Origin of the sequence: Anaerostipes caccae L1-92 (assembly GCF_014467075.1) — a bacterium.
GTDB classification, from domain to species: domain Bacteria; phylum Bacillota; class Clostridia; order Lachnospirales; family Lachnospiraceae; genus Anaerostipes; species Anaerostipes caccae.
Genome location: NZ_AP023027.1, coordinates 2,693,944 through 2,809,286, shown reverse-complemented (window position 1 = coordinate 2,809,286; position 115,343 = coordinate 2,693,944). Strand labels below are relative to the sequence as shown.

The window sequence follows — 115,343 nt, the reverse complement described above, 5'->3', positions numbered from 1 at the left end:
TAACTGGTGGGACTGGTGGCATTGGGTTTGCAATTGCAAAGCAGGCAGTTGCCAGCGGGGCAAAAGTTATATTATGTGGGACCAATGTAGCTAAATTAAATAAGCTATCTTTGGAGTTGGGAGAAAATGCAAAAAGTTATAATTTTGATCTAAGTAGCTTAGATGATGTTGAAAATATATTGAGAGAGATTACTTCGATTTTTCCTGAAAATCGCATTGATATTCTTGTTAATTCAGCTGGTATTCATGGAGAATTAAACTTCCTTAATGAAAGTGTCGAGGAATTCGATAAAGTAATGAATATTAATGTAAAAGCAACTTATTTTATCAGTCAAGCAGTAGCAAAGCAAATGATTGAAAAAGGGATTAAAGGGCATATATTAAACGTCTCTTCGTCATCTGCTTTAAGACCTGCTTCAACTCCATATCAAATATCTAAATGGGCAGTTAATGGAATTACGAAAGGATTGGCTGATGTCCTCTTACCATATGGTATTATTGTTAATGCCATTGCTCCAGGTCCAACGGCTACTTCAATGGTTAAGGATGTTAATAATAAAAATCTTTATTTTGAACACCAGCCATCTCACAGATATGCGACTCCTGAAGAAATTGCAAATTTGGCCATTTTTATGTTAAGCGATATGGGAAATATGATTGTTGGTGACACTTACTACATAAGTGGCGGTAGTGGTACAATATCCTATCACCGTTAGATAGACCTGTTTTTAAAATTTAATTCTTATAATGCTTTTTATATTAAATTACATAAGTGTAATTTGGGCTTAAATTTTGAAAACTTCTATAAATAGTATTTAATAGGCTTGGAATCTTTTCATAGACATGGATTAAAAGGAAGAAATACCATTTCACAGTATCTCCAAAATTATGGTATCAGTCCCTGGAGAGGGCTTATAAACACTACAACTTATTACGAGGAAGAGAAAATGAAAAATTATAAAATAGGATATACAACAGGAGTATATGACATGTTTCACATTGGACATCTTAATATTCTTAAAAGAGCTAAAGAACAATGTGATTATTTAATTGTTGGTGTGAGTACTGATGAAGTTGTTAAAAGCTACAAGAATAAAACGCCAATTATTCCATTTGAAGAAAGAATTGCTATAGTACAAGAGCTAAAATGTGTTGACGAAGCAGTTCCACAAAAAAATATGAATAAAATGGAGGCATGGAAAAATCTTCATTTTGATGCTCTGTTTCATGGATCAGATTGGAAGGGTAGCGATATGTACAATAAAATGATCGATGAATTTGCTCAAGTAGGTGTTGATGTTGTGTTTTTACCACATACAGAAGGAGTATCATCGACATTACTATCAGAAGTATTGCATAAAATAAATTGTGACATATAACTTAATATAATAATATAAAAAATTGAGAAGAAATGAAATCTTTTGATGAAAGATAGAAAGAATCAAAAAATAAGAAAAGAGGGTGGAGAAATAAAGAGGTAGACAAGGTTTTCAGAGTGAATAAAAAAATGTTCATCTTGTAAAAACGTTGTGGCTGATGTTCAAAGGGGTAACAGGTATAAGATGTTTGTGAATTTAGGTGAGGTAATTCAATGATTTCATAAACGCCGCTGGCAAGCTATTTAACAGAAAACTTATAAGGGGTGGAATTTAAATATTCTATGTAATCTGGTTATTTAAGAAATAAATAACTGATTTACCACAGGTAGTAGAATTAAAAAATATATGTTATTATAGAACAAAAAGAAAATATTGTTATTAAATGTATTCTTTTGATGAATATCATGATAATAGTAGAATATTTATATAAAATAGGGAAATTTAGAGACTTAGTGGAAACTGGTATCTTAGCAGAGGATTATTATAAACTAATTCAAACGAATCATTATTGGGATGAATATGAAAATTAATAGGTTAAATAGGGGTGACTAATGAAGCATAAAAATGTACTAGATAAGATCATTATTTTAATATTAAAAGTTTTTGTAATTTCGGCGTTAATTTTACCGGTCTTAACAACTAAAGCAAAAAACCCCGAATTAGACGGCTATTATTCCAGATTTATATTAACTAATTTTTTTGCCCTGCTGGGTATAATAATAATTTTATTGACAGCTTTACCATATAAACGGTTTATGTCTCGATTTTTATTTGGAGGATTTTTGTTATTTGCTATTTGTCTGTGTTATAATATTTTATATTTAAATAATTTGGAAGTTATTCAATTTTCTTGGGCTTGTTGGAACACAACAATTAGCTTCGCATTATTAATAACACTTTTGTTAGTGAAAACTAAAGAAATATTTGAACAAGGAAATATAATTCGATATACAATTTGGGCAATAATTGTAACTAATGTTATAGGTGTTTCTTTTTATTTAAAAGGTTATTTGTCCTTACATATATATAATTTTAAACTTGTTTTAACGAAAATCGATCCTAATTACTATGAAAAACGTTTTAACTGGATTTATTTCTATAAATGCCAGTATTCCTGTATGCTGCTGTTATTTATAGGATTATTTGTAGTCCATAAAAAGAAGTTTCGTAATAAGCTTACCTATCTGCTGAGTCTTGTAACGTTGTTCTGCTGTTTGCTCATTGCTCATACAAACACTTCTACAGTTTGCGCTGTATTTATTTTAGCAGCTGATTTTGTTGACTATCTGTTTGCTAATAAAAGATATCTATTTACTAAAATTACATTATTGGTGATGTCTTCTCTAGGAGCAGCAAAATTGATCTTGAGTTGGATAGCTCAAGAAAGAGATCTGAGTAATTTAGGTTCCAGAATTCCAATCTGGAAAATGGCAATAGAAAAAATTAAAGAAAATCCACGAGGATTAGGGAATCGTTTTGCTTTAAATCCTAAGGATTGGTTACAAATTGCACCTACATGGAAAACAAATAATTGTCATAATATTTTTTTAAATGAGATGCTTAGATTTTCGATACCGGTTGGGTTCTGTTATTTAGGCTTTTTTTTGGCAAGCTGTGTCTATTCGTTGATGAAAAAATTTTCTTTTTTAAGACTAAGTATCTGGATATCTTTTTTTATTGCAGTTTCTATGGATTACTCAGTTCAGACTCCGGAATTATCCATGGTTATGTTTATGATTTATTGTATTTTTTTCTTTCCTTTAGAAGAAGTGGAGGAATAAGAAAGATAAAGTATTTTAGAGAAAAGAACATTGGGCTTTTTAGAAGTTACAAGATTTCATTGAGGTTATCAAACGATAAAATAGAATATTATCTGATATAAAATATCTCAATAAATATAACTACTTTGTTTTTACTTAAGGAGGATGTAAAAGTGAAACTATATATTGTAGTACCCTGTTATAATGAAGAGGAAGTACTTCCGGAGACATCATCAAGACTGCAAGAAAAAATGCAGTTTCTAATGCAGAATCAGCAGATTTCTGAGAATAGTCACGTCATCTTTGTAGACGATGGATCCAAAGATAAGACATGGGCTATGATTGAAGAATTGCATCATAGGAATTCATTATTTTCCGGCATTAAGCTGTCTAAAAATAGAGGACACCAAAATGCTCTTCTAGCAGGATTAAATTTCGCGGCAGAGCATGCTGATGCAGCTGTCTCTATGGATGCTGACCTGCAGGATGATATTAACGCTGTTGATGAGATGATCAAAAAATACAATGAAGGTTGTGATATTGTATATGGAGTGCGTAGTACGAGAGATAAAGATACATTCTTCAAAAAGTTTACGGCCGAAACTTTTTATAAGGTATTAAGGCGTTTAGGAGGCGAGATCATCTACAATCATGCGGACTATCGATTGATGAGTAAACGTGCATTAAAAGGACTTGCTGAATTTAAAGAAGTAAATTTATTTCTGCGCGGAATTGTACCTATGATCGGATATAAATCGGACACTGTTGCCTATGAGAGAGGGGAGCGATTTGCCGGAGAAAGTAAGTACCCGCTGAAAAAAATGTTATCCTTTGCTTTTGAGGGAATCACCTCTTTGAGCATAAAGCCGGTTCGTTTAATATTTGATTTTGGAGTTGCTATATCTGGAATCAGTGTCATTGTATTGCTATATTTTTTAGCACAATATTTTATGGGAAATACAGTTAGCGGGTGGACTAGCCTGATTATGTCTATATGGCTTCTGGGAGGATTTCAGTTAATGGCCATAGGGATTATTGGGGAATATATCGGAAAAGTTTATCTGGAAACAAAGGCGAGGCCACGGTTTATTAATGAAGTTATATTAAATAACGATGGAGAGAGTAAATGAAGCTGAAAAAGTTAGTATATTCTGCTCCCTTAATTTGGTTATCTATTTTCTTGGTTTACCTGCTTTTAAGTTTTCCATTTATAGTTTTAAATAAAGAAATTGGAAGTATTTCTATTGCTATGCGTGTAGCAGCCTTATTTTTAAGCTTTTCTTTGCTTATTTTTGTTTGGATTGGTTTTACTAAATCTAAACTAATTGAAAAAAACTATTTTGTGTTGATATTCCTGGGGATAGCAGTTATCTTACAGCTCATAATTGTATTTTATTTAAAAATACAGCCGACCAACGATTTATTATATCTGCACGATGAAGCGATTTCCATAGTTAAACATAAGCATGAAATTTCTTTGACCAATTTTAGAAATTATTTTGCACAATATCCAAATAATTATGGTTATCTAGCTGTTATCTATACATGGTATAAAATAGTAACTTTCTTGGGAATAGGTACTAAATACTTGGTTGCAGCCGGCAACGTTTTAAACATCCTAATGATTAATGGTGGAATTTTATTGGGGTATTATGTAATCAGGGTTTTAAAGACTTGTAGACTGGCAAATTTATTTCTATTCTTTTTTCTGTTAAATCCATGGACTTACTTATCTGTACCATATTATTATACACATACAGCATCGTTTTTTATCTTAATGTTAGTAATAGCCTGTATGCTTATAATTAAAAAGGCAAATAGTGGTTGGAAGAAAATTATCTTTTGTATATTGGAAGGATTTATATTATACTGGGGAATCAAAGTTCGTATAACAAACATCTTTCCGATTATTGCTTTGATTTTTGTTTTTTTTGTATTCGGAGACAAAAGTAATATAAATTTACGAAAAATAATTTTTTCAGGTGCTCTGATGTTATGTGGGATCCTGGCTGGAGGCTGCTTCTTTCAGGGTGCCTTTGGAGACATAATGCCTAAAAATAATAAAAACTCTTTTCCAATTACCCATTGGCTAATGATGGCCTCTCATGGTGATGGGCGATTTAACAGGGAGGATGTTTGGTTTACATCTAGTTTTAAGACAAAGAAAGAAAAACAAGATGCAAATATTAAGAGGATTATAAAAAACTATCAAAAGGCAGGAATTAGGGGTACCGCAAAATTAGTGGGAATCAAGCTGCGGTCAGTATGGCTGATTGGAGATGATGACGCAAGTAAAATGTTAGTCAGTGCACCTGATTATACTCGGCTGCATGACTTTATCTCTGGTCCGGACAATGGAGGGCTTCTGATGTATTGCTATCTGTTTAGGAGCCTTACTTTGTTATTTATGCTGCTTAATGTTCTATATTTGTTGAAAAAGCCTGATTCGTGGAACTACCTAATTGCACTGATTTTATTAGGAGCTATGGTATTTCATTGTGTATGGGAGGCTAATCCTAAATATAGTATTTGTTTTATGGGATTGATGGCTTACTCAGCGATTATGGGATATGACGGCTGGAAAAATAAGAAGGATAATAAATTGTCGTTTTCTAAAAAATCATTAATAATTTATCTTGTTTGCGCAGTATGTGTGGCAGTTATGCTAAATATTCGTTATGACATTTTTAGTATCCGGTCTCATAAAAATAATAAATATTATGCAGCTGCCCAGATGAAAGGATCTCATACTAGGGAAATCACTGCGCAGAGAGGGGATATTTTAAGCCAAACATTCCAAACGTCAAGAGATTTTAATACCATAGACCTGAATATTTTATTTTCTAAAGGAAAATTCCAGATTAGGTTACTGGATGAAAGAGGACAGATCCTTCAAAAAAAGGAAATTTATCCAAACACAGATGAAAGTCATTTTACCTGGAAGTTACTTAAAGGTGTTATGCCAAAAGGACAAAAAGGATACTGCATATCTGTGATTTGTTTATCCAATGGTTCACAGCTGAGAGTACCTGTTTATCAAACAGGAAATTATGATGCGTATCCAAAAGGAAATATGATTTGGAGAGGAAGGGAATTTAAAAATACTGATATTATCTTTGGCGTATATCAAAGAAATAGGAAATAGGTGCAGAAAATTCATATAATAATAAAATAGAAAAGGTTAAACCCTGCTGCAAAGAAAATTTTGTTAGCAGGGTTTGATTTTTTAAAGAAATAATTTTGAGATTTCTTTTGTAATGACTTCAGACAATGCTGATAAGTCTTTCATGGGTTGTTTTTTTAATTGAAATTTATCATCTTCTACAATTATTGTATCAATTCTAAAAAATTGTGATAATAAAACATTATAGTCGAGTGGGTCCTGAGGATGTAAACTAACAATACCATCAAACTGGGAAGCATAGGATTTATTTAAAAATATATTTTTAAGTATTACAATTTTTTCAGATAAGGAATGTTTTGCAATAAAAGTTAAAATGCTATCATCTAAATAATTGTAATTATCTACTAAAAACATTTGGCAATCGTTCTGATTACACCCATTCAAAAATGTTTCTAAAAAGTATAATATCTCTCTGTTTTCATCATTATTTATTACATAAAGGTAAGAGAGTTTAGACTTGTCTACCTTTGGCAACAATAGAACCTCTTTCGTCTTAAATGGTTTATTACCACAAGGAATCATAAAATATTCCCGATTATCGTACACAGCTGTACGTATATTATCGGTTGTATCTTCCAGCTGTTTCTTAGAAGGAAGGATTGGGACAGCGGAACAATCTGAAGCCAAATCGGTATATTCTTCTGTATTTGACCTGTGCAGACCAACACTAAAATAGAGTCGTTCGTCAAATGAGGAATATATTCGGATTTTGTTGGTGAATGTAAAAGCAGTGGTTTTGTTCTGCACCCATATTGCCTTTTCTTTGGCTAGATTCTGATAACCCAAATACAATCTTTTCTTTGAAGAAAATCCTTCAAAGAGCAAATAATCCTTTTGAGTAAAATATCCAAATAATATTGTTGTATCAAAAGAAATATTATTACAAATACGCTGACTGTTTCTCCTGTATAGCTCAAAGATATCCTGATTTACAATATCTGTTGAGTTATCCATGTTGTAGAGATATTTTGAAAGATATCTGTGCGCTGCATATGCCTCTTTATCATAAGGAAGCCGGCCTGAACAGTCTAAATATCTGACATTTTTATTTATTTCAGAGATTACTTCTTTATCATTTTTCTTGAAAGATGATGCGATTAAAGTTACATCAATCTGGTTATAATCGATCCAATCTAAAGTATGAAGTAAGTGTAAATAAGCATGCTGATCCAGGTTTTGCAGGAAATCGATGAAAAATGCTATTCTTTTTTTTGTGCTGTGAAAAGATGTTACGAATGGGGAAGAAGCATTTTCTTTTACAGTACTCCAGATGGAGTTATCCAAAGTGTGAATGTATGGAAAACTTACTTCGCTATTCTGTACCATTTCTTTAATCTTTTTTGGGCTTTGTGGATTTAGATTACAATAAGTCAATAAATCGGTATATAATTGTTCATTTAACAACCTGTTTTTTAAGATATAAACCGGGGTTTTCATCTGAACAAAATCTTCATATAAAACATTTCCATCTGTAATTACACATCTATATTTTAGATCCCGGCAGTCAATGTGAGGAGGTAGAAGGTACTGACTAATCACATCATTTAATTGAAATATGTCATATGCCGCAAGTGGTACGGAAATGTAAATGTCTTCGAAATCTAATTGCTCAATAATATCAGCATAAAATGATGCAGAAGCTGACATTTCTTCCGCTGTTTTGCACTGCAGTGCTGGAAGAAGTAAAACAGTACTTTTTGAGTTTGTACTGTACCTGGACGCAGAAGGCAATGAATGAGAAGGGTGAAAGGGCAGTACTCCTTGGATAATTTTACCGTCATACATATGTTTTAATTTATAGGCACTCTCCAGCACAGTCTTCTGATATTGTTCATTTGAAGAGAGAATATAATCTGCCTGCAGGTAATGGCGTTCCACAAATTGTTCTGTATCAACATTTCTAATACCTTTGTCATATCCTGAAAATGTAAAGGCAGAGTCATTTCCCGTGCAGATTAGAGTCTGTTCCTCACGCTTTACGAATGTTGAAGTAAAATAACCGTCAGTAACTAAATACTGTGAGACAGCAAGAGATTCGTAATATTCAGAAGAGTACCTTTCTACAAAACGTATATTACAGGTTTGTTCATAATAGGTTAAGTCTTCCTCCAATAGATCAGGAGATTCAATGCTCCATATATGAGTAAGACTGGAATCAGAAACTGCATTTAAAAACATAGATTTAGGTTTACCTTTTAAACCGCTTCCACTGTCCGCTTCATAGAAGACAGTATTTTTGATAATAGGTTTCTTTAAACATTCGCAATAAAAAATTGTGTTTTTTAAACCAGCAGCAGAACTCTGCAGCTGTTGATCAATACCTTTTTTGTATTGTTCATAAGATAATTTACGTTTCTTAATTGTATCCATATATCTCTCCATTAATTCTAATCAAATAATTGTTCAAATTCTTTATAAACAGATAAATTATATTCATGGGGGTCAAAGCTGTATTGTGGAACTCTATTTTCCATATAGGCTTTGAAACCACTATAAATGCTCTCGGAATCCTTCTTGATGACCAGCTGTCCATTCTCAATATAAGTATCTTTTCCTGTTGAAAAATCAGAAAGTATAATGGGGATTTCCAAAACCCGGGCTTCTTGTATTACCATTGGCTGTCCCTCATAATTCGACGGCAGTATAAAACAATTACATTGTTTTACAAAAGAAAAGGGGTTATTTAAGTTACCGGTAAGAACAACAGAATCCGTCAGGCCAAGCGATACAATCTGATTTGTCAAATCATCCATCAGAGGGCCTGCACCCAAGATATATAATTTTGTATTTTGGTATTCCTGATGAAACTTTTTGAAAGCTGTAATAAGGTTAGCATGGTTTTTTTCAGGGGAAAGGCGGCCCATAGTCACAAAAACAGTACAGTCGGAGTCAGGCATTTCCATTATATCCATGTTGATTTTTTGATTATCCAAATTCTCGTTTATACATTTTATATAATAATCCTTTCCTTGAACCTTTAAGAAAGAGGGCTGCATCAGTGCTTCCTGAATGCGTTCGTAGTGAACCGTATTTCTTGCAAATGTAAATTTATCTTTTATTTTAGACGTAGATAAAGACTTTCTGTTTACGTCCATGACTGATTTACTGCAGGAAACTAGTTTGTCATAGTAAGGGTAAGTTGAAAATACAACTTTAAGTCCTTTATTTAAAGGCATTTGACCATTTACTTTACGGAATCTGTCCTTTATCAGGTCATTGTGCTGCCAGATATACTTTTTTGGAATATCAGAAAATGCAAATAAAGTGGCATGGTGAGCGCTGTAGCCAGTAAAATCAATTGCATAGTCAAATCTGGAATTACCAAAAATTCTTTTAAATTCACGACGAAAATACGATTTAGGAGCAATTTTATCCCACAGACTGTTTTCTATTCCTTTCTCCATAATCAATTTATAGCGGATATCATCATTCAGACTGCTGTTTGCTCCGGCAACTTTAGTGATGACTCTTACTTGCTTATTCACAGAATTAATAATTGGAGTATTATTTATACTTTTGTTTAAAAGAGTTAATAATGTAATGTCAAATTTATCATGGTCAATGATATTTAATAAACTTAATAAAGACTGAGTAATGCCATTAGGTTTTAAATCACTGCCAAATATGACTACTTTTTTCTTTTCTGTCACCATATCAGATATAATGTGATACGGTGATTTGTTGTTCTCAAGCAGAATATCTAATAGGCGGCCGCAGACATTGCCGTCATCATATTGACAGCATGATGTTTTTTGTTCGTGATATATGCTTTTGTATGTTTCAATAACAGACTCAAGATTATTGATCCATTTCGGAATATCTGCCATGATTTTTGTCTTTGGGCCAGGCAGAGTGTCTATAGAATGATAAAGACCTCTGTATTTTTGATATTCTTCAAGATCCGGTATATAAAACAAAATAGGGCGCCCAGTTGCCAGAAAGTCAAAATAGATACTGGAGTAATCAGAAACTAAAATATCAACTACCGATAAGATTTCATTTGTATCAATGATCGCAGGTATAAACTGTGAAGTAATGTTCTTATTATTTTTAATATGCTTGTATACAATTTGATGCGGTTTAACTAAGACTTGATATTCATCAGTATTTATATTAGATTCCAGAGTATCTATGAAATTAAAATACTCCTCTAACCCTATATCAGGATTTCCGTAATCCCCGCCTTTCCATGTCGGAGCATACATGATAATCTTTTTGTTCGGATCAACATTTACTCCATAGGAAATCAGTTTATTTATAATGTCATTTCTGTTTGTATTAAATAGATTATCATTTCGAGGTTGTCCTTCCTGGATGATATTTCCTTGATAGATACCATCCAGCTTAAACGCCTGCTTATAAATTGTGGTCATGAACTCACTTGGAGAAATTAAATAATCTGATGACAAAAAATTCTTTATGGTATTCCGGGTTTCAACATTGCCATCCGGCAAATCAAAACCGAGTGTCTTTAAGGGGATACCATGCCAGGTATTGACATAAATCTGTCCTTCTTTTGGAGTATAAAGAGGTGGAAAAGTAACGTTATTAATAAGATATTTTGCACTGGCCAATTGTTTTAAATATTCGTCATCACTCCTGGAGATAAAATGAACATTATCGTATGAAGCATATTCTTCAATTACCTTTTTGTTATCTTCCATATCTTCAAATACCCAGTAATGATCATATTTATTAAAATCAGATCTGCTTTTAAAAGTTTTAAAAATAGCATAAGGATTACAAATCATTCCCCGTCCCATATAAGATTCATATAAAACAGCATGAGGATTAATTTTGCTCTTATTATAATATTCGACATAGGCAGCCTGACGGATTTTAGCCTCATTTTTATTGTGCTTGCTTTTTTCAGTATTTATAATATTTGTAAAAGTATTTATCTGGTTTTTAAAACGTGAAAAACTTGACATAATTCCTCCTGATTTTACTTCATCTCATTTTGTTACATCTTCTTAACATTTTAACATATAGCATCAAGGAAACCAAACTATATTTTAATGTAGAAAAAACAGAAAAAGAATGATAAAATTATAAAAAATATTACGAATAAGTACAAGAAAAGGATAGAACGATGAAATTTAGTAAAGAGGATACATTATTTATGAAAGGACTGGCCATTTTGATTATGTTTTTTCATCACAGCTTCTTAGGACCGGACCGATGGATGAATTTGCCGATTACCTTTTTTCCATTTGAAAAAGAAGCAGTCGTTTATTTAGCAGGCTTTTTTAAGATCTGTGTAGGTATGTTCGTTTTCCTTACAGGGTATGGCATGATGGCTTCGGCATCGAAAAAGATTAAAACAAAGCTGGATATGAAAAAATATTTGATTAATAGGTATACATCTCTTATGTCAGGATTTGTGTTTATTTTTATTGCTGTACAAGTGTTAGCAATTCCTACAGGTTACTTTCAGGAGATTTACGGAAAAGGTGCATTGTCAGTCTGTTATTTTTTTATTGATGCGATAGGGCTCTCACATCTGCTGGGAACACCTGTTTTTTGCCCTACATGGTGGTATATGAGTTTAGCAACAATACTTATCATTGTTTTTCCGATATTTGTGAGAATGTTAAGGGAATATGATATATTAGTACTATTTATATCATTTCTGCTTCCGTTTGCATTGAAGCTGCCTATGACAGACTTTATTAGATGGATGCCATGTTATTTTTTGGGAATGTATTGTGCTGAATATGATATTTTGGCTAAAATTAAAAATGGATATAATAATCAGAAATCAGGGAAAAAATTAATGCTGTTTGCCTTGGCTGCAATCGGCCTGCTTGGTATAATAAAACTTAGACAGCATCCATTTATTGGAGCAAAATTTATAAATATTTGGGATTGTTTGGCTCCGGCTTTTGTAATTTTGATAAGTTATCTTTTTCTTGTAAATTTTAAAGGTTTAAAACAACTTTTGGTATTCTTTGGGAAACATTCCATGAATATGTTTTTAATTCATACTCTTTTCCGAGGGATGTTTTTTCAGAAATTTATTTATTCATTTTATTATGCATGGCTGGACTATGCCGTTCTGCTTGCCGTCTCACTTGTGAGTTCATTGCTCATAGAATTATTAAAAAGAATTGTAAGATTTGACAAGGTGATAAACAAAATGAAAAGCCGCCTTTATTTAAAATTAGGAATGAACTAAGATTGTACGGTTGTTTATGTATCTGAAAAATGATATAATTTGTTAGTTGTGATAATAAATATGGAGAAAAATGATGAAAACATATATTGAAAATTTTAAAAAGTACAGATTTTTGCTCTATGAGCTTGTAAAAAAAGGAGTCAAATTAAAATACCGGCGCTCTTATTTGGGAATCCTTTGGACCTTATTAGAACCATTGCTTACAATGATAGTTCTGAGCATTGTATTCGGTACGCTTTTCGGCAACAAAGACCCGCAGTTCCCAGTCTATATTCTGACCGGCCGCCTTATGTACAGCTTTTTTTCATCGGCGACAAACGGTGCTATGAAAGCAATTAGAACGAATGCGGGGATGATAAAAAAAGTATATGTCCCAAAGTATATTTATCCATTGTCCAGTGTTTTGTTCAATTATATTATTTTTGCAATATCACTGATAGTTTTGGTGGTTGTAGGGATTGTGCTGAAAGTTTATCCTTCTGTTTATATGCTGCAGGCCATCATACCTTTATTTTTGATTCTTGTGACAGCTTTTGGTGTGGGGATGATTCTCTCGACTATGGCAGTTTTTTTCCGGGATTTAGAATATCTGTGGTCCGTGGGACTGATGATCATCATGTATGCCTCAGCGATTTTCTACTATCCTGAGAAATTACTGAAATCCGGATTTGGCTGGATTCTTAAATGCAATCCCTTGTATTTGCTGATTCATAATTTCAGACAGGCTGTTTTTGGTCTGCCTATGAATATGAAGTTTTTAGCCGCATCTGTTGCATTTGCTGCAGTAAGTATTGTCATAGGCTTGGTTTTCTTCTACAAGAAACAAGATGAATTCATACTGCATATATAGGAGGGTGTCATGGCTAAGAATAAAGAAGTTTTAAAAGTTGAGCATGTAGGAATGAAGTTCAATCTGAGTCAGGAAAAAGTTGATAACTTAAAAGAGTATGTTATAAAATTGCTGAAAAGGCAGATCTCATATAATGAATTTTGGGCCTTAAAAGATATAAATTTTAGTCTGAACAAAGGAGACCGCCTTGGAATTTTAGGATTGAACGGAGCTGGTAAAAGTACATTGCTGAAAGTTATTGCAGGTGTACTGAAAGCAACAGAAGGGACGGTAGTCACAAAAGGCAAGATTGCTCCGCTGCTTGAATTAGGTGCAGGTTTTGACCAACAGTATACTGGTCGTGAAAATATTTATTTATATGGCGCAGTTCTTGGATTTTCTAAAAAGTTTTTGGATGATAAGCTTGAAGAAATCATCAGCTTTTCAGAACTTGGTAATTTCATTGATGTGCCTGTTAAGAACTATTCATCAGGAATGAAGTCAAGGCTTGGATTTTCCGTTGCCACATTGGTTGAACCGGATATTCTGATTTTGGATGAAGTTTTGTCGGTTGGTGATGCTAAGTTTCGCAGGAAAAGCGAAGCGAAAATTATGAGTATGTTTGACAAAGGTGTTACGGTGCTGTTTGTCTCTCATTCTCTGGAACAGGTTCAGAGACTCTGTAACAAAGCAATTCTTTTGGAAAAAGGCAGGATTATTGCAAGCGGTGACATTGGTGAAGTAAGTAAAATTTATGAAGAGAAGACTAAATAGGTGCTATTATGCTGCATAAATTAAAAAGATTTACAAAGGGCGATAAGGATGTTATAGATGTTTACAGAGAGGTTTCTCGCAAAAAGTGCGTAGATACCTCTTTGGTGTTATTGGAGGGAGCTCAAGGCAAAAACTATAATGGAAATATGTTTTATCTTCTCAAGGAAATAGAACAAAATCCAAAGTGGAAGGATAAACATCCTATTTTTGTGGCTACCAAAGATACGGAAAAAAAGACTAAAGAGATCTTAAAAAATTATAAGTTCTTTAAGGCACAAGTTGTTGTTCGTAATTCAAAAAAATATGCAGAATATCTCGCCACAGCAAAATATCTGTTTACGGATAATTCCTTTCCTACTTATATGGTGAAAAGGGAAGAACAGGTCTATGTGAACACATGGCATGGAACTCCAATAAAATATTTAGGGATCAGTGATCTGAAAAATGCCACATCTCTGCCAAATGTCCAAAAGAATTATTTAATGTGTGATTATGCACTGTTCCCAAATGATCATACCAGAGAAGTGTTTTTAGATGATTATGATCTCAGAAATTTTATGACTGGCAAGTGCCTGATGTGTGATTATCCAAGAAATGATGCCTTTTATGATGGAAGTGCACCGGCAGAAAAGATAAAAAATATTGCGTATTTACCTACATGGCGCGGGTCGGGACGCATTGCAAATGTAAAAGAGCAAAAAAGAATTGTCGCTGAATTTTTAAATGAAATTGATAAAGGTCTGGGGGATGAGCAGATCTTATACGTTAATCTGCATTTCTTAGTAGGAAATGATATGGATTTTGAACAGTACAAGCACATCAGATCTTTTCCAAAAGATCAGGAGACATATGACTTTTTAAAGAACTGTGATATGTTGATTTCTGATTATTCAAGCGTGATTTTTGATTTCGCAGTATCACAAAAGCCAATTGTATTATATGCATATGATCAGGAGAAATATGAACAAGAAAAAGGAACTTATTTTTCCATAGATGAACTGCCGTTTCCAATTGTAGAAAATGTAGATTCACTTTTATATGAAATAAATCATGTAAGGGAAATTGATACGAAGAATTTTATAAATAAGTTTTGCAAATATGCGGACAGGCATTCCAGCAGAAAATTACTGGAATTAGTATTCCAGGGAAAAGCAGAAAATCTTTGTATACAAGCTGCACGATTGAATAATAAAAAGAATCTTTATGTATACGGTGATACATTGGGTGATGACTCACAGAAATATTTATTAGTCAGGTATTTAAAGGCACTGGATTATTCTGGGTATAATGTCATGCTGGGCTTTAAAGGAAAACTGTCTTACCGTAAAGTAGAGTTCTTAAAGAATGAACTTCCGAAAGAAGTTCAGGTCCATGGATTGGTAAATAATTATACTTTTATGGTAAAAGAAAAAACACTTCTTTGGCTGAGAAAGAAGTTGGGAGTCACGAATTATTCAGACAGGATCAGAAGTATTTTCGAGTATCAAAAAAATCGTCTTTTTGGAAAGATGAAAATAGATGAGTTTGTTCAGTTTGGTGTGGACGGAGAAAAGATGATTGATACTTTTTCTTCCTTAATATGCGAAAAAAGTATCATACTTCTTCCGTATGAAGTTGAAGGATGTAAAGTTCTACATTCCTCTTTTCTCTTTAATAAAAAGCTTGCATTACAAAATTTTGATCGGGTTTTAGATTGGAGAAAAAAGGATTTTAAAGAGGAACTTATAGAAAAAGAGGAAAATGTCGATGACGCAAAAAAGAAGTTTTTCAATAAGACAATAGAGTATTCAGCGTTATTTATAAAAACTTTTAGGACACGATTTTATTATACAGCGGTATCTTTGGTCCGTTATTATTCCGTAATTGATGTCAGCCAGAGAGAAGTTGAAATTGAAGCTGGTGATCAAAAGCTGCAATCTTGTTTTTTGTTTAAAAAAGGGATTCCTTGGTTTGGTGACGGCAAACTAAATATTTGTATTTTTAAAATTCATAATACAACGATTGAAAAAATGAAACTCAGCAGTACGCTGCACTGGTGCTGGGAAGACAGAGACGGATTTGGATTTAAAAAGAAAGTCATTTATGGACGCAAAGAAAACGGTTATAAAATTTCAGCTGTCAGCAGATACAAAGATATTAACCGGACCATTTATTATCGGGCGAATGATAATGGATTTCTGGCATTGTCTGTCCGGCCAATAAATTTTACGGATGTCAATTGGCAGAGAATAAAATTATGGGCCGCATCACTCGCAGCAAAAGCTCTTCAGAAGAAAAATTACATTTTATTATATGAGAAAAATTGTTCCAGATATGAGGAGTCAGCGTCTGTTTTATATGAAGAACTCATTGATCAGAACTATAAAAATGTATTTTTTGTCTTGGATGAAGAGTATCTCAAAAAACACGGGAGTGAAATTAAACAAAAATATAAAAATAATTTGATTTCAAAGTTTTCTCTTAAACACTATTTCATGTTTTTTGCATGTAAGACATTTATGTCTTCAGAAAGTATAGGGCATGCATTAGAAACAAGGTGCAGCAGCAAAGCTGTCAGGAAAAGAATCGTCAATAAAAGATTTAACTATATATTTCTGCAGCATGGTGTTATGTATATGATTTCGCTGGATTCTGTTTCCAGAAAGATGTTCAGTCAGATGCCGAAAAAAGCTAAGGAGTATAGAGTTGTAGTTTCATCTGATTTGGAGGCAGAACATTTTCTTGATTTTGGCCAGCACAAACCAGAGCATATATATTTGACAGGGCTATGTAAGTTTGATAAAAACAAATGGAATGAAGATGCAGACAGGATTGTTATCATGCCTACATGGAGACCATGGGAGTATAATCAAGCAGTTGAAGATCTTTACCAGACGAAATATTATAAAATGTTGGAAAGGATGGTATATGCAGTTCCTGAAAGTCTTCGGAAGAAGCTGACTCTGCTCCCCCACCCGCTCATCTCAGAGATATTTAGGGGAAATGGAAATGAATTCAGTCAGTATCTGCCTGAAGCTGACTTGAAGTATGATACCATTTTACAGAACACAAAAGTGCTTATTACGGATTATTCTTCTATTTCTTATGATGCTTTTTACCGAGGGGCAAATGTAATTTTCTATTGGGAAGAGCTGGAAGAATGTCTGAAGGAATATGGATCAAATACAAAACTGATGTTAAATAAATCAAACGCTTTTGGAGATATATGCTATAATGAAAAGGAACTGTCACAAAAGTTGATCGAAAATTTTGAGAATGGGCAACGAAATGAATATATCGGCAATTATCAGAAAATAGTCGAATTTCACGATGGAAACAATACAAAACGTCTGTTAAAATGTTTACAGAAAGATAATATTATTTAGGAGGCAATTTCATGAAGAAAGTTATCACTTATGGGACGTATGATCTGCTGCATGCGGGACATATTAACTTATTACGAAGAGCAAAGGAATTGGGAGATTATCTAATCGTAGTTCTCTCAACCGATGAGTTTAACTGGGATGAAAAACAGAAAAAATGTTATTTCAGCTATGATGAACGCAAAAAATTATTAGAAGCAATCCGCTATGTCGACTTAGTAATTCCTGAAAACAACTGGGAACAGAAGGTTTCGGATGTTCAGGAGTATCATGTGGATACTTTTGTCATGGGGAATGACTGGGAAGGCAAATTTGATTTCTTAAAAGATTATTGTGACGTAGTTTATCTTCCTAGAACAGAGGGCATCTCTACCACTAAAATAAAACAAGATTTAGGATTGATGGGGAAACAAAAAGGAGAATAAGAAATTATACAGGAGGTCCTTATGAGTACACAAAAGGTAAGAAAAGCCGTAATCCCGGCAGCAGGTTTAGGTACAAGGTTTTTGCCGGCCACAAAAGCAATTCCGAAAGAAATGCTGCCAATTGTGGATGTGCCCACAGTTCAGTATATTATAGAAGAGGCAGTTGCCAGCGGAATTGAAGAAATATTGATCATTACCAATTCCAACAAGCATTGTATGGAAAATCATTTTGATAAAGATTATGAACTGGAGGCCCGTCTGAGTGAATCAGGCAAGACAGCTCAGGTGAAGCTGATCAATGATATTGCCAACCTTGCCAATATCTATTATGTACGCCAGAAGGAACCTAAAGGTCTGGGACATGCGGTTCTCTGTGCGAAATCCTTTATCGGAAATGAGCCTTTTGCGGTACTCTTGGGAGATGATGTCGTGATAAACAAAGGCGGACAGCCTGCACTTCAGCAGCTGATCAATGCTTACGACAAACATCACGCCTCTGTCGTTGGAGTACAGACGGTTGCGGAAGACCAGGTGAGCAAATATGGCATTGTTGCGCCGAACCGAAATGTACCTGCTGATGGAAGAGCTGTAAAACTGGACAACATGGTGGAAAAACCGAAACAGGAAGAGGCACCCAGCCGTATGGCAGTGCTGGGCCGCTATGTGCTGACTCCGGAAATCTTCGATCTTTTAGAGAGCCAGGGAGCCGGGGCAGGAGGAGAGATCCAGCTCACAGACGCTATCTGCCGGTTGATCGATACACAGGCTGTCTATGCCTATGACTTTGAGGGCATCCGGTATGATGTAGGGGATAAATTCGGATTTATCAAGGCTACCATTGATTTTGCACTGGAGCGTCCTGATCTGAGAGATCAGGTGGCAGACTATCTGAAAGAAATTGCAGAAAAAATGAAATAGGTGAATTGTGAAAGAATTTATAAAAAGTATTTTGATACAACTGTATAGGATGATGACCAGATTCATTCCGGTATCCAGAAATATCATAATTTTTCAGGCCAGCAATGGGAAAAATTATACGGGAAACCCACGCTTTATCTATGAAGAAGCCGTGCGGTCAGGATTAGATAAGAAGTATGAATGTGTCTGGTTTCTGCTGGATGTGAGCACTGAAGTTCCGGGGGAATGCAGGAAAGTGCGGAATAATTATTTAAAATACTTTTGGTATTTAATGAGAGCTGGGGTCTGGATTTTTGACAGTCGTCAGCCTCTTTATTATATAAAAAAAAGGAATGTGGTCTTTCTCCAGACATGGCATGGAACTCCTCTTAAAAAACTGGCTTTGGATATGGAGAAGTTAGATCTCAATGGAAGCAGTGATATCGAAGATTATCACAGACAATTTCTAAAGACGACGAAAGACTGGGATTTTCTGATTTCACAGAATCGTTTTGCTTCTGATGTTTTTCGCAGCTGTTTTTCCTATGATAATAAAGATATTTTAGAAATCGGATATCCCCGCAACGATATTCTGCTCAGGGAATGGAATGAAGAAAAGACAAGAAAGCTGAAAGAAAAATTAGGGCTTCCGCTGGACCGGAAAATTATTTTGTATGCGCCTACGTGGCGGGACAATGAGTTCAGAGGAGACGGAGATTTTGTATTTGCTACCAATATGGACTTTGCCTGTATGCGAGAGGCTTTAAAAGACGAGTATGTGATGATCGTAAAATATCATTATCTTGTGTCAGCGGAGATTGATTGGAGTCCTTATTCGGATTTTGTCTATACATTTGATGAGACGAAAGATATTGCATTTTTATATCTGGCTTCGGATCTTCTCATCACAGATTATTCTTCGGTGATGTTTGATTACAGTCTGCTGAAAAGGCCAATGCTGTTTTTTGCCTATGATCTTGATAATTACAGAGAAAATTTACGAGGTTTTTATTTTGATTTTTTGGAAGAAGTGCCGGGACCCGTTTCCAGGGACACAGAACAGCTGATTAAGGATATCAAAGGTTATTCTTCCGAAGAGTGGACGGGAAAATACCGTGTTTTTGCAGAAAAATATCACCAGTTTGAGACAGGAACTGCTTCAAGGCAGGTATTGAAAACCTTGGGATTGGAGTAGCATATGCTGAATAAATTTATAGGCAGAGTAAAGCCAGCAGTATCTAAAATTGAAAAAATAAATGACCGGGCGTACTACGCAAGATGTTACAGAGAGCATGCTGTACAGGAACAATGGATCCTTTATGAGGCATTTGCCGGAAGAGGGATTTTGTGCAGTCCAAAGGCAATTTTTGATGCATTGAAAAGAAGGGTTGAATTTAAAGGTTATCGGCATATATGGGTACTTGACAGTATGAAAGCCCACAAAGACCTGATTTATAAGTATAAGAATGATCCTTCTGTTATATTCGTAGAACGTCACTCTAAGGAATATTTAAAATATTTAGCGGAAGCAAAATACCTGATCAATAACAGTACATTCCCGGGTTATTTTATTAAGAGAGAAGAACAGGTATATATCAATACATGGCATGGGATTCCACTTAAAAAGATGGGTTATGACATGCCCGGCGGTAATTTCACCTCTGCCAATACTATTCGGAATTTTCTCGCGGCGGATTTTTTGCTGTCCGCCAATAAATTTCAGTCTGACATGTACTGGAAAAGCTATAAGCTGGAGGGACTCTGGAACGGTAAGGTGATAGAGACCGGCCATGCCAGAAATGATGTGTTTTGGAGTGATAATAGAGAAAGTATTTATGAGCATTTAGACAGTCTGGGTCTCCTTGGCAGCCGGAAAAAGAAGATCATACTTTATGCTCCTACATGGAGAGGAGATGATTTTTCAAAACCAAGAAAAGAGGCTGATAAATATCTCCACTTTATTGAGGAGATGGAGAAGAAGCTTTGTTCTGATGAGTACCAGATCCTTGTAAAGCCGCATCAGCAGGTTTACCATCAGATTGAGGAGCGGTCGGACATAAAAGGGAAATTTGTTCCGTCTTCAGTCGATACAAACGAATTACTGTCTGTAACTGATATTCTTGTTACGGATTACTCCAGCATTTTTTTTGATTTCCTGGCCACAGGCAGACCGGTTTTGTTTTATATTCCTGATTTAGAAGAGTATGAAGATACCAGAGGATTTTATCTGCCGCTTGAGGAACTGCCGGGACCTGCTTCAAAGTCTTTGAAGGATGTGCCTCAGTGGATCACGAATATAGAAGATGTACAGTGTGAATACAGCACGTTGTATGAAAAAAATGTCCGCTGGGTGTTAGAACATGAGGATGGGCATGTTTGTGACAGAATTATTGATGCAGTGTGGTTTGGAAAAGATCAGTCTGTCTGTCAGCAAAGGGTGACAGAAAAACCGAAGCTGCTTTTGTACAGGGGCGGACTGTCTGAGAATGGAATTACCAGATCCTTTATGAGCCTTTTAAATATAATCGACTATGATAAATATGATGTTACCATAGGCGTAGAATATCCCGGGATTATACCGGGGGACATGGAAAAGCTGCTTTCCTTAAATAAAAACGCCAGGTGTATTGTCTATATCCCTGAGGCGTCCGGCACATGGAAAGAGCTGGTCGCCAGGAAAAAAATATTAAAAAATGGGGTATATAATGATGAACAGTGGGAGAAAGTTCCTGTTGAATTTTTTAAATGGGATTTTCGGCGTACTTTTGGCGGCAGTCAGTTTGATGTAATTGTGGAATTCGGAGGATACTCTCCTGTATCTTCTTATCTGCTTCTTCAGGCCGGAAACGGTAAAAAGATTATTTGGCAGCACAATGATCTGGCGCTGGATGCAAAAAAAGTAATCCATGGCGTTAAGCCGCATGAAAAAAACCTGAATACCATATTCTACTTATATAAGTATTATGATAAGATCGTAAGCTGTGGGAAATATGTGATGAAACAGAATATGAAAAGTTTTGCGACTAGCGGGACGTTTCACAAGTTTACCTATGCAAGAAATGCATTGGATATTGGCCGCTTAGAAAATGATCTAAAGCAGAATTCCATATCGGGAACAGACCTCTATGGGCAGACACGAGAATGGCCTGATGAAAAATATATAAATTTTGTGACAATGGGAAGAATGTCCACAGAAAAAAATCAATTGAACCTGCTTCGCGGTTTTGCAAGACTGCAGGAGCAATACGGAAATGTAATGCTTCATATTCTCGGGGACGGACCTTTGAGAGAGGAAATGATGCAGGAAATTAACGAACTTCAGATAAGAGATAAGGTTGTTTTGACCGGGCAGATGGAATATCCGTTTTCTTATATGAAAAGGTGCCAATGCTTTATCCTGCCCTCTCTTTATGAAGGACAGCCGTTAGTTTTATATGAGGCGAGAGCTCTGGGACTTCCTCTGATCATCTCTGAGTTTTCCTCTGTATCTGACAGTATTACAGAGGGAGGCCAGTATTTGATCGGAAACAGTGAAGATGAAATATATGAAGGAATGGAAGCTTTTATGAAAGGCAAGGTTCCGGAATATAATTTCTCAGCAGATGAGTACAATTCAGAAGTATTTCAAGAGTTTGAAAAGGCTGTTTTGGGATAAAAGAAGGAAAGAACAAGGAGAATATACAATGAGAGTTAGCGTTGTTGTTCCTTTTCATAAAGGAATTCATTATTTAGAAGATTGTCTTGAGAGCCTGTCTAAACAGACGATAAGAGAATTTGAAGTGATTTTGGTAAAAGATCGTGTGGAAGAAGAGATTGACCAGACGGTTGCAAAATTCCGTGATAAAATGGAGATAAAAGTAGTATCCAATGAAAAGAAATCGGGAGCAGCAGCGGCGAGAAATCTTGGAATCCAGAATTCAAAAGGGGATTATATTTATTTTCTGGACAGTGATGACTATATACAAGATGATACTTTAGAATCGCTCATGAAAAAAATGTGTGATGAGAAGGCGGATGCCGTATATGGAAAAACAAAATACACATGGCTGAATTATCATAATTTTTTCATCACAGAAGAAGCGGAATATGAGGTTCAGGAGTATACCGGAGACTGGAAAAAAGACTTGATCCTACAAAGACCGGAATTCCCTTTGATTACGGTCTGCAATATGCTTGTAAAAAAAGGCATTCTCTTCGATGAGAATCTACAGATTTTTAGCGATGTACCGTATTTATCAAGGATAGTGAACAGCAGTCAGAATATTGTGTACTGTGAAGATGCTGTCTATATAAAAAGAAGACACAACGATGAAATACAATTTCCGTCATTATCTTATGGAGACAGGAAAGATTATTGGGAACAATTAGGACAATCTCTGCTGAAAATGCAGGAGGATGTTTCAGCAGATGTGAAAGACTCTGTGGATAAAAAATTGTTTGAGTATTTATCTGAGAAAATTCAGAACATCCGGCAGGACAGGGCAGAAACCTGGCAGAAAAGCATTTTTTTAAATTTACATTTATATATAAAAACTATTTCAGAAGAGACAATAAATGGCATGTCAAAAAGTGGGCGCTTGCTGGCCAGAGCCGGCAAAGCGGATGAGATTTCTAAATGGAAAAGAAAGGCGCATTCGATCTGGAAAAAACGGAAGTTGATCCGTGTCCTCCAGGACCGTTCTTATCGTATGCAGACAATAACCCATATGTTTTTTCAAAAATTTTCACAGAAGGACAACTGGATTGTGTTTGAAAGCTTTTTGGGAAAAAATTATTCGGACAGCTGTAAATACATTTATGAATACCTGCTGAAACATTATGGAGATCAATATAAATTCATCTGGATTGTAAATGATAATTCTATTGAGATTCCGGGGAATCCGGTCAGAATCAAACGTTTCAGTTTCAGGTACTATTATTACATCACGAGGTCAAAATATTGGGTGAATAACATGCGTCAGCCGAAGTGGTTTGATAAGCGAAAAGAGCAGGTCTTTTTAGAAACCTGGCATGGAACTCCTCTGAAAAAACTGGTTTTTGATATGGACGATGTTTTTTCGGCAACACCAAAGTATAAAATGATCGTGTATTCCCAGTCCAGGAATTGGGATTATTTGATTTCTGATAATCCTTTTTCTACGGAAGTTTTTCAGAGTTGTTTTTTATATGACAAGGATAAAATCCTGGAGACGGGATATCCGAGAAATGACATCTTATATGCGCCCAACCGGGATGAGTTGGCAGCTTCCGTCAAAGCCAAACTTGGCATACCAAAGGAGAAGAAGGTGATACTCTATGCACCCACATGGAGAGACGATGAATTTTATGACCAGGGAGAATATAAGTTTCAGTTAAAATTAGATCTCAAGTATTTGAGAGAAGAACTTGGCCAGGAATATATGGTATTGCTCCGCACACATTACTTTATCGCAGATTCCATTGATGTGACAGGGATGGAGGATTTTGTTGTAAATGTGAGCAAATACAGTGACATTGCGGATTTGTATTTGATTTCGGATATCTGTATTACAGACTATTCTTCTGTATTTTTCGATTATGCAAATCTCAGGAGGCCAATTTTATTCTTTACTTATGATCTGGAAAAGTACAGAGATGTTCTGCGCGGATTTTATATCAGTATAGAAGATGATGTTCCTGGGCCTCTGCTTTTTACAAATGAAGAAATTGTGGATGCAGTAAAAAACATTGACAAGATAGAAGAACAATACAGAGACAAATATGATCAGTTCTATGAGAGGTTTTGCTCATTCGATGACGGACATGCAGCAGAGCGCATCGTAGAACGTGTATTCAAAAATTAAAGGACTTCTATGATGAAAAGAAAATACAAAAAATTACAAATGGATAAATATGGACGTGTTTTGTGTGCTGTGTTGTTAACGGTTTATTTTATCTTTGCATTGACACAGTCCAATGCTTTTAAGGGAGAAATGTTCAATGCCTTAAAAGTTCAACATGAGAAAAATGAAAGTATTCATAAAGGATGGGAGAAGTCTGTAGATTTTAAGGCCGATTATGCCGATTTACAGCGTCTGGAGATGAGTATCATCAATCCCAGGGGAAGTGCCGCAGAGGGAACGATGCGCTTTTGGATCACAGATCAGGGCAAAAAGGTTATGTGGCAGGAAGATGTGCCGATGAGCCGTCTTGCAGAAGCGAAATTTCACAAGGGAATCCGTGGTACCGTTATAACAATAAAAAAACAGCTGCAGAAGGGAAATGATTATACACTTCATTTGAGAGTACTGGAGGGCAGTGAAAGTCAGGGAATTACCTTAAAGAGCAAAAATATAACAATTTACTATAACGGCTTTAATGTGAAGAAATATGTTATGCTGCTGGCATCAGTCCTTGCTCTCTTTATCCTGATATTTATTCCAAACAGGCTTAATGAAAAATGGAATCTGTGGCTCAGCCGGGGAATGTTTCTCATAACACCAGTTTTTTGTTATGTTCTGATGGAGAGATTTACATCGGTTTCTCTTAAATATATAGGTATAAAATATGGGCTGTTGAATCTTTTGATTTATGCTGCGGTGCTGGCATTCTTCTATTTGATCACGAACCGCACACGATGGGCTTCCATATTATCGATACTTTGTACATCGGGTCTGGGTATTGCAAATTATTATGTTACTAGCTTTAGAGGTACATCTTTGATGCCGGTGGATTTTGCCACGATTGGAACGGCGGCGAATGTGGCTACCCAGTATGAATATGACGTCAACACGGCAGTGTTATGGAACGGAGTACTGATCCTTGCTTTTGTGATTCTGGCAGTCAGGCTGCAGTGCGGGAAAGGTATACGGGGGAAGAAGCGCTTTGTCCCTGCAGCGGTGTTTGGAGTACTCCTTGCAGTATGTGTTTCCGTTTTTGGAAGTACGGCCCGCTTAAGCAGGCTGGGTATTCATATAAAGGTTTGGAATCCTACTGTGAGCTGTAATAAATATGGGTATATGAATGTATTCACATCCAGTGTTAAGTTTCTGATCACCGAAAAGCCGGAAGGCTATTCTGCAGAAAAAGTAGATGAGATCATGAAACCTTACGTTGAAAAGGCAGAGAAACATAACCAAAAAGCAGCTGGTAAAAAGCCTAATGTAATCACCATAATGAATGAAGCATTTTCAGATCTGTCTGTACTGGGAGATATAAAGACCAATAAGGATTTTATGCCGTTTATCAGAGGATTAAAAGAGAATTCAGTAAAAGGTACAATGTATATGTCCAGTTATGGAGGGCAGACGGCAAATTCCGAATTTGAATTCCTGACAGGCAGTTCCATGGCTTTTTTACCTGGAGGATCTGTTGCGTATCAATATCAGGTGAAAGATACTATGGGAAGTCTTGCGACAACGATGGAAGGGCAGGGATATCAGGGGAATATGGTTTTGCATCCCTATTTGTCAAATGGTTATAATAGAGAAAAGGTATATCCCCTTCTTGGATTCAAGGATTACTTATCAATAGGAGATTTTCAGAATCCGGAAGTCTGCCGCAGCTTTATTACAGATCAGGAAGACTTTAACAAGATTACGTCCGAGTATGAAAAAGCTAAGCAAAAAAGCAGCGCTCCGTTTTTTATGTTTAATGTGACAATTCAAAATCATGGCGGCTATGAGAAAGATTATTCAAATTTTAATCAGGAAATAAAGATTACGGATACAAGCAGTAATCCGTCGGCAAACAGGTACTTGAGCCTGATCAAAAAAACAGATGATGCCTTTAAGAATTTAATTTCTTACTTTAAAAAGGTGAAAGAGCCGACCGTCATTGTAATGTTTGGTGATCATCAGCCAAAGCTGCCACAGGAATTTTACAATAAGGTGATGGATAAAGAGAATGGTTCCGCCCTTGAAAATGAACAGAAAAAACATCAGGTGCCTTTTATTATATGGGCAAATTATGATATCAAAGAAGAAGAGATAAAAGCAATCAGCCCGAATTATTTGTCGGCAAAGTTACTGAAGGTAATCGGAGGCAAAATGACTCCGTATGAATGTTTTCTTCAAGATTTATACACAAAGTATCCTGTCGTGACAGGAAGTGTTTATATGGATAAAAAGTATAATCTTTTTAATATTGACAATCTGGATGATCTGCCGGAGGATTTAAAACAGTACTGGATGGTCCAGTACTATCATCTGTTTGCAAAGGATAAGAGAGAAGATTCTTTATTTTTCCTGAAGGAGTAGGAGGGTAGGGCTATGGTTACAATTCTGTTAGCAACATATAATGGAGAGGATTATTTGAAGGCTCAATTAGAATCCATTGCTTCCCAGACATATGGAAACTGGAGGCTTGTCACAGGAGACGACGGGTCCTGTGACGGGACTCTGGGCATCTTGGAGGATTTTAGAACACGCTATCCGGACCAGGTGAAAATCATAAAGAACGAGCCTGCCACAGGAAGTGCCAGGAACAATTTTATTAATCTTCTGAGAAATGCACACGGACCGTATTTTATGTTCTGTGACCAGGATGATGTGTGGAAACGGGATAAAATTTATGAGACGATGAAGAAGATGGAGGCCATGGAGGAACGGTATGGGAAAGATACACCGATCCTCGTACACACGGATCTTTCAGTGGTGGACGAAAATCTGGAGATGATCGCAGAATCCTTCTTCCAGTATGCAAACCTGCCCAAAAGAATTGCATTAAATCAGCTGATCGTACAGAATTCTGTGACCGGATGCACGGCAATGATCAACCGGGCACTTCAGAAGTATTTCCTGCAGCCGCTTCCTATGGGTAAAATACTGATGCACGATTACTGGGCGGCTCTTGTCGCCAAGATTTTCGGAAGGATTGGTTTTGTCAATGAACCGACTATGTATTACAGGCAGCATGGAAATAATTCCGTGGGAGCGAAGAATTCAAAGAATCCCGTGTTTTTAATGCAGAGACTCAAAGAGGGCAAAGAGTCTTACCGGAAACAGATGATCAAATCTATGGAGCAGATCCAGGGATTTGTAGAAACCTATGGGGAAGAGATCGAAGGCCTGGATGAATATAATCTTCTGAAGACTTATGGAAATCTATATTATAAAGGAAAGATGCGCAGACTTTTCTTCTACCGGAATCATCAGGTTCTGAAAGAAGGAAATATCCGTAAGCTGATGCAGTGGCTGTGGGGTTAGGGTGAGATGAAAAGTGGTATGAAGCTTATACTGAAATATATTGTGATGTACTTGTCGTGTCTCTGGCCCAGGAGCAGAAAGGTTTGGGTATTCGGCGCATGGCTCGGACAGCAGTTTGCCGACAATCCTAAATATCTGTTTATTGAGGCAAATCAGATGGACGGAATCCGGCCGGTCTGGATCACGAAAAATCCACGTGTTGTCAGGGAAGTGAGAGAGTTAGGTTATGAGGCTTACCTGTTTTCTGAACGGAAGGGGATTCTCTGTCAGCTCAGGGCGAAATATGCGGTGATGTGCAATGGAATCAGTGATCTGAATCATGCATTTCTCGGAAGAGCCGTATTTTTGAATGTCTGGCATGGAGTTCCGCTTAAGAAGATTGGATATGATGATACCAAGGGAAAAGACTGGGACAGCAGGGGACAGAAGATCCGGCGTAAGATTCAGCAGTTTCCTCTGGGAAGAGAGTATGTGGTGGCTACGAGCCGGACTTTTTCCGAGATTTATAAGAGTGCGTTCCGCCGTCCGGCGGAGCAGATCCTTACTTATGGACAGCCCAGGAATGATTTTTTCTACGACGATAAACATCTTTTTCCGGTGAATGAAAAACTGAGGAAGCGGCTTGAAGGTCAAAACGTGATTCTGTACGCGCCTACACACCGGCAGGAAGGAAAGATTCCGTTTCCTTTAAGGGAGCATTTTGATTTAAAAAAGCTGGATGAATTCTGCCGGGATCATCAGATCCTGTTTATCATTCGCAGACATTTTTATCATATTCATGAGGAGGCAGATCTTTCGGATTATTCCAATATTGTGGATATGACAAAGGATTCGCTGGATATTCAGGAGCTGCTGATAGAAACGGATATACTGATCACCGATTACTCCAGCACATATATTGACTATCTGCTGCTGGACCGCCCGGTTATTTTCTATGATTTTGATTATGACAGCTATATTGAAAAGGACAGGGAGATGTATTTTCCTTATGATGAAGTGACACCGGGGATCAAGGCCGGGACCTTCGATGAATTAATGGAAGGCATGCGGCAGATCGTCTCGGGAACTGATGATTTTAAAGCAGACAGAAAAAAAGTCAGGGATCTTTTTTATTGTAAAAGAGGACAGAGAGAAGTGGGCAGGGCGCTTCTTGAGAAGATGCAGCTTTTGTAGATGATACGCAGGCTGAAAATTTCATATGCAGAAAAAGAGACAGCGAAAAGCTGATTCTCCGTAGACAAAACGGAGGATCAGCTTTTTTCTTTTGTTTCATAGGCAAGACTTTGTTTTTGCTCTTTCCTATCCGATGGGAAATAGTCTGGTTGAGTGGAAAGAAAGGGGCATGGTATTCTTGAGACAAGATAAGAGGAACCATACAGTAAAAAAGGAGGAGAAACATATGAGAGCGGCTGTCTATTATGCACCAAATGATTTGAGAATGGAAGACGTGGAAACCCCTGAGCCGGGACCGGGGGAAATTTTGATGAAGAATATTTCGGCGCTGACCTGCGGAACGGACTTGAAGCAGTACAAAAGAGGGTATCCGAAATTCAAAGAAGGGCAGAAACTGATTTTTGGACACGAGAGTGCCGGAGTTGTTGCCAAAGTTGGGGAGGGAGTAACCGGATTCAAAGTGGGAGACAGGATCGCACCTCACAATTCTGCTCCGTGCAATAAATGTTATTACTGTAAGATCGGGGAACACAGCATGTGTGAGGATCTGACCATGGTAAAGAGTGCCTGGGCGGAGTACCGGCTTCTTCCTGCGGCCATCGTGAGAGAGAATGTGTTTCATATTCCGGACCATATTTCCTTCCGTTCTGCTGCGCTACTGGAACCGCTGGGCAGTGCGGTCCATGGAATCACAGATGCAGATATTCAGCTGATGGATACTGTAGTGATCAACGGGGCGGGTCCTCTGGGGCTTATGATGACAAAGCTTGCAAAACTCCGGGGTGCTTATGTTATCAGCACAGATAAAAATGCAAAACGCCTTGGGGTGGCCAGGGAACTGGGTGCTGACGTTACTATTGACATTTCTGAAACAGAGGATGTAGTGGAGGCTGTCAAAGGGCTGACTCCTTGCGGAAGAGGTGTTGATATAGCGATCGATGCTACCGGGGTCCCCGAGGTTTGGGAAAAAAATCTTTACATGGTCAGAAAAGCCGGGACTGTCCTTGAATTCGGAGGATGCAGGGGAGGAAGCCGGATCACGGTGGACACGACACTTCTTCATTACTCCCAGCTGACAGTGAAGGGAGTCTACCATACGACACCGAAGCTTGAGGAACAGGCATTCAGACTCATTGAAAGAGGGATTATTAGCGAGGATCTTTTTGTAAATGATACATATCCCCTGGAACAGTGTCTGGATGCGCTGAACTCCCATGCGGGAGGAGAAGTCATCAAAAATGAAATACGCTGTGACTTATAGAGATAAAAAATTGTGAATTCAAGGAGGAAACTATGGAAAAAGAGAGAGCCAAAGAACAGGTCATTCAAGCTGCTATCGAGTGCAGTGACAAGAAGCTGATCCATGGGACTTCGGGAAATGTTTCGATCGCCTGCAGAGAAGAGGGGGTCATGGTGATTACACCCAGCGGGATACCATATGAGGAGATCACACCGGATATGGTGCCGGTGATCGATCTTGCCACAGGGGAATGGACAGAGGGAAAATGCAAACCGTCCACAGAAGCACCGATGCACCGCCTGATTTTTCTGAATAAAGTAAAGATGGAAGCGGTCGTACATACACATTCTCCTTTTGCCACCGCCATGTCGATTCTGGTGGAAGAGCTTCCGGCGGTGGCCGCTGCTTCTGCACCGTATTCTCCGGTAAAAGTGGCACCGTTTGAAATACCGGGGTCGCAGGAGATCGCAGAAGAGGCAGTGAAGGCTATGGGTGATCACAATGTAGTGTGTTTACTGGAAAATCACGGTCTGATCGCTGCGGGAAGAAATGTCTCCCAGGCGATGAGCATTGCAGAATATGTAGAGGAAAATTCACAGATAGCATATTACACCTATGCGGCAGGAAAAATGAAGCCTTTACCGGAATCGGGCTATAAGATCATGCATGACCGGGCAGTAAAGAAGCTTGGATTAGAATAAGAGAGACAATTTATTAAGAGTGGAAAAAAATACCTGAAGGATGAGCGGAACTGAGGTGATAAGATAAAAAAAACAGTAATGAGAGGGTGATAGCAATGATAGGACTGCCGACAAGGCAAAAGAAGATATTAAAAAAGCTAATGTCTTTGGACGGCTGGGTAAAAGGGAAGGAACTTGCTGAGGAGATGGCGGTGACTCCGAGAACCATCCGGGCGGATATTGCAGCAATTAATGTCTGGCTGAAAACCGTGGGCTGTTATATAGAATCTTCCAGACAGGAGGGCTACCGGCTGCGGGGAGAGAGGCAGGGGGAGCTGGAATCTTTGCTGTGGGATGGTATGGATGTGCCTTTGACACCGCAGGAGCGGATGCGTGCCCTTGGGATCAGACTTCTTCAGGCGGATGAAGAGAAACCGGAGGATGTGGATGAGCTGGAGGAAGAAATGTTCGTCAGCCGGACGACCCTGGAAAGCGGGATTTTTAAGATCAAAGCTATGCTGGAGAGCCGCACGACACCAATGTATGTTAAGAGGAACGGGAGAAAGATATGGACTTACGGGGAGGAAGAGACGAGAAGATTTCTTCTGAAGGAACTGATGGTAGACCGGACGGACCCGGATTATCTGATGATTGAGAATTATGACGATTATTTTGGGGCTGACATACCGGAAAAAATGATGAACTGCGTGCTGAATGCACTGGCGGACAATGAAATTTCCATGACAGCGGAGGATATCCTTCATTTGGTTATTTATCTGTCGATTAAACTTACAAGAGTCCATATGGGGTATGAATATAAGAATAAAACAAAAGATATTCTGACATCAGAGGATATCAACTGGACACTTGCGGAGACCATTTCAGGGAAAGTCAGAGAAGAATTCTCCACAGAATTAAATGAGGAAGAACTGGTGGATCTGGCGGTTCAGCTTTCTCTGTTTCGGCTGATCGGAAGTGAAGCAGAGGTCAGGCCGGCGCCGATACCCGAGCAGTCCCACTATGAATTTGTGGTCAATGAACTCTTAAATGACATTAAAAACAAATTTCATCTGGATCTTACGGATGATCAGGAGCTGAAGGCAGGGCTTGTGACCCACATCCGGTATACATTAAAAAGGATCAGGATGGAGCCGGAGAGCACCAATCCGGTGCTGATGCTTTTAAAGACAGAATATCCCTTTGTGTTTGATATGTCTCTGTTTCTATACGAACGGTTTTACGATGTGTTCGGAGTGAGGCTGAATGAAAATGAACTGGGATATGTGGCCACTTATCTGGGAAGTGCGGTGGAGAGGATGGAGAGAAAAAAATCTCCGAAAGATTTTACGATTGCAGTCGTCACAGGAATGAATTATGGGACAAGCAGGCTTTTGACTACAAGACTGAAGGCGATTTACGGTGACATCTGCAATATTGAAGGTCCTTTCTCTATCTATGCAGTCAATGAGATAGAAAAATTAAAACCTACTTTTCTGATTACCACAGAATCAAAACAGGTACTGAAAAACTTTCAGGTACCGAAAATACAGATTTCGCCTCTGCTGAACGAAAAAGATCAGAGGGAGATCAATAAATGGCTTCTGCAGATGCGTAAAGAATTGATGTATGACCAGCTTCCGAGGAGCATTAAAGATTATTTTCACAGAGAACTGTTTTTTTATAATCTAAAGGCTGAGACGCCGGAAAAAGTTATCCGGACAATGTCAGAACATCTCATAAGGCTTGACTTCGCAGGAGAGGATTTCGCGGAAAAGACGCTGATGAGAGAACAGGTGGCCTCTACAATCTTTGGAAATAAGATTGCTATGCCTCATCCGATCGAAGCATGTGCAAAGAGGACGGTTATCAGCGTGGGCATTCTGAATCAGCCCATTTTATGGGGCAGCGGTCAGGCACAGCTGATCTTTATGCTGGCAGTGAAAAAGGAAGATATGAAGTATTTAAACAGCTTCTTTGACTTGACGGTGCGCCTGGTGGATGATGAGGGTCTGGTAAGGAAGCTGCTGGGTTCCGAAAACCTGGCTCAGTTTAAAGACAGACTTCCGATTTTATAGAGAAAGGAAAGAAAGCATATGAATTTAAAAGAGTTGATTTGTCCGAAGCTGATTCTGTGTGATGTCGATGCAAAGGATTTCCAGGATGCCTTAAGGCAGATGGCAGGACATTTAAAGAAAGAAGGATATGTGGAGGAAGGATATCTGGATATGCTTTTGGAAAGGGAACGGAAATTCCCCACCGGACTTTGTACCAAACCGTTTGCGGTGGCTCTGCCCCATACGGAGCCTGACCACGTGATAAAGCCGTGTATAGCCGTTGCCAAGCTTAGAAGGCCGGTAGAATTTCATGAAATGGTGAATGATCAGAACACAGTCGACGTTCGTTTTATTTTTAACCTGGTACTGCAGAAGACAGAGCAGCAGCTGGAACTGCTGCAGAAGATCATATCAATTTTCTCTGATAAGGAGGCGATGGAACAGCTGGAGAAAGAGCAGGAACCTGAGAAAATAGCAGAGATTTTAGAACATACAAAAATAGGAATAAACACTTAAACATCGAAAGAAGGGAGAAAAATTATGGCAAAAGTATTTAAGGTTTTGTCTGCCTGCGGCAGCGGAATTGCAACTTCCTCTCATGTGGCAACTTCCATCCGGCAGGGGATGGCAGACCGGGGAGTGAATGTTGAAGTCAGGACCTGCGGAGTAAATGAGATGTCAGGATTGATCGACAACGTGAAACCAACCATTATTGTTTCCACCACTTCCTTAGAATCTGTGAGAAATGTGGGTGAGATTAAAGTCATGTCAGGGGTTCCCCTGCTCACGGGTATTGGGAAAAATCAGTTTTTTGATGAAATGGAAGAATATTTAAAAAGTATTTCATAACAAATGAAAAGGAGGATTGAATATGGGCGTTATCAATACGATTTTAGGTCTTGGGGCATCTGTGATTATGCCGATCGTTATCTTTCTTCTGGGAGTGGTCTTCCGGATGAAGGTAAAAAATGCGCTGAGAGCCGGACTTACGGTAGGAATCGGATTTACCGGCATAAGTCTTGCAATCAGCCTGGTAAGCGACAATCTTGGAGGCCTTGTAAAAGCCATGCAGGCAAACTGGGGACTGGCCCTGGATATCACGGATGTAGGATGGCCTGCGGCTTCGGGCATTGCTTTCGGAAGCGGAACCTTTGTGCTGGCATCCATCGTGACATTCCTTATAGTCAATGTGATCTGCCTGGCAATTAAGATCACCCACACGCTGAATGTAGACATCTTCAACTACTGGCACTTTATTCTGATCGGAACTGTATCTTACTTTGTCACAGGGAACTTCATTCTGGGTATTGTCGTAGGTACATTGTTTATGATGGTCAATACGATCTTAGGAGAGAGACAGGAGCAGGTGATCACCGACTTTGCAGGAGAACAGATGGCCGGTCTGACCTTCTCCACACAGGGATTCCCGCTTCAGCTGTTATTCGCCAGAGGCGTGGACTGGGTCATTGATAAGATCCCCGGTTTAAACAAAATTTCTTTTAACCTTGGAAATTTGCCGTCAAGCATCTCTTTTTTCGGCGAACCGATGATTTTGGGATTTTTGCTTGGAGGTATCATGAGTTTTCTCGCAGGATATAAATGGGATGCGGCTCTGGTCGTAGCAGTCGGACTTTCCGCTGCCATGTTCCTGCTTCCGAGGATGGTCTCCATCATGATGGAAGGCCTTGCTCCTCTCACGGATGCAGCCAGAGACTTTATGAATACCAGATTTCCGGGAAGAAAGTTCAACATTGCTATGGATTACTGTATGCTTCTGGGAGACAGGGACGTTATCACTATGGGAATCATCACTGTGCCGATCGTGCTCGGACTGGCAATCATTCTTCCGGGAAACAGATTTCTTCCGTTTACAGACCTTACTGCCCTTCCATACTGGATGATCGGTGTTGTCATCGGCACAAAGAGAAACTCTTTCAGGGCCTTGATTGCTGCGGTGCTGACACTTTGCATCGGCCTGTGGATTGCGACAGACCTGGCACCGCTGATCACACAGATGGCTGCCGGCGTAGGATTTAAGTTTGAGGCCGGAACTACCATATCAGGATTTTGTGTAGGACAGGAATGGGTCGGATACATCATACATAAGATTGTTTCCTTCTTCTCCGGAATGTTCTAGACGAAAGACAATACAAGATACCAAAATATTTTCTATATAGTTCGCTGGAAAGGGATTGTCAGGGAGACCGGGCGGTCCCGTTCCTTTAAGGAGAGAAAGGGAGGTTTTGGCATGTTAGTTTCAATGAGGGAATTGCTCGTGAGAGCAAAAGATGGGAAATATGCGGTAGCTGCAGCAAATGTTTTTACGGGGAGAACGGTGGAAGCGTGCTTTGCGGCCGCATCGGAAATGCAGGCTCCGGTGATCATAGCCTGCACGCCTTATGTGCAGATGGAGGAGCTGGCCATGGCGGTACGGTTGTATGAGAAAAAATACCCGGAGGTAACGGCAGCCCTGCATCTGGATCACGGGAAAGAGTATGAGGATGTTCAGCGTGCCCTGAGATGCGGTTTTACCTCTGTCATGCTGGATAAATCCACACTTCCCTATGAAGAAAATGTAAAAGCAGTAAGAGAGGCTGTCCGTGCGGCTCATGCAGTCGGTGTAACGGTGGAGGCAGAACTTGGACATGTGGGAAAAGGGGCAGAGTATGAAGAGACAAGGGACAGCGGGCTTACCAGGAAAGAGGAGGCCGCTGGCTTTGTGAAAGAAACCGGGGTGGACTGCCTGGCTGTGGCGGTGGGAACATCCCATGGAGTTTACAGGGGAAAACCTCTTTTAAACTTTGAGCTGCTCTCTGAGCTGAGCAGAGAAGTATCCGTGCCCCTCGTGCTGCACGGAGGTTCTAATACGGGAGAGGAAAAGCTGAAGAAGGCTATCACCCTTGGAATACAGAAGATCAATTTATCTACGGATCTTTCCACGGAATACTTAATCGGGGTGCGGAAGTTTGAAGAGGAAAATGATCCGCTGTTCGACAATGACGGAAAACTTATCTATACCGGAAACCGGACGGTGTACGCCAACCAGGCACTGGCAGCGGGGGCAGAAGCCTATAAACATATTTTAAAAACATACATGAAAACGTTTGGAAGCGAAGGAAAAGCATTGGAATGAGAGAGGAGACAACATGGAAAAAATAAAAGCTGCCGTGAGTATGGAACTTTGGCCGGAACAGTTGAAAGAGCTGGAGTCCTGCTGTGATGTGAAAATACTTCCGTGGACGGCCACGGATATCCTTCCCACAGAGGAAGAGATCATAGAAGAATGTTCTGGCTGTGAGGCGGTGCTGTTTTATACTGATCCGGTGACAGAAAGAGTGATCAGGGAACTCAAAGAAAAAGGGTTAAAGCTGATCGGCTGCGGAAGGGCCACGCCTAACAATATTGACACGAAGACTGCAAAAGAGCTGGGGATCCCGGTCATCCACGCGCCGGGAAGAAATGCACATTCGGTTGCGGAATATACCGTGGGAATGATGCTGGATATCTGCAAGAGAATTTCCTTTACCTATCACGGTCTCTGGTCCGGAAGATTTTTGGCAGATGAAAAAGACATTTACGATGTGCCGGATAAAAAGGACGTGATCTGGCGGTTTAAGGACCGGGAGAATCCGAGATCCTCCTATCCGTGGGGAATCGATGTATACGGCCGGACAGTGGGGATCATCGGGCTGGGCCATATCGGACAGAACGTGGCGAAGATCTGTTCCGGCATGGGGATGAAAGTTGCTGCTTATGATCCATTTCAGCCCCAGGAGACGTTTGATGCGGTATGCGCGAAAAAATATGAAGATCCGATCCGGATGCTGCCATCATGTGATTTCGTCAGTGTCCATTTGAGTGTGACACCGGAGACGAAAGGCATGATCAATGATGAATGGTTTAATGCCATGAGAGAGGACGCCTATTTTATCAATTCGTCCAGGGCTGCCGTAGTGGATCAGAGGTCGCTGATCGAGGCTCTGGAGAACAAAAAGATTGCGTTTGCCGCGGTGGATGTCATGTGGGATGAACCGGCGCCGAAAAATCATCCGTTTTTTACGATGGACAACGTTCTTCTGACGCCGCATATGGCTGGGATCAGCACAGATTCTAAAAAATGGGCATCTGAGATGATAGCGGAAGATCTGCTCAATTATGTACGAAAACAGTCGCTGGTCAGAGTTTGGAACCGGTAGAAGGGAGGCGGATACTATGAATTGCGTGAGAACTGTCCTGGGAGATGTGGACGCAGAAAAGATAGGGTTTACCTATACGCATGAACATGTCTGCTGCAATCCGTATACAGCAGAGAAGGATCCCACTCTGGCAATTACGGATATAGAGGGTTCTATAAGAGAACTTCGCCTGTTTGCCGAAGCCGGCGGTTCTGCTCTTGTGGAGGGAACGGCTGCCGATTACGGAAGAGACCCGCAAAAGCTTGTCTATGCAAGCAGGCAGAGCGGAGTGCATCTGATTGCCACCGCCGGATTTTATCTGTTTGACCACAACCCGGATTTTATTGATGATATCAGCACAGAGGAACTGGCAGAACTGTTTATAAGAGAGATAGAGGAAGGTATGGACGGAACGGAGATCCGGGCAGGACAGTTAAAATGTGCGGTATCCCCCCGGTTTATTCATCCGAGGGAAGAGAAGTGTCTGAGAGCTGCCGCCAGGGCACAGCAGAAGTCCAATGCCCCGATCTGGATTCATCACGGAGGGATGATGGGGATAGAAATTCTGAGACTTCTGGACCGCTGCCAGGCGGATCTCTCCAGAGTAGTGCTCGGACATATGGACCGGAATCCGGATCCCTATGAATATAAGAAAATTGCTTCTATGGGAAGCTTCCTGTCTGTGGACAACATCGCAAGAGTTTACCGCTATCCGGTCCAGACTAACATTGATATGATTTTGGATCTGATGGAAGAAGGTTATTTGGAAAGGCTTCTGATCAGCGCGGACTTTGGCAGGAGCAATTATTTCAGGGCCAACGGCGGCGGACCGGGTCTTGAGTATATTTTAAACAAGTTTATTCCGAGGCTTAAGGAGTCGGGCGGGATTACAGAGAATGAAATCCGGACCATTTTTGTTGAAAACCCAAAAAAGGTATACGGCTGTTTTTAGCCAGGACGGAGGGACCTGATGTATCAGAAACAAACAGTGATAAAGGGAAAGACAATTGCATCTGCCTTTATAATGGCACCCATGGTGACGTTCGGCTATGGGGTTAAGGACGGAATAATCACGGATGAGCTGATCTCCCACTATGAGGCCAGAGCCAGGGGCGGGATCGGAATGATCATCGCGGAAGCAGCCTGTGTGGCAGAGGACGGAAGGCTTTCTGAGTATCAGACAGGTATATGGAACGAGGATCAGATGGAGGGGCACAGAATGCTGGTGTCCGCAGCACACAAGTTTAAAGTTCCGATACTATCACAGCTTCACCATGCGGGCATACGGACAGTATCGGGAAGGCCTGCCTCCCCGTCCGCATTTCATGGGACACTCAGGGGAAGAGAATATACGGCAGACGAAATGAGTGAAGACGAAATCCTATTGAGAGAACAGCAGTTTATTGAGGCTGCTGTCAGGGCCAGGGCTGCCGGATATGACGGAGTCGAGCTTCACTGCGCTCATTCTTATTTTCTGAATGCATTTTTATCTCCGACAGTCAATCACAGGACAGACCGGTTCGGGGGAAACATCGAAGGAAGAATGAGGGTTGTACTTGATATCATGGAGGGCATCCGGCATAGCTGCGGTGAGAATTTTCTCATTTCCGTCCGCCTCGGATTTGACGAGCCGGATCTGGAGTCATCTGCATTTATGGCGGGGACGTTTGAAAAAGCCGGCATGGATTTCCTGCATGTATCCACAGGCTTCGGGTCTACGGGCTTTATGGATGAGAGGACCATGGAGAATCCTCCTGACGAATTTCCCTTCAATATCCGTATTTGGGGCGCCATGCAGATGAAACAGAGAGTAAGCTGTCCTGTAATCGCTGTGGGCGGAATCCGGCAGGTACAACAGGGAATGTTTTTGCTGGAACAGGAATGTGCGGATTTTGTGGCCCTTGGAAGAGCGCTGCTCTGCGACCCTGAATGGGTAATAAAAATCAAACAGGGAAGGGAGATCGTATCCTGCAGAAACTGCCGGAAATGTCTTTGGAGCACGGATTATCATAAATGTCCGGGATGGAGGGAATATCATGGATAAAAATACAGTGAAAACGTTCAGGTTCGGCGTTCTGACATCGAAGGGACATGCTGAAGTACATGAAATGAAGCTGCCGAAACTGGGAGAACATCAGATACTGATCAAACAGCTGGCCTGCAATATTTGTACTGCTGATTACGGACAGTGGCTGGGGCTGAGAGAACACCAGGGCTATCCTATGGCGGGCGGACATGAGGGGGCGGGAGTTATACTGGAAACCGGAGCCAAGGTAGTGGAGCTGCTGCCGGGGGATTTTGTAGCCATCTCCAATAACTACTGCGGGGAATGTGAACACTGCAGAAAAGGGGAAGAAAGCCAGTGCGTGATCCGGAGCTCCTATGACCTTCATGAGGGCGGGTATAAAGGAAGAATGGGATTTGCTGAATATCAGGTAAGAAATGCTACGGCAGTAATGAAGATGAATCCGGAATTAAGTCCCGGGGAGGCGGCTTTTTTAGAGCCTCTGGCAACCGCAGCAAAGGGAATAGGAAAGCTCAGAGTAAGCCCTCAGGATACGGTGGCAGTCATCGGGGCTGGGACTATGGGACTTTTAAATGCCCAGGCAGTCAGGGCGTGCGGTGCCAGAGTGATCGTCACTGAAATGATGGAAAAGAAGATCAAAACTGCCAAAGCCATGGGATTTGAGGTGATCGATGCCGGCGCCGCAGACCCGGTGGAGAGAGTGAAGCAGATGACAGGAGGCCGGGGCGCAGATGCTGTCATTGTGGCCGTCGGAGCCACAAAAGCCAATGAACAGGCGGCGGCCATACTCAAACATTTTGACGGCCGGATGCTGATGTTTGCAGCCGCTTATCCGGCCCCTGAGCTGGGGATTAGTTCTAATGACATCCATTACCGAAGGATGGAGATTCTGGGTACATATTTGGGCGATACAAAGGATTTTCTGGAAGCGGCCAGACTGCTCAATCAGAGAGTGGTGGATGTCAGGCCTCTGATCGAGGCCAGTTATCCGCTGGAAGATATTCAGAAAGCCTTCGAGGAGGCCGCAAGACCCGGGAATTACAGGGTCAGTGTCATGCTCCATGAGTCAGGCAGAGAGGAGGGGACATGCTCAAAGTAGGACAGGAGGGATTTTTTTATAAATATGTAACGGAGCGGGATGTGAAAATATTTGCAGAAGTATCAGGAGACAAAAACCCTCTGCATCTGGATGAAGAGTATGCCAAAGGCACCAGGTTTCATGGGCGGATTGCCCATGGGATGATCGGAGCCGGTTTTATCTCTGCGGCCATCGCCGGTGTCCTGCCGGGGCCGGGAACCGTGTACCTGAGTCAGATGCTGAATTTTGAAAGGCCAGTGAGGATCGGAGACCGGGTGACTGCCAGGATCAAAGTCCTGAAAATCGAGAGGAAGAAATCATTTGAGCTTGCAACACTGGAAACAACCTGTGTCAACCAGGACAATGAAGTTGTCATCAGCGGAACAGCGCAGGTAATTCCTGCGGGGGAATAGGAAGGAGAATTTATGCAGTTATTGAGACTGGTGCCCACGGTATTTTATTTTGACACTGTAAAACAGTTTCAGGAAGAATTTAAGATCGGCCACAGTGATCTGGTAGTGACAAACAGGTATCTGTATGAGCCGCTTCTGAAACCGCTGGGTGTGAACGCTAATTATATTTTTCAGGAGGAATTCGGAGACGGAGAGCCATCCGACGAGATGATCGACCAGATAAAAGAGAAGACGTCGAAGTATTATTATAACCGGATCTTTGCACTGGGAGGGGGAACGATACTGGATATCAGCAAAATACTGGCATTGGATATGCCGGACGGCAGCACTCCGCTGTTTGACGGCGAAAAGGAGCCTGTAAAAAAGAAACAGCTGATCGCAGTGCCCACAACCTGCGGCACCGGAAGCGAGGTCACGAATGTAGCTATCGCCGAAATAAAATCCAGACATACGAAAAAAGGCCTGGCAGCAGATGCCTGCTATGCGGACTGTGCGGTCCTGATACCGGAAACTCTAGAAAGACTGCCCTATAAGGTGTTTCTTACCAGCTCAATCGACGCTTTTATACATGCAGTGGAATCCTTTCTGTCGCCGAAAGCATCTCCGGCTACGGAGCTGTTCTCCGGGAAAGCCATAGAAATGATTCTGTCCGGTTACCATGATATGGCGGAGTCTGGAAGAGAGGCAAGAAAAAATAATTTGAAAAGCTATATACTGGCCTCCAACTATGCTGGCATTGCGTTCGGGAACGCGGGATGTGCCGCTGTCCACGCACTGTCTTACTCGATTGGAGGTGCATTCCATGTACCTCACGGAGAAGCCAATTACCAGTTTTTTATGGATGTGATGGAGCTATATGAATTAAAGAAACCGGGAGGAAAGATCAGAAAGCTGAGACAGACCATCGCGGATGTGTTTGGATGGGAGGCGGACTCGGCATTTCTAAGACTCCGGGAGCTTTTGTCAAACTTTATGGAGACCAGGCCGCTGAAAGACTATGGCATGACAGAAGTACAAATCGAAGAATTTACAGAGAGCACGGTACAGAATCAGCAGAGACTCTTAAAGAATAACTATGTGGAACTGACAAAAGAGGAGATCAGAGAGATATTTAAGAGGAGATATGATGAGAGATAAGAAGGACAAGCCGTGGAAAGCGGAGTACAGGGAGAAGCTGGTCAGTGCGGATGAGGCGGTTTCTCATATCAGGTCAGGGCAGCGGATTGTTTTTTCTCATGCGGCAGGGGAATCTCTGGTCCTCTCGGATGCCCTTGTGAGAAACAGAGCCCTTTTTGAAAATGTGGAAATCGTCCATATGGTTGCCATGGGAGCAGCAAAATACTGTGAACCCGGGATGGAGAAACATTTTCGCCATAACAGTTTTTTTCTGGGAGCTTCTACGAGGAAGGCCGCAAAAGAGGGCAGGGCGGATGTAACACCGGTTTATTTTTCAGAAGTCCCGGAGCTTTTCCGGACAACTCTCCCCGTAGATGCAGTGTTTCTAAACCTCTCGCCTCCGGATGAGCATGGTTACTGCAGTTTCGGGATATCCGTAGATTATTCTAAACCGGCGGCTATGGAGGCGGAATTGGTGATCGCACAGATCAATCCCTCTATGCCCAGAACGCTGGGTGACAGTTTTATTCATATAAGTGACATAGATTATATTGTGGAGGCAGATACTCCTCTGATCGAACTTCCGCCTGCAGGGATTTCAGAGGTCGAGAGGGCGATTGGGAAAAACTGTGCCTCCCTGATCGAAGACGGGGACACGCTGCAGCTTGGCATCGGAGCCATCCCGGATGCTGTCCTTGGGTTCCTGAAGGAGAAAAAAGATCTCGGAATTCATTCGGAAATGATCTCAGACGGCATTGTGGAACTTTATGAGGCCGGGGTGATCACAAACCGCAGAAAAAGTCTTCATGCCGGAAAAAGCATCGTTACCTTTCTTATGGGCACGAGAAAGCTGTATGACTTCGCGGACAACAACCCGGCAGTGGAGCTTCATCCGGTGGATTATGTAAATGATCCGTATGTCATTGCACAAAATGAACGTCTGGTATCTGTCAATTCCTGTGTTCAGGTGGATTTGATGGGACAGGTTGTTTCGGCTTCGGTGGGCAGGAGACAGATCAGCGGGGTGGGAGGCCAGGTTGACTTTGTGAGGGGCGCCAATATGAGCCGGGGAGGAAAGAGCATCATGGCGATGCCGTCTACGGCGGCAGAAGGCAGGATATCAAAGATCGTACCGGTGATCGGCGAGGGAGCGGCAGTTACGACATCCAGGTATGATGCAGACTATATCGTGACGGAATATGGAACGGCGAGATTAAAAGGTGAGACTTTAAGAAACCGGGCCAGGAAGCTGATCCGGATCGCGCATCCTGACTTTCGCCGGATGCTTGCGGAAGAATATGAGAAAAGATTCCGGGAAGCCTGGAGTGATGACGAATAAAGACAGCCTGTATCCTGATGTATTAAAAGGATACAGGCTGTTTTGACGAACAGTTCTCTTAATGGAAAGAAAAGCAGTTTAATATTCTGTAAAGTATTCCGCAAGCTGAATGATAAACTGACTGTTTGTAGGACGTTCCAGTGTGCATGTCTGAGTTATGCTCCAGAATAATTCTTTGTTTCCCTTGCTCCATACAGTGTCGATGGCATGGCGGATCGTCCTCTCTACACTGGTCGACGTAGTGTGATTCTGCTCTGCAATATGCGGATACAGACGTTTTGTGATGCCGTCAAAAACCGAAGGATCCCGCACTCCTATTTCAATTGCCTGTCTCAGGTAGAGGTAGCCTTTCAGATTCGGGGTGATGCCCAGCTGTTTTAAAAGCTTGCTGATCTTTCCGGAGAGGTCCAGGTGCTGGGTTCCGGAAACTGTCTGATTTAACAGCTGATTAATGTGAATCACGTGAGATGTGGTGTCAGATATAGGTGCCCTATCCTTTGAATGGATGACCGAAATTTGTAAAATTGTATCATCTGACAGTACCAATTGAAGATTTTCGTTTTGCATGATATACTCCCCTCATAAAGATAATGTTGATTCCTTAGATTATGTAATCATGTTCATTATAGAGAATAATGAGGAATATTGTCAACTTGTGGAGCAATGGATTTATTCCATATTTGGAAGGTTAAGCGGATGAATTATAAAAAACTGAAGGAAATTATGCAGTCAAAAAATTTTACTGTGGAAGACCTGTCTACAGCCAGCAGGATTCCGATCGGAACTTTATCAAAAATTGTATGCGGCATCACACCTAATCCCAGATATAATACGATGGAAGAAGTGGCGTCCTCCTTAAATTGTTCTCTGGATGAGTTTTCCGGCAGGGAGCCGATGGTGCCATACAGTTACGAGGATTATATTCAGAAGTTCAAGCGGCTGCCGGCGCATCAAAAAGAATATATCAAATATGTGATCAATTTGGAATATGACAGAATGGTTTCTCTGACATCGTCAGGTAAAAAATCTATGAAGTGTTTTGAATTTACCAGCGTGGAGGATGGACTGGCCGACTATGGGAGTCAGAAAGTACATGATGTATGGGTGGAACAGAATCCGCTTACAAGGGAATGTACATTTTTCGTATGGGTGCGTACAAGTAATCTGGAACCGAAGTTCTGCAGAAATTCAGTTCTGGGTTTTCAATACCTGGATGGACGTCTGCCGAAGCACGGAGAGATATGGATGTTTCTTCGGTCCGGATATTTATACATAGGACGTTATTTTAAGAGACACGGCGTCCAGTTTCTGAGATCATTAAACGGCACCATTGATGATGAATTGATCACCAATTCTCTGGAATATAAGAGAGTCGGAAGATACGTTGGAACAATCGATATTCCTGATTTGACATCCACCGTTTAAAAGCTGTAAATCTGTCAATACTCTGGATATGATGTTAGAAAGGGTGTGGCAGAGTATATGAAGCTGGAAGAAAAAGCAATTCTCCGTTTTTTGGACAGATTTGATGAGACTCCGTTTCTTGTCAGAATCAGAGAAGAAGAGTATACAATCGGACATGGAAATCCCAGATTCTCTATCATTTTCAAAAAAGAACCGGATCTGAAAGAGATGATTACAAGTACATCGCTGGCACTGGGAGAGGCCTATATGCGGGGCGATTTAGAGATCGACGGGGATCTGTATCAGGCCCTGTACTATTTTCTCGGTCAGATGGGGAACTTTTCTGTGGATACCAGAGTATTAAGGAAACTCATGTTTCCGTCTCTGGGGAGAAGAAAGCAGAAAGAAGACGTCTCATCGCATTATGATTTGGGAAACGACTTTTACAGTCTCTGGCTGGATGAGACTTTAAACTATTCCTGCGGATATTTTGAGAATGAGCAGGATACGCTTTTTGATGCACAGAAAAAGAAGACACAGAGGATACTGAAAAAGCTTTATCTGAAGGAAGGTATGGAGCTTTTAGACATTGGATGCGGCTGGGGATATCTTCTCATAGAGGCCGCAAAGAAATATAAAATCAGGGGCACAGGGATTACGCTGAGCAGAGAACAACAGCAGGGATTTGAAAAAAGGATCAGGGAAGAAGGACTTGAGGATTACCTGCATGCTGAACTGATGGATTATCGTGATCTTGCTGGGTACGGGAAAAAGTTTGACCGGGTTGTCAGCGTGGGTATGCTGGAACATGTGGGCCGGGATCATTATGAATTGTTTTTCCAGTGTATCAAAAGGGCGATGAAGCCGGGAGGGGTATTTCTCCTGCATTTTATCAGTGCACTGGAAGAACATCCGGGAGATCCATGGATGAAGAAATATATTTTCCCGGGAGGTGTGATACCGAGTCTGCGGGAGATCACCAGTCTGAGCGCCAAGTATCGCTTTTATTTACTCGACGCAGAAAGCCTGAGGAGGCATTATAATAAAACGCTGCTGTGCTGGGATAAGAATTTTAATGAGCACAGAAGAGAGATCGAAGAACGGTTCGGAGAGACATTTGCCAGGATGTGGGATTTGTATCTTTGTGCCTGTGCGTCAACCTTTCAGAATGGTATTATTGATCTGCATCAGCTTTTATTTACCAATGGGATAAATAATGAACTGCCGATGACAAGATGGTATTGAAAAAATAAAAATCAAAGAGGGTATTTCATAAGCCACAGCGCAGCTTTGAAATACCCTCTTTTTAATATCCGATTACATTTATGATCTTCTGGTTAATCCGTCCCAGTTCATCGCTGACCTGATAATTTTCAGTGTCAAACAGGTATTGATGTACCCGGACAGCATTTTCTTTCAGAGTGGTTGGGAAGCCATACCATACTCCGAGATATTTGTATTCCTTCTGATCAAACGGGAATCCTTTCTGACCCTTAATGTCATACCGGAAGATCGATAAGAGCATAGAGAACAGTTCTTTCTGGTCCATATTGGTTTTGATCTGTGGGAGAATCTTATCCATGGCACCCATCAGGCCAAATGGATTTTTTTTGCCTTTGGCAAAGATCTTCTGAAGAACTTCACGCTGCCGTCCGGCACGGGCAAGATCTCCTCCTGCGGTATAGCGGATTCTTGAATATGCGACGGCCTGGTTCCCATCCAGTGTATGCAATCCGCCGGTTTTTATTTTGGGGGAGTAGCCTCCGTTTAAACGGTTCATGTCACCGATATAGCTGTTCAGATTTTTTAATATCGAGGAATCGACTTTTACTTCTATTCCACCGATGGCATCTACGATGTCCGCAAGAATTTTGAAGTTTACGGTCGCATACTGGGTGATATTCAAATCCAGGTTTCGGTTGATGGTACTGACAGCGAGTTCGGGACCTCCCATGGAATACGCCGCATTGATCTTAGTGTAGTGGCCGTTGACACTCACATAAGTATCACGGTAGATAGACAGCATCTTGATTTCTTTTGTCTGATTATTGATGCTGACAACGATAATGGAATCAGAACGGTTGCCCCGGTCCGACATACTTCCAGTCTGAGAATCAATGCCGAACAAGGCAATATTGGTGTAATCTTTCATATTGGCATCCTCATGGACCGTGACCAGCTTGCTCTGATTCATTGGTGTGGAGTTGATCTTGCCCAGTTTCGTGTAGGAAACCCCGAGGATCACGCCAATCAGAACAACGATCAGGAAAAGTAAGATAAAGATCCAGCGGATAGGGGAATGCCGTCGTTTGTCTGCTTTTACGCTCATAAAAACCTCCTAGTAAGCGTTCTTGTTAATAAATCCTTTGAAAACGGTCAGAAACAGGATTTTAAAATCCAATGATAAGGTCCAGTTTTCAATATAATAGAGATCATGCTCAATTCTGCCGCGGATGGATGTGTCACCGCGGAAACCGTTGACCTGGGCCCAGCCTGTGATGCCCGGACGGACCTGATGCTTGATCATATAGCGGGGGATCTCTTCCTTAAACTTTTCTACAAACAGCGGACGCTCCGGCCGGGGTCCCACAAGACTCATATCTCCCCGCAGAACATTATAAAACTGGGGAAGCTCGTCCAGACTGGTATGACGGATAAACTTTCCGAACGGGGTCACCCGCGGGTCGTTTGGCCTTGTCCACTGAGTTGCTTCTTTTTTCGGGTCCTGAACCCCCATGGAACGGAACTTGTACATCTTAAATGGTTTGTTGCCAAGCCCGACTCTTTCCTGTGCAAAGAAGACCGGTCCCGGTGAACTGCGTTTTACCAGCAGTGCGATAATCAGCATCGGAACAGCCAGGATGATCAGGGCGCAGGCAGATCCGATGATGTCGATGGTCCTCTTGGCAATACGGTTTACAACGTTTGTCAGAGGCACATTGCGGATATTGATGACGGGAAGACCGTCCAGATCCTCGGTGTATGGGTTTGTGGAAATAAAGTTATAATAGTCAGGTACAAATTTTGTATGAACACCGGATTTTTCACAGATGGCCACCAGTTTTTCCAGTTTTTCATATTCATCCAGATTCAGCGTGATTGCAACTTCGTCCAGAGGAGTCTGGCTTAAATAGTCTTCCAGTTCATTTAACAAGCCGATTTTTTTGATCCCTCTGTATTCAAAGTTGTCGCTGATGGTATCATCAAAAATACCGTGGATATAGAGGCCCCAGTGGGGATTGGCTTTGATGCGGTCAATGTAGGCGGCGGCAGAGGTACTGAAGCCGACAAGGACTACATGTTTTAAATTTCGTCCGCTTTCCCGTGTGCTGTTCAGCACTTTTCTGATTGTGAAGCGGGAAAGAACTCCAATGATAAAATTAACAGAGAAAAATAAAAGCAGGAGGCTTCGGGGGAAGTTCTGCAGTTTTGTCAGGACAATGGCAACAGACCCGATGCCCAGACCGGCAAGATTTGCTTTCAACAGGTTTACAATTTCACGGCTTCCGCGCTGATATCTTTTTGGGGTATACAGGCCGAAAAAAGTATATAATAAAAGAAGGATAATGATTGTAATAATAACCGTCTTCTGATAGTATGAAAATCCCAATTCGTACTTTCCGACAAAGAAAAATAACTTAGAGATCCACGAATCCTTTCCCCATTCGAAGCGGATCTTATGTGACAGAAAAGCCGATAAATAAATACAGACCGCATCAATAAAAATATGCAGGCGGTTTAAATAGGCTTGGTTTTGCTTAATCATTTGTTTTCTCCTCTTTACGATAATATTACACTGTACTTATTATAAGTGAAAAAGGGCAAAGGCACAATGGAATTATTTCTTATGTTTTTCTTAGTTTTATAACATTTAAAACACATTTTTTACACATTTATTTTGTACTATTTAAGCAGGTTAAATACGAAAGGAGATACAGGTTATGTACGAAGATATGAATTATAATAATACAGAATATACACAGCCGGATCAAAATCAAAATAAAGGAAACAAAAATAGAACAGGCAGGAAGATCGCAAAGCTGGCGGCTGCCGCAGTGGCTTTCGGTCTGATCGCAGGAGTCACCATTCAGGGAGTCCAGTATGGGTTTTCTGCAATGGGCATAGGCAACGGAGGGACACAGCTGGCAACGACCAATACAACAAAAACTTCGGCAAAGGGAACGGCATCAGGAAAAGAAGATTTATCTACAGTGGCATCTAACGTCATGCCGTCCATCGTTTCTATCACAAGCAAGTATGTGACCAGTTCCGGAAACTTTTTCGGGCAGCAGCAGGACAATGAGAGCGAGGGAGCAGGTTCCGGCATTATCGTCGGTAAGAAAGACGGGTACCTGCTGGTTGTCACAAATAACCACGTCATCGCCGATGCACAGTCGATATCCGTCGGATTCACAGACGGTACCAGCGCATCCGGTACGATCAAGGGAACAGACAATGACGCGGACCTGGCAGTTGTCGCGGTAAAGGTAAAGGATATTAAGGCTGCCACATTAAAAAAGATCAAGATCATAACACTCGGAAATTCTGATGACCTGAAAGTGGGAGAGCAGGCGATCGCCATAGGAAATGCACTCGGATACGGACAGTCAGTCACCGGCGGGTATATCAGCGCGCTGAACAGAGAAGTGCAGCTGACGGATAAAACCATGACGCTTCTTCAGACAGATGCTGCGATTAATCCAGGGAACAGCGGAGGAGCTCTTCTCAACAGCAAAGGGGAGCTGATCGGAATCAATACGGTAAAATATTCTTCCGAAGACGTAGAGGGAATGGGATATGCAATTCCGATTAATACGGCGAAACCAATCATCGATCAGCTGATCAAGCAGAAAACTGTAGATAAATCCGAGCAGGCTTACCTTGGAATATCAGGTCAGACCATATCAAGCGATATGGCAGCGCAGATGGATATGCCGCAGGGAGCGCTGGTGCGTCAGGTTGTCCGGAATTCACCGGCGCAGAAGGCGGGTATCAGTGCCGGCGATGTAATCATCAGCTTTGACGGGGCCACGGTTTCTACGATGGAGGGCCTGAAGAGCAAGATTGAAAGCAAAAAAGCCGGAGATACAGTAAAAGTTGCTGTAAAGCGGCAGAATCAAATGGGGACTTACGAGAAGAAAACATTCAGTGTCAAACTGGAAAAAAAGACGGATGACGGAGCTTCAGGCAGTACGCAGAATAACTAAACGGAAACGGTTGAATTCTCAAAGCATACAAGTTACAATGAAGACGGGCGGCAGGCAGCCGTCCGTTTTTAACGTAACAGAAAAGAGGATTCATATGATTTCAATTGAGATAGAACACATAAAATCTTTTATGGCCGGCTTTCTGACGGGGGACGTGTGTGACCAGTTTATGCTGTACGAAGGCAGGCTGTCCATGGGGACCATGTATGAATTTGACGGAAAAATGCTGAAAGATTTTTATGATACAGATGAATGGGAAATACTGAAAGAGTATCCGTATATACCGTGGAAAATGGAGAAGCAGAGAATATTTTCCCTTATAAAGGGGAAAAAGACTCCCCTGTCTTTTCAGTTTGTGCTTATGCTGAATCCGAAACGAATGGAAGCCTTTCTTTTGAAATATAATATATCTGACAGGCCGCAGCAGATCGGAGGATTATTTTTAAATATTTATTTCGACAGAAAACACTTGAAGTGTACGACAGGAGTGTCAAGAAACACATTTGTTCCGGATAAAACCCTGGAGACAGCCTGGGATGAAGAGATGACATTATTTTTGAAAGGCAGATAGGAGGAGCAGGCCTATGAAGTTATTAAAAGAGATTTGCCGGGGAATACTGATCGGGGTTGCCAATATCATTCCCGGGGTCAGCGGAGGGACTCTGGCGGTTTCCATGGGAGTTTACGACAAGATCATCTATGCACTCACACATATACGCAAAGAGTTTAAACAGAGCCTTAAAATACTGGTTCCAGTGGGCATTGGAGCGGTGATTGGACTGATAGGGCTTTCCTTTGTCATTAAATGGCTGTTTGAGTATTATCCGATTCAGACAAACTTTCTGTTTATCGGTCTGATTATCGGAGGACTGCCTGCCATATTTAAGAGAATGGAAGGAGAGAGAAAGGGCCTTTCCCATGGGATTGCATTTCTTTTGATGTTTGCTCTGGTTGTACTCCTGCCTCTTTTAGGCAGCAGCACGGCATCGGAAGTGATCTTGACTGCCGATCCCCTGATGATGGGGAAAATGTTTTTGATCGGGATTATTGCGGCGGCTACAATGGTCGTACCGGGAGTCAGCGGCTCGATGATACTTTTGATTCTGGGATTTTATCAGCCGATTCTCCGTGAAATCACACAGTTTATGGTCAATCTGGCGACTTTGAATCTGTCCGGACTCACTCACGGTATTCTGCTTCTGACTCCGATGGCTGTTGGGATCATAGCGGGAGTGGTGATCATCGCCAAGATCATAGAATATTTGTTTGAACATTTTGAGGCTATTACGTTTGCGGGAATCGGCGGACTGATTCTTGGTTCCCCGATTGCAATTCTTTATGAGGCAAATTTTGATCATTTTAATCTGTTCTCAGGAGTGACGGGACTGGCTGCACTGGCCGTGGGCTGCGTCTGCGCCTATTATCTGGGTGAAGATTAAAGGGTTTTCATTTATAGAAATATATGATATGATATGTAGTAATGAATACTATATCGGAAAGTTTTAAAAGGAGACGCCATATGAGTTTTAATATTGTCTGTGACAGCTGCACGGATTTGACGAAAGAAGATTTTGAGAAGGGATGCTATACCTGGATACCTCTGACACTGCTGATCGGAGATGAAGAGATCGTCGATGACGATACGTTTGACCAGCATTCTTTCCTGGAAAAAGTGGCAAACAGCAAAGGAGCCTGCAAGTCAGCCTGTCCGGCGCCGGAAGCTTATATGGAAGCATATAAAAAGGCAGATGATATTTATGTGGTGACTTTATCCGCGGAGCTGAGCGGATCCTATAACAGTGCCGAACTTGGAAAAAAACTGTATGAGGAGGAGCTGGGAGAAAAGAATATTCATGTATTTAATTCCAGAGGAGCGTCCAGTACGCAGCTTCTCATAGCAAGAAAGATTTATGAATATGCTTCCCAGGGCATGTCCTTTGAGCAGGTGGTAGAGAAGGTAGAGGATTACATCAGAGGGCAGAGAACTTTTTTTGTTCTGGAGACATTGGATGTGCTTCAGAGAAATGGAAGGCTGTCAAAGGTGAATGCAGTTCTTGCGACGGCTCTTAATATAAAGCCGGTTATGGAAGGGACCAAAGAAGGGATCATACAGAAGCTGGCACAGGCCAGGGGTACAAAGAAGGCATTGGCCAAAATGGCGGAATGCATTGTAAAAGAAGGACAGGATCTGACGGAACGGATTTTGGCCATTGCACACTGCAACTGCTATGAAAGAGCAGTGTATCTTAAGAAACTGCTCGAAGACAAACTGGAAGTGAAAGAGATCATCATAGTTGATACCAAGGGAGTCAGCAGCCTGTATGCATGTGACGGCGGTGTAGTTGTTGCATATTAGTTCATAGTGGAATACAAAAGGAAACGGTTTTGGACCGTTTCCTTTTTTGCGGATTGATACAGAGAAAGGCTTATTGTTCTAAAGTGTAAAATCCTTTGAAATCAGCGACTGGATTTCATTGATGAGAAGACTGGTGTGATATCCATCGGCTGCGGCATGAGAAATTGTGACTGTAAACGGCATTAGACAGCGGCCGTTTTTGATCTGGTATTTTCCATAAGTGATAATCGGAAAGAGATTTGGGCTGCCCTCTGCAGTCGTGGTGCTGTATCCGGTAAAAGACAGCCAGGGCACACAGGAAATACAGAAGAAATTAGGGGGCTGTCCGGGCCTGGCTTTGATTCCTTTGTTATTTCCGTATAAAGACAAATCCTCTGTCATCTGCCGGTAAAAAGAGGAAAAGTCTTCAGTGTAATTTGTCCACGAGTCTGAAAAGGTGTGATCATCATCGTGAAAAACAGTGTAGGAGGGATGAACGATATCCCAATATCCGGGCTGTCCGTCTTCGGAAATACCCATCCGGAATTCTTTCATATGATTGATCACGGTTGAGACACAGTAGACAAAACTGGGATAAAATCTGAGACCTTTGTTCTTGGTCAGTTTTAAAAATTCGGTTACATCTAATTCTGCAGTCAGGCTGTAACCACATTTTATTGTTTGGGTAAAATATTCAAAATGTTCTCGCCGCTCCCAAGTCTCGGGGCTGATTTGTTTAAACATGAGGCACCTCCATTTTCTAACTTTTGTATTTTATTATAAAGGAAAAGAAGGAATGTGTAAAAACAGATTGTTAAAAAAATATACAAGTTTTTTGCTGGCGTATGAAATATTTTGCACGAAAATATGAGGGTTCAGCAGTATGCAGAATCCAAATACTATGAATAAGATGTGTAAAAAGCCCGGATTTATGCGATTTTTCGTTATTTAATTAACGGTGTTTTTAGACGAAAACTATTGTATGACAAATAGAAATTGTATATAATTAGATACAATATTTATAAAGAAAGGGTGATGGAATGAGTCGATTAGAAATTGTAACACCGGGCCGTGCACAGATTGTGATGGAGGGTCTGTATAAAGATTTGGAGAGAAGGATAGAGTCCAGTCCGCCGGGGATCTGCCCGGTCGATATGTCGAGGGCATTTCTTGAGTTATGTCATGCGCAGACATGCGGTAAATGTGTGCCCTGCAGGATTGGTCTTGGGCAGCTTAAAAACCTGATCAATGATGTCCTGGATGGAAAGGCAACTATAGAGACATTGGGACTGATCAGGGATACGGCGCAGTCAATCATGGATTCAGCAGACTGTGCGATCGGCTATGAGGCTGCCAATATGGTATATAAAGGAGTGATCGGTTTCAGAGATGATTATCTTGAACATATCATGTACAACCGTTGCCTGATGTCGTTAAAACTTCCGGTGCCCTGTGTGTCTTTATGTCCGGCGAGAGTCGATATTCCGGGTTATATTGCCCTGGTCAGGGAAGAAAGGTATGCGGATGCCGTCCGCCTGATACGCAAAGACAATCCCCTGCCGACAACCTGCGGTTTTATATGCGAGCATCCGTGCGAAGCTAAGTGCCGCAGAAATATGATCGATGATTCGGTAAATATTCGTGGATTAAAACGGGTAGCCGCAGATTTTGCCGGCAAAGTTCCTCCTCCGCCATGCGGTGAAGAGACTGGAAAAAAGGTAGCCATTGTGGGCGGCGGACCGGGAGGGCTGAGTGCTGCCTATTATCTTAGACTGATGGGACACGATGTTACAATTTATGAGATGCTGCCGAAGCTGGGCGGCATGTTAAGATACGGCATTCCAAATTACCGGCTTCCAAAGGAACGGCTGGATGAAGATATCGAGGCTATCCTCGCCACCGGCGTCAAGGTGCAGTATGGCACTGTCATTGGAAAGAATTGTTCTGTAAGTGAATTGAGGGAACAGCACGATGCTGTCCTGATATCCATCGGCGCCAGCACCGATAAAAAGCTTGGACTCGAAGGAGAAGACGCAGAAGGTGTCATTTCCGCAGTCCAGTTTTTAAGAGATGTAGGCCATGGACGGTGTGAGTGCCTGGAGGGACGGGAAGTGGCAGTGATCGGCGGAGGCAATGTCTCCATGGATGCGGTGCGGACAGCAGTCCGTCTCGGCGCAAAAAAAGTAAGTATTGTCTACCGGCGGCGAGTTGCCGATATGACGGCTCTGGAGGAAGAGATTCAGGGAGCCGTGGCAGAAGGGGTTGAGGTGAAGACCCTGATGGCTCCGTCGAAGATCGAGGTTTCAGAAGACGGAAATGTAAAAGGGATCTGGGTAACGCCCCAGATGATCAGCAGGATACAAAACGGCAGAGCCAGTGTGAAGCCCACCGGTGAGGAAGATGTCTTTATCCCATGCGAGACACTTGTAGTGGCGATCGGACAGGATATTTTGTATGAGCATTTTGAGGAGAACGGAGTACCTGTTCAGAGAGGCAAGATCAAGACTGAAAAATACGGAGGGTTTGACGATATTCCGGGAGTGTTTGCAGGGGGAGACTGTGCAACGGGGCCAGCCACGGTTATTTCTGCCATCGCTGCTGGAAAAGTCATTGCTGCAAATATTGATGAATATCTCGGCTTTCATCATGAAATCACCTGTGATGTGGAGATTCCGGAGCCGCGTCTTAACGACCGTCCTCCGTGCGGCCGGGTGAATATGACAGAGAGAGAGGCCGGAGAACGTGTACAAGATTTTGAAGGAGTAGAAAACTGTATGTCAAAAGCTGAGGCTTATCAGGAGTCCGGGCGGTGCCTGCGCTGTGACCACTTTGGATTCGGAGTATTTAAAGGAGGGAGGGATACGAAATGGTAACACTGACGATTGACCAAATGAAAGTAACGGTGCCTGAGGGCACGACAATTATGGAGGCGGCAGCTTCCATTCATATCGATATCCCAAAGCTCTGTTATTTAAAAGGCATTAATGAAATCAGTGCCTGCCGCGTCTGCGTTGTGGAGATGGAAGGCAAAGACAAACTGATCACATCCTGCAATAATGTAGTGGAAGAGGGCATGGTCATCTATACAAACAGTCCCAAGGTGCGGTTAAACCGGAGAAAAACGGTTTCGATGCTTTTGTCACAGCATGACGGGCAGTGCATCACCTGCAGCAGGAGCATGAACTGCAGCCTCCAGAAGATCGCAAATGATTTTAACATACTGGAGAACCCATTTAAAAAAGAATTTGTACATAAAGAATGGGATAAGACATTTCCTTTGATCAGGGATGCGAACAAGTGTATCAAATGTATGCGCTGCGTTCAGATCTGTGATAAGGTACAGGGGCTGAATGTATGGGATGTATCCGGCACCGGGGCAAGGACAACGGTGGATGTATCCAGGAACCGGGATATCCGGGTCGCGGACTGTTCTCTCTGCGGACAGTGCATCACACACTGCCCGGTCGGGGCGCTGAGGGAGAGGGACGACACTTCTATGCTGTTCAGCGCCCTGGAAGATGAAAACAAGATCGTGGTTGCTCAGATCGCACCGGCAGTCAGGGCTGCCTGGGCGGAGCAGCTTGGCCTTTCCAGAGAGGAAGCACCGGTTGAGAAGATTGTGACGGCATTTCGGAGAATGGGAATAGACTATGTATTCGATACGACATTTTCTGCCGATCTTACGATCATGGAAGAGGGAAGCGAGTTTGTCAAACGTCTGCAGGATGGGGATTTAGAAGAGTATCCTATGTTTACTTCATGCTGTCCCGGCTGGGTAAGATTTATAAAGACTCAGTTCCCGGACATGATTGGAAGGCTTTCCACAGCCAAGTCTCCGCAGCAGATGTTCGGAGCGGTCATGAAGACTTATTTTGCAAAGAAACTTGGAGTAGATCCGGAACGAATCTTTACACTGTCCATTATGCCGTGTCTGGCTAAGAAAGCGGAAAGGGAGATGGATTTATTTTATGAAGAATATGCAGGCCATGATATTGACTGCGTACTGACCACAAGAGAACTGGACCGAATGCTCCGCGCAGAACATTTAAATCCTCAGTTTTTGGAGAAAGGAGAATTTGATTCTCCGTTTGAAACAGGCACAGGTGCAGGCGTTATTTTTGGGGCAACCGGCGGTGTTATGGAAGCGGCTTTGAGGTCGGCTTATTTTCTTGTGACCGGGGAGAATCCGGATGCGGATGCTTTTCGTGAGATCCGTGGAGTCAAACGCCAGGGATGGACAGAAGCCGAGTTTGATGTGGCAGGAAATGTCATCCGTGTCGCCGTAGTAAGCGGTCTTGGCAACACAAGGAATCTGATGGAAGCCATACGCAGAAAAGAAGTGAAGTATGAGTTCGTCGAGGTTATGGCCTGTCCGGGAGGCTGCGCCGGAGGCGGAGGCCAGCCGATCCATGACGGGCAGGAACTGGCAGAAGAGAGAGGATCAAGCCTCTACTTCCTGGACCGGGATACAGAGATCCGTTTTTCACATGACAATCCGGACATACAAAACCTCTATGAAGAGTTCTTTGAGAAACCACTGTCTCACAGGGCACACCAGCTGCTACATACGGAACACCAGGTCTGAATCTATCAATCTCTTTGACATGGTTTTCTTTTTTCGCTATAATAGTAACAATTTATGGAGAATGCAAGAAAAGGAGAACTAGTATGAGCAAGATAGAGATGACGACACCATTGGTTGAGATGGATGGGGACGAAATGACAAGAATTCTTTGGAAAATGATCAAAGACGACCTTTTGTCCCCTTTTATCAACCTGAAGACGGAATATTATGACCTTGGTCTGGAGCACAGAAATGCCACGGATGATCAGGTGACCTTTGATGCGGCAGAAGCAACCAAAAAATATGGTGTTGCTGTCAAATGTGCTACGATTACTCCGAATGCCGCAAGAATGGACGAGTATGACTTAAAAGAGATGTGGAAAAGCCCGAACGGTACGATCCGTGCTATTTTGGACGGAACAGTTTTCAGAACTCCGATCACCGTCAAAGGAATTGAACCGACAGTCCGCACATGGAAAAAGCCGATTACCATTGCAAGACATGCTTACGGTGATGTCTACAAAGGCGTCGAGATCAAAGTGCCTGGAGCGGGAAAAGCAGAATTGGTATACACGGCAGAAGACGGAACCCAGATAAAAGAGCTCATTCATGATTTTGACGGAGCAGGAATCCTTCAGGGCATGCATAACACAGAGGGTTCCATCCGGAGTTTTGCGAAGAGCTGTTTTACATACGCATTGGATACAAAACAGGATCTCTGGTTTGCCACAAAGGATACCATTTCAAAGAAATATGATCATACCTTCAAGGATATTTTCCAGGAGATTTATGATGCAGAATATAAAGAAAAGTTTGAGACAGCAGGCATCGAGTATTTTTATACATTAATCGATGATGCGGTTGCCCGTGTCATGAAGTCAGAGGGAGGCTATATCTGGGCCTGTAAAAATTATGACGGGGATGTAATGAGTGATATGGTATCTTCTGCATTCGGATCTCTCGCCATGATGACTTCTGTTTTAGTATCGCCGGATGGATATTATGAGTATGAAGCGGCGCACGGAACAGTACAGCGTCATTACTACAAGCACCTGAAAGGGGAAGAGACATCCACCAACTCTGTTGCAACCATTTTTGCATGGACAGGAGCTTTGAGAAAGCGCGGCGAATTAGATTCCAATGAAGAGCTGGTTAAATTCGCAGACAGGCTTGAGAGGGCGACGATTGATACGATAGAAGAGGGTACGATGACAAAAGATCTTGCATTGATTACTACGCTTAAGAACGTCAAAGTTGCAAACAGCGGGGAGTTTATTAAAGCAATCGCTGAGAAATTATAACAAACAATTATAAAATATTACCTTCTGTTTAACCGATACTTATTCAGCAGGTCTTCCTCTAATGCGAGGAGATATTTACGATAAAGAAGGGGATCCTGATAGCCACATGGCCAGGATCTTTTTTTATTACTTAGGAAAGACCTTGTCACGCTAATGCGTGAAAGGCTTTCCTAAGTAATAAAAAAAGATCCGCGGGTTGTACACAGATGCGTAAGGAAATCATTTGACTACGTCAAATCGCATCTGGTACGCAAAGTGTTCATACTAAAATGGAAAAAATTGTTGATTTCATATTGGCAACATGGTATAATCAATAGCATAATTACTCTAAAATATACTTACTAAGTGACTGCAAAAGATAAATTTTGAATAACGAAAGGGGGAGTTTATGGTGTTATCGAATGAAGATTTTCAGCAGCTTGCGGGATTGTTTGATATAAAGCTGAGTCCGATCACCCGGCAGCTGGGGGCCATAGAAGGCAGACTCGAAACAGTGGAGAGCCGGTTGGATACAGTGGAGAACAGATTGGATACGGTAGAGACACATCTGGGAGGAATAGATGAAAGGCTTAACACGGTAGAGACACATCTGGGAGAAATAGATGAAAGGCTTAACACGGTAGAGACGCATCTGGTAGAAATAGATGAAAGACTTAATACGGTAGAGACGCATCTGGTAGAAATAGATGAAAGACTTAACACGGTAGAAACGCATCTGGTAGAAATAGATGAAAGGTTTAACACGGTAGAAACGCATCTGGTAGAAATGGATGAAAGATTCAATGCAGTAGAAGAGCATTTGGGCGAACAGGATGAAAGATTTAACACAATAGAGAAGCATTTAGGCGAAGTAGATGAGAAGTTTCATATTGTTGACAGGCGGATGGATACGATGCAGAATCAGATTACTTTGCTTATACGAAAGACAGACAAGATAGAAAAAGACCTGTCTGGAACTAAAGGTATGGTATCAAAAATTGGGAATACACTGGATAATGAAGTATTGCCAAAACTGGGAGCTTTACACGACGGATATTTGCAAAACAAAGATATTTCATTCCGCTTGGTCACAAATATGGAGACAGAATCTTTGGAGGATATCGATACTTTGAAAAAAATAGCAGAAGATCATTCTGAACGAATTAACAAATTAGAAAGAAAATGCTCTGTTTAAGATGAGAATGTAACAAAAGTAAATTTATGGTTGAAAAATAAAGAGAAATGTATTATAATGTAAATTAAGGATGAGAAATCATTTTCACCATCTCTTGTACGAATATATCATTCATCTCTTCTCAATTATAAACTACTACTAAATTACGCGGCATCAGATGTACGAATCTCATTTCAACTGAATCTAAATAGAATTCTGATACTTCCAATCCTTGAAGTGAGAATGATTTCCATCCTTATACTGATGCACATGAAGAAAAAAACACTTGACATTATTTGGCACCCTGGAATATAATAATAAAAAATTGAGAAATCCTTTGAGCAAAAGTAAGTAGCTTGGCAAACGGTTTTACAGAGAGCTGCCGGTTGGTGGAAGACAGCAGATACGAGTCATGCGAATGGGTTTGTGAGGAGCGCAGAGAACGCATATTGTCAGTAACTGTCGACGTGATCCCACGTTACGGGAACGGAGTATAAAAGCTTAGGCGGAGTACTCTTAGAGGAGAGTCTGTAATTTCAGAAGGACTCTTAAATTTGGGTGGCACCACGGTCTATCGTCCCTTGTATGAGGGATGACAGGCCTTTTTTGTTATTTAGAAAAGATAGGAGGATTCTATGTTAAGTCCAACATTAGAACAGGTGAAAAATTTATTGACGATTTATCCGACAGTACCGGTGTTTTATGAGGTGCTGGCCGATCATGTGACACCGATTCAGGTTTTTATGGCACTTCGAAAGGCCGGTACCCCGTCCTTTATGCTGGAAAGTGTGGAAAACAGAGATCAGTGGGGAAGGTATTCATTTATCGGTGTGAATCCAAAAAAGGAAGTAAAGATAAACGGCACAGAAATAGAGATTGACGGAACAAAACAGACAGTGGAAAACCATATTGCATATTTAATCGAAATGGTCAATGCATACCAATCTCCGGTACTTGTTGATAAACCAAAGCTTACCGGAGGATTTATCGGATATTTCGGTTATGATACCATTCGGTTTGTGGAAAAGAAACTGGTCAATGTGCCCGAGGATGATCTGAACATGCCGGAATGCCATTTGTGCATGTATGATGAGATTGTCGCATTTGATCACCTGACAAACCGGGTGATCGTGATCCAGAATGTTCATGAGGAGGATGATCTGGAGACAAAGTATAAGGGTTTGGAACCAAGAGCAAGAAAATTGATCGAACAGATCGACAATTTCCGGATGTCCAGAAAAGAACGTACAGATAAAAAAGAGACAAAGGTAATTTCAAATATAACAGAAGAAGAGTACAAATCCAAGGTAGAAAAAGCAAAAGAATACATAAGAAACGGCGATATCTTTCAGGTTGTGCTCTCACAGCGGTTTGAGGTGGAAAGCGAGGCAGATCCGTTTGATGTTTACCGGTGTTTAAGAACAACAAATCCATCGCCGTACCTGTACTTTTTTGACTTCGTAGATTATCAGATTGCAGGTGCCTCTCCGGAGATGCTCGTAAGTGTCACCAATGGAATCGTGACGACGAAACCGATTGCGGGTACTGTGCCGAGAGGAACAACGAAAAAAGAGGATGATATTCTGGTCCGGCAGCTCATGCATGATCCCAAAGAACAGGCGGAGCACACGATGCTTGTGGATCTAGGGCGGAACGATGTGGGAAAAGTCAGCCGGTTCGGAACGGTACGTGTGGATAACTTTATGTCAGTAGAAAAATATTCGAAGGTGACCCATTTAGTCAGCGACGTACAGGGCGAGCTGAGAGAAGACAAAACTGCACTGGATGCCCTTATGAGCATACTTCCTGCCGGCACATTGTCCGGTGCCCCAAAAGTCAGAGCCATGGAGATCATTGACGAGTTAGAAGATAAAAAGCGAGGGCTATACGGCGGGACCGTGGGATATCTGGCATTTGACGGGAACATTGATACGTGTATCGCGATCCGTACGGTGCTTTTTAAAGATGGGAAAGGATATGTCCAGGCAGGAGCTGGAATTGTGGCTGATTCAGAACCGGAAAAAGAATACGAAGAGACTAAAAACAAAGCGCTGGCAGTCATCAATGCGATTAAGGAGGCGGCAGAATTATGATTTTATTAATAGACAATTACGATTCCTTTACTTATAACGTCTGTCAGGGGATCGGCGAGCTGTATGAGAATATTGTAGTCGTCAGAAATGATGAGATTACAGTGGAAGAACTGGCACAAAGAGAGATCGAAGCGCTGATTATCTCTCCGGGACCCGGATATCCGGAATCTGCGGGTATTTCAAAGGAGGCAGTCCGGTATTTTGCAGGAAAAGTTCCGGTGCTTGGGATCTGTCTGGGACACCAGGCCATCGGTGAGGTATTCGGGGCTAAGACGGTTCGTGCCAAAACTCTGATGCACGGAAAACAGAGTAAGATTCAGATTGACAGCAGTCTTCCTCTGTTTCAGGGACTGCCGGAAATAATCCCGGCAGCCAGATACCATTCTCTGATTCTTGAGAGGGAGGGGATACCGGAAGTGCTCACGGTTGCGGCCAAAGACGATGAGGGACAGATCATGGCTGTAAAACACAGAGACTATGACGTGTACGGGATACAATTTCATCCGGAATCTATTTTGACGGAATCCGGAAAAGCAATTTTTGAAAATTTCTTAAAGATAGCAGGTATAGAGACAAAGACAGAAAAGAAGGTGGAAGAGATGGAACCGGCACAGAAAACTGCGATGAAACCATATTTAGAAAAAATTGTCGAGGGAAGACATCTGACAGCTGATGAGGCATACGGAGCTATGGACTGCATTATGTCAGGAGGCGCGACCCAGGCGCAGATCGCAAGTTTTGTCACAGGGCTGCGCATGAACCATGAGACTGTGGATGAAATTACCGGATTTGCAAAAGTCATGCGCGCGAAAGCAGCCGTTGTTCCCAATGAGACAGAGGCCATTGATATTGTAGGAACCGGCGGTGACTTGGCCAGCAGTTTTAATATCTCCACAACATCCGCATTTGTGATTGCAGGGGCGGGACAGAAGGTTGCAAAACATGGAAACCGAAGTGTCTCATCTAAAAGCGGGGCGGCCGATGTGCTGGAAGCCCTGGGTGCCAAGATCGGACTTTCTCCGGAGCAGAATCAGAAATGCCTGGAGGAGGTGGGAGTCGCCTTTCTGTTTGCACAGACACACCATGGCTCTATGAAATATGCCGGACCTGTGAGGGCCCAGCTTGGAGTGAGATCTGTATTTAACATTTTAGGGCCTCTGGCAAATCCGGCCATGACAAATTATATTGTACTGGGTGTATACGAGGAAGATCTTCTGAGACCTATGGCGGAAGTCATGCAGAATCTGGGTGTGAAGCAGGCAATGATCGTGTACGGGGATGACTGCCTGGATGAGATCTCCATATCCGATACGACCAGTATCTGTGAGATACGGGACGGGAAGCTGATTTCTTATAAGATCAGCCCGGAAGAATTCGGAATCCCTATGGCAGAAAAGGACTCCATCAAAGGAGGAACATCGGATGAAAATGCGGTGATCACAAGAGAAATTCTGACGGGAAAAGAACAGGGGCCGAAAAGGGACATCGTACTTCTCAATGCGGGAAGCGCCCTCTATACCATAGGGGCAGCAAAAGATATGAAGGAAGGAATCGAGATGGCAAGGCGGTCCATTGACTCCGGCAGTGCCATAGAAAAACTCAACCAATTCATTGAATTTACCAATCGCTATTAGGAGAACACCAATGATTTTAGACGATATTGTAGAGAAGAGAAAAGAACAGCTTGAGAGGGAAAAAGAAAATTTCCCTCTGGAAGATATGAAGGAGATGGCTTTACATTCCAAGAGAGTCTCCCTGGATTTTAAAGCTGCACTGAAGGCTGATGGAATTTCGATTATATCCGAAGTAAAGAAAGCGTCCCCATCCAAAGGAATCATCTCAGAAGATTTCCGTCCAACAGAGCAGGCGAAAGCCTATGAAGAAGCCGGTGCAGACGCTATTTCCTGTCTGACAGAGGAACATTTTTTTAAAGGAGCAAGTAAGTATCTGGCGGATATCAGAGCCAGCGTAAACCTGCCGATCCTGAGAAAAGACTTTATATTTGACGAATACCAGATTTATGAGGCAAAAGTGCTGGGAGCCGATGCAGTCCTGCTGATCGCTGCGATCCTTTCGGAAGTAAAACTTTTGAAGCTTTCCTGGCTGGCGGCATCTCTGGGACTGTTTTGTCTGACAGAAGTCCACAATGAGGAGGAACTTCAAAAAGTCATCCGCTGCAAATGTGATATCATCGGCATCAATAACCGGGATCTGAAAACATTTCATGTGGACTTGAATACTACGAAACGATTGGCAAAACTGGTACCGTATGATGCAGTGCTCGTCTCTGAGAGCGGCATGAAAAACGGAGACGATATAAAGGAAGTGAAAGAGTACGGAGCCGATGCGGTGCTGATCGGAGAGACTTTGATGCGTTCAGGAGATATTAAAAATACAATCAATGAACTGAGAGGAAGCCTATGAAAATTAAAATGTGCGGGCTTCGCAGACCGGACGATATAATTTACGCAAATGAGTGCCTTCCGGACTATATAGGATTCGTTTTTGCTGAGAGCAGAAGAAAAGTCAGCGGCAGAGAGGCAAAAAAATTGGGGGAACAGCTGGACCCGTCCATTAAGAAAGTCGGCGTTTTTGTAAATGAACCGCTCCGGTCCCTGATTTCCATATCAGAAGAGGCGGGACTCGACATCATTCAGCTGCACGGAGATGAAGGAGAAGAGTACATCAAAGAAGTGAAACATGAAACCGGAAAAGAACTATGGAAAGCTGTCCGGGTGAGAATGGTAAAAGATATTCAGGAGGCACAGAGACTCCCGGCGGATAAGCTCTTGCTGGACAGTTTCTCAGAAGAGTCTTATGGAGGCACGGGGAAAGTCATGGATTTTGCGGTGCTTGACCAGGCAGATATCCGGAAACCGTATTTTATAGCGGGAGGTCTTACGGTTGAGAATCTGCCGGAGATCTTAAAAAAGGCAGAGCCGTATGGGATTGATATCTCCAGCGGGATTGAGACTGAAGGGGTAAAAGACAGGGAAAAGATGCTCAAGGTAATACAGTGTGTAAGAGGAGGAAAAGATGAGTAAAATCGGAAGATTCGGAGATTTCGGAGGACAGTATGTGCCTGAGATCGTGATGAACGCGGTCAATGAACTGAATGAGGCATATGAAACATATAAAAATGATCCAGACTTTTTGGAAGAGCTGCATGAATATTATAAAAACTATGCAAACAGGCCGTCTATGCTTTACGAGGCAAAGCGTATGACCAAAGATCTGGGAGGTGCAAAGGTATTCCTGAAAAGGGAAGATTTAAATCACACCGGAGCCCATAAGATCAACAATGTGCTGGGGCAGATATTGCTTGCGAAGAGGATGGGCAAAAAGCGCATCATTGCCGAAACCGGAGCAGGGCAGCACGGAGTGGCCACAGCCACAGTGGCGGCGCTGTTTGATATGGAATGTGTCGTCTACATGGGAGCGGAGGACGTGGAACGCCAGAGTCTCAATGCTTATCGGATGGAACTGCTGGGAGCAAAAGTTGTGGCCGTGCAGAGCGGTACGCGAACCTTAAAAGACGCGATCAACGAAGCTATGAGAGACTGGGCTACGAATATTGAGACAACTTTTTACTGCATCGGTTCTGTTATGGGGCCTCATCCTTATCCGACCATGGTCAGGGATTTTCAGAAGATCATCGGGGAAGAGACGAAACGCCAGATGCAGGAAAAGGAAGGAAAACTTCCGGACTGTGTGATCGCCTGCGTGGGCGGCGGGAGCAATGCCATGGGAGCTTTCTATGACTTTGTAAAAGATAAGAATGTGCGCCTTGTCGGAGCCGAGGCGGCGGGAAGAGGGGTTCATACAATCCAGCATGCGGCCACGATCGCCAGGGGAAGCAAGGGTATTTTTCACGGAATGAAGAGCCTTTTTCTTCAAAATGAGGAAGGACAGATTGATGAGGTTTATTCTATTTCCGCAGGTCTTGACTATCCGGGAATCGGACCGGAACACGCCCACCTTCATGACATTGGCAGGGCAGAATATGTGAGCGTCACGGATGAACAGGCAGTATGCGCATTTGAGTACTTAACAAAGATGGAAGGGATTATTCCGGCCATTGAATCAGCCCATGCGGTAGCCGCGGCAATGGAAATTGTCCCGAATATGAAAAAGGATGAAAGTGTTGTGATCTGTCTGTCCGGCCGGGGAGACAAGGATGTGTTTCAGGCAGCAAGATATAGAGGAGTGAAGTTAGATGAGAATTAAAGAAGCATTTGAGAAGAGAAAGAAAAATGGACAGAAAGCGCTGATTACCTATATCGTGTCCGGTGATTTTGGATATGAGACTACTAAGAAAAATATCATGAGTATGGTAAATGCCGGTGCGGATATCGTAGAGATCGGAATTCCGTTTTCTGATCCCATAGCAGAAGGGATCGTTATCCAGGAAGCCAGCCAGCATTCGCTGGAAGGCGGAACTACGCTGGCCGGAATTTTTAAGATGGTGAAGGAACTGAGAAATGAAACGGATACACCGTTTGTGATGATGATGTACTTAAATACGATTTACCGTTTTGGGACGGAACGTTTTTTTGACCTCTGTAATGAATGCGGGATTGACGGTGTCATCGTGCCGGATATGCCGTTTGAGGAGAAGGATGAGATACAGGGAACAGCTACGGCTCATGGTGTTGACAACATCAGCCTGGTAACGCCTGCTTCTCACGACCGAATCGAATCCATTGCGAAGGACGCAGAGGGATTTTTGTACTGTGTCTCATCTATTGGTGTAACAGGGACGAGAAATGAGTTTTCCACAGACTTTGACGCATTTTTTGATGTGATTAAGAAAAACGCAGATATTCCCTGTGCGGTGGGATTTGGAATTTCAGGTCCGGAACAGGCCAAAAAGATGAGTCAGTATTGTGACGGCGTGATCGTGGGCAGCGCTATTGTAAAGATCATCAGCGAGTATGGAGAAGACAGTCCAAAAAAGGTATATGAGTTTACAAAAAGCCTTCGGGATGCGCTGGATGAATAAAATTTTGTGCAAAATGTACAAATTATATGGATGAGTAAATGTCAGATATTAATAAAATTTAAAAATATTTTTCTGAAAACTTATTAAAATTTAAAAAATGTGGTAAAATAAGTATATAATACAAAATGCTGAGACCGGAATTAACTCCGGTCTTCTTTTATTCCATAGGAAAGTTTGTCCACGTTGTTATTTTTCAGAGAAAGGAGTTACACTGCAGTGCAGATAGAGGAACGGATACAAGAACTTATAAAGGCTGCCGGGCAGAACCATAATGTCATTCAGCTGGATGAGGTCGATCAGGTCTTTGATAAGAGTTTGAGTGAGCAGGAATTTGATTATGTTATCGGCCGTCTGAAAGACCAAAATATAGAATTTTCGGATTTTACAGCGGCAGGCCATGCAGACACGGCGGAAGCTGAAAATGCTGTGATGGAGGATTCAGTGAAGGCTTATCTGCACAGGATAGGCAGGATTCCGCTGCTTTCCAAAGACCAGGAAGAAAGACTGGCAAAGGAAATTGAAGCGGGAAGCCAGTCGGCAAAAGATAAAATGATCAATTCCAACCTGCGTCTGGTCGTCAGTGTTGCAAAAAGGTATGCTGCAGGCAGCGGCATGGCGCTTCTGGATCTGATCCAGGAAGGCAATATAGGGCTTATGAAAGCGGTGGACAAGTTTGATTACCGGAGAGGATACAAGTTCAGTACCTATGCCATGTGGTGGATCCGGCAGTCTGTCACAAGGGCTATCGCGGACCAGGCCAGGACGATCCGGATACCCGTCCACATGAAAGAAAAGATGGGGAAAGTCAGCGGTGCGGCCAGAAAATTTTTAGAAGAAAACGGACGGGAACCCAATGCAGATGAACTGGCAGAATTGATGGAAATCAGCAGGGATCAGATGGATGAGATCATGAGATTGTACAGTGACACTGTATCTCTAGACTCTCCGGTCGGAGAAGAGGAAGATGCGATGCTCATGAATTTTGTAGCGGACGAGAGCATGCCGGAACAATATCAGACGGCGGAGCAGGGAATTCTCTCTGAACAGATAAATGAGATATTGTCAGAACTCACCGAACGTGAACAGACGATTTTAAGGCTGCGTTTTGGATTTGTAGAAAATAGGATCTGGACACTGGAGGAAGTAGGGAGAGAATATCATGTGACGAGAGAGCGCATACGCCAGATCGAAGGAAAAGCTTTGAGAAAGCTGAAAATGAAAAAGGAAACGAAATCTCTAAGAGCCTATATTGAAGACTGATTTTGGTACTTTTTTAAAAAATCAGCCGGCGGGAGGAAAATTCCCCCGGTTGATTTTTTTTTCATTCTCCTTTATACTTTGCATCGAAACATGAAGCTGAAAAGGAAAAGGGTAAAAGATGAGAGAGAAAAGGTATGAGGAACTGGTTCCATATGTAGAACAGGCGAAACAGGGCAGCGAAGATGCGTTTGCCTATCTGTACGAAGCGACCATAGAGCCGACCCGTTATTTTGTCTATAATTTCTGTAAAAATAGAAATAAGGTGGAAGATCTTCTTCAGGAAATCTATCTGGAAGTGTACCGGTCTCTGCCGTCTTTAAAAGATAATATGGCGTTCTGTGCCTGGCAGCGCCAGATTACATATCATTGCTGCGTAAAATCTATAAAAGAGAATGAAGAAGCTTTTATCGGGGATGACAACATTGAATTTATAAAAAGTCTGACGGACAGCAGTGAAACTCCTCAGGATATAGTTTTGCAGAATGAGAAGTCAGAACTGCTGAACAGGTGTATCCAGAAGCTGCCGGAAAAGCAGAGAGCTGCTCTGTTACTTTACTCTTTTCAGCAGATGCGGATGAAAGAAATCGGAAAGGTCCTGGACTGCAAAGAGAATGCAGTAAAAAATCTTTTGTTTAACGCCAGAAAGAATTTGAAAAAACAGATCGAGATGCTTCCTCAGGAGGAACGGGATGTGCTGAACATCAGAAGCTTCGGTATTTTTACTCTCTATCCGTTCCTGCGGGAGTCTCTTACTTATGCATCTAAAAAAGGAGTGAAGCAGGGCACTCTCATGATCAAGAAGGCTGTGATGGGAGCTGCCGTGGCCGCGGGAGTCGGAATCACGGGAGTTCTTGTATTCGGGAGCACGGATCTTCCGGAGCAGGACTTCCATGAAATTCAGCTGAAAAGTCCGGACTGGGAGACTCACGATCTGTCCGGACTACGGATACCGAAAAAGAAAGTGAAAAAAACAGTGCCAGTGTCGGTTCCGGTAAATGTGACCAGAATCAGGGCGGATAAGAAGAAGGAAAGGCTTGAGATTTATGTGACCGGAGATGTAAACTTCGAAAGCACGTTTGCAAAAGACAAGAAAGGAAAGATTTTCAGACCGGAAAGTTACAGCAGTCAGAAAAAGGTTCTGTATTTTTCTGTTTTTGTGAATGATTTTGAACTCCATTTAAAATCAAAGGACGGAACAACAGAAATTTTTGACTTCCGGCAGAAATAACTGAGATCAAGAAGGATTGCCATGCTGGTGCTCCTTCTTTTTTTGTTCCACAGGAAAACTGTTCTGTGGAATAAAAAATATTGGTTTTTGGTCTAACTCTTTTTTACGGTACCAATACCTGATAAGAAAAAATGTCAGATTACGAGGAAAAGGAGCAGCAGTTATGAAAAGAAAAATTTTAGTCTTCTTGTTGGTCATTGTATTTGGGACGGGACAGGCTATGGTTTTTGCGGAGTCCGGGGTACAGGAAGCAGCAGAAGTGGAGGCAGAACAGGCAGAAGATAGAAAGCCTGAAGCGGACATAGGAAATACAGAGGATACAGAATCGACAACAGAAGAATCGGAGACCGAAACCAGTACCCAAGCGGGAGATTTGTCAAAAGACATGGAAGAAATTGGGGGGGGGCTTAAGCAGATTTAAGAATACAGAAAATATTACAGAAACATTCCTGGATGCTGATGAGACGATCGTCCCTCTGGTGAATAAAGTTTCTGAAAAGTCTCTGAAAAAGACGAAAGAAGGACAGACCATGCTGGATGTGAGTCTTGGGAATATCAGGATCAATCAGACTGGTGCATCAGGCGGAGGACTTTCAGAGGCAGAGACAGAGCTGAATCCGAATGGTTATTATATTACAGGGAAAACGAATTCGTACAATGTAGTTGTAGCAAAAGGGGTCAAGACGGCACTGACACTAGACAGCGTAGAGATTGCAAGCAACGGATCGACCCAGAGCTGTGTGATTGTTTCACATGCAGATGTGACGATCACACTGAGAGGTATCAATAAATTGGATTGTAATTATGGGACGACTGGGTCGGTAGGAGGAGCTGCACTTGCCAAGGAAGGAATGGACGGATTTTTAACCGTACAATGTGAATACGCAGATAAAGAAGGACATCAGTGTGATGACAGCTGCGGCACATTGATTGCAAAGGGAAATGTGCCTCACGCAGGAGCTATTGGCAGTACAATATCTAATGCTGGAAAAGCAGGGGAAGGAGGATTTTGTAATTTTCGGATCAAAGGGGGAAATCTTGAAGTCAGCGGAGGTACTCATGTAGCGGGAATCGGTTCTGCATGTAATACACAATCTTACTTTGGAGGAGTCGCGTATACAAAAAATATTTATATCTCAGGAGGAAATATCAAAACAACAGGGACTGAGTGTGGACCTGGTATAGGTGGAGGATTCGGAGCTGACTTCGATGGCCTTTATATAACTGGAGGTAAAATTGAGGCACGGGGAGGCAAAAATGCACCTGGAATAGGGACAAGTGTGGGAGATGCAGATACTTATAAGCTAAAAAATGTGCATATCAGCGGCGGAGACACGGTTGTCATCGCGATAGGAGATAAAAGTACAAATATGCCCGGGATCGGAGCGGCCGGAGGGAATGATTATGTCAGCAATGTAACGGCAGAGCCTGACCCAGGTTATCAGGGATATATTCAGGATGGCACGAGCCTTGAGGATTACAGCTTTATGGAGGGAACGCCATTTCATGGGAAGACCAATATCCGGGTAGGAAGATTCTACACGAAGGTTTACTTTGGACCGTTCCGGGATGTGAACGGAATCGAGGATGATACGAAAGAGCAGATCGGAGCCAACCATGTGATCAGCAAGAGCGGCGGGAAACCGTTTACGGAGGAATTGCTTCATCATCTTACAAAGGTAACGGGGAAACAGGAAAACGGGACAAACTTTCTGCCGGAACAGCTGACGCTGGCAAAACCGGAGGAACTGGAAGTTATCAATGCCGCGAAGACAAAGGGAGAAATCGGGGATTTTCCTCTGACCTATACGACTCCCAACGGCACGGAAGTAACGGTGACAGTGTTCTTAAGAAATGACGGTGAGGATGCAGGGGGATTTGATAAAGAGAACATAAAAGAACAGATCGGAGCCAATGACTTTACAAAGGAAACGGGGGGCAGCCCGTTTACAGAAGAGGATATCAAGCATCTGGGTGAGGTAAAAGGTAAAGATAAGGAAGGCAACAATATTTCTCTCGACGATTTCTCTGTGGATCAGGAACAGTTCAAAAAGATCAATGAACATAAGACACAGGGGAAAGCCGGGGAGTTTGAGCTGACCTATTCTGATGCAAAGGGAAATAAAGTAACCGTCACGGTCACACTGGTCGGTGAGTACGATGCGATTACAGAAAACCCGGACACAGGTGAGATGATAAAGGGGAAACATATCATCAGCAAAACCGGCGGCGACGGTTTTACGAAAAAGCAGCTGAAAGAGCTGTCCATGGTTAAAGCGGTGGACAAAGACGGGACGGAGATTCCGACAGAGGATCTTAGTTTTGCGGAGGAAGAGCAGATTGCAGCGATCAATGAAGCAAAGACCGCAGGGAAGACCGGCGATTTTCCTCTGACTTTCCGGACGCCGGACAATACAACGGTTACAATCACTGTATTTCTGAGAGATGAGGGAACAGATGCCGCAAAGGAAGGACAGGATGATCCTTTTTCTGTGATCGGAGCGAACCATACGACACAGCCTACAAAGGGAGAGCCCTTTACGGAGGAACAGATCATCGAACTCTGCCAGGCAAAAGGAAAAGACAAGAACCTGGATAATGCAAAGATTCTGGTGGATGAAAGACAGCTGGCAGTGATCAACAAAGCAAAAAAAGATGGAAAAACGGGAGTTTTTGACCTCACCTTTTCCCTTTCTGACGGAAATAAAGCCACAGTAAAGGTGACGCTGACAGGAGATCACAGAGTATCCTTTGATCCTGACGGAGGAGACTACCAGCCGGAAACACAGACAGTCAAAGGAGGCGACTGTGCGGAAGCTCCGAGGGACCCTGCAAAAGAGGGATATGTATTTGAAGGCTGGTATTATATAGATGAAGACGGAAATGAAGTGAAGTGGGATTTCAAGACTCCGGTTCACAGTGATGTAAAGTTAAAGGCGAAGTGGAAAGAAGCGGACAGGACGGAGACTACGGCGGCACCTACAACTGCGAAAAAGCCAAAAAAGAAAAAGACGGTGCCGGAATGGGAATATAAGAAAAGAGTAAGAAGGAAGCGCGTCAGCAGAACAGGAGATGGGAGACAGATCCTGTGTCTCATCCTTGTGTTCGGGGCGTCATTGACCGGACTTGCGGCAGGGTTTAGGAAAAAGAAAAAATAAAGAAGGCAGAGCAATAAAAGCTCCTGAGTCCCTCAATAAGGAGGACCCAGGAGCTTTTTGTGAGTTTTAGCAGATCAGGTTAAAAAACATTATTTAAATTTTGGACGGTCAAATGTCAGTGTATTGCCTGTCGCATAAGCGCTTCTGAACTGGCTGTACATAAGTTTTCCGATCTTCTGGGCATATCCCGGATCTGTGGCATACTGGTGCCAGATGTATTTGGTATTTGGATTGTAGCGGAATTTGTACAGGGTATTTTGTTTGTAGGTACTGTTATTAATATATTCCTGGCTGACATATTTTGCAGCGCCTTTGATGGCTTTGTCCACACTTGTCCAGCCCTGATAGTATGCGTAGCTGAATCCGCAAAGCTGTGGGTCAGAATCATAGGCCTTGATGCCGTATAAATTGTATACCTTTTTAGATGAAATCTTCTTTGTCTGATATTTGCCGTTTACTTTTTGAAACCCTGTGACATTGCCTTTTTTGTCTTTCACAACAGACTTTCCTGTGATAACCTTGGTAATCGATTTGCCCTGTGAGAGAGTGCTTGTACCATAACCGGTCTCCAAAATCGTCTGGCAGAGGAAATAAACAGGATCGATCTTATAAGTTTTAGCAGCGCTATTGAGAACAGAACCTTTGTTTTTCAGCACACTTTTGGATTTTACCTTACTGTTTAAGAGACTGTTATACTTTGAGCTGTTGACGGTGCGGTATGTATTCAAACGCAAATACTGGTAGCCGTGAGTCGGATCAGTGCTGGTTGGAACATAATTGTTGTAATTGATCTTCTTTTTGTCGTAGGTTTTTACCGTCTGTGCCTTGATATAATCGGATGTCTTCTTATTATAATTAGTCGCTGTGTTTTTTGTATATAAGTAGCTGTTTCCCGGCTTGTTGATGTGGATTCTCTTTGCTGAAGAGATATAGGAATAGTCCAGTCCTAAATTCTTGATCGTAAAATTAGCCGGAAGCAGAATATTATATTTTTTGGTCGTGTAGTACTTGACTGAGACGGGTGCAGCGGATAATGTTTTCTTCTTGCCGTTCACATAGCAGGTTTTCTTATTCTTATAGAAAGTCAGCGTTTTGTTCTTGTACTTGAGTACAAGTTTGCCTGTTTTTTTGCTGTAACTGCGCTTGATTTTGGGCCCGTTCTTTACGAGAATACTGTAATAAGGGATCATGTTAATACTCTTCATCTGAATGCCTGGTGTTTTTGTGGAAATCCCTTTTTTAGCGTATGTAAAGTTTAGCTGTTTTCCCGTATAGTATCTTGTCTTGCCTCCGTATCTGATCTTTAAGGACGCAGCCGAGATATCCGATTTTGGGAAAACGGATAAAATCGATGTAAAGGCAAATAATATCGTAAATACTGCAATGATTCGTTTCTTCATAACTTATTTATCCTCCTATTGTAATTAAAATGTAATATAAGTATAGCATTATATTAAAAAATATACAATAAATTCGTAATATAAATGTAATATTTAAAACGGAACAGAGGAAGAAAGATTGGTTTTGGGAAATAAAAAATAGCCCAGGATTTGTACCTGAGCTATTTATTGACTGCTCTGTTCTCTAGTTGAATACTGGTGTGTCATAAATAAATCCGCTGGTGCTGGAATAAACACTTTGATATGTATTCATCAGCTTGCCGATGGACTGGGCGTAGGCCGGGTCAGAGGCATACTGATGCCAGAGATTATTTAGATTTTGGTTATAACGAATTTTATAGAGTGTATTTTGTTTATATGTATTGTTGTGAACATACCATTTAGATAAAAATTTACCGGCGCCCTGAATGGCTTTATCCACACTCGTCCAGCCCTGATTATAAGCGTAAGTGAATCCACACAACTGTGGAGCAGCATCGACCGCTTTTATGCCATAGAGGTTATAGACTGTTTTTTTCTGCTCCGCTGCGGATAAAGTTTTTACTTCCAAATATCCGCTTTCTGTTTTGACATATTTCCGTTTACTGTTTCTATCTTTAGAGGCTATGTACTTAAATGCTGTGATCTCACCGGAAGAGTCTTTTATCAGAGATTCACCGGTAACAATTTTACCTTTTAAATCTTGAGACTTTAATTTCGTATCTTTTAAATTTTGAGATTTGATTCCTTTAGCCAAAGTACTTGTCCCATAACCGCTTTCATGTACTGTCTGGCAAAGAAAATAAAGTGGGTCGAGATTATAAGTCTTTGCAGTATTCGTAATGACTGAGGCTTTTCCTGACAGAACACTTCCGGACTTTTTGGAAACCATAGTCTGGAGTGTGGAATTAAACTTAGAAGAATTAACCGCATGATAAGTGTCTACGCGAAGAAATTGAAAACTGTTCGTATTATCCGTAGTTACAGGAATGTATTTTTTATAGTCTATCGTCTTTCCGCCGTAAGTTTTCCATTGGGCCTGCTGTTTTTTTATGTAATTAGTCAGTGTCGTATTATATTTTGTCGTTGTATTGGACTTCACAGTAGAATCGGGTTTGCTTGCCGCCGCTGGCTTTGCATAATCAATACGTTTTGCAGAGCTTGAGTATGTATAGCTGATGCCCAGATACTTGGCTGTAAATTTTGCCGGGAGCAGAATATAGTTTTTGTTGATGCTCCGATACTTTACAGTCAGCGGGGCAGTGGTAAACGTCCGTTTCACCCCGTTGGTATAGGCATATTTTTTATTCTTATAAAACGTAATCGTTTTCTTGCCGTTGGTCAGTACCAGCTTTCCGGTCTTTTTATTGTAGCTTCTCTTTACTTTCGGTCCGTTCTTTACGATGGCATTATAATATGGAAGCATGTTGACCTTGTTGATCTGGATGCCCGGGGCCTTTCCTAAATTAATCTTTTTTCCTTTATAATAAAACGTGAGCTGTTTCCCCTTGTATGTGCGGTTTTTCCCGGAATACCGCAGTGACAGGCTTCCTGCGAAGACAGAGGCAGTCATCGAGATGCTCAGTACCGCAGACATAGCGAGTATTTTCATTCCTTTTTTTCTCATGGTAGATATTCCCCTTCCTTTCTTTACCAAAGATAAGTTTACTATAACACGGATGACACCGCAAAAACAAGGATTTTCCAGGCAGAACGGCAGGAAATACTATCCATGGAGATTGACAAAAAGCATGTAGTTTGATAGTATATTAACGTATGAATTTAGTACACTAATGTGCTATCATGACAGGAAATAAAAACGGAGGAGTTTTAGGATGAGAGTGAAAAAATTATTAGTGCTTTGCGTAAGTGCTGTGCTGGCAGGTTCTATGCTTTTGGCAGGATGTTCAAAGAAAGAAGAAAGTAAGACAGACGAGTCACTTCAGTATGTAAAAGACAACAAAGAATTAATACTGGGATTGGATGCCTCTTTCCCTCCTATGGGATTCACAGACAAGGATCAGAAGATCGTAGGCTTTGACATTGACATGGCAAAAGAAGTCACCAAGAGAATGGGGATCAAATTAAAATTACAGCCGATCAACTGGGATTCCAAAGACCAGGAACTGCAGGGAAAGACCATCGACTGTATCTGGAACGGACTGACATACAGCGAAGACAGGGCAAAAGAGATGCTTTGTTCTGAGTCTTACATGGATAACCACCAGGTGCTGCTCGTACCGGAAAAGAGCAAGATCAAGAGCTTAAAAGATATTAAAAAGCAGCAGGTGGGAGTACAGAAAGGTTCTACGGCCGCAGATGCTGTTGACCAGACAAAAGAATTAAAAAATGCAAAGATTGTATACTTCGGCAACAATGTTGAGATCTTAAATGACCTTGGAAATGGCTGTGATGCAGCTGTCATGGATGAAGTGGTTGCAAAATATTACGCGAAGAAGGACCCGGGAAAATTCAAGATCTTAAATGACAATTTAATTACTGAGAAATATGTTATCGGTTTCCGTACCGGAGATGAAAAACTGAAAGCAGAAGTAGAAAAACAGTTAAAGGATATGAAAAAAGACGGAACACTGGCTAAGATCAGTAAAAAATGGTTTGGCGAAGATCTGACAACAATCAAATAAGAGACAAGAAGCAAGAGGCTTTTTTCAAAGCCTCTTGATTTTTTCACCAACACAGAAATTAATTTCTGACAGAAAAATTCCGGAAAATTTATACTTATAGGAGCAAAAAAATGATAGATGGTATCATACAATGGTTTGAAAAACTGCCTGGCATTGCAGATATGCTGTTACATAACGGATTGGATCAGACGCTGATCATCTTTTTCCTCACACTGGTCTTCGGCCTGACACTGGGGCTTGTACTGGCGCTTGGGAGAATGACCAGATTTAAGATCATTCAGCTTCCGGTGCGTTTTTACTTGCTGATTATGAGAGGTACACCGTTGATCCTCCAGTTATACGGTTTTTATTTCGGTCTGAATCTGCTTTTAGGCATACGAATCGAACGGACTATGGCAGCGGTTGTGGCATTTTCTTTAAACTATGCCGCTTATTTTGCGGAGATCTACCGGAGCGGAATTCAGGCGATACCGAACGGACAGTACGAGGCTGCAAAAGTGCTTGGATTCGGTAAGGCACAGACATTCTTTAAGATCATTCTGCCGCAGGTAGTCAAGATCATTCTGCCGCCGATGGGAAGTGAGTGCATGACTCTTGTAAAAGATACTTCCCTGGCACATGTCATCGGTGTCATGGAAATTTATGTGGTCGCAGCCAATAATATGTCCAGAAGCCGCGGGATGGAATATTTGATCGTGGCAGGTATTTTTTATCTGATCATGAATATGATTGTATCTAAAGTTTTTGGCATCCTGGAAAAACGGATGAGTTATTATCGTTAAGGAGGAAAGAAAATGAGTGTTTTATCTGTGACTAATCTCCAGAAAAATTTCGGAAAGCTGAAGGTCTTAAAAGATATTTCTTTCCAAATTAACGACGGAGAGATCGTGACGATCATTGGTTCCTCCGGTTCCGGAAAATCCACGCTGTTAAGATGCATGAATCAGCTGGAAAAGGTGACCAAGGGAACCATCGAGATCAACGGACATACGCTGGTATCCATGAACGGAGACACACCGGAGTATGCGTCAAAAGAGGTACAAAAGAAAATACTGATGGAGACAGGATTTGTTTTTCAGAATTTCAATCTGTTTCCACACTACAGTGTGCTGAGAAATGTCATGGAGGCCCCGGTACAGGTGGCCGGTATCCCGAAAGAAGAGGCCAGGGAGAAGGCATTCGGACTGCTCAGAAAGCTCGGACTCGAAGAAAAGGCCGATGCTTATCCGTGTGAACTGTCAGGCGGACAGTCCCAAAGAGTCTCCATAGCAAGGGCGCTGGCTCTGGAGCCGAAGATTCTGTTCTTCGATGAGCCGACTTCTGCACTGGACCCGGAGCTGACCGGAGAGGTGCTGAAAGTCATTAAATCCCTGGCAGACCTGAATATGACTATGGTGATTGTCACCCATGAGATGGCATTTGCGAAGGAGATCTCAGACCGGGTCATCTTCATGGACCAGGGGGTCATCGTGGAAGACGCGGCTCCGGAGGATGTGTTTAACTCGGCCAATGAGCGGACGAGGGAATTCCTCGGAAAGTACCACGATATTGCCTGACAGTGCGGTAAACAGGGCTTTTAATTGTTAAGAATCATAGTAAGAAAGGAGCAATCAAGATGATAAAAAATATGCCGAATAAGTTTTCTGAAATTACACCCGAAATTGAAGAACTGGCAAAAAAGTGTGAGAAGAAAATCGATCCCACTCTTTTTGAAAAGTATGACGTGAAAAGAGGACTGCGGAAACAGAGCGGAGAGGGTGTACTGGCAGGACTGACTGATATTTCGACGATCATGTCCTATATGGTCGAGGACAGAGAGATTGTTCCATGTGATGGAAAATTATACTATCACGGAATTGACATTGAAGATATTGTCCAGGGATTTATCAAAGAAGAGCGGTATGGATTCGAGGAAACAGTTTATCTTCTCTTATTCGGGGAACTGCCCAATGAGGAACAGCTTCAGGATTTAAAACAGCTCCTGGCGGAATACCGTCAGCTTCCGACAAATTTTGTCCGGGACATTATCATGAAGGCTCCGAGCCGGGATATGATGAATACGCTGGCGAGAAGTGTGCTTACGTTATTTTCTTACGATGATAACGCCAGTGATACTTCTATACCGAATGTGCTCAGGCAGTCACTTCAGCTGATTGCACTTTTCCCTGTGCTGGCGGTTTACGGATATCAGGCATACAGCCACTACGAAAAAGGAGAAAGCCTGGTGATCCATCCGCCTCAAGAGAATCTGTCCACGGCGGAAAATATTCTGTACCTGTTAAGGCCGGACAGCAAGTATACAAAACTGGAGGCAAAAATCCTGGATCTTGCTCTGGTTCTCCATGCGGAGCACGGCGGCGGAAACAACTCGACTTTCACGACTCACGTGGTTTCCTCTTCGGGAACAGATACATATTCTTCTGTGGCAGCGGCACTGTGTTCTTTAAAGGGACCGAAACATGGGGGAGCAAACATCAAGGTTGTTCAGATGTTTGCTGATATCAAAGAACATGTAAAGGACTGGACGGATGAGAAGGAACTGAAAGAATACCTGACCAGGATCGTGAGGAAAGAGGCCTTTGATCAGTCCGGACTGATCTATGGAATGGGGCATGCGGTTTATTCTATTTCCGATCCGCGGTCAAAGGTATTAAGTTACTTTGTAGAGGGACTCTCAAAAGAAAAGGGAAAAGAAAAGGAATATGCTTTATATACCAATGTAGAAAAGCTGGCAAAACAAGTCATCGCCGAAGAGCGAAGAATCTATAAAGGCGTCAGCGCAAATATCGACTTTTACAGCGGTTTTATTTACAGTATGCTGGATCTTCCTTACGAGCTGTATACTCCGCTGTTTGCTATCGCGAGAATTGCGGGATGGAGCGCACACAGGATGGAGGAGCTTGTAAACGGCGGAAGGATCATAAGACCGGCGTACAAAGGCGTGGCCGGGCATAAAACCTATACACCGATAAAAGAACGTTAATAAGGAAAAAATATGGGCCTGCCGGAGAGATCCGGAAGGCCCGTTTTAGTTACTGTGCTGTTGTTGCGGCAGGTGCTGTGGTGGAAGCAGCAGGAGCTTCCTTATAAGTATCAAGGTCATCAGGAAGTGTTACTTTCACATCTTTTCCGATGTTGTGGTACTTAAAGTCCAGGATCATCTTGACTTTAAGTTTCGTATCTTCTTTGCTTGAAACAACCATGTTGATCTTCTGTGCGGTGATCTCTGAGTCTTTATTGACGGTCATGGTACCGGACATAGATTCAAATTTTACCTGGTCCGCATAATTGGTGCCGGCACCTGCGACTCCTGTGGAATTCATCTGTCCCATGATCTTATTGACATAGTCATTCAGGGCTTTTTCTTTTAATTTAAAGGAGATGACATAGTTGTCTCCTTTCTTATCCATCTTCAGACCTTTGTAGTTTTTGGCGTTTGTGTTGAACTGTCCGGCAGTGTTTTCCATCTGTTTCTGCATGGCAGCAAAATCCATCTTTTGTTTCTGCTTCTGACCGGAATAGTTTATATAATAGTAACCGTCGGTGTAATAAGCCTTAAAGTTCAGATCCTGTCCGGCTATGCCCATGGTCATGTCCATATCCATTTTCATGTCCTCGGATGTCATATCGGTAGCTTTCATCTTGAGTCCCATGTTCATCTCAAGGCTGGAACTGGTGGATGATGTACTGCTCATTTTCATCTTGATGTTTCCGCTCATATCGGCAGATGTTACTTTGCTCATCTTCTTCGTGGCAGCTTCCAATACTTCCTCGGGAGTTTTCTTCTTACATCCTCCCAGTGTAAAAAGCATCACGGCAGCCAAAGTAAGTGCCAGAACTCTTTTTAATCTCTTCATAACTGTCCTCCTGTGTTCTTAATAAAATTAGAATACATTACAAGATAATTATAGCTGTTTTTCTTTCCAAGGTAAAGCAAAACGAGTATAATACATCATAACAGACAGGATAAAAATAATCGGAGGATGGAGTATGAAGAGAGAATTGTATATAAAATCAGAAGTAGACCGTCATCGTCTCCATGTTTTAATACTGGCACCAGAAAATCAGCCCAGGGCAGTGGTTCAGATCTGCCATGGGATGAGTGAGCACAAGGAACGCTATCTTCCTTTTATGGAATATTTGCAAAACCGGGGCTATGCCGCAGTGATCCATGACCACAGAGGACATGGTAAGAGCATAGAAAGAGAAGACGATCTTGGATATTTTTACGACACCTCCGGACGGGCCGTTGTGGAGGATGCCCATCAGGTTACGGAGTGGATCAAAATGGAGTTCCCCGGCCTGCCTGTCCATTTATTTGGGCACAGTATGGGGTCTTTGATTGTGCGGTGCTATTTGAAAAAGTATGACTGGGAGCTGAGTTCGCTGACCGTATGCGGAAGTCCCAGTAAAAATCCTCTGGCAAAACCAGCCGCAGGGATGGCAAAGATTGCATGCAGAATCTGCGGAGACCGGAAGAAAGGCTTGTTTTTTCACAAACTGGCATTCGGAGCCTTCAATAAGCAGCTCAGGGACGGAGAATCATTAAACGGCTGGATCAGTTACGATAAAGATAACGTCAGGAAGTACGATGAAGAACCGCTGGACGGGTTTGTCTTTACAAACAACGGATTTTTAAATCTGTTTCATCTGATGGATGAGACATACAGCCGGAGAGGATGGGAGAAGAAAAAGACAGATCTGCCGATTCTGTTTATCGCAGGAGAAGATGATCCGTGTATCATATCCCAAAAACAATTCTGGAATGCTGTCTCTTTTTTAAAGGAGCTTGGGTATGCAGACACAAAAGGGAAACTATATCCCGGATGCAGACACGAAATCTTGAACGAATCATGTTCCGGCCAGATATATAAGGAAATACTCGGATTTATCGAATAAATGAAACAGAGGATACATAATCATGAAAACAAAGAGGATACTGCTTACAGCACTCTGTATGATGCTGGTATGGGCAGGAGGAGAGAGACAAATTCAGGGAGCATCGAAGAAACCCGGGAAGCCTTCCGGAGTGATGGCCACCGGCGTAAAAAGGAATATTGTTCTGTCCTGGGTAAAGGGAAAAAGAGCCACAGGGACGGAGATTTATCTGTACGACAAAGCGAAGAAAAAGTATAGAAAAAAAGCTGTCTCAAAGTCATCCAGACATGTGATCAAAGGCTTGAAGCCCGGGGTCAATTACTGTTTTAAAGTCCGTTCTTTCAGGAAATACAAAAAGAAAAAATATTACAGCAGATTTTCTAAAACAGTGAAAGTATCGATGGCAGCCAGAGGAGAATCTACTATTAAAAATTTTCTGAAAACAGCCGCAGCCCCGGTGGGCACCACCTTATACATCTGGGGCGGAGGATGGAATAAAGCCGATACCGGAACCGGGAAAGACGGGAAGCGGATCGGACTGAACGGGGAGTGGAACCGATTTTTCCTGTCGCAGAATTCGGGGTATAATTATAAAAAGTACCGCTACCGCAGAGGAAAAGGCCTGGACTGCTCCGGCTTCGTCGGGTGGACCGTGTATAATATCAGAAATACGGTACCGGGCAGAGGCGGTTATGTGCGGAAAGCAAAAGACCAGCCTGAATTGTTTGCCCAAAAAGGCTGGGGAACATATAAAAGCAAGAGTAAGGTGACAGACTACAAAGCAGGAGACATTATGGGATCTTCAAGCTGCGGCCACGTATGGATCGTCATCGGCTCCTGTAAAGACGGCAGTGTCGTTTTGGTTCATTCCAGTCCGAAAGGAGTGCAGATTTCCGGAACGGCCACACCGGGAGGAAAGAAAAAAAGCCAGGCACTGGCACTTGCAAGAAAATATATGAAAAAGTATCATAGAAAATGGTACACAAGATATCCGGACTGTTCCAGGGGAAGGAGTTATCTTACCCAATACGGACAGATGAGATGGGATATTTCGGGAAATCATATTATGGAAGACCCGGAAGGCTATCAGAAGAAAAGTGCCGGGGCGATCCTGAAAGATCTATATGAAAACTAGAACACAAGGAGGATAAAAATGAAAAACACGATAGAGAGAATACCTTTGCCTTTGGCAGGGCCGATGCTCGGCTTTGCCGCCATGGGAATTATGATAGAAAATTATTCTGTAACTTTAAAGTCAGTCTGCGGAGCCATGGCCGTCTGTCTGCTGATCCTTTTGCTGTTAAAGACCGGAACTTGTCTCGACATGGTAAAAGAAGAACTGGAAGATCCGGTAAACTGCAGTATTTCGGGTGCGTTTTCCATGGGTCTGCTTGTCCTGACCGTTTATATCAAACCTTATGTGGGGGATGCCGTTTCTATCTTGTGGATTCTTGCACTGGCGGTGCATGTGTATCTTTTGGTATATTTCAACGGACACTTTATATATTACAAGTTTAACATTAAAAATGTGTATGCAAGCTTTTTTATCTTCTATGCCGGACTGGCGATGAGCAGCATGACGGCTCCCAACGCTGATATGAGAGAGATTGGCCGCTGGTTTTTCTGGGCAGCCCTTCTCTTTACGGTGATCATTGCTGTTCCGATTATAAAGAGATATGCAAAAGTCAAGGAAATACCGGAAGAGTATCAGCCGCTGGTCTGTATCTTTGCGGCACCCGCAAGCCTTCTGCTGGCAGGGTACCTAAACTGCTTTGAAAAGCCAATGGCATGGCTGGTAATCGTACTAACGGTTTTATCTGTAATCTTATATGTTTTTGTGCTTGCGGCGGGATTAAAATATATTGTCATGCCGTTTACACCATCGTTTGCCGCTTATACATTTCCATTTGTGATCAGTGCCGCAGCATTAAAAGAAGCTTTTATCACACTGAGCCAGTGGGGATATCCGGTAACCTATTTAAAATGGATCGTAGATTTCCAGACCGTGCTTTCGGCAGCTCTGCTGATCTATGTGACACTGCAGTTTCTGAAATATATATTTTATGTCAAACAATAAACTCATACTTGCAGAAGAGAATCCAGCAAAGCATTATTTTCCTCTTCTTTTCGGAAGCAGAATCTGATATATTCCCCGTCAAGCCCTTCAAAACTTGAACAGTCACGGATCATCAGCCCTTTCTTGATACAGCGTTCAAACATCTCATGAGAAGTGGTGCCGTCCGTCAGCCGGACAAGAAGGAAATTGGCATAGGCTGGATAAATCTTAAAAGCAGGGGTGCCTGAAAGTCTGTCCGTACATTTTCTGCGCTCTTCTGCGATGTAAGCCTTCGTCTTTTTAATATAGTCTGTATCCATGAACATTGCTTCTCCTGCAAGCGCTGCAAGAGTATTGATGCTCCATGGATTTTTTTTGTCTTCCACTGCCCTGATAAAATTCGCATTTCCGCTGATCCCGTAGCCGAGGCGGATGCCCGGTGCAGCAAAGAACTTTGAAGTTCCCCGCAGGACAAACAGATTGTCAAACTTTCGGGTCAGGGGTACGGCAGTGACATCGTCTATATCCGGGGCAAACTCTGCGTAAGTCTCGTCTGCCAAAACAAAGATGCCGTGCTTTTTACAGTGGGAAAGGATCTCCGAGATTTGGTCCTTGTTTAATGCACTGGATGTGGGATTGTTTGGATTGCAGAATGCGAATAAATCCACATCATCGGTGAGGGAGTGTTTCAAGTCTTCGATGTCCAGGCAAAAGTCCGAGGATTCCTTCAGGTTATACTCCAGACAGGTGCCGCCGATCATAGAAATTTCCCGCATGTATTCAGAGTAAGTCGGGGAAAGCAGCAGAGCTTTCTTCGGACGGAGAAGGTGCATGGTCAGGCTGATCAGCTCTGTCACTCCGTTTCCGACAATGATATGCTCCATAGGAATCCGGGCATACAGGCTCAGTGTGGAGCGCAGGGACTTGTAGTCGCGGTCGGGATACGTGCAGACAGCATCTACATGGCGGATCAGGCTTTCCCGAAACAGCGGGGAGATCCCGAGGGGATTTACGTTGCCTCCGAAAGGAATGATGTCTTCTTTTTTAATCCCATATATTTCTTCTATTTTTTCTAAGTCGCTTCCGTGGAAGACTTGCTTCTTTTCTGACATAGTTTCACCTTTCTTTATCTTTTCTATTTTGTCGAAGTTTGCTATAATATTACGGAGCAGAGATCAAAGGGTGTGAAGCATCCATGACCTCTGAAATACAAAACTTTATTACAGCTATTATAGACCAAATACCCTGAGACCACCAGTCTTAAAATCGGAGGAACCCATGACAGAGAAGATGAAGCAGTTCATACAAATTGTACAGGAAGATGAACAGCGGGCAAAGGCCCTCTTTTTTTCTGAGGCCTTCAAAAATGAGTATTTGGAGGAGAATTCCAGGGAAAAGGAAATCTATCATCAGCTCCTGCTCGGCCGAAACCGGGGCCAGATCTTTGAAGAGTTTTTGATCTGTATCGGGGCAAAAGAACCTGCGGTGCTGAGACCGGAAAAGGATGCGTATGAGATCCGTCGGGTGAATGCGGTTGAGCCTCTGTACGTGAAGATTTACAAAGAGGGCAGCGGTTTTGTCCAGGGGAAGATCCGCCTGGATTCCACGTTTCTGTCTCTGCAAAAGACAGAATTTTCAGAAGAGGATTTTGTGGAAGGGGTACTGACCATTCCCGTGCTGTTTTCTGATGCTAGGGAAGAGAGCCGGGGAATTCTTACGGTTTCTGCCCCGTACAGCAGCTGTCAGACAGACATCCTGTTCAATGCAGAGAAAGAGAGAAACGAAGGGGCCTGGAATCTGTCCGACCAGATTTTCGATGCGTATATGGAATTTTGTCTTGGCAGATGTCATGTCACGGAGTTTGCGGAAAAGGAAATGAATCTGACCGCACAGATGGAGGGAGAGGCATCCTTAGAGATACTGAGGACTCTCTTAAACCTGCACTGTCATATTGTTCTCGGCGCAGAGGAAGCAATCGAGAGAGGCTTTGCAAGACTTGAGCCGAATATGAGTGAGGTTCAGTCAGATCCTTTTTACTATGGCTATTATTTATATTTGAAAGCACTTTATTTAAAGACACCGGATCAGACAGAGTATGCAAAAGACCGGATTTATGAGCTTTTTCAGAAAGCGGACGATCACAAGGGATATCTGCTGTGGATGCTGATTTATCTTGACGAAGAGCTGGCATATGATTTCGGACTTCAGCTTCAGAAGATAAAAGAGGTTTATGATACAGGCCGGTGCAGCAGCTTTTTATGGTTTGAGGCCGTCAGCATTTGGAACCAGGATCACAGCAGGGCAAAAAAGATCACTGATTTTGAGAGAGAGATCATTCATTTCGGCATTTGCAGGGACCTGTTTGGGAAAAGCATGAAAAAACATATTTACGGTCTTGTGCTGAAAGACAAAGGATTTTCGGAGGAGCTGCTTTTTGATTTGATACTGTCCTTTCAGAGAGAGGAGTCAAAGGAAGGGCTCCAGGCGATCTGCTCTATGCTGATCCGGGGAAACTGTACCGATGAGTGTTATCATATATATTTTAAAAAAGCTGTCCGGGCGGGGATTCAGATGATCGGACTCCAGGAATCTTACCTTCGTACGATTCCAAAAGACCGATATCCGTATCTTGAGAAGAATGTACTGCTGTATTTTTCGTACAGCAACAGTTTAAGCAGCCGGGAGAGGGCTTACCTGTATGCCAATCTTGTTAAGAACCGGCGAAAATATGAGGCAGTATTTCCATCTTTTGAGCCGCAGATTGAAGAATTTCTCTTGGAACAGCTGGCAGAAGGCAGAATCAATTCTAATCTGTTTATTCTTTACAGGGCCTTCTTTGACCGCCTTTTGGAAGGGATGAAAGGCAGGGCCGGAATCGCAGGGATTATGGCAAAGCAGAAATTGATCTGCAGGAATCCGGCGGTGGAAAAGGCCGCCGTCTATCATCAGGAGTTAAAAGAAGTTCAGAATGTTTCTCTGGAAAACGGGGAAGTTTATGTGACGGTCTACAGCGACCCTCTGGTCGTGTTTATGGATCAGGAGGACAACCGCTATCTGTCACTGGACTATGAATTTTCAAAACTGTGGACGAGGGAGCAGGAGGAGGCTGTATTTTCGGGGCTTGGCAGGAGAAATGAAGCATATTTGATCCGCAGAAGCCTGGTCTTTGCACAGAAGACAGAATATGAACCCGGAGATGTTCCGGATGTGAGGGCTGTCCTTGAATGTCAGAGCCTGAAAGAAGAATATCGGCACAGATTATTTGAAAAGCTTCTGGACTATTACTGGAAGCATGGAGAGCAGGAACAATTAGAGCAGGCGCTGTCTATGGTCCAGTGGAAATTTCTCTCCGAGGAAAACTGTAAGCAGATGCTGGAGTATTTCATTGCCGGCCGCCACTACAAAGAGGCGATGAAAGGCATGGAGATCTTTGGATTTGATTTCATGGACCCGGAGCCGTTAAAAGAGGTCGTGCTGCATGAACTCACATCCCGGAGCCGGAAGAGGGTGCAGACTTTGATCGATATGTGCCTTGCGGTTTTTAAGGGACAAGTATACAACAGCGAGATTCTTGCATATCTGGAACGTTTTTTCAGGGGAGACCTGGATCAGATGCGGAAGATCTGGAAACAGGGAGACAGACACAAAATATATGATCAGCAGTTTACGGAGCAGCTTCTTGATATGGCCGTCGGGAAAGGAGCAGAGTGGGAGGACCTTCCTGTCTTCTTATCTTATGTTGAGAAGGATTCCAGAGACAAAAAACTGATAAAAAAGCTGGCGGGCCAGTTTGCAGAACTGTCTTATGAAGAAGGAGTGTATATTTCGGATGAGTTTTATCCGATTCTCGGAAGGCTGATCGATCAGGGGAATCTCAAACTGATCTGGCAGTGGGCTTATCTGGATTTTTATAAAGATAAAGAATTGTCAGAAGAAGTCAGAGAAAGAATAAAAAAACTCATAGAGTGGCAGGAGGACCGCCGCTGTATCCTGCCGGTGCTTTTAGAATATAAAGAGGAGATACCTCTTCCATATGAGTGCTATACTTATACTTATGTAGTTTACAGGGGAGAGAAAGCAGGCGGCATGGTATTTCACTATGCGGAAAACAGGTCGGAGCCGGCCAGAGAGATTCCTATGAGAGAGCTGCTGCCGGGGTATTATGTGGCGGAAGTTCTGATCTTTGCCGATGAGTCGGCAGATTATTATGTGACAGCACCGGGAGAAGAGAGACGCAGGAGAAAAGATATCGTCTTTCTTGACCATTCCGGAAGGAACCAGAAGGGAAGATTTTATCAGCTGAATCACATGCTGAAGGAAAAACAAAGGGAGAGCGTAGCCATGGAAATGGAAATCTACGCGTATGAAAAAGCAATGACGGATCTGATCCGTCCGATGACAGAGGATCTATGATGAAAATAGGCATACAGATAGAGCGGGAAATGATATATCAGTGTTCCGTAACGGACGGAAAGATCGTGGAAGAAGAACCGAAAAAGCTTTCCGGGGACTGGGCGGATTATGTGCGTGCAGAATCGGAAAAGCATGCGGATACGTCCAATCTGTTTATGGGCGTTATTTTGGAGGACCCGGAGGAGGACCTGGCGTCAAAAGCCGCGGAGCTTAGAAAAGAGCTGGGGTTTTCGGAGGAACAGCTCAGGCTGTTTACGAAGGAGGAGGCTTTTCTGGGACTTGCCGGGGACCGAAAGGAACAGCTTGAACAGGGGGCTGTGGGGCTGTTTGACTATTCCGGCCAGAGATTGTTTTACTATCTGGTGAAAAAGCAGGATGGGCAGCTGCTCGTAGAGAGAGAAGACTACTCTGCTTTTATGAGAAACACCCGGCTGCCCCATCAGAAAGACATGGCATTTGAGAACGCCGCTGTTCAGGCTATGTCCCAGGAGGTTACTTCTTTAGTTTATTTGTACGGCAGAGGATTTGACGGTGGATGGCTGAAAAGCGCTTCGGCAAAGCTGTGTGCGGGACGGCGTGTGTTTATGGGAGATCATGTGTACGCGACAGGGGCCGTCTGTCTGCTGGGAAGAAAAAATGCGGCTGACCTTGACTCTGCCGTGATTCTTACCGACACGGTTATGATGTATCAGATCGGTGCCATGGTATGGAACCACGGAAAAGAAGAATTTCTGCCGGTCATAAAGGGTGGAAAGCCATGGTTTGAGAGCCGGGGAAATATGACGGTACTGGTTGAGACAGCGGCATCCATTCCTGTGGAGATCAAACCCCTGTTTCCCGGGAAAGGTGACAGAATGAGGTTTCCAATTTCCTTAAAAGGGCTTAAAAAACGTCCGGGACGCTCTACAAAGCTGAAGATTGAAGCCGAGTGCACCGGGGAGACAAAGTGCAGAATCAAAATCACGGATCTGGGGTTTGGGACATTATATCCTTCTACATACCAGGTATTCCAGCAGGTAATTTCATGGGAGAGGAGGGGACAGCCATGAGAATGGTATTGTGTGAGACAGAGGAGAGCAGGCGGACTTACACGCTGAATTCCTTTGGACAGACCATTTCTTCCTATGAAGAATTATGTTATATTATTTCAGGACAGTATTTATATTTTCTGACAGAAGGAATCCCGGAAGGGATGAGAGAGTGGATCGAAGAAGAACTTGGTCTGGTCCTGCCGGCAGAAGAGGAGACAAAGAAGCAGCTGGAGCATATTATCGGTTACCGGAATTATTTTACGGTTCCCGAGCAGAGAATGCTTGTCCAGCAGATGCGCACGGCCTATCTATATTCCTCTGTGAGAAAGCACAAAATGCTCGGCGACTTATATCTGAAACATTCCAGATATCTGAGCGCTTATCACGCCTATCAAAAATCGCTTTCCGGTCTGATGCAGCTGAAGACAAAGGAACAGCAGGAAGTTTTGTATCACACGGGACTCTGCCTGACCCGGATGTTCCGTTTTCAGGAGGCGAAGGAGTTTTTTAAAAGGAGCTGCCGCCTGAAAGAGAACAAGAAATGCCAGGAAGCATATTTCATAGTCTCTTATATGCAGGGAGATTACCAGAAGTTTTTGGAAGACGGCAGAGCGCTTTCTTTTACAGAAGAACAGCTGAGAGAGATCCATGAAAATATCTCAGCTATGGAGGAACGGTTTTCCGGAAGCGAGGAATCCACAGCACTGAAAAAGATTGGCTATCACAGAAAGAAACCCGATGACCTGATGACCAGAAGGCTTACCTGGTCGATGCTGGAACGGTGGAAAAATGAGTACAGAAGAGAGATTGTCTGAAATTGAATATCAGAAAAAACGGATGGAATTAAACCGGCGTTTTGTGGAAATGTATGAAGATGAGGTGTCTTATATTCTGGAGCAGAAGGAAGATATCGAGATCATGGAAAAGCTTTCCGGTGAAGAAGCAAAGCTGATCAGTGAGGAAGCCAGAAAATACAACCGCATCTTTGCCAGGATTTTTTATGATTCCGCAGGCGGACGAGTCTCCGATGAGGAATTTCTGCCCCTCTGGGAGAGGGAAGAGGAAATAAGACAGGGTTTGTCCCGTATCCAATCCCTGGAGGGTGAAAAAAAACAGATCGAGAAGGAAATTTCAGTCCAGGAAGATGAAGAACGTGATCTGAAAAGAAAAGAGAGGGAATTTCATGGAAAGTTCATCAACAGGAGGGCCTATTTTCTGTCTTCGCTGATCATGGCCCTGACTGCCGCGGGACTCGGTGCGGCAGCAGTTTTTTATTTTGAGCTCCGGCTGAGCGTTTCTCTCTGGCCGGCAGCGGCAGCAGTGTTTGGTGCGGCTGTGATCCTTCTGATTCTCAGGACAAGAAAGAAGAAAGCGGCAGAGAAAAAGAAAATGTATCATATGGTAAGAAACCACAAAGAGACTTCGGGACGGAGGCTCAAATCGGAGTATGATACGATTGTCAATGACCTTGAATTCTGCAGAGAGAAATATCAGGTGCTGTTTGGATATATTTCCGAAGAACAGTGGAAATTATTTGAGTTTTGTGCTAAAGTTGCAGCGGAATTAAATTGCAGTGAAGAACTTTCCGCCCAGAGGAAGACGTTTGTCTCGGCCATGGAGCAGTGTGGAATGCATGCACCTCAGGCCTGGTGTTATTACCCAAAGGCAATTTATGATATACCGAAAAGGATCAACCGGATGGAATGGCTGTCCGGCCGTCAGAACATCTGTGAGCAGGCAATGGTGCAGCATGAGCGGGCGATCCGCAACAATCTTTTAGAATAAAATATAAAAAGTAGGAGATATGATATGAGTAAAGAATTGGAAAAGACTTATAACCCGTCTGAGATTGAAGACCGGTTATATCAGAAGTGGCTTGACAACAAATATTTTCATGCAGAAGTGGATCACAGCAAAAAACCGTTTACGATTGTGATTCCGCCTCCCAATATTACGGGTAAACTCCATATGGGGCATGCACTGGATGAGACGCTGCAGGATATCCTGATCCGCTTTAAAAAAATGCAGGGATACAATACACTGTGGCAGCCGGGAACAGATCATGCCAGCATTGCAACGGAAGTCAAGATCATCGAGGCGCTGAAAGAGGAAGGCATTGAAAAGGAAGATCTGGGAAGAGAGAAGTTTCTTGAGAGAGCCTGGGAGTGGAAGGAAGAGTACGGCGGCACAATCGTCAGCCAGTTAAAGAAGCTGGGTTCTGCCTGTGACTGGGACAGAGAGCGTTTTACGATGGATGAGGGCTGTTCCAAAGCAGTGGAAGAGGTCTTTATCAAGTTATATGAAAAAGGCTATATATACAAAGGGTCCAGGATCATCAACTGGTGTCCGGTCTGCCAGACTTCAATTTCTGACGCAGAAGTTGAGCATGTGGACCAGGCAGGTCATTTCTGGCATATCAAGTATCCGGTTGCGGGAACCGATGATTATTTAGAGATTGCTACTACCCGTCCCGAGACAATGCTTGGAGATACGGCGGTGGCTGTCCATCCGGACGATGAAAGATATACACATCTTGTAGGGAAAATGCTGGAGCTTCCGCTTTGCGGCAGACAGATCCCGATCGTGGCGGATGAATATGTAGACAAAGAGTTTGGAACCGGTGCTGTGAAGATCACTCCTGCCCATGATCCAAATGATTTTGAAGTCGGAAGACGGCATGGCCTCCCAGTGATCAATGTGATGAACGATGACGCCACGATCAATGAAAACGGCGGCAGATATGAGGGCATGGAGCGTTATGAGGCGAGAAAAGCCATCGTAAAAGATCTGGAAGAACAGGGATATCTGGTAAAAATAAAAGAACACGAGCACAACGTCGGAACCCATGACCGCTGCAAAGCTACCATCGAGCCGATGGTTAAACCCCAGTGGTTCGTAAAGATGGATGAGCTCGCGAAGCCTGCCATCGAGGCGGTTAAAAACGGGGACATTAAATTTGTGCCGGAACGTTATACAAAGACCTATCTGCACTGGCTTGAGAATATCCGTGACTGGTGTATCTCCAGACAGCTCTGGTGGGGACACAGGATTCCTGCATATTACTGTGACGAGTGCGGCGAAACTGTGGTGGCAAAAGAAAAACCGGAAGTATGCCCAAAATGCGGATGCACACACTTTACTCAGGATGAGGATACCCTGGATACCTGGTTCAGTTCTGCGCTGTGGCCGTTTTCCACGTTAGGCTGGCCGGAACAGACGGAGGAACTGGATTATTTCTACCCGACCAACGTATTGGTAACCGGATATGACATTATCTTTTTCTGGGTTGTCAGAATGGTATTTTCCGGATATGAGCATACAGGGAAAGCGCCGTTTGATACGGTACTGATCCACGGACTCGTGAGAGACGACAAAGGAAGAAAGATGAGCAAATCCCTGGGCAACGGAATTGATCCTCTGGAAGTCATCAGCCAGTATGGGGCAGATGCGCTGAGATTTACTCTGGTCACCGGAAATGCGCCGGGCAATGATATGCGTTTTTACATGGAGCGTGTGGAAGCCAGCCGGAATTTTGCCAATAAAGTGTGGAATGCATCCCGCTTCATGATGATGAACTTTGAACAGGCGGACTTTTCTCATGTGGAACTTTCCGATCTGACAAGCGCAGACCGGTGGATTTTATCTAAATTCAACACTCTGGCCAAAGATGTGACGGATAATATGGACAAGTATGAGCTGGGAATTGCCGTACAGAAGCTCAATGACTTTATATGGGAAGAATTCTGTGACTGGTATATCGAGATGGTGAAACCGCGTCTCTATAACGATGAAGACAACACGAAAGCCGCAGCTTTGTGGACGCTGAAAAAGGTGCTTTCCGAATCACTGAAGCTGCTTCATCCATTCATGCCGTTTATCACAGAGGAGATCTACTGCAATCTGACAGGGGAAGAATCCATTATGCTGGCATCCTGGCCGGAATACAGAGAGGAATACAGCTTTGCCCGGGAAGAAGCTGCAGTGGAACTCATGAAAGAAGCGGTGAGGGGAATCCGGAATATACGTGCCGAGATGAACGTATCCCCGAAAAAGAAAGCAAAAGTATTTGTTGTCTCTGAAAATGAAGATGTAAGAGACATCTTTGAACAGGGGAAGGTCTTCTTTGGAACCCTGGGTTACGCAAGCGAAGTAGCTGTGCGGGCGGACAGAGAAGGGATTGCGGAGGATGCCGTATCCACGATGGTCCCGGATGCCGTGATCTATATGCCGTTTGCGGAGCTTGTGGACATTGAAAAAGAAATTGAGAGACTGAAAAAAGAACAGAAGAAATTAGGCGGAGAGATCAAGCGGTGCGAAGGCATGCTCAATAACGAACGTTTCTTAAGCAAAGCACCGGAACAAAAAGTAGAAGAAGAGAAAGAAAAGCTTTCAAAATACCGGCAGATGCTTGAAAAAGTGGAAGAACGTCTGGGTCAGCTTGTAAAATAACATGACGGATTTTGAAGAAGCAAGAAATTATTTGAATCATGTGACGGGTTTCGCTAAAAAAACATCCTTATCCAATGTACAATGGATTCTGGATGTTTTGGGAAATCCAGAAAAAGATCTGTTCATGATCCATGTAGCAGGCACCAACGGAAAGGGTTCAGTCTGTGCATTTCTGGACTCGATCCTTACGGGCGCAGGAATAAGGACCGGGCGGTTTTCGTCCCCGCATTTGATCCGCATGGAAGAACGGATACAGATCGGCGGCAGAGAGATTTCCGAAAAAAGATTTTCAGAGGTCTTTGCAAAAGTAAAGAATGCCGTCTTTCAGGCAGTGAAGGAGGGGGCAGATCATCCTTCCTTCTTTGAATTTCTGTTCTTTATGTCACTTGTATTTTTCCGGGAAGAACATGCGGAGGTCTGTATCATCGAGACTGGAATGGGAGGCAGGCATGATGCGACCAATGTGATCATGCCGAGGCTTTCTGTCATCACTGCGGTGAGTCTTGATCATCAGGAATTTTTAGGAAACACTCTGCAGCTGATTGCGGCAGAGAAAGCAGGGATCATAAAACCGGGGGTTCCTGTGATCTGTCTCAGGCAGAAGCCTGAGGTTCTCAGGGTATTTCAGGAAGAGGCCGCACATAAAGATTCGGAATTCCTAACAATTTCAAAAGATAATCTTATTTTTTCTGAAAAAAGCAGCGATTATATTGATTTTTTGAGAAAGAGTGCGTATGATAAAAAGAGTGAATGCCTGAAATTAGGCCTGTTGGGCGATTTTCAGTATGAGAATGCCGCTCTTGCGGCAGCAGCAGTCCGCCTGCTGTTTCCTGACCTGAAAAGAAGGACGGTATTTAACGGTCTTTCCTCAGCTTTTCTGGCAGGACGGATGGAGGAAGTGAGTCCCAATATTTTTATAGACGGAGGACATAATCTTCAGGCGGCGGAGGCATTCTGCCATACATTAGAGAAATATTTTCCGCAGAGAAAACTGATTGTTTTTGCCCCTTCCCATAAGAAGGAAGAGGAGGGCATCCTGAAGCTTCTCACGGAAGTTGAAAACTTGGAAGGAATCATAAAGGTTCCGGTTGTGAACCGGGAGATACCGGAGAATGATTTCTTAAAGGCATATAAGACAATGATAAAAAAGTCAGAGGAGGGGGTTCTCTGCTTTTGTATCGGCTCTTTTTATTTAGCTGGTAAGGTTAAAACGTTTATCTTGAATGGAGGAAGAAAATGATTAATTACAGAGAAGAGTTAAAAAAATTTGAACCTTGCTTAGATGTGGACCAGGCAGAGGATGCTATTTACAGCGATGATTTAAAAGATGTAGAAGATCTGATCAATGAAATCAAAAAAGACATAGAAGAAGAGAAATAGTAAGGTGGCAGATATGAAGAGTAAGGAAAAGATTAAAAACAGTTCCAAATACTACTACAACCTTGGGCTGGAGAAAGCCAATGCCAACGATCTGACCGGGGCCGTAAAGAACCTGAAAGCTGCGTTGTTTTATGACAAGAACGACATGAACGCCAGGAATCTTTTGGGCTTAGTCTACTATCAGATGGGTGACATCGTCCCTGCCCTGAGCCAGTGGGTCATCAGCAGTAATCTGAAAAAGGAAGAAAATGCGGCCATTGATTATCTGAAAGATGTGCAGGAGAATCCTGTCCAGCTTGACACGGTCAACCAGGTCATTAAAAAGTATAATCAGGCTCTCGTATACGCAAAACAGGGGAATGAAGACCTGGCAATGATCCAGCTGAAAAATGTCGTTTCCATGATGCCGAATTTTATCAATGCACAGCTTCTGATTGCCCTGCTTTCCATCAAAGATGAGAATTATAAAGACGCCCAGAAGGCTTTAAAAAATGTGCTGGAGGTGGACTGCAAAAACCCAAGGGCATTAGAATATCTGCAGGAGACGGAAGCTCTTTTAAAACCTGCGGATATGAAAGCAGAAGACAGCGGTTTGGAGAGTGCAGAAGGGCCGAAGAAAAAGGTTTTAAGCAGCGTTGTAGGAAAATACGAGGAGCTGCCGTCCAACCGCCACCGCATGGTATATATGGTGGGAGGTATTGTGATCGGCGTGCTTGTTTCCCTGGTGCTCTTATATCCGAGCATTAAGAAGGCATCCAGCTACAAGTATTCATCCAAGATTGAAAATTATAAGGAACAGCTTCTTGCCAAAGAGACTCAGTTAAAGAGCAACGAAAAAGACATCAAAGAGGCAAAGGCTGCCGAGGAAAAGGCGAAGAAAGAATTAAAAGAATTTGTCGGAGACAGCAAGACAGAGGGAATCTATGATTCTCTGCTGACAGCCATGCAGTATTACGGCGACCGCCAGTATACGGAGTCTGCCGATGCCCTGCTGAACATCGACAGGGATAAGCTGGAATCAAAGAAGATGAAAGAGATTTATGACGATCTGGAACAGAAGGTTTACCCATATGCGGCCACCGGACTTTACAACAAGGGAATCAGTGCATATAATCAGGGCAACTACAAGGATGCCATCAGCACTTTGAAAAAAGCAATCAAAGTAAAAGACACAAATGTGGGGTCTTATTTCTACCTTGCCAGATCTTATGAGAAAAATGGTGACAAGGACAAAGCCATCAAGGCATACGAGGATGTCATCAAGAAGTTCCCGGGCACCAACAGTGCAAGGAACTCACAGAATTACCTGAATCAATTACAGAACAAACAAGCAAAAAATCTTTAAAACAGCACTTGGGCTGACAAAGAAACCGATAAGACACGAAAGAGAAATATATCCGGAAGATATCAAAACCTTCCGGTGTATTTCTCTTTCATTTTTTTATCATTTAAAGGAGTGAATCATCTATGGCAACAGAATATCAGGTTGAAAACAGGACACTGTATGTAAGGCTTGACGGAGAACTGGATCATCACTTGGCAGAGCGTGTCAGGCATAAATGTGATGTGATCCTGAAGTCATATCCGATCAGGGATATTGAATTTGATTTTAAGAATACCGGTTTTATGGACAGCTCCGGTGTGGGAATGATCCTTGGGCGGTACAAGCAGCTGAAGCCTCTCGGAGGCACGGTGAGCGTGGTAAATGTCAACGATGTGGTTAAACGGATCGTACACATGGCGGGTCTGCACAAGATCATCAATGAGCGATAGGGATAGGGAGGATAAGAGATGATACATTTAGAATTCAACAGCGAATCAGAAAATGAAGGGATCGCAAGAGTGCTGGCAGCAACCTATATGATGAAGTTCGATCCGACGATGGAAGAGATGGCAGATGTGAAAACAGCGGTTTCCGAAGCGGTTACGAACTGTATTGTCCACGGATACGAGGACGATCAGGGAAAGATCTTCATGGATATTTCAAATGAAGGCAGTGTCCTTAAAATCGTCATTGAGGATTTCGGTGTCGGTATTCCGGATGTAAAACAGGCAATGGAACCTATGTATACGACAAAACCTGATGAGGAGCGGACCGGGATGGGATTTTCCTTTATGGAAGCATTCATGGACAAGATCGAAGTCAGCTCTGAGTCAGGAAAAGGAACCAGAGTCATCATGGAAAAGAAAGTCACCGGGAAATAGGCCTTTTATATGGACGAGACAAGAGAATTATTAAAGCTTACGAAAGAAGGAGATCAGGATGCGAGAGAGAAGATCGTGCTTGACAACATGGGGCTGATCTGGAGTGTGGTAAAGCGTTTTACAGGGCGGGGACACGAGCCCGAAGATCTGTTTCAGATTGGGAGCATCGGACTTTTAAAGGCCGTGGACAAGTTTGACCTCTCCTATGATGTAAAATTTTCTACTTATGCGGTGCCGATGATCACCGGGGAGATTAAACGGTTTTTAAGGGATGACGGGATGATCAAGGTCAGCCGTTCCCTGAAGGAGATCGCCTACCAGGTCCGGCAGGCAGGAGAGGCTTTTGCCATGAAGTACAACAGGGAAGCAACGATAGACGAACTCTCCAGGGAGACAAAGATTGCCAGAGATGAGATTGTCGTCGCACTGGAGGCAAACAAAGATGTGGAATCTATTTATCAGCCAAGCTATCAAAGCGACGACAGCCAGGTGCTTTTGGTAGATAAACTGCCAGGCGAGGAAAATGAGTCAGATACTGTCATCAACCATGTGATGCTGGAAGAACTCATGGATACACTGTCCGGAGATGAGAGAGAATTGATCACTATGCGGTACTTCCATGGGAAGACACAGCAGGAAATCGCAAAAAAACTTTCGATTTCCCAGGTACAGGTTTCAAGGATGGAAAAGAAAATATTGCTCCGCATGAGAAAACAAATTCTTGGACATAGTTGAAAATTGTGGTAGTATAATCTAAGAGGGAAATTTCCCTCTTACGATTACAATTCTGTAAAGATCGGTCAGATTACAGGTCATCGGATACATCATCCATTTACCCGCACTGAATATTGCAAATCGAATCAAAACAAGAAACATCTTATGTATTTAAACAAAGGAGAATATTCTATGGTATATGAATCTATGTCTTTGCTCGAACTTCGAAAGGCGGCAAAGGAAAAGAATCTGAAAGGTATCAGCAGTCTGAAAAAGCAGGAGCTGATCGAATATTTAAAAAATAATGACAATGAACATAAACAGAGTGAGCCGGAACAGGAGACGAAAGCAGAGCAGACAAAAGACGTCAGGACAGACCGTGTGCCCAGGGATATAAAAAGCCTGGACAGCGGCAGGAAAGCCAATGGTATACTGGAAGTCCTGCCGGACGGTTATGGATTTATCCGCTGTGAGAATTATCTCCCCGGAGAGAATGATATCTATGTATCACCGACCCAGATCCGGAGGTTTAACTTAAAGTCCGGAGATATCTTAAACGGTGCCATCCGCGTAAAAAGCCAGAGTGAAAAGTTCGGAGCCCTGCTGTTTGTAGAGTCCGTAAACGGATATCGCCCCGAGGCGGCAGCCAGGAGAAAGCATTTTGAAGACCTCACGCCGATCTTTCCGAACCAGAGGCTCAGGCTGGAGACCGAGCGGGCGACGATTCCGATGCGCATGGTGGATCTGCTCTCTCCTGTGGGAAAAGGGCAGAGGGGTATGATCGTATCACCGCCCAAAACAGGAAAGACGACGCTGTTAAAGCAGATGGCTCAGAGCATCAGCCAAAATTATAAAGACATCAAGCTGATCGTACTGCTCATTGACGAGAGACCCGAGGAAGTGACGGATTTTAAAGAATCTGTGGAGGGACAGAACGTGGAGGTCATCTATTCTACGTTTGATGAGCTTCCTGATCATCACAAGAGAGTGTCGGAAATGGTGCTTGAGAGAGCAAAGCGCCTGGTAGAACATAAAGAGGACGTAGTGATCCTCTTGGACAGTATCACAAGACTTGCCAGGGCGTACAACCTCACCGTGCCTCCGAGCGGAAGGACGCTCACAGGAGGGCTTGATCCGGCAGCACTCCACATGCCAAAAAGATTTTTTGGAGCTGCCAGAAATATGAGGGAAGGCGGAAGTCTCACGATCCTTGCGACAGCGCTGGTAGAGACGGGAAGCAAGATGGACGATGTCATCTTCGAGGAGTTTAAGGGAACCGGAAACATGGAGCTTGTACTGAGCCGCCATCTGTCCGAGCGCAGGATCTTCCCTGCGGTGGATATCGCCAAATCCGGTACGAGAAGAGATGATCTGCTGCTTTCCAAAGATGAACAGTCTGTGGTCACCGCACTGCACAAAGAACTGTCCGGAAGCCGTTCAGACGAATTTTTCGAGCAGACACTGAATATGTTCAAACGTTCTAAAAATAATAAGGAATTTATTGAGTTTGCGAAGAAATCTCTGCTGAGAAAATAAGAGAAAAAGTATTTGCATTGTAGAAGATGCTGTGATATAATGAGAAAGCTGTTTAAGAATAAACAAAAGGAATGTTTAAGATAAACTAAGATCAAAGAGGTGAAGAAACATGCGCGAAGGAATCCATCCAGAATACCATCAGGCAAAAGTAGTCTGCAACTGCGGTAACGAATTTGTAACAGGATCTACAAAGGAAGATATCCACGTTGAGATCTGTTCTAAGTGTCATTCTTTTTACACTGGACAACAGAAAGCTACTCAAGCTCGCGGACGTATTGACAAGTTCAATCGTAAGTATGGTACTAAGTAGAAAACATGAAATGATAGGTTGAGGTTGCGAAATCTCAGCCTATTTTGTTGTATAGCTATTTAAAAGGAAGGACGGGCACTATATGAAAGTAAGGATTGGCGGACAGGCGGTCATGGAAGGCGTCATGATGAAAAATGAGGACCGCTATGCAGTTTCCGTGAGAAAACCGGACGGGGAGATCGAGACGAAGACCGAACGGTATACGAGCATATCCGATCGATATCCTGTTCTGAAGCTCCCGGTCCTGCGGGGAGTCGTAAATTTTGCGGAGTCTATGGTGGTCGGCATGAAAACACTCACTTATTCGGCTGACTTCATAGAAGACGGGGAAGAGGAGCCGTCCCGGCTGGAACAGTGGCTGAACCGTCATTTCTCTGAGAAATGGGAAGGGGTCCTCATGGGCGGAATCGTGGTGTTGTCATTTGCCATTGCCATCGGACTGTTCATGGTGCTGCCTTATTTCCTCTCCAACATATTTGAAGGGTTCGGCATGAGCCGTCCGGCTGTTCTGCTGCTGGAGGGTCTGATCCGAGTGGGTATTTTTTTAGGATATATCATTCTCATATCCAGAATGAACGACATCAAACGGGTCTTCATGTACCACGGAGCCGAGCACAAAACGATCAACTGCCTGGAGGCAGGGGAGGATCTCACGCCGGAAAATGTAATGAAATATTCCAGGCTGCACAAGCGGTGCGGTACGAGTTTCCTGTTTTTTGTCATGATCATAAGCATTATATTTTTCTTTTTTATCCGTGTGGACACGGTGTGGCTGAAAGTTGCATTGAGACTTCTGCTGGTCCCGGTGATCGCAGGGGTATCCTATGAGTTTATCCGGCTCGCCGGAAATTCAGACAATCCGGTCATCACGGCGCTCAGCAAGCCGGGGCTGTGTCTTCAGCTTTTAACGACGAAAGAGCCGGATGAGAGCATGATCGAAGTGGCAATCCGGTCAGTGGAGGGTGTTTTTGACTGGAAAACATATCTGGAGAAAGAAAGGAAGAACCGTGAATAGGAAGATTTGGGTCACATACGGGGCGGAAATGCTCCGGGAAGCGGGGATCGATAACCCGGATGGGGAAGCCTGGTATCTGTTTTCCCATTGCTTTTCTTTAAGCCGGGAAGAATACTTATTTTCTATGACTACGCCGGTGGAAGAAGGGGAAGAATTAGAGCAGTACAAGGCTTTGCTGGACCGACGGATCAGCGAGAGGATTCCTCTCCAATACCTGATCGGGACTCAGGATTTTATGGGATATACATTTCGGGTGACCCCGGATGTGCTCATACCAAGGCAGGATACGGAAAGTGTCATCGAGGCGGTTGTGGAAGGAAACTATCCCCATGAAAGCATCCTGGATGTCTGTACAGGCTCCGGGTGTATTGCCATCAGCCTTTGTCTTATGCTGAAGCCGGACGTCTGCATCGGTACAGATATTGATGAAAAGGCCCTGAAAATTGCAAAAGAGAATGGAAGAAGGCTGGCTCCTATGGTAAAATTTAAAAAGAGTGACCTCTTTTCCGGGGTGGACGGTTGTTTTGACCTGATCATTTCCAATCCTCCGTATATTCCTACAAAAGACTGTATGGAACTGATGCCGGAAGTAAAAGACCACGAGCCCATGCTTGCTCTTGACGGAAGAGAGGACGGGCTGTATTTTTACCGAAAGCTTGCAGGGACGGCCCCGAAGCATTTGAACGCCGGAGGCACCCTCGTATTTGAGATCGGTTATGACCAGGGAGCGGCGGTAAAAACGATGATGGAGGAAGCAGGATTTTCCTCTGTGGAGATAAAGAAAGACTTGGCGGGACTTGACCGGATGGTCATCGGAACGCTGGCATAAAGGAGAAGAAGATGTTTGATAAGTTAGAAAGTTTAGTAGAGAGAATGGATACCGTACTCCAGCAGCTCAACGATCCGGATGTGGCCGGAGACCAGAACCGGTTCAGGGATTTGATGAAGGAGCAGAGCGATCTGGCACCTATCGTAGAAAAGTATAAGGAGTATGTACAGGAAAAGCAGAACATTGAGGAAAGTCTGGAACTTCTCGAAGAGGAATCCGATGAGGAGATGAAGGAACTCGCCAAAGAGGAACTTTCCGAGTCCAAAGCGAATGTAGAGCGGCTGGAAGAGGAATTAAAGATTCTTCTGATTCCAAAAGATCCAAATGACGACAAGAACATCATCGTGGAAATACGCGCCGGAGCCGGCGGGGACGAAGCTGCCCTGTTTGCGGCAGACGTGGCCCGCATGTACCGGAGTTATGCGGAAGGACGCCGCTGGAAGGTGGAGACACTGAGTTTTAATGAAAGCGGGATCGGAGGTTTTAAAGAGCTTGTTTTCATGATCTCAGGCCAGGGTGCCTATTCCAGATTTAAATATGAAAGCGGAGTGCACCGTGTGCAGAGAATCCCGGCCACCGAGTCCGGCGGAAGGATTCATACGTCCACTATTACGGTTGCTATTATGCCGGAAGTGGAGGATGTGGAAGTGGAAGTAGATTTAAATGACTGTAAGTTTGACGTATTCCGTGCATCCGGAAACGGAGGACAGTGTGTCAATACGACAGATTCAGCTGTGCGGCTGACTCATCTGCCGACCGGAATCGTTGTATCCTGCCAGGATGAAAAGTCACAGCTTAAGAATAAGGACAAGGCATTGAAGGTGCTGCGCTCCCGTCTGTATGAGCTGGAGCAGCAGAAAGCCCATGACGCAGAGGCAGAAAAGAGAAAGAGCCAGGTGGGAACCGGGGACCGTTCCGAGAAGATCAGAACCTACAATTATCCTCAGGGCCGTGTGACAGATCACAGGATCAAGCTGACCCTCCACAAATTAGATTCTGTCATGAACGGAGATCTGGATGAGCTCATCGACAGTTTAACCGCTGCGGATCAGGCAGCCAAATTAAGTAATATGGAAGAAGAGTAGATATGAAAGATGGTTTTATTAAAGTAGCTGCGGCGACACCGAAGGTGAAAGTCGCAGATCCGGAATATAACACAAAAGAGATCATAAAGATTATCCGGCAGGCAGGAGATGAAGAAGCCAGCCTTCTTGTTTTTTCTGAACTGGCCGTTTCCGGCTATACATGCGGGGACCTGTTTTTGCAGGACCCTCTGCTGGAGGAATCCCTTAAGGGACTCATGGAGATCAAGAAGGAAACAAAAGGGATGGACATGGTCGTCACCGTGGGCTGTCCTCTGGTTGTGGAGCATAAGCTTTATAACTGCGGTGTGTTTTTATTTGACGGACGTATTTTAGGGGTGGTGCCGAAGATCCACCTTCCGAATTACGGAGAGTTTTATGAAGCCAGACATTTTGCAAAAGGAAAAAGAGAGGTAAAGGACATTCTGCTGGACGGGGAGTATGTTCCGTTTGGAGCAAACATCCTGCTGGAATGCACAAATATCCCGGAACTGACCATTGCCATGGAAATCTGTGAGGACCTGTGGGTTCCTCTTCCGCCGAGTACTCATCACGCTTTGGCCGGGGCAACCGTTATCTGTAATCCGTCTGCCAGCGTGGAGACTACCACGAAGGAGGTTTACAGGAGCGCCCTCGTGTCCAATCAGTCTGCAAGACTGCTTTCGGGTTACGTGTATGCCAATGCAGGAGAGGGAGAATCCACAACGGATGTAGTTTACAGCGGACACCATCTGATCTGTGAAAACGGAACCGTGCTGGCAGAGGCGAAGCGGTTTGTAAACGATATTATCTATGCGGACATGGACGTGAAGCGCCTTGTGGCAGAGAGAAGAAAAATGACGACGTTTTTCGAGGAAGATTCTGAGGAATACCGTAGTGTGCCGTTTATTCTTCCGGTAAAAGTAAACCAGATTACAAGAAAGTTTCCAAAGAATCCGTTTGTGCCGTCCAGCAGGGAAGAGCGGGAGAAACGGTGTGATGAGATCTTATCGATTCAGTCTATGGGACTGAAAAAACGTCTGGAACATACGAACTGTACGCATGCGGTGGTGGGAATTTCCGGAGGACTGGACTCTACCCTTGCAGTTTTAGTAACTGTGCGTGCTTTTGATATGCTGGATATTCCAAGGGAAAATATCATTTGCGTCACGATGCCGTGTTTCGGTACGACAGACCGGACATACCAGAATGCAGTATCCCTGATCCATGAATTGGGAGCCACTTTAAAAGAAGTTAATATCGAGAAAGCCGTCAGACAGCATTTTAAAGATATTGAACATGAGGAAGATGTCCACGATGTGACCTATGAAAATTCCCAGGCCCGGGAGAGGACTCAGATCCTCATGGATATCGCCAATAAGTATAACGGCATGGTCATCGGGACCGGCGATATGTCAGAGCTTGCTCTTGGCTGGGCTACCTATAACGGAGACCATATGTCCATGTATGCGGTGAACTGTTCTGTGCCGAAGACTCTGGTGCGCTATCTGGTACTGTATTATGCAGAGACGGTTGAAAATAAAGAGTTATCCGATGTGCTGATGGATGTGCTGGACACCCCGGTAAGCCCGGAACTGCTTCCTCCGGTGGACGGTGTGATCTCGCAGAAGACAGAGGACTTGGTGGGGCCGTATGAACTGCATGATTTCTTCCTATATTATATGTTGAGATTTGGTTTTCCAAAGGCAAAGCTTTACCGAATGGCAAAACTTACTTTTGCAGGGGATTACGACGATGAAACCATACAAAAGTGGCTGGATAAATTCTACTGGCGGTTCTTCAGCCAGCAGTTTAAGCGCTCTTGCCTGCCGGACGGGCCGAAGGTGGGAAGTGTAGCAGTGTCTCCAAGAGGGGATTTGAGAATGCCGAGCGATGCCAGCGTGAATATCTGGCAGAAGTCATAGATAAGGATTGGAGCTGTGCAGAGTTTTGCATGGCTCCTTTTTTTGTTATCAGATAAAATCTTGCTATGGAATGGAAAGATCTCCAGGCAGGTTGGAAAATCGCATTTAGTGCACAAAGTGGGTAAGTCTCTCAAAGAGGAGGATTTTTCCCAATCTCTAAAAGCAGATGAATGCCGGAAAGCCGCATAGAATAAGGGAGGGAAGCTATTTTGGAAAAGATAAGAGAAAAATTTATGGCGGTTGGGAAAAAATTGAGAAAACGTTGATTTTATGCGGAAAGGCGATTATAATGAAAACAAAGAATGGCGGAAAAACGTTGGATAAATAAAAACAAGTGTTGTATTGAAATCTGCCATTGCGCAGGGAATTATAAACTCTATTCCGATAAATAAAAACAAGTGTTGTATTGAAATACCCCATAAGATTCACTTGTCCCATAAGATTCGTTTTGGATAAATAAAAACAAGTGTTGTATTGAAATAATGATACCTGCCTCTGAAATAAAAAAACGTTTTTGATAAATAAAAACAAAAGTTATTTTAGGCATACAGAAAACAAACAGATTTGTGCTGTTGTTGTAATATGATTCATTCAATGAATGAACAGAATTCTGTGGAAATATCCATACACAGAGTTCTTATTTTTTTGTCTTTATTTCTGTGCAATCTTTATTAAGTTTTATTTTCTTTTATTTTTACTTGCAAAATGAAAGTCAATATGATAATATACAAGTACAAAGTAAAAGATAATAAAAGAAAACAAAATGGAGGAGTCAGAAATGAAGTTAAGTGCAGATCAAATAGCAGGCATGGTAGACCACACAAATCTCAAAGCCTTTGCCGATGAAGCAATGTTCGAAAAATTATGCAGCGAAGCCAGAGAATATGGTTTTAAGATGGTAGCCATAAATCCTGCACAGACAGAGCGGTGCAAACGCCTTTTGGAAGGATGTCCGGTTCACGTAGGGGCAGCCATAGGATTTCCGCTGGGACAGACAACACTGGAATGTAAAGTATTTGAGACAAAGGATGCCATCGAAAAAGGCGCAGACGAGATCGACTATGTCATCAACATTGCGGAATTAAAGAACAAAAATTATGATTACATAAAAAAAGAGATGGAAGAGATCGTGGCAGAGTGCCGAAAAGCCGGAGTAATCAGCAAGGTCATCTTTGAAAACTGCTATCTGACCGATGAAGAAAAGGTGAAAGTAGCTGAAATAGCAAAAGAAGTAAAACCTGATTTTATTAAGACATCAACCGGGTTTGGAACAGGCGGGGCTACACCGGAAGATGTGAAGCTTATGAAGACCACAGTTGGTGATGAAGTGAAAGTCAAGGCTGCCGGGGGAATCAGGGACTTAAAGACCGCACTTCAGATGATTGAAGCGGGAGCAGAGCGTCTGGGAACAAGTGCAGGAGTGGAAATTGTGGAAGAATTAAAAAAACAGGACTGAAGAGGTGGACAAAATGAAGAAAGTTAAAGTGTGTTTGATCGGTTCCGGAAGAGCAGGGATGATTCATGCAAGAAATATGGCGGGAAGTGTTCCGGGCGGTGAGATTTATGCCACCTGTGACCCGGACATCAGTGCAGCCAAAGCCGCGGCAGAGGAGCTTGGAATTGAGACTTATTACCAGGACTATACGGAAGCGCTCAGTGATGAACAGATTGATGCGGTAATCATTGCCTGCCCGACCAAATATCACAGAGAAATCGCGGTGGCTGCGGCTAATGAGGGAAAACACATTTTCTGTGAAAAGCCTATGGCGATGAATGAAGAAGAGTGTGATGAGATGATCAAGGCCGCAGTGGACAACGGCGTAAAGCTCCAGATCGGATTTATGAGGCGGTTTGACGACAGCTTCAGAGAAGCCAAAAAAATGATCGAAGAGGGAGAAATCGGAGATGTTGTCCTGGTGAAATCTCACACGAGAGGACCGAGCAAGCCCCGTGAGTGGATGTATGACATTGAAAAGAGCAACGGCCCTCTGGCGGAGGTGTGCAGTCATGACATTGACACGGTACGGTGGTTTGCAGGAAGTGAATTAAAGAGTGTCTATGCATTGGGAGGGAATTTCCGGAATAAAGAAATCGCAGACCAGTATCCGGACTTTTATGACAACGTGATCGTGAATGCGGAATTTGAAAACGGAGTGCACGCCTGCATTGAGGGAGCGCAGTATGTGCAGTATGGCTACGATGCCAGAGTCGAGATCCTTGGCACAAAAGGGGTGATCTGTATCGGGGATATGCATGAAAAGAAGATTACAAGTGCCAATGAAACCCACGAACTCAAGAGACCTTCAATGCACAGCTGGACTCATCTGTTCAAGGATGCGTACCTTTTGGAAGACAGAAGTTTTGTCGAAGCGATTTTAAATGACAGCGAAGTGGAATGCAGCGGCCATGACGGAAAAATGGCAGTGAAAATTGTGAAGGCGGGGAATGAATCAATTGTACAGAAGAAAATAGTGAAGTTATAAGAAGGATAGGAGGAAATTATGGGAAATGAAGCGACAGGATTCCGTGCCAGGATCCAGAAGTTCGGAGGAGTTTTAAGCGGCATGGTAATGCCGAATATCGGGGCGTTTATCACTTGGGGACTGATTACGGCAATGTTTTTAAAGACAGGCTGGTTTCCAAATGAAAAGATTGCCGTACTGATCGATCCGATGTTAAAGTATCTGCTTCCTACTTTGATCGGTTATACGGGAGGAAAGAACTTTTACGGCGACCGCGGCGGTGTCATCGGTGCGGCAGCTACCATGGGAGTTATCGTAGGATCTGATATTCCGATGTTTATGGGAGCCATGATTATGGGACCTTTGGCAGCTCTCTGTATGAAACAGGTGGACCGTTTGTTTGAAGGCAGGGTAAAACCGGGATTTGAAATGATCGTCAACAATTTTTCCTGCGGGATTCTTGGAATCTTCTTAGTGCTGGCAGCATTTTTTGCGATCGGACCGTTTGTACAGGTATTAAACCATGTGATGTCTGCCGGAGTTAATGTCATCATCGATCACGGCCTTACACCTTTTGCGAGTATTTTTATTGAGCCTGCGAAGGTTCTGTTTCTTAACAATGCGATTAACCACGGAATTCTTGGACCTCTGGGAATCACCCAGGCGGCAGAGGCAGGAAAATCAATCTTATTTATCCTGGAGCCGAATCCGGGTCCAGGAGTGGGCGTTTTGCTGGCCTATACATTCTTTGGTACAGGAACAGCGAAAAAGACGGCGCCTGGTGTAGCAATCATCCATGCATTCGGTGGAATCCATGAACCTTATTTTCCATATATCCTCATGAAGCCTCAGATGATCCTTGCATCTATCTGCGGTGCGGTGTCAGGAAACTTTATTTTCCAGATGTTTAACTGCGGATTGGTGGCAACCGCTTCACCGGGAAGTTACTTTTCCGTGCTGGCAGTGGCGCCGAAATCTGACTATCTTCCGATCATTGCCGGAATGCTCGTATCCACTGCCGTATCATTTGGGGTCGGCGCATTCATCCTGAGGCTCTGCCGTGATTCTGATGAAGAAGCACTCCAGAAGGCAGTGGCAAAGAAAGACTCTATGAAGGCAGAAGGCACAGGCGGCGGAGGCCGTATCGGAGCGCAGGAAGTCATTGATTTCACAGGGAAAGTCATCAAAAAAGTATATGTGGCATGTGACGCCGGAATGGGTTCCAGTGCCATGGGAGCATCTATACTCAAAGATAAGGCAAAACAGGCAGGCCTCGATATTGAGGTGAAAAACGTGGCAATCCCCAATCTTCCGGCAGATGTGGATGTGGTTGTTACCCATGAATCACTGACGGAGCGGGCTATGAGAGAGCGCCCGGAGGCGGTACATATCTCCGTGGATAACTTTCTTTCCAGTCCAAAGTACGATGAGATCGTAAAAAAACTGACAGAGGCAAAAAATCCTCTTCCGGTACTGAAAAAGGAAAATATCAAAGTCACAGATCAGCCAAAAACAAAAGAAGATGCAATTCATATGATTGCGCAGATGCTTTTAAAGGACGGATATGTCACAGAAAGCTATGAGAAGGGCATGCTTTTGAGGGAAAAAGAAAATCCGACCAATCTGGGCAATGGAATCGCTATCCCGCACGGTGTTCTTGAAGCCAAGAAGGAAATTAAAGCATCGGGTATCGCTGCATTAATCGTACCGGATGGAATCGTCTGGAATGACGAGACAGTGAGGCTGGTGATCGGGATCGCAGGAGCCGACCAGGAACACCTGTCCATTCTTTCAAATGTCGCACTTACTCTGAATGAGGAGGAGGCAGTAAGAAAGATTGTAGACGGCAGAGACGCAGATGAACTGTATCATATTTTGACAAAATAGCAGAAGCAAAGCTGCGGGGGCGGTAGTTCCCGCGGCTTTTCCTTTTGAGGCCTCTGTGCTATAATTTATCTAAACATAAAGTACACAGAGAGCACGGAGGGATCGCATGTTTGCAGAAGAAAGAAAAGAAAAGATCATGGAGCTTTTAAGGCAGAATAAGAGGACAAGCATCGGGGAGCTCACCGAAATGTTTCAGGTCAGCGGGACAACGATCCGTACTTATCTCACAGAGCTTGAAAAGGCTGGAAAACTCGTCCGGACACACGGAGGAGCCATGCTGAATGAGGATGTCCTGGACATGGAGGAGTCCATCTCCGCGAGAAAAGATAAACGGATGGAAGAGAAGCAGAAGATTGCAAAGGCTGCCAGAGCAATGATCGAAGACGGCGACATGATCCTTCTGGACAGCGGGACGACGACACTGGAACTTGCCAAGCTCTTAAAGGATGCAAATAATCTTACGGTGGTGACCAATGACCTTCAAATCGCTTTGGAACTTCAGAGACATCAGGGGATTTATCTTATATTTTTAGGCGGTCATGTGAGAAACTATTTTGAATGTACGGTGGGCAGTATGGGACTTAAATTTTTGGAAAATCTGTCTGCAGATAAGGCTTTTATGTCTGCCAATGCCCTGTCCCTGGCCAAAGGTGCCACTACTCCAAATTTGGAACAGGCAGAGATCAAGAAAGGAATGATGGGGATCGCAGAGCGGAAATATCTGATCTGCGACAGTTCAAAAATCGGAAAGCGTACCATCTGTTCCTATGCAAAAGCGGAGGAGTTTCACCGTCTGATCACCGATGCACAGATACCGGACCATGCAAAGGAGGCCCTGGAAAAGCAAGGAATAGAAGTGGTTTGTTCCTGACAGGATAAGGAGGAAAGTCCGCACAATTTTATATAAAATAAAAAATCCCGCAGACAGTGGTGCACACCGTCTGTGGGATTCTTGCAAAATCTATTTAATTCAAAAAGAAAAAGATTAAGCTAATTTGGATACGTTCTCAGCCTGTTTTCCGCGAGGTCCTTCTGCGATTTCAAAGCTAACCTGCTGTCCTTCTTCTAAAGTCTTGAATCCATCACCAGAGATTGCTGAGAAGTGTACGAATACATCGTCTCCGCCTTCCTGAGAAATAAATCCGTAACCTTTTTCTGAGTTAAACCATTTTACTGTACCAGTGTTCATTTGGGTACCTCCATTAAAAATAAAAAATTAACATTACTTTCATTATCAGTAAAATAAAAAGATCACGGTCCAGAGGATACATAGCAATGTAACATCTACCCGGACGTGATCTATACATTCACTAATAACAGTAATTATCATACCACAATCATTGTTTTTTTACAAATACTTTTTTAAACTATCGATACTTTCTTCGTAGAGTTTTACAAGATCAGTTGACATCGACAAATTGTCCTTGGAAGCGTCACAATTTTTGTGGGAGCTCTGGATCAGCTGGATCATTCCCATGGTATATCCCTGGATGGACATTTCCGCTAAATGGCTTGTGGATTTATCTGCGATGGCCTTCATCTTAGTCATCCATTCCGCATATTTTTTCTGGATTTCTCCGATTTCTTCCGGCTGCTGCATATCCTTTGTCATAGCCTGTTTGACTCTTGAGAAAAAGTCCTGGAACTGCTGTTCCTGCTGTTCCAAACAACCTTTCAGATCACAGTCTGTGGTGGCCTGTGTTAGCTCCGGCATGGTATTTAACACCATCTGAAGATTTTGATACATCTCGTTTAATAAATTCTGGTTATCCATAATGAAACTCCTTTCAAATACATCTGTTACAGGTAGCATTTACATAAAACAGAATTATTATACAAAAGCAAGGATCTGTGTTAAAATTATCAGAAAGTAAAAAGAAGGGAAGTGAATTTTATGGGAAACCGTGAGAGTTTTGAGAAAAATATGAGACGCAGAGTGGAGGCCATCCGCCATGTGAGCGACCACAGTATTTTCAATGAATTGAGAGGAAAGATTGTGGATTACAATTATGATGAAAAACGTGTCACGATGGAATATGAGGTCGGGGATTTCCATCGAAACGGGTTTAATATTATGTTTGGAGGATCTTTGGTTGGGATGTTCGACATCACCTTCGGCACGCTGACAAGCGGACTGGGCGATTATGATATCGCACCTACGGTCCAGCTCTCCACTTCCTTTCTGAAGGGAGTACCCATTGGATCTACAGTGACAGTAAAAGCCGAAGCTGTGTCCACTGGAAAAACGATCATGAATTTCATGGGAAAAGCGTATGTGGGAGACGAGCTGGTGGGCAGTGCTACCGGAATATTTAAGACTCCGAGACCATTTAAAACATTTCGGTAATCAGTAATTCAAGACATTCTCCACATGATTTCCGTTCGGCTCTTAGAATGGCTCACTCCAATCATGTAGAAAATGGACGTAATGTCTGCTGGAAGGGTATTTTTGAATAAAAGGGGCTATTCAATGCAAGATTTCTTTATTCATTAGCCTTCTTCAGAAGAAACTATGTCCATTTTCACCAGTTCGGAGGCATTGCATTCGAAGGAAGGTTAGTTTTTCTTCTTTCAGCAAAGGTTCGGAGGTGGTGCGCGAAGCGCAGTGAGGCTGTTTGAGCGTCAGCGAGTTCCGAACGGGCCGCCGGAGAAACTTTGATGAAAGTTAGAAAATCTTACCTTCCGGAGACAGCAAGCCGCAGAACTGGTGAAAATGTCATGATAATTTACAGGGATTGGTTTTCCTTGTGTACCTTCTGCACCGCATTTACGATATTTTCATAGCCCGTACACCGGCAGAGGTTTCCTGCCATATGTTTCCGGATCATATCCCGAGTCAGGGTTTTTTCACCTCGTTCCAGAAGGACTGTGGCGGACATAATAAAACCCGGGGTGCAGAAGCCGCACTGAATGGCGCCTTCTTCGATAAATGCCTCCTGGATTCTTGTGAGTTCTCCATTCGGTCCCATGAGGCCTTCCAGAGTGCGGATCTGTTTTCCCTGGGCCCACACGGCCAGATAAATACAGGAATCGATGGTCTCTCCATCCACAATGACCGTACAGGCACCGCATTCACCCACCTCACAGCCCTTTTTTACGGAAGTCAGGCCAAGGCGGTTTCTGAGCATTTCTAAAAGGGATTCTCTCACATCTACATATTCAGCCACTTCATGACCGTTGACCGTACAGGTTATAAGTTTTTTCTGCTGTTCCATACTACCTCACCTCCTGGAGTTTTACGGCTTTTTGCAGTGCCCGTCTGGCGATCTCGCCTCCGATCTGGATGCGGAAACTGCGGGATGCACGCCAGGAATCTCTCGGATTGATTTCGGTGCGGACGGATTCCTCGATCTTGTCGTAAAGACGGTCATCAACAGCAATCCCCTTTAATTTTGATTCTGTCTCCACGCACCGGAAAGGTGTGGGAGCCGCAACGCCAAACGCTATTTTCACATCGTTCAGTGTCCGGGCAGACAGATCGGTCCTGCACAGGACGCAGCAGCTCAGCGCTGCAATATCCATGGCATTCCTCATGGCATATTTAATATAGTGCCCGGTATAACCTTCGTAATTTTTCTTGTCGATGAAGATCCGGGTCAGTATTTCTCCGTCTCTTAAATCTACCCGGCCCGGTCCCAGATAAAAATCTTTTATGGGGACGATCCGCTCTCCGCCGGGACCGGAAATCTTCAGCCGGGCATCCAGACAAAAACAGGCAGGTGCACTGTCTGCGCTGACGGCTCCGTTGCAGAGATTTCCGCCGATGGTGCCGATATTGCGGATCTGGGGACCGCCTACCTGATCTGCCGCCTCTGAAAGCACCGGGATATATTGACGGATCACCGGGTCCTCTGTCAAATGATGAAAGGTGACAGCAGCTCCTATGGAAATTGTTCCGTCCTTTTCCATGGAAACTCCATGCAGATCTCTGATACCCCGTATACTGATCAGGCTGGAGCCTGCCAGTTTCCCTTCCCGGATGCGGATCAGCACATCGCTGCCGCCGCAGATGAGTATGGCGCCGGGATGTTTTTGTAAGAGATCACAGGCATCTGCCACGGTGTCTGCTTCATAATAATCTTCTATATCATACATATATTTCCCCCTTATATCAAATCAGCTTTTTTTAATGCCTCAAATACCCTCTGAGGTGAAAGAGGGATTTCATTGACCGGAATCCCGGTTGCGTGAAGAAAAGCATTGCGGATGGCCGGAGCAGGAGGGATTGCGGGAGGCTCGCCAAGAGCCTTGTTTCCGAACGGGCCCGTTGGATCTTCAAGTTCCACAAAGTCTAAATGGAGATCCGGGGAGTCCATCATAGTGGGAAGCTTGTAGTCTAACAGGCTGCCGTTCAGTACGCGTCCGGTCTTTTCATCCAGGAGCATCTGCTCACTCAGACCATAGCCTATGCCCATGGACATGCCGCCGTGGACCTGCATGGAGGCCAGCTGTGGATTGATGATCTTTCCGCTGTCATGGACATTGATGATATCGAGTATCTTAATCTTAGCTAGTTTTAAATCTACTTCAATTTCCGCAAAACAAGCTCCGAACGCAAGGGTGTTTTTCTTGATCTGCCGGGATACATCCGACGTGATGGCGGCAGAAGAAGTCCTGCTGTAATAGCTGTGAAAAGCCAGTTCTTCAAGGGACAGGACCGGCTTCCGACCGCAGAGGATCTGTTTATCATACAGAGAAAGCTCCTGATCCCTGTATTCTTCAGCAACCAGAGTCCTGGCATAGGTAAGAATTTTTTCTTTCAGGAGTTCGGCACATTCTTTGACGGCGGTGCCGCTGATATAAGTTTGTCTGGAAGCGTAAGCTCCCGTGTCAAAAGGGGTAATGTCCGTATCCTGAAAGGACTGAATGTGGACGTCATCAGGGGAAAGACCCAGGACCTCCGCCGCCATCTGTGTAAATACAGTGTCGGAACCCTGCCCGATTTCTGCGGCGCCGGTCTGGAGCTGGACACTCCCGTCCTGATTGAGGATAAGCCTGGCTCCGGATATTTCCAGGGAAATGGGCCATACACCGGTCTTATAGCTGAACAAAGCCATGCCCACACCGCGCCGGATATTCCCGGACTGGTTTTGGTATAAGCTGCGTTTTTCCTCCCAGTGTATGTAGTCTGCTCCGCGCCTCATACACTCTCTGACGCCGTTGGTGTTTGCGGCGAGAGGAGTTAAAACAGGATCTTCAAAATATCCGTCATATAGGTTGAGCTCCCGGAACTTTAACGGGTCCATGGAAATTTTACAGGCCAGATCATCCATCAGACATTCGGATACGAAGCAGAACTGGGGGATACCATAGCCCCTCATGGCTCCGCCTACCGGTGCATTTGTATAGACGGTATAAGCATCGGCCCGGATATTTTTTACATCATATAAATGGCGCCATGCGGTAGCGCCGTTGGCTGCGATGGCATGGCCGTGTGAGGCGTAGGCCCCCTGGTTGGAATAGGCTTTCATATCTTTGGCGAGAATTTTACCGTCTTTTGTTACGCCTGCCGTCAGGTCATATTCAATGGAATGGCGGGTCCTGGTGTTTGTAAACGTTTCCTCTCTGGAAAGCTCCAGTTTCACCGGACGGCCGCCGACAGAGGCAGTCAGAAATGCATTGAGAGGTTCATAGAGAACCTCCTGTTTGTTGCCGAAGCCTCCGCCGATATATGGCTTTATGACACGGACTTTTCCCCATGGGATGCCCAAGGCCTGCCCGATGACTCTCCTCACGATATGGGGGATCTGGGTGGAACATACGACAACGATCCTGTCTTTTTCCATGTAGGCATAGGAAATCGGCGGCTCAATGTGGCAGTGCTGGACGATAGGGGTGCGGAAACTTTCGCTGAGTACGGCATCTGCCTGCGAGAGTGCATCGTCCACATGTCCGATCTCGTAGCTGCTCTTTGCAAGAATATTGTCCGGATGTTCTTCGTGAACCGGCGGAATGGTTCCCTTCATGGCATCCCGGGGATGAAGCACCGGGGCATATTCTTCGTACTCTGTCCGGATCAGTTTTAAAGCCCTGGAAGCGGTGACTTCATCTTCGGCGATCACGGCGGCAACATCGTCGCCGTAATAACGGATTCTACCGGTCAGCAGACGGCGGTCCGCCGTATCCTGGTGAGACGGCTCTACGGACCAGGGATGGCCGGGAGTGGGATATGTATGTTTTGGGACGTCACGGAAGGTGACGACTTTTACTACCCCTTCGAGGGCCTCCGCCTCACTTGTGTCTATAGAAGCGACAATACCGCTGGCAATGGGAGCATGCAGCACTTTCGCAGTGAGACAATGCTTCGGGATCAGATCATCGGTAAATTTGGCTCTTCCGGATACCTTCTCGTAAGCATCCACCCTTTTTATGCTTTGACCAACAGTTCTCATAGGCAGTCCCCCTCTGAATATAAAATACCTGAGCGTTCTCTAACAACATTCTATGTAAAAGAATGCTGTCAGAGACGCCCAGGCCACGATCTTTTAATTGTAAATAAATTGTACCAAATTCCATACAATGTGTCAACGAAAGTCAGCTGACGCATGAAGCGGGGAAACGCTATTTGTGGAAAATGTAAACAGTAACAGATTCCGCGTAAAAGATTTTATCTTTGACGGTTCCTTTCAAAAGAACGCTGCGGTCCTTTTTCAGATCCTTTAAGCTGCCTTTCCGGTAGCTGGTTTTTGTTCCCTGATTATAGGCATCACAGACAGTAACCTTCAGATCTTTTTTATATTTTACTGTGATATGAATACCAGTGCTTTCGGCAATCTGTCCGCCGTTTTTCTTGTCATCGTATGTGTTGATCTTGCTGATCACAAAGGTTTCTTTTCCTATACTTATGACAGTGCCGTTCAGTTCTTTCTTTTCCACAGAAGCGCCGTCTGCCTTGACGCTTTCACTGTCTGTATTGACAGGGTCAGACAGAACGATGATATCCGCATTCCTGCCATTTTTAACAAACCAGGCAGAAACTTTGGAATGTTTTTTTACAGATTTCAGCTGGGATAAGCTGTATCGTTTATAGACAGTATTAATCTGATGAAAACTGGTCTTCTCCTTTTCAAAACTCAAATGGAAGACTTTTGTCTCAGGGGTGATATTTATGACAGAAGGATCGCCGAATGCCTCATCTGTGTCGCTGGTGCACCGGAGCTTTCTGTCACTTCCGGACATAAAGTAACCAGTATAATCAGGCTCTTTTTTTGGTATGT

Annotated in this window: 96 protein-coding genes and 1 other annotated feature (2 of these 97 only partly in view); of the genes, 80 read left to right on the top strand and 16 right to left on the bottom strand. The window is 43.2% G+C overall.

The features are described 5' to 3' along the window. The 5 genes from ANCC_RS13590 to ANCC_RS13570 all read left to right on the top strand — a co-directional run. Positions 1–716 carry the 3' portion of an SDR family NAD(P)-dependent oxidoreductase gene (locus tag ANCC_RS13590; RefSeq protein ID WP_050754270.1) on the top strand. 118 nt of this gene lie to the left of the window's left edge, so only the last 716 of its 834 coding nucleotides appear in the window; its start codon lies off the left edge, out of view; its stop codon occupies positions 714–716. 231 nt (positions 717–947) lie between these two features. Continuing rightward, positions 948–1,379 carry an FAD synthase family protein gene (locus tag ANCC_RS13585; protein ID WP_039946149.1) on the top strand — a complete coding sequence of 144 codons (432 nt, stop codon included), beginning with the start codon at positions 948–950 and terminating at the stop codon, positions 1,377–1,379. Between the two features lie 551 nt (positions 1,380–1,930). Continuing rightward, positions 1,931–3,160 carry an O-antigen ligase family protein gene (locus ANCC_RS13580; RefSeq protein WP_006565706.1) on the top strand — a complete coding sequence of 410 codons (1,230 nt, stop codon included), beginning with the start codon at positions 1,931–1,933 and terminating at the stop codon, positions 3,158–3,160. Positions 3,161–3,312: 152 nt separating this feature from the next. After that, positions 3,313–4,269: a glycosyltransferase family 2 protein gene (locus ANCC_RS13575; RefSeq protein ID WP_233458294.1), complete on the top strand. Its 957-nt coding sequence runs from the start codon at positions 3,313–3,315 to the stop codon at positions 4,267–4,269. Continuing rightward, positions 4,266–6,284, top strand: coding sequence for a hypothetical protein (locus tag ANCC_RS13570; protein ID WP_006565704.1), 2,019 nt, complete (start codon positions 4,266–4,268; stop codon positions 6,282–6,284). The genes ANCC_RS13575 and ANCC_RS13570 overlap by 4 nt, the downstream gene beginning before the upstream one ends. A gap of 81 nt (positions 6,285–6,365) precedes the next feature. Here the strand turns inward: ANCC_RS13570 and ANCC_RS13565 are convergent, their stop codons facing one another. Together ANCC_RS13565 and ANCC_RS13560 are read right to left on the bottom strand one after the other, a co-directional pair. After that, positions 6,366–8,693, bottom strand: a complete 2,328-nt coding sequence (locus ANCC_RS13565) for a CDP-glycerol glycerophosphotransferase family protein (protein ID WP_039946148.1) — start codon at positions 8,691–8,693, stop codon at positions 6,366–6,368. Positions 8,694–8,710: 17 nt separating this feature from the next. Next, positions 8,711–11,254, bottom strand: coding sequence for a glycosyltransferase (locus ANCC_RS13560; RefSeq protein WP_006565702.1), 2,544 nt, complete (start codon positions 11,252–11,254; stop codon positions 8,711–8,713). A gap of 161 nt (positions 11,255–11,415) precedes the next feature. Between ANCC_RS13560 and ANCC_RS13555 the strand changes: the two genes are divergently transcribed. The 26 genes from ANCC_RS13555 (at position 11,416) to ANCC_RS13430 (ending at position 43,246) form a co-directional block, all read left to right on the top strand. After that, the gene (locus ANCC_RS13555) at positions 11,416–12,501 is read left to right on the top strand and encodes an acyltransferase family protein (protein ID WP_006565701.1); all 1,086 of its coding nucleotides are present in this window, start codon (positions 11,416–11,418) and stop codon (positions 12,499–12,501) included. Positions 12,502–12,574: 73 nt separating this feature from the next. Beyond that, positions 12,575–13,351, top strand: a complete 777-nt coding sequence (locus ANCC_RS13550) for an ABC transporter permease (protein WP_039946146.1) — start codon at positions 12,575–12,577, stop codon at positions 13,349–13,351. Positions 13,352–13,360: 9 nt separating this feature from the next. Further along, positions 13,361–14,104, top strand: a complete 744-nt coding sequence (locus ANCC_RS13545; protein ID WP_006565699.1) for an ABC transporter ATP-binding protein — start codon at positions 13,361–13,363, stop codon at positions 14,102–14,104. Positions 14,105–14,112: 8 nt separating this feature from the next. Next, positions 14,113–17,469: a CDP-glycerol glycerophosphotransferase family protein gene (locus ANCC_RS13540; protein WP_006565698.1), complete on the top strand. Its 3,357-nt coding sequence runs from the start codon at positions 14,113–14,115 to the stop codon at positions 17,467–17,469. Between the two features lie 11 nt (positions 17,470–17,480). Continuing rightward, a complete protein-coding gene (gene tagD / locus ANCC_RS13535) occupies positions 17,481–17,891 on the top strand; it encodes a glycerol-3-phosphate cytidylyltransferase (RefSeq protein ID WP_006565697.1) in 411 nt (136 codons plus the stop codon). Between the two features lie 21 nt (positions 17,892–17,912). After that, positions 17,913–18,809 (top strand): UTP--glucose-1-phosphate uridylyltransferase GalU, encoded by an 897-nt coding sequence (galU, locus tag ANCC_RS13530; protein ID WP_006565696.1) that lies wholly within the window; start codon positions 17,913–17,915, stop codon positions 18,807–18,809. A gap of 7 nt (positions 18,810–18,816) precedes the next feature. Beyond that, the gene (locus ANCC_RS13525) at positions 18,817–19,983 is read left to right on the top strand and encodes a CDP-glycerol glycerophosphotransferase family protein (RefSeq protein WP_006565695.1); all 1,167 of its coding nucleotides are present in this window, start codon (positions 18,817–18,819) and stop codon (positions 19,981–19,983) included. 3 nt (positions 19,984–19,986) lie between these two features. Next, on the top strand, positions 19,987–22,443 hold the full coding sequence (locus ANCC_RS13520; RefSeq protein ID WP_006565694.1) for a glycosyltransferase: 2,457 nt from the start codon (positions 19,987–19,989) through the stop codon (positions 22,441–22,443). Between the two features lie 28 nt (positions 22,444–22,471). Beyond that, positions 22,472–24,610, top strand: coding sequence for a CDP-glycerol:glycerophosphate glycerophosphotransferase (locus tag ANCC_RS13515; RefSeq protein ID WP_039946145.1), 2,139 nt, complete (start codon positions 22,472–22,474; stop codon positions 24,608–24,610). A gap of 9 nt (positions 24,611–24,619) precedes the next feature. Then, positions 24,620–27,004 carry an LTA synthase family protein gene (locus ANCC_RS13510; protein ID WP_006565692.1) on the top strand — a complete coding sequence of 795 codons (2,385 nt, stop codon included), beginning with the start codon at positions 24,620–24,622 and terminating at the stop codon, positions 27,002–27,004. Between the two features lie 12 nt (positions 27,005–27,016). Continuing rightward, positions 27,017–27,952: a glycosyltransferase family 2 protein gene (locus ANCC_RS13505; protein ID WP_006565691.1), complete on the top strand. Its 936-nt coding sequence runs from the start codon at positions 27,017–27,019 to the stop codon at positions 27,950–27,952. Between the two features lie 18 nt (positions 27,953–27,970). Then, positions 27,971–29,125: a CDP-glycerol glycerophosphotransferase family protein gene (locus tag ANCC_RS13500; protein ID WP_247881546.1), complete on the top strand. Its 1,155-nt coding sequence runs from the start codon at positions 27,971–27,973 to the stop codon at positions 29,123–29,125. A 226-nt stretch (positions 29,126–29,351) separates the two neighbouring features. Continuing rightward, entirely contained in the window at positions 29,352–30,386 is a 1,035-nt protein-coding gene (locus ANCC_RS13495) for a zinc-binding dehydrogenase (RefSeq protein WP_039946142.1), read from the top strand. 32 nt (positions 30,387–30,418) lie between these two features. Further along, positions 30,419–31,066, top strand: coding sequence for a class II aldolase/adducin family protein (locus ANCC_RS13490; protein ID WP_006565688.1), 648 nt, complete (start codon positions 30,419–30,421; stop codon positions 31,064–31,066). Positions 31,067–31,161: 95 nt separating this feature from the next. Beyond that, complete coding sequence (locus tag ANCC_RS13485) at positions 31,162–33,120, top strand: BglG family transcription antiterminator (protein ID WP_006565687.1); 1,959 nt, start codon at positions 31,162–31,164, stop codon at positions 33,118–33,120. 18 nt (positions 33,121–33,138) lie between these two features. Then, the gene (locus ANCC_RS13480; RefSeq protein ID WP_006565686.1) at positions 33,139–33,615 is read left to right on the top strand and encodes a PTS sugar transporter subunit IIA; all 477 of its coding nucleotides are present in this window, start codon (positions 33,139–33,141) and stop codon (positions 33,613–33,615) included. Between the two features lie 24 nt (positions 33,616–33,639). Continuing rightward, complete coding sequence (locus ANCC_RS13475; protein ID WP_006565685.1) at positions 33,640–33,948, top strand: PTS sugar transporter subunit IIB; 309 nt, start codon at positions 33,640–33,642, stop codon at positions 33,946–33,948. Between the two features lie 22 nt (positions 33,949–33,970). Beyond that, on the top strand, positions 33,971–35,236 hold the full coding sequence (locus tag ANCC_RS13470) for a PTS transporter subunit IIC (protein ID WP_006565684.1): 1,266 nt from the start codon (positions 33,971–33,973) through the stop codon (positions 35,234–35,236). 111 nt (positions 35,237–35,347) lie between these two features. Beyond that, positions 35,348–36,232, top strand: a complete 885-nt coding sequence (locus ANCC_RS13465; protein ID WP_039946141.1) for a class II fructose-bisphosphate aldolase — start codon at positions 35,348–35,350, stop codon at positions 36,230–36,232. Between the two features lie 13 nt (positions 36,233–36,245). Beyond that, positions 36,246–37,295 carry a 2-hydroxyacid dehydrogenase gene (locus ANCC_RS13460; RefSeq protein ID WP_050754269.1) on the top strand — a complete coding sequence of 350 codons (1,050 nt, stop codon included), beginning with the start codon at positions 36,246–36,248 and terminating at the stop codon, positions 37,293–37,295. A 16-nt stretch (positions 37,296–37,311) separates the two neighbouring features. Then, positions 37,312–38,226 carry a phosphotriesterase family protein gene (locus ANCC_RS13455; RefSeq protein ID WP_006565681.1) on the top strand — a complete coding sequence of 305 codons (915 nt, stop codon included), beginning with the start codon at positions 37,312–37,314 and terminating at the stop codon, positions 38,224–38,226. 18 nt (positions 38,227–38,244) lie between these two features. Then, complete coding sequence (locus tag ANCC_RS13450) at positions 38,245–39,318, top strand: NADH:flavin oxidoreductase (protein ID WP_006565680.1); 1,074 nt, start codon at positions 38,245–38,247, stop codon at positions 39,316–39,318. Beyond that, positions 39,311–40,399 (top strand): zinc-dependent alcohol dehydrogenase, encoded by a 1,089-nt coding sequence (locus ANCC_RS13445; protein WP_006565679.1) that lies wholly within the window; start codon positions 39,311–39,313, stop codon positions 40,397–40,399. Before ANCC_RS13450 ends, ANCC_RS13445 begins: the two co-directional genes overlap by 8 nt. Then, positions 40,387–40,791 carry a MaoC family dehydratase gene (locus ANCC_RS13440; protein ID WP_006565678.1) on the top strand — a complete coding sequence of 135 codons (405 nt, stop codon included), beginning with the start codon at positions 40,387–40,389 and terminating at the stop codon, positions 40,789–40,791. The genes ANCC_RS13445 and ANCC_RS13440 overlap by 13 nt, the downstream gene beginning before the upstream one ends. Positions 40,792–40,803: 12 nt before the next feature. Continuing rightward, positions 40,804–41,928, top strand: a complete 1,125-nt coding sequence (locus ANCC_RS13435) for a 4-hydroxybutyrate dehydrogenase (protein WP_006565677.1) — start codon at positions 40,804–40,806, stop codon at positions 41,926–41,928. Then, positions 41,918–43,246 (top strand): acetyl-CoA hydrolase/transferase family protein, encoded by a 1,329-nt coding sequence (locus tag ANCC_RS13430; RefSeq protein ID WP_039946135.1) that lies wholly within the window; start codon positions 41,918–41,920, stop codon positions 43,244–43,246. The genes ANCC_RS13435 and ANCC_RS13430 overlap by 11 nt, the downstream gene beginning before the upstream one ends. Positions 43,247–43,324: 78 nt before the next feature. Here ANCC_RS13430 and ANCC_RS13425 read toward each other — a convergent pair whose 3' ends face one another. Then, positions 43,325–43,813, bottom strand: coding sequence for a sporulation initiation factor Spo0A C-terminal domain-containing protein (locus ANCC_RS13425; RefSeq protein WP_006565675.1), 489 nt, complete (start codon positions 43,811–43,813; stop codon positions 43,325–43,327). 129 nt (positions 43,814–43,942) lie between these two features. On the opposite strand from ANCC_RS13425, the gene ANCC_RS13420 reads away from it, so the two are divergent. Both ANCC_RS13420 and ANCC_RS13415 read left to right on the top strand, forming a co-directional pair. Beyond that, entirely contained in the window at positions 43,943–44,671 is a 729-nt protein-coding gene (locus ANCC_RS13420) for a helix-turn-helix domain-containing protein (protein ID WP_039946131.1), read from the top strand. 57 nt (positions 44,672–44,728) lie between these two features. After that, on the top strand, positions 44,729–45,895 hold the full coding sequence (locus tag ANCC_RS13415) for an SAM-dependent methyltransferase (RefSeq protein ID WP_006565673.1): 1,167 nt from the start codon (positions 44,729–44,731) through the stop codon (positions 45,893–45,895). A 61-nt stretch (positions 45,896–45,956) separates the two neighbouring features. Here ANCC_RS13415 and ANCC_RS13410 read toward each other — a convergent pair whose 3' ends face one another. Further along, entirely contained in the window at positions 45,957–46,979 is a 1,023-nt protein-coding gene (locus tag ANCC_RS13410; protein WP_006565672.1) for an LCP family protein, read from the bottom strand. Between the two features lie 9 nt (positions 46,980–46,988). Continuing rightward, positions 46,989–48,416 (bottom strand): undecaprenyl-phosphate glucose phosphotransferase, encoded by a 1,428-nt coding sequence (locus ANCC_RS13405; RefSeq protein WP_006565671.1) that lies wholly within the window; start codon positions 48,414–48,416, stop codon positions 46,989–46,991. Positions 48,417–48,591: 175 nt separating this feature from the next. Here ANCC_RS13405 and ANCC_RS13400 point away from each other — a divergent pair, with 175 nt between their 5' ends. The 4 genes from ANCC_RS13400 (at position 48,592) to ANCC_RS13385 (ending at position 52,213) form a co-directional block, all read left to right on the top strand. After that, positions 48,592–49,857: a S1C family serine protease gene (locus ANCC_RS13400; RefSeq protein WP_006565670.1), complete on the top strand. Its 1,266-nt coding sequence runs from the start codon at positions 48,592–48,594 to the stop codon at positions 49,855–49,857. 94 nt (positions 49,858–49,951) lie between these two features. Then, entirely contained in the window at positions 49,952–50,428 is a 477-nt protein-coding gene (locus tag ANCC_RS13395) for a DUF5721 family protein (RefSeq protein WP_039946165.1), read from the top strand. A gap of 13 nt (positions 50,429–50,441) precedes the next feature. Then, positions 50,442–51,296, top strand: a complete 855-nt coding sequence (locus tag ANCC_RS13390) for a DUF368 domain-containing protein (protein WP_006565668.1) — start codon at positions 50,442–50,444, stop codon at positions 51,294–51,296. An 80-nt stretch (positions 51,297–51,376) separates the two neighbouring features. After that, complete coding sequence (locus ANCC_RS13385; RefSeq protein WP_006565667.1) at positions 51,377–52,213, top strand: DegV family protein; 837 nt, start codon at positions 51,377–51,379, stop codon at positions 52,211–52,213. A gap of 78 nt (positions 52,214–52,291) precedes the next feature. On the opposite strand, the gene ANCC_RS13380 is transcribed toward ANCC_RS13385, so the two are convergent. After that, positions 52,292–52,936 carry a chloramphenicol acetyltransferase gene (locus ANCC_RS13380; RefSeq protein WP_006565666.1) on the bottom strand — a complete coding sequence of 215 codons (645 nt, stop codon included), beginning with the start codon at positions 52,934–52,936 and terminating at the stop codon, positions 52,292–52,294. A 296-nt stretch (positions 52,937–53,232) separates the two neighbouring features. On the opposite strand from ANCC_RS13380, the gene ANCC_RS13375 reads away from it, so the two are divergent. The 14 genes from ANCC_RS13375 to ANCC_RS17845 all read left to right on the top strand — a co-directional run bounded on the left by ANCC_RS13375 (position 53,233) and on the right by ANCC_RS17845 (position 71,951). Beyond that, positions 53,233–55,065 carry an NAD(P)-binding protein gene (locus tag ANCC_RS13375; protein WP_156340205.1) on the top strand — a complete coding sequence of 611 codons (1,833 nt, stop codon included), beginning with the start codon at positions 53,233–53,235 and terminating at the stop codon, positions 55,063–55,065. Further along, complete coding sequence (locus ANCC_RS13370) at positions 55,059–56,777, top strand: [FeFe] hydrogenase, group A (protein WP_006565663.1); 1,719 nt, start codon at positions 55,059–55,061, stop codon at positions 56,775–56,777. The genes ANCC_RS13375 and ANCC_RS13370 overlap by 7 nt, the downstream gene beginning before the upstream one ends. Positions 56,778–56,860: 83 nt before the next feature. Continuing rightward, positions 56,861–58,057: an NADP-dependent isocitrate dehydrogenase gene (locus ANCC_RS13365; RefSeq protein ID WP_006565662.1), complete on the top strand. Its 1,197-nt coding sequence runs from the start codon at positions 56,861–56,863 to the stop codon at positions 58,055–58,057. 388 nt (positions 58,058–58,445) lie between these two features. After that, positions 58,446–59,231 (top strand): tropomyosin, encoded by a 786-nt coding sequence (locus ANCC_RS13360; protein ID WP_006565661.1) that lies wholly within the window; start codon positions 58,446–58,448, stop codon positions 59,229–59,231. A gap of 307 nt (positions 59,232–59,538) precedes the next feature. Continuing rightward, positions 59,539–59,795, top strand: a binding site (T-box leader). 50 nt (positions 59,796–59,845) lie between these two features. Further along, on the top strand, positions 59,846–61,303 hold the full coding sequence (trpE, locus tag ANCC_RS13355) for an anthranilate synthase component I (protein WP_006565660.1): 1,458 nt from the start codon (positions 59,846–59,848) through the stop codon (positions 61,301–61,303). Further along, complete coding sequence (locus tag ANCC_RS13350) at positions 61,300–62,937, top strand: bifunctional anthranilate synthase component II/anthranilate phosphoribosyltransferase (protein WP_006565659.1); 1,638 nt, start codon at positions 61,300–61,302, stop codon at positions 62,935–62,937. Before trpE ends, ANCC_RS13350 begins: the two co-directional genes overlap by 4 nt. A 10-nt stretch (positions 62,938–62,947) precedes the next feature. Continuing rightward, positions 62,948–63,727: an indole-3-glycerol phosphate synthase TrpC gene (trpC, locus tag ANCC_RS13345; RefSeq protein ID WP_006565658.1), complete on the top strand. Its 780-nt coding sequence runs from the start codon at positions 62,948–62,950 to the stop codon at positions 63,725–63,727. Beyond that, complete coding sequence (locus ANCC_RS13340; RefSeq protein ID WP_006565657.1) at positions 63,724–64,347, top strand: phosphoribosylanthranilate isomerase; 624 nt, start codon at positions 63,724–63,726, stop codon at positions 64,345–64,347. The genes trpC and ANCC_RS13340 overlap by 4 nt, the downstream gene beginning before the upstream one ends. Further along, positions 64,340–65,530 (top strand): tryptophan synthase subunit beta, encoded by a 1,191-nt coding sequence (gene trpB, locus ANCC_RS13335; protein WP_006565656.1) that lies wholly within the window; start codon positions 64,340–64,342, stop codon positions 65,528–65,530. Before ANCC_RS13340 ends, trpB begins: the two co-directional genes overlap by 8 nt. Then, entirely contained in the window at positions 65,520–66,305 is a 786-nt protein-coding gene (gene trpA / locus ANCC_RS13330; RefSeq protein ID WP_006565655.1) for a tryptophan synthase subunit alpha, read from the top strand. The genes trpB and trpA overlap by 11 nt, the downstream gene beginning before the upstream one ends. A gap of 216 nt (positions 66,306–66,521) precedes the next feature. Then, positions 66,522–67,565, top strand: coding sequence for a sigma-70 family RNA polymerase sigma factor (locus ANCC_RS13325; protein ID WP_006565654.1), 1,044 nt, complete (start codon positions 66,522–66,524; stop codon positions 67,563–67,565). 118 nt (positions 67,566–67,683) lie between these two features. Next, positions 67,684–68,793, top strand: a complete 1,110-nt coding sequence (locus ANCC_RS13320) for an RNA polymerase sigma factor (protein ID WP_006565652.1) — start codon at positions 67,684–67,686, stop codon at positions 68,791–68,793. A 163-nt stretch (positions 68,794–68,956) separates the two neighbouring features. Beyond that, entirely contained in the window at positions 68,957–69,214 is a 258-nt protein-coding gene (locus ANCC_RS13315; protein WP_006565651.1) for a hypothetical protein, read from the top strand. Continuing rightward, complete coding sequence (locus tag ANCC_RS17845) at positions 69,189–71,951, top strand: InlB B-repeat-containing protein (protein ID WP_006565650.1); 2,763 nt, start codon at positions 69,189–69,191, stop codon at positions 71,949–71,951. Before ANCC_RS13315 ends, ANCC_RS17845 begins: the two co-directional genes overlap by 26 nt. Positions 71,952–72,040: 89 nt before the next feature. On the opposite strand, the gene ANCC_RS13305 is transcribed toward ANCC_RS17845, so the two are convergent. Continuing rightward, complete coding sequence (locus ANCC_RS13305) at positions 72,041–73,351, bottom strand: N-acetylglucosaminidase (protein ID WP_006565649.1); 1,311 nt, start codon at positions 73,349–73,351, stop codon at positions 72,041–72,043. 184 nt (positions 73,352–73,535) lie between these two features. Continuing rightward, on the bottom strand, positions 73,536–74,957 hold the full coding sequence (locus tag ANCC_RS13300) for an N-acetylglucosaminidase (RefSeq protein WP_156340215.1): 1,422 nt from the start codon (positions 74,955–74,957) through the stop codon (positions 73,536–73,538). A 208-nt stretch (positions 74,958–75,165) separates the two neighbouring features. Here ANCC_RS13300 and ANCC_RS13295 point away from each other — a divergent pair, with 208 nt between their 5' ends. From ANCC_RS13295 to ANCC_RS13280, 4 genes are all read left to right on the top strand, one after another. Next, on the top strand, positions 75,166–75,975 hold the full coding sequence (locus ANCC_RS13295; RefSeq protein WP_006565645.1) for an amino acid ABC transporter substrate-binding protein: 810 nt from the start codon (positions 75,166–75,168) through the stop codon (positions 75,973–75,975). Positions 75,976–76,085: 110 nt separating this feature from the next. Then, complete coding sequence (locus tag ANCC_RS13290; RefSeq protein WP_006565644.1) at positions 76,086–76,757, top strand: amino acid ABC transporter permease; 672 nt, start codon at positions 76,086–76,088, stop codon at positions 76,755–76,757. 12 nt (positions 76,758–76,769) lie between these two features. Next, the gene (locus ANCC_RS13285) at positions 76,770–77,531 is read left to right on the top strand and encodes an amino acid ABC transporter ATP-binding protein (protein WP_006565643.1); all 762 of its coding nucleotides are present in this window, start codon (positions 76,770–76,772) and stop codon (positions 77,529–77,531) included. A gap of 59 nt (positions 77,532–77,590) precedes the next feature. Further along, entirely contained in the window at positions 77,591–78,958 is a 1,368-nt protein-coding gene (locus tag ANCC_RS13280) for a citrate/2-methylcitrate synthase (RefSeq protein ID WP_006565642.1), read from the top strand. Positions 78,959–79,007: 49 nt separating this feature from the next. Here the strand turns inward: ANCC_RS13280 and ANCC_RS13275 are convergent, their stop codons facing one another. After that, positions 79,008–79,832: a DUF6612 family protein gene (locus tag ANCC_RS13275; protein WP_006565641.1), complete on the bottom strand. Its 825-nt coding sequence runs from the start codon at positions 79,830–79,832 to the stop codon at positions 79,008–79,010. A 133-nt stretch (positions 79,833–79,965) separates the two neighbouring features. Between ANCC_RS13275 and ANCC_RS13270 the strand changes: the two genes are divergently transcribed. The 3 genes from ANCC_RS13270 to ANCC_RS13260 are packed head-to-tail and all read left to right on the top strand — an operon-like array spanning position 79,966 to position 82,930. Next, positions 79,966–80,874, top strand: a complete 909-nt coding sequence (locus ANCC_RS13270) for an alpha/beta hydrolase (RefSeq protein WP_006565640.1) — start codon at positions 79,966–79,968, stop codon at positions 80,872–80,874. A gap of 22 nt (positions 80,875–80,896) precedes the next feature. After that, a complete protein-coding gene (locus ANCC_RS13265; RefSeq protein ID WP_006565639.1) occupies positions 80,897–81,988 on the top strand; it encodes a fibronectin type III domain-containing protein in 1,092 nt (363 codons plus the stop codon). Positions 81,989–82,006: 18 nt separating this feature from the next. Then, the gene (locus tag ANCC_RS13260) at positions 82,007–82,930 is read left to right on the top strand and encodes a TDT family transporter (protein WP_006565638.1); all 924 of its coding nucleotides are present in this window, start codon (positions 82,007–82,009) and stop codon (positions 82,928–82,930) included. Positions 82,931–82,932: 2 nt separating this feature from the next. On the opposite strand, the gene ANCC_RS13255 is transcribed toward ANCC_RS13260, so the two are convergent. After that, positions 82,933–84,021 carry a pyridoxal phosphate-dependent aminotransferase gene (locus tag ANCC_RS13255; protein ID WP_006565637.1) on the bottom strand — a complete coding sequence of 363 codons (1,089 nt, stop codon included), beginning with the start codon at positions 84,019–84,021 and terminating at the stop codon, positions 82,933–82,935. Between the two features lie 133 nt (positions 84,022–84,154). Here ANCC_RS13255 and ANCC_RS13250 point away from each other — a divergent pair, with 133 nt between their 5' ends. The 21 genes from ANCC_RS13250 (at position 84,155) to ANCC_RS13150 (ending at position 108,997) form a co-directional block, all read left to right on the top strand. Then, complete coding sequence (locus ANCC_RS13250) at positions 84,155–87,322, top strand: DUF5717 family protein (RefSeq protein WP_267904111.1); 3,168 nt, start codon at positions 84,155–84,157, stop codon at positions 87,320–87,322. After that, positions 87,319–88,371, top strand: coding sequence for a DUF5716 family protein (locus ANCC_RS13245; RefSeq protein ID WP_006565635.1), 1,053 nt, complete (start codon positions 87,319–87,321; stop codon positions 88,369–88,371). The genes ANCC_RS13250 and ANCC_RS13245 overlap by 4 nt, the downstream gene beginning before the upstream one ends. Continuing rightward, positions 88,368–89,168, top strand: coding sequence for a tetratricopeptide repeat protein (locus ANCC_RS13240; protein ID WP_039946128.1), 801 nt, complete (start codon positions 88,368–88,370; stop codon positions 89,166–89,168). The genes ANCC_RS13245 and ANCC_RS13240 overlap by 4 nt, the downstream gene beginning before the upstream one ends. After that, complete coding sequence (locus ANCC_RS13235; RefSeq protein WP_006565633.1) at positions 89,143–90,138, top strand: hypothetical protein; 996 nt, start codon at positions 89,143–89,145, stop codon at positions 90,136–90,138. Before ANCC_RS13240 ends, ANCC_RS13235 begins: the two co-directional genes overlap by 26 nt. Positions 90,139–90,162: 24 nt before the next feature. Next, on the top strand, positions 90,163–92,802 hold the full coding sequence (locus ANCC_RS13230) for a valine--tRNA ligase (RefSeq protein ID WP_006565632.1): 2,640 nt from the start codon (positions 90,163–90,165) through the stop codon (positions 92,800–92,802). Position 92,803: 1 nt separating this feature from the next. Further along, positions 92,804–94,042: a bifunctional folylpolyglutamate synthase/dihydrofolate synthase gene (locus tag ANCC_RS13225; protein WP_006565631.1), complete on the top strand. Its 1,239-nt coding sequence runs from the start codon at positions 92,804–92,806 to the stop codon at positions 94,040–94,042. After that, positions 94,039–94,182: a hypothetical protein gene (locus tag ANCC_RS13220; RefSeq protein ID WP_022261227.1), complete on the top strand. Its 144-nt coding sequence runs from the start codon at positions 94,039–94,041 to the stop codon at positions 94,180–94,182. Before ANCC_RS13225 ends, ANCC_RS13220 begins: the two co-directional genes overlap by 4 nt. Positions 94,183–94,195: 13 nt before the next feature. Then, on the top strand, positions 94,196–95,527 hold the full coding sequence (locus ANCC_RS13215) for a tetratricopeptide repeat protein (protein WP_006565630.1): 1,332 nt from the start codon (positions 94,196–94,198) through the stop codon (positions 95,525–95,527). A 122-nt stretch (positions 95,528–95,649) separates the two neighbouring features. Then, positions 95,650–95,955 carry an anti-sigma F factor antagonist gene (gene spoIIAA / locus ANCC_RS13210; protein ID WP_006565629.1) on the top strand — a complete coding sequence of 102 codons (306 nt, stop codon included), beginning with the start codon at positions 95,650–95,652 and terminating at the stop codon, positions 95,953–95,955. An 18-nt stretch (positions 95,956–95,973) separates the two neighbouring features. Next, positions 95,974–96,387, top strand: a complete 414-nt coding sequence (gene spoIIAB, locus ANCC_RS13205) for an anti-sigma F factor (protein ID WP_006565628.1) — start codon at positions 95,974–95,976, stop codon at positions 96,385–96,387. Between the two features lie 9 nt (positions 96,388–96,396). Next, on the top strand, positions 96,397–97,122 hold the full coding sequence (locus ANCC_RS13200; RefSeq protein ID WP_006565627.1) for a SigB/SigF/SigG family RNA polymerase sigma factor: 726 nt from the start codon (positions 96,397–96,399) through the stop codon (positions 97,120–97,122). Between the two features lie 171 nt (positions 97,123–97,293). Next, positions 97,294–98,637: a transcription termination factor Rho gene (gene rho / locus ANCC_RS13195; RefSeq protein WP_039946127.1), complete on the top strand. Its 1,344-nt coding sequence runs from the start codon at positions 97,294–97,296 to the stop codon at positions 98,635–98,637. Positions 98,638–98,746: 109 nt separating this feature from the next. Next, positions 98,747–98,947, top strand: coding sequence for a 50S ribosomal protein L31 (rpmE, locus tag ANCC_RS13190; RefSeq protein ID WP_009290709.1), 201 nt, complete (start codon positions 98,747–98,749; stop codon positions 98,945–98,947). Positions 98,948–99,029: 82 nt separating this feature from the next. Continuing rightward, a complete protein-coding gene (locus ANCC_RS13185) occupies positions 99,030–99,962 on the top strand; it encodes a DUF1385 domain-containing protein (protein WP_006565625.1) in 933 nt (310 codons plus the stop codon). Beyond that, positions 99,955–100,791 (top strand): peptide chain release factor N(5)-glutamine methyltransferase, encoded by an 837-nt coding sequence (gene prmC / locus ANCC_RS13180; RefSeq protein ID WP_006565624.1) that lies wholly within the window; start codon positions 99,955–99,957, stop codon positions 100,789–100,791. The genes ANCC_RS13185 and prmC overlap by 8 nt, the downstream gene beginning before the upstream one ends. A gap of 11 nt (positions 100,792–100,802) precedes the next feature. Then, positions 100,803–101,876, top strand: a complete 1,074-nt coding sequence (gene prfA, locus ANCC_RS13175) for a peptide chain release factor 1 (RefSeq protein ID WP_006565623.1) — start codon at positions 100,803–100,805, stop codon at positions 101,874–101,876. A 2-nt stretch (positions 101,877–101,878) separates the two neighbouring features. Next, positions 101,879–103,777 (top strand): NAD(+) synthase, encoded by a 1,899-nt coding sequence (locus tag ANCC_RS13170; protein WP_006565622.1) that lies wholly within the window; start codon positions 101,879–101,881, stop codon positions 103,775–103,777. Positions 103,778–104,540: 763 nt separating this feature from the next. Beyond that, positions 104,541–105,233: a deoxyribose-phosphate aldolase gene (gene deoC, locus ANCC_RS13165; RefSeq protein ID WP_006565618.1), complete on the top strand. Its 693-nt coding sequence runs from the start codon at positions 104,541–104,543 to the stop codon at positions 105,231–105,233. Positions 105,234–105,246: 13 nt separating this feature from the next. Further along, a complete protein-coding gene (locus ANCC_RS13160) occupies positions 105,247–106,260 on the top strand; it encodes a Gfo/Idh/MocA family oxidoreductase (RefSeq protein ID WP_006565617.1) in 1,014 nt (337 codons plus the stop codon). Between the two features lie 18 nt (positions 106,261–106,278). Continuing rightward, the gene (locus tag ANCC_RS13155) at positions 106,279–108,126 is read left to right on the top strand and encodes a PTS mannitol transporter subunit IICBA (RefSeq protein WP_006565616.1); all 1,848 of its coding nucleotides are present in this window, start codon (positions 106,279–106,281) and stop codon (positions 108,124–108,126) included. 106 nt (positions 108,127–108,232) lie between these two features. Next, positions 108,233–108,997: a DeoR/GlpR family DNA-binding transcription regulator gene (locus ANCC_RS13150; protein ID WP_006565615.1), complete on the top strand. Its 765-nt coding sequence runs from the start codon at positions 108,233–108,235 to the stop codon at positions 108,995–108,997. Positions 108,998–109,111: 114 nt separating this feature from the next. Here ANCC_RS13150 and ANCC_RS13145 read toward each other — a convergent pair whose 3' ends face one another. Continuing rightward, the gene (locus tag ANCC_RS13145) at positions 109,112–109,315 is read right to left on the bottom strand and encodes a cold-shock protein (protein ID WP_006565614.1); all 204 of its coding nucleotides are present in this window, start codon (positions 109,313–109,315) and stop codon (positions 109,112–109,114) included. Between the two features lie 159 nt (positions 109,316–109,474). Then, on the bottom strand, positions 109,475–109,900 hold the full coding sequence (locus tag ANCC_RS13140; protein WP_156340221.1) for an RNA helicase: 426 nt from the start codon (positions 109,898–109,900) through the stop codon (positions 109,475–109,477). 120 nt (positions 109,901–110,020) lie between these two features. Between ANCC_RS13140 and ANCC_RS13135 the strand changes: the two genes are divergently transcribed. Beyond that, a complete protein-coding gene (locus ANCC_RS13135; protein ID WP_006565612.1) occupies positions 110,021–110,473 on the top strand; it encodes a PaaI family thioesterase in 453 nt (150 codons plus the stop codon). 379 nt (positions 110,474–110,852) lie between these two features. Here the strand turns inward: ANCC_RS13135 and xdhC are convergent, their stop codons facing one another. The 4 genes from xdhC to ANCC_RS13115 all read right to left on the bottom strand — a co-directional run. After that, positions 110,853–111,341, bottom strand: a complete 489-nt coding sequence (xdhC, locus tag ANCC_RS13130; protein ID WP_006565611.1) for a xanthine dehydrogenase subunit XdhC — start codon at positions 111,339–111,341, stop codon at positions 110,853–110,855. Between the two features lies 1 nt (position 111,342). Further along, positions 111,343–112,221, bottom strand: coding sequence for a xanthine dehydrogenase subunit XdhB (gene xdhB / locus ANCC_RS13125; protein WP_006565610.1), 879 nt, complete (start codon positions 112,219–112,221; stop codon positions 111,343–111,345). Positions 112,222–112,232: 11 nt separating this feature from the next. Next, positions 112,233–114,518 (bottom strand): xanthine dehydrogenase subunit XdhA, encoded by a 2,286-nt coding sequence (xdhA, locus tag ANCC_RS13120; protein ID WP_006565609.1) that lies wholly within the window; start codon positions 114,516–114,518, stop codon positions 112,233–112,235. Between the two features lie 169 nt (positions 114,519–114,687). Continuing rightward, positions 114,688–115,343, bottom strand: partial view of a VanZ family protein gene (locus tag ANCC_RS13115; RefSeq protein WP_006565608.1) — the 3' portion only. The gene runs 619 nt beyond the window's last position; 656 of the gene's 1,275 nt are visible here — the last part of the coding sequence; its start codon lies beyond the right edge, outside the window; its stop codon occupies positions 114,688–114,690.

What these genes read in the sequence shown, in the direction of transcription:
- ANCC_RS13585 (WP_039946149.1), top strand. Translation starts at nt 948, where the DNA reads ATGAAAAATTATAAAATAGGATATACAACAGGAGTATATGACATGTTT.
- ANCC_RS13580 (WP_006565706.1), top strand. Translation starts at nt 1,931, where the DNA reads ATGAAGCATAAAAATGTACTAGATAAGATCATTATTTTAATATTAAAA.
- ANCC_RS13570 (WP_006565704.1), top strand. Translation starts at nt 4,266, where the DNA reads ATGAAGCTGAAAAAGTTAGTATATTCTGCTCCCTTAATTTGGTTATCT.
- ANCC_RS13565 (WP_039946148.1), bottom strand. Translation starts at nt 8,693, where the DNA reads ATGGATACAATTAAGAAACGTAAATTATCTTATGAACAATACAAAAAA.
- ANCC_RS13560 (WP_006565702.1), bottom strand. Translation starts at nt 11,254, where the DNA reads ATGTCAAGTTTTTCACGTTTTAAAAACCAGATAAATACTTTTACAAAT.
- ANCC_RS13555 (WP_006565701.1), top strand. Translation starts at nt 11,416, where the DNA reads ATGAAATTTAGTAAAGAGGATACATTATTTATGAAAGGACTGGCCATT.
- ANCC_RS13550 (WP_039946146.1), top strand. Translation starts at nt 12,575, where the DNA reads ATGAAAACATATATTGAAAATTTTAAAAAGTACAGATTTTTGCTCTAT.
- ANCC_RS13545 (WP_006565699.1), top strand. Translation starts at nt 13,361, where the DNA reads ATGGCTAAGAATAAAGAAGTTTTAAAAGTTGAGCATGTAGGAATGAAG.
- ANCC_RS13540 (WP_006565698.1), top strand. Translation starts at nt 14,113, where the DNA reads ATGCTGCATAAATTAAAAAGATTTACAAAGGGCGATAAGGATGTTATA.
- tagD (WP_006565697.1), top strand. Translation starts at nt 17,481, where the DNA reads ATGAAGAAAGTTATCACTTATGGGACGTATGATCTGCTGCATGCGGGA.
- galU (WP_006565696.1), top strand. Translation starts at nt 17,913, where the DNA reads ATGAGTACACAAAAGGTAAGAAAAGCCGTAATCCCGGCAGCAGGTTTA.
- ANCC_RS13520 (WP_006565694.1), top strand. Translation starts at nt 19,987, where the DNA reads ATGCTGAATAAATTTATAGGCAGAGTAAAGCCAGCAGTATCTAAAATT.
- ANCC_RS13515 (WP_039946145.1), top strand. Translation starts at nt 22,472, where the DNA reads ATGAGAGTTAGCGTTGTTGTTCCTTTTCATAAAGGAATTCATTATTTA.
- ANCC_RS13510 (WP_006565692.1), top strand. Translation starts at nt 24,620, where the DNA reads ATGATGAAAAGAAAATACAAAAAATTACAAATGGATAAATATGGACGT.
- ANCC_RS13505 (WP_006565691.1), top strand. Translation starts at nt 27,017, where the DNA reads ATGGTTACAATTCTGTTAGCAACATATAATGGAGAGGATTATTTGAAG.
- ANCC_RS13500 (WP_247881546.1), top strand. Translation starts at nt 27,971, where the DNA reads ATGAAGCTTATACTGAAATATATTGTGATGTACTTGTCGTGTCTCTGG.
- ANCC_RS13495 (WP_039946142.1), top strand. Translation starts at nt 29,352, where the DNA reads ATGAGAGCGGCTGTCTATTATGCACCAAATGATTTGAGAATGGAAGAC.
- ANCC_RS13490 (WP_006565688.1), top strand. Translation starts at nt 30,419, where the DNA reads ATGGAAAAAGAGAGAGCCAAAGAACAGGTCATTCAAGCTGCTATCGAG.
- ANCC_RS13485 (WP_006565687.1), top strand. Translation starts at nt 31,162, where the DNA reads ATGATAGGACTGCCGACAAGGCAAAAGAAGATATTAAAAAAGCTAATG.
- ANCC_RS13480 (WP_006565686.1), top strand. Translation starts at nt 33,139, where the DNA reads ATGAATTTAAAAGAGTTGATTTGTCCGAAGCTGATTCTGTGTGATGTC.
- ANCC_RS13475 (WP_006565685.1), top strand. Translation starts at nt 33,640, where the DNA reads ATGGCAAAAGTATTTAAGGTTTTGTCTGCCTGCGGCAGCGGAATTGCA.
- ANCC_RS13470 (WP_006565684.1), top strand. Translation starts at nt 33,971, where the DNA reads ATGGGCGTTATCAATACGATTTTAGGTCTTGGGGCATCTGTGATTATG.
- ANCC_RS13465 (WP_039946141.1), top strand. Translation starts at nt 35,348, where the DNA reads ATGTTAGTTTCAATGAGGGAATTGCTCGTGAGAGCAAAAGATGGGAAA.
- ANCC_RS13460 (WP_050754269.1), top strand. Translation starts at nt 36,246, where the DNA reads ATGGAAAAAATAAAAGCTGCCGTGAGTATGGAACTTTGGCCGGAACAG.
- ANCC_RS13455 (WP_006565681.1), top strand. Translation starts at nt 37,312, where the DNA reads ATGAATTGCGTGAGAACTGTCCTGGGAGATGTGGACGCAGAAAAGATA.
- ANCC_RS13450 (WP_006565680.1), top strand. Translation starts at nt 38,245, where the DNA reads ATGTATCAGAAACAAACAGTGATAAAGGGAAAGACAATTGCATCTGCC.
- ANCC_RS13445 (WP_006565679.1), top strand. Translation starts at nt 39,311, where the DNA reads ATGGATAAAAATACAGTGAAAACGTTCAGGTTCGGCGTTCTGACATCG.
- ANCC_RS13440 (WP_006565678.1), top strand. Translation starts at nt 40,387, where the DNA reads ATGCTCAAAGTAGGACAGGAGGGATTTTTTTATAAATATGTAACGGAG.
- ANCC_RS13435 (WP_006565677.1), top strand. Translation starts at nt 40,804, where the DNA reads ATGCAGTTATTGAGACTGGTGCCCACGGTATTTTATTTTGACACTGTA.
- ANCC_RS13430 (WP_039946135.1), top strand. Translation starts at nt 41,918, where the DNA reads ATGAGAGATAAGAAGGACAAGCCGTGGAAAGCGGAGTACAGGGAGAAG.
- ANCC_RS13425 (WP_006565675.1), bottom strand. Translation starts at nt 43,813, where the DNA reads ATGCAAAACGAAAATCTTCAATTGGTACTGTCAGATGATACAATTTTA.
- ANCC_RS13420 (WP_039946131.1), top strand. Translation starts at nt 43,943, where the DNA reads ATGAATTATAAAAAACTGAAGGAAATTATGCAGTCAAAAAATTTTACT.
- ANCC_RS13415 (WP_006565673.1), top strand. Translation starts at nt 44,729, where the DNA reads ATGAAGCTGGAAGAAAAAGCAATTCTCCGTTTTTTGGACAGATTTGAT.
- ANCC_RS13410 (WP_006565672.1), bottom strand. Translation starts at nt 46,979, where the DNA reads ATGAGCGTAAAAGCAGACAAACGACGGCATTCCCCTATCCGCTGGATC.
- ANCC_RS13405 (WP_006565671.1), bottom strand. Translation starts at nt 48,416, where the DNA reads ATGATTAAGCAAAACCAAGCCTATTTAAACCGCCTGCATATTTTTATT.
- ANCC_RS13400 (WP_006565670.1), top strand. Translation starts at nt 48,592, where the DNA reads ATGTACGAAGATATGAATTATAATAATACAGAATATACACAGCCGGAT.
- ANCC_RS13395 (WP_039946165.1), top strand. Translation starts at nt 49,952, where the DNA reads ATGATTTCAATTGAGATAGAACACATAAAATCTTTTATGGCCGGCTTT.
- ANCC_RS13390 (WP_006565668.1), top strand. Translation starts at nt 50,442, where the DNA reads ATGAAGTTATTAAAAGAGATTTGCCGGGGAATACTGATCGGGGTTGCC.
- ANCC_RS13385 (WP_006565667.1), top strand. Translation starts at nt 51,377, where the DNA reads ATGAGTTTTAATATTGTCTGTGACAGCTGCACGGATTTGACGAAAGAA.
- ANCC_RS13380 (WP_006565666.1), bottom strand. Translation starts at nt 52,936, where the DNA reads ATGTTTAAACAAATCAGCCCCGAGACTTGGGAGCGGCGAGAACATTTT.
- ANCC_RS13375 (WP_156340205.1), top strand. Translation starts at nt 53,233, where the DNA reads ATGAGTCGATTAGAAATTGTAACACCGGGCCGTGCACAGATTGTGATG.
- ANCC_RS13370 (WP_006565663.1), top strand. Translation starts at nt 55,059, where the DNA reads ATGGTAACACTGACGATTGACCAAATGAAAGTAACGGTGCCTGAGGGC.
- ANCC_RS13365 (WP_006565662.1), top strand. Translation starts at nt 56,861, where the DNA reads ATGAGCAAGATAGAGATGACGACACCATTGGTTGAGATGGATGGGGAC.
- ANCC_RS13360 (WP_006565661.1), top strand. Translation starts at nt 58,446, where the DNA reads ATGGTGTTATCGAATGAAGATTTTCAGCAGCTTGCGGGATTGTTTGAT.
- trpE (WP_006565660.1), top strand. Translation starts at nt 59,846, where the DNA reads ATGTTAAGTCCAACATTAGAACAGGTGAAAAATTTATTGACGATTTAT.
- ANCC_RS13350 (WP_006565659.1), top strand. Translation starts at nt 61,300, where the DNA reads ATGATTTTATTAATAGACAATTACGATTCCTTTACTTATAACGTCTGT.
- trpC (WP_006565658.1), top strand. Translation starts at nt 62,948, where the DNA reads ATGATTTTAGACGATATTGTAGAGAAGAGAAAAGAACAGCTTGAGAGG.
- ANCC_RS13340 (WP_006565657.1), top strand. Translation starts at nt 63,724, where the DNA reads ATGAAAATTAAAATGTGCGGGCTTCGCAGACCGGACGATATAATTTAC.
- trpB (WP_006565656.1), top strand. Translation starts at nt 64,340, where the DNA reads ATGAGTAAAATCGGAAGATTCGGAGATTTCGGAGGACAGTATGTGCCT.
- trpA (WP_006565655.1), top strand. Translation starts at nt 65,520, where the DNA reads ATGAGAATTAAAGAAGCATTTGAGAAGAGAAAGAAAAATGGACAGAAA.
- ANCC_RS13320 (WP_006565652.1), top strand. Translation starts at nt 67,684, where the DNA reads ATGAGAGAGAAAAGGTATGAGGAACTGGTTCCATATGTAGAACAGGCG.
- ANCC_RS13315 (WP_006565651.1), top strand. Translation starts at nt 68,957, where the DNA reads ATGAAAAGAAAAATTTTAGTCTTCTTGTTGGTCATTGTATTTGGGACG.
- ANCC_RS13305 (WP_006565649.1), bottom strand. Translation starts at nt 73,351, where the DNA reads ATGAAGAAACGAATCATTGCAGTATTTACGATATTATTTGCCTTTACA.
- ANCC_RS13300 (WP_156340215.1), bottom strand. Translation starts at nt 74,957, where the DNA reads ATGAGAAAAAAAGGAATGAAAATACTCGCTATGTCTGCGGTACTGAGC.
- ANCC_RS13295 (WP_006565645.1), top strand. Translation starts at nt 75,166, where the DNA reads ATGAGAGTGAAAAAATTATTAGTGCTTTGCGTAAGTGCTGTGCTGGCA.
- ANCC_RS13290 (WP_006565644.1), top strand. Translation starts at nt 76,086, where the DNA reads ATGATAGATGGTATCATACAATGGTTTGAAAAACTGCCTGGCATTGCA.
- ANCC_RS13285 (WP_006565643.1), top strand. Translation starts at nt 76,770, where the DNA reads ATGAGTGTTTTATCTGTGACTAATCTCCAGAAAAATTTCGGAAAGCTG.
- ANCC_RS13280 (WP_006565642.1), top strand. Translation starts at nt 77,591, where the DNA reads ATGATAAAAAATATGCCGAATAAGTTTTCTGAAATTACACCCGAAATT.
- ANCC_RS13275 (WP_006565641.1), bottom strand. Translation starts at nt 79,832, where the DNA reads ATGAAGAGATTAAAAAGAGTTCTGGCACTTACTTTGGCTGCCGTGATG.
- ANCC_RS13270 (WP_006565640.1), top strand. Translation starts at nt 79,966, where the DNA reads ATGAAGAGAGAATTGTATATAAAATCAGAAGTAGACCGTCATCGTCTC.
- ANCC_RS13265 (WP_006565639.1), top strand. Translation starts at nt 80,897, where the DNA reads ATGAAAACAAAGAGGATACTGCTTACAGCACTCTGTATGATGCTGGTA.
- ANCC_RS13260 (WP_006565638.1), top strand. Translation starts at nt 82,007, where the DNA reads ATGAAAAACACGATAGAGAGAATACCTTTGCCTTTGGCAGGGCCGATG.
- ANCC_RS13255 (WP_006565637.1), bottom strand. Translation starts at nt 84,021, where the DNA reads ATGTCAGAAAAGAAGCAAGTCTTCCACGGAAGCGACTTAGAAAAAATA.
- ANCC_RS13245 (WP_006565635.1), top strand. Translation starts at nt 87,319, where the DNA reads ATGATGAAAATAGGCATACAGATAGAGCGGGAAATGATATATCAGTGT.
- ANCC_RS13240 (WP_039946128.1), top strand. Translation starts at nt 88,368, where the DNA reads ATGAGAATGGTATTGTGTGAGACAGAGGAGAGCAGGCGGACTTACACG.
- ANCC_RS13235 (WP_006565633.1), top strand. Translation starts at nt 89,143, where the DNA reads ATGAGTACAGAAGAGAGATTGTCTGAAATTGAATATCAGAAAAAACGG.
- ANCC_RS13230 (WP_006565632.1), top strand. Translation starts at nt 90,163, where the DNA reads ATGAGTAAAGAATTGGAAAAGACTTATAACCCGTCTGAGATTGAAGAC.
- ANCC_RS13225 (WP_006565631.1), top strand. Translation starts at nt 92,804, where the DNA reads ATGACGGATTTTGAAGAAGCAAGAAATTATTTGAATCATGTGACGGGT.
- ANCC_RS13220 (WP_022261227.1), top strand. Translation starts at nt 94,039, where the DNA reads ATGATTAATTACAGAGAAGAGTTAAAAAAATTTGAACCTTGCTTAGAT.
- ANCC_RS13215 (WP_006565630.1), top strand. Translation starts at nt 94,196, where the DNA reads ATGAAGAGTAAGGAAAAGATTAAAAACAGTTCCAAATACTACTACAAC.
- spoIIAA (WP_006565629.1), top strand. Translation starts at nt 95,650, where the DNA reads ATGGCAACAGAATATCAGGTTGAAAACAGGACACTGTATGTAAGGCTT.
- spoIIAB (WP_006565628.1), top strand. Translation starts at nt 95,974, where the DNA reads ATGATACATTTAGAATTCAACAGCGAATCAGAAAATGAAGGGATCGCA.
- ANCC_RS13200 (WP_006565627.1), top strand. Translation starts at nt 96,397, where the DNA reads ATGGACGAGACAAGAGAATTATTAAAGCTTACGAAAGAAGGAGATCAG.
- rho (WP_039946127.1), top strand. Translation starts at nt 97,294, where the DNA reads ATGGTATATGAATCTATGTCTTTGCTCGAACTTCGAAAGGCGGCAAAG.
- rpmE (WP_009290709.1), top strand. Translation starts at nt 98,747, where the DNA reads ATGCGCGAAGGAATCCATCCAGAATACCATCAGGCAAAAGTAGTCTGC.
- ANCC_RS13185 (WP_006565625.1), top strand. Translation starts at nt 99,030, where the DNA reads ATGAAAGTAAGGATTGGCGGACAGGCGGTCATGGAAGGCGTCATGATG.
- prfA (WP_006565623.1), top strand. Translation starts at nt 100,803, where the DNA reads ATGTTTGATAAGTTAGAAAGTTTAGTAGAGAGAATGGATACCGTACTC.
- ANCC_RS13170 (WP_006565622.1), top strand. Translation starts at nt 101,879, where the DNA reads ATGAAAGATGGTTTTATTAAAGTAGCTGCGGCGACACCGAAGGTGAAA.
- deoC (WP_006565618.1), top strand. Translation starts at nt 104,541, where the DNA reads ATGGAGGAGTCAGAAATGAAGTTAAGTGCAGATCAAATAGCAGGCATG.
- ANCC_RS13160 (WP_006565617.1), top strand. Translation starts at nt 105,247, where the DNA reads ATGAAGAAAGTTAAAGTGTGTTTGATCGGTTCCGGAAGAGCAGGGATG.
- ANCC_RS13155 (WP_006565616.1), top strand. Translation starts at nt 106,279, where the DNA reads ATGGGAAATGAAGCGACAGGATTCCGTGCCAGGATCCAGAAGTTCGGA.
- ANCC_RS13150 (WP_006565615.1), top strand. Translation starts at nt 108,233, where the DNA reads ATGTTTGCAGAAGAAAGAAAAGAAAAGATCATGGAGCTTTTAAGGCAG.
- ANCC_RS13145 (WP_006565614.1), bottom strand. Translation starts at nt 109,315, where the DNA reads ATGAACACTGGTACAGTAAAATGGTTTAACTCAGAAAAAGGTTACGGA.
- ANCC_RS13140 (WP_156340221.1), bottom strand. Translation starts at nt 109,900, where the DNA reads ATGGATAACCAGAATTTATTAAACGAGATGTATCAAAATCTTCAGATG.
- ANCC_RS13135 (WP_006565612.1), top strand. Translation starts at nt 110,021, where the DNA reads ATGGGAAACCGTGAGAGTTTTGAGAAAAATATGAGACGCAGAGTGGAG.
- xdhC (WP_006565611.1), bottom strand. Translation starts at nt 111,341, where the DNA reads ATGGAACAGCAGAAAAAACTTATAACCTGTACGGTCAACGGTCATGAA.
- xdhB (WP_006565610.1), bottom strand. Translation starts at nt 112,221, where the DNA reads ATGTATGATATAGAAGATTATTATGAAGCAGACACCGTGGCAGATGCC.
- xdhA (WP_006565609.1), bottom strand. Translation starts at nt 114,518, where the DNA reads ATGAGAACTGTTGGTCAAAGCATAAAAAGGGTGGATGCTTACGAGAAG.